The sequence below is a fragment of the Streptomyces cynarae genome (assembly GCF_025642135.1).
GTDB classification, from domain to species: domain Bacteria; phylum Actinomycetota; class Actinomycetes; order Streptomycetales; family Streptomycetaceae; genus Streptomyces; species Streptomyces cynarae.
This window is the reverse complement of record NZ_CP106793.1, coordinates 1190351-1305097: the sequence shown is the minus strand read 5'-3', so window position 1 is coordinate 1305097 and position 114747 is coordinate 1190351. Positions and strand designations below refer to the sequence as shown.

Here is a 114747-nt window from a genome sequence, read left to right as displayed (position 1 = left end):
CAGGTGCAGCTGGTAGAAGGTCGCGCCGCGCAGGAGCCAGTGGTGCTTCTTGTAGAGGCTGTAGAGGATCTGGGTGTCGGCCAGGGCCTTGTTCAGGCGCTGGCAGGAGTACATGCGCGCGTCGTAGGACAGCGCGACGGGGAACTGCTTGACGGTCCCGAACTCCTGGATGACCTCGCCCTTCTGATGCAGCCACGGCTGGCTGCTCGTGGGATGGGAACCGGTGGTCATGACGTGCCTCCTGCGATGCGGTGCCGTGAATACGTGGCCGACGTTAGGCGCGGGAACGGAGGACGGGTTGCCCGGGAGCGCACGATGAGGTGCCGCTGAGCGCACCGAGTCCCTGGTGGGGCCAGGGGCGCCGGGCTGGTGGGGTCAGGGGCGCCGGGGTGTCACTCGCTGCCGGCCGTGAGCCTGGCGACGACGCCGTCCAGGTCGATGTGACGGTGCTCGGTCCCTGGCGGCACCATCGTGTCGGCGCGTCGCAGAAAGGCCGTGACCGCCCGGATCCCGACCTCGAGGACCGCCGCCCCGGTCCGCGTCCTGAGCAGGATGCGGAGCGTGTCCGGGTGGCACCGGTGCGGCGGGATCACCACCACCTCCCCGATCCCCGCGGACCGGCGAACACCGTCCGCGAGGAGTGAGCGGGCGAACACCCAGTCGACGGAGTGGGCGTCGGGGGCGCCCAGGGACAGGCGCACGGCATACGGGTCGCTCATGTCATAGCGGAGCTCGGCAGGGAGCGGTATCGGCGGTTCGTCGGCCACGGAGACGATGATCTCGGTCCTGTGGGCGACCGACCTCTCGTCCGCGGTACCGGGGAGAGGGTGTCTCATGCCGCCCCCTGTCTGCGACTGTGCGTGCGGTTGAGTTCGTCAGCGCGGGATCTGACGGTGGATGGTGCCGATCACCGTAGGTCAGTCCCGGGAGAGCGACTTGCCGAGGAGCGCACGGGGTGTGGTCCGAAGGAGAACCCCGTGCGGCACTTCTGTTCGGGCCGTGCGGCGCCCGTCACTCGGCGCCGCGGTCGGGGGTCCGCCGGGCGCGGCGGTGTTCGGTGGTCCAGTAGAGGAGTGCCAGGACCGGCAGGGCCGCACCGAGGACGCTGACCGCGCCCCAGCCGCCGGCGCGGTAGGCGATCGAGCCGAGCTGGGAGCCGAGGGCGCCGCCGAGGAAGAAGGTGGCGATGAAGGCCGAGTTGAGGCGGGCCCGGGCGCCGGCGTCGAGTTGGTAGACCGTGTGCTGGCCGAGGATCAGGGTGGTCTGGACGGCCATGTCGATGAGGATCGCGGCCAGGGCGATCAGCACGACGCTGTGCCCGCCGAAGCCGGCGAGCGCGAAGGCCAGCGCGGCGGCGGCGAACGCGGCGCCGGTCATGCGCCGGGTCAGTCCGTGGTCGGCCCAGTGCCCGGCCAGCGGGGCGATGGCCGCACCGGCGGCTCCGACGAGGGCGAAGATGCCGACGCCGACGGGGGAGTAGTGGAAGCGGGGGCCGGTCAGGACGTAGGAGACGGTGGTCCAGAAGGCGCTGAAGGCGCCGAACATCGCCGCCTGGTACAGGCCGCGGCGCAGCAGCGCGGGATGCCTGCGCACCAGTGCGGCGGTGGAGCGCAGCACGTGGTGGTACGGGACGGTCGTGGTGGGGGCGTGCTTGGGCAGCGCGGCCCGCAGGGCGACGGCCAGGAGGGCCATCAGGACGGCGGACCCGAGGTAGACGACACGCCAGCCGGCGACGTCGGAGACCAGGCTGCTCAGGGTGCGGGAGAGCAGGATGCCGGTGAGCAGGCCGCTCATCACCCGGCCCACGATCCGGCCCCGGGCGTGGTCCGGGGCGAGGCTCGCCGCGAACGGGACCAGGATCTGTGCGACCACGGACGTGGCACCGCTGATCAGGGAGGCGGTCAGCAGCATCGGGAACCCGGTCGCGAGGCCGGCGGCCACCAGGGCGAGGGTCGTGACCGTCAGGAGGACGGTGATCAGGCCGCGCTTCTCCAGCCGGTCGCCGAGCGGCACCAGGAAGACCATGCCGATCACGTAGCCGACCTGGGTGAGCGTGATCAGCGTGCCCGCGGTGGCCGTGCTGATGTGGAAGACGTCCCGCAGGGACGACAGCAGCGGCTGCGCGTAGTAAAGGTTGGCGACCGTCATGCCGGAGGCGACGGCCAGCAAGGCGATCAGCCAGCCCGCCACACCGTGCGCGGGTGCGGCGCTGGTGATCTTGGACGGAGTCCGGACACCGGAGGACTGGGACACGGGGACCTTCTTCGGGACGGGGAGCCGGCAGGACCGGCTCGGAAGGACGCCTGGCGGTGATCGAGCAGCTTCCTCGGTGCTCTCACGGGGGCGTCAGCGCTCGGCCGCGTCGTTTGCTTCCCCATCCGTCGTGATGGTTCGGGATGGCGGTCATCTCCTCCGGAGATGACCGCACGCCAGGACCGTCGACCGGGCCTACCGGTTCCGTACCGGATGCCCGCTCATGACCGAGACCCGGTTGAAGGCGTTGATGGTGACCGCCACCCAGATCACGGCGGAGATCTGGTCGTCGGTGAGGACCTCCCGTGCGGTGCCGTACGCGGCCTCCTGCGCGGTCGTGTCGGCGGGGTTCGTGGTCGCCTCGGCGAGCGCGAGCGCCGCGCGTTCGTCCGGTGTGAACAGTTCGGTGTCCCGCCAGGCCGCCAGCACGCCGAGGCGTTGTGGGGTCTCACCCGCGCGCAGGGCGGCGTTCGTGTGTACGTTGAGGCAGTACGCGCAGCCGTTGATCTGCGACACGCGCAGATTGACCAGTTCCACGAGCGTCCGGTCGAGCCCCGCCTCGGCGGCGACCGCCCGTACGGCTTCGGAGGTCCGCACCAACGCCTGATGGGCGGCGGGGCTCTGCTTGTCGATGAAGATCCGCTGGATCGCGGACCCGGTCGTGTGGGTGCTCAACCTGGGACTCCTTCGGGGGCCGCCGTGGGCTCCCTCATCTGTTGGTGTGCGCGGTGCCGTCGCCTATGATCGGGCGTGGTAGTTGAATATAGAACAAATTGGCGGCTGAAAGGCGGTCCGCGGTGAGCAATGTCGAAACGAAACCGATGGAGCTGCGGTGCGGCGCATCGGTGGACGGCGAGCGTCCGGCCACGACGCCGCGGGTCGACGTACTGACCCCGCGGGACGTGCCCCTGGGCGGCCCGCGGGCGATGACCGTGCGGCGCACCCTGCCGCAGCGTGCCCGGACCCTGATCGGGGCCTGGTGCTTCGCGGACCACTACGGACCCGACGACGTCTCCGCAACGGGCGGCATGGACGTCGCCCCGCATCCCCACACCGGGCTGCAGACGGTGAGCTGGCTGTTCAGCGGCGAGATCGAGCACCGGGACAGCCTGGGCAGCCACGCGTTCGTACGGCCGGGCGAGCTGAACCTCATGACGGGCGGGTACGGCATCAGCCACTCCGAGGTCTCCACCCCTCGGACCACGATCCTGCACGGCGTCCAGCTCTGGGTGGCGCTGCCGGACGAACATCGCGACACCGCACGGGACTTCCAGCACCACGTCCCGGAGCCCGTACGGATCGACGGGGCCGAGATCAGGGTGTTCCTGGGCTCCCTCGCCGGGGAGACCTCGCCGGTGCGGACCTTCAGCCCCCTGCTCGGCGCCGAGATCGTCCTCGAGCCCCACGCGACCGTCACGCTCGCCGTGGACCCCGGCTTCGAGCACGGCCTCCTCGTCGACCAGGGTGACGTCCGCCTCGCCGACGTCCTGCTGCACCGCGCGGAGTTGGGCTATGCGCATCCGGGCATCGACACGCTGACGCTGACGAACGAGTCGGACGACATCGCACGGACGGTGCTGCTCGGCGGAACTCCCTTCGAGGAGGAGATCGTCATGTGGTGGAATTTCATCGGGCGGAGCCACGAGGACATTGCGAAGGCCCGGGAGGAATGGCAGAACTCCTCGGACCGATTCGGCGTCGTGGAAGGATATGCGGGAAACCGCCTTCCTGCCCCCGCCCTGCCGAACGCCGTCATCACGCCGCGCAGAAATCCGTCGCGTCACTGAACCCCACCCTGAAAGGCATCACATGAGCCAGTCTTCCGCCGCTCCCGTCGTCGAGCGGATAGACGCGAAGAACCGCTACGAGATCCTGGTCGACGGCACGCGCGCCGGGCTGACCGCCTACCGCGACCGCGGTGACCAGCGGGTCTTCTACCACACCGAGGTCGACGACGCCTTCGCCGGCCAGGGCCTGGCCTCGCAGCTGGTCCAGCAGGCGCTCACCGACGTGCGCGCCTCCGGGAAGCGGATCGTGCCCGTCTGCCCCTATGTGGCCAAATTCCTGAAGAAGCACGAGGAGTTCGCCGACATCACCGACACGGTGACCCCCGACGTCCTGCGCTGGCTGGACACGGAACTGGGCTGACGGCCCGCACACCCGGCCGCCGCTCACAGCGGCCGGGTGTGCCAGCAGCGCACCGACTCTGTTCCCACAGTGCACGGTGGCGGCCCTCGGTTCGCCTTTCCGTTTCCACCGCCGTCAGTCCCACAGCAGTTGCATTTCCCCGCGTGGCGTTCCCTGCGAACGGCACGCGTTCGTTTTCTGCGGGAATTGACCGGGCGGGTGGGCGGGACCCGTAATGCGGTCAGCGACATCAGCGGCCCTCCGTTCTCCCTGCCGGCGGCCCCTTCACCCGACGGCCGGCGAGGACCGGCACCGGCCCGTCACCCAAGGGTGCGCTGCCGGAACGGATGTCGTGCGCTGACGGTCAAGTGCCGCTCACCCGCGCTCACTAACGTCGTCCGGGCGCGACGCGGGCGCCGCCGTGCCCGCGTGCGGCCGCGCCCGACCCCGAGCAGGAATCCGAGGAGTGCCATGGCCAAGCAGACCATCGCCGAACAGTACGTCGACCTGATGGCCCGGGCCGGTGTACGCCGTATCTACGGCGTGGTCGGGGACAGCCTGAACCCCGTGGTCGACGCGGTCAGGCGGCACGACGCCGTCGACTGGGTCCAGGTCCGCCACGAGGAGGTCGCGGCGTTCGCGGCCGGGGCGGAGGCCCAGCTCACCGGTCGGCTGGCCGCTTGCGCGGGCTCCTGTGGACCGGGCAACCTCCATCTGATCAACGGCCTGTACGACGCCCACCGTTCGATGGCGCCGGTGCTCGCCCTGGCCGCACACATCCCCAGCGGCGAGATCGGCACGGGCTACTTCCAGGAGACGCACCCCGACCGGCTGTTCGCCGAGTGCAGCCACTACTCTGAGCTGATCTCCTCGCCCCGCCAGATGCCCCGCGTGGTGCAGACCGCCATCCAGCACGCCGTCGGCCGGCGCGGCGTCTCCGTCGTGGCCCTGTCCGGCGACACCGCCGCCGAGGACTCCCCGGACGCCGCTCCCGAACTCGCCATGCCCCTGGACCTGCCCGCCATCCGCCCCAGCGACCAGGAGATCGCCCGGCTCACCGAGCTGGTGGACGCCGCCGAACGCGTCATGGTGTTCTGCGGGCGGGGCGTCGCGGGCGCCCACGCCGAGGTGATGGCCCTCGCCGAGAAGGTCAAGGCACCGGTGGGTCATGCCCTGCGCGGCAAGGAGCACATCCAGTACGACAACCCGTACGACGTCGGCATGTCCGGGCTGCTCGGCTACGGAGCCGCGTACGAGGCGATGCACGAGTGCGACCTGCTGCTGCTCCTCGGCACCGACTTCCCGTACACCGACTTCCTGCCCCGCCATGTGCGCACCGTCCAGGTCGACGTGCAGCCCGAGCGGCTGGGGCGGCGCACCCAACTCGACTTCGCCGTCTGGGGAGACGTCCGCGAGACCCTGCGGTGCCTGATCCCGGCGGTGCGGGAGAAGCACTCGCGCCGGTTCCTCGACCGGATGCTGGAGCGGCACGCCCACGCGCTCGAGGGCGCAGTGAACGCCTACACCCGCAACGTCGACAGGCACACCCCGATCCACCCCGAGTACGTGGCCTCGGTGCTCGACGAAGAGGCCGCCGACGACGCGGTGTTCACCGTGGACACGGGGATGTGCTGTGTGTGGGCGGCGCGTTACCTCACACCGAACGGCCGCCGCCGCATCCTCGGCTCCTTCGTGCACGGCTCGATGGCCAACGCGCTGCCCCAGGCCATCGGCGCGCAGTTCCTCGACCGCGGCCGGCAGGTCGTCTCCCTCTCCGGCGACGGCGGGTTCTCCATGCTCATGGGCGACTTCCTCACACTCGTCCAGTACGGGCTGCCGGTGAAGGTGGTCGTCTTCAACAACTCCTCCCTGGGCATGGTCGACCTGGAGATGATGGTCGACGGACTGCCCCCGCACGCCACGACCTACCCGCACACCGACTACGCGGCGATCGCCACCGCGGCCGGGGCGCGCGGCATCCGGGTGCAGAAGCCCGCCGAGGTGCGCGACGCGCTGCGCGAGGCCTTCGCCCACGACGGACCGGCGCTGGTCGACGTCGTCACCGACCCGGCGGCGCTGGCCGTCCCGCCGAAGATCACAGCCGAGCAGATCAGCGGCTTCGCGCTGTCCGCGAGCCGCACGGTGCTGACCGGGGGCGTCGGACGCATGGTCCACCTGGCCCGGGCCAACCTGCGCAACGTCCCCCGCCCGTGACACCGAGCGCCCGATACTCCGGCCGCAGGTCGTGATCTTGTGGGTAGTGCAGCGCGGGAGGCCGGCGAGTCGATGCCTCGCGTCCAGGCGCGTGCTCATGGGCGACAGCCTGTCCCGGCCGGCCCAGCGTGGAGCTCGCTGTTTTCCCAAGCCCGCCACCGAGAGATGGTCCCCGGGCCCGCTCGGAGACCGTGGCCCGCTCAGAAGTCGTAGCAGACGTAGGCGCCCTCGGGCCCGCGGGCGATCCGGTCCGAGCCCCAGCAGTGGAGCATCGGCCCGACGCGGTACAGCGTGACGCCGCCGGCCGACAGGACAAGGACGGCGAGCACGGCGGTCACGATCCGCATGGCCGCCATCCGCCGTACGAGCCACCAAGCCCCGGCGACCGCAAGCGCACCCAGCCCCAGCATGACGGCCGACATCGGGGCGGTGTTGTTCCGGATCCCGGGAAAGCGGTCCGGGTGCGCGGCCTGTTGGACGGCGGCGAAGGCGAAGAAGAACAGCAGCAGCCCCAGCAGCAACAGTCCGACGGAGCCGACCCTGCGGCCGACGGCCCGGCGTCGGCTCCGCGGGCCTCCTGGCGCCCGGGCGGCGTCCGCGCGCACGAGCCGCCGGTCGAGGACCGCCCGGAGCCGGTCCACCTCCTCCGGGTCCGCCACGGCCCGCTTGGGCAGGACGGCGAAGCCGACGGCGGACTTGTCGGCGCTGAGAAGCACGAACAGCTCCGGAGTCTCTGCATAGCGCGAGTAGAGGTGCCAGTCGTGGCCGACCGAGCTGTGCGCGGTGGTGAGCCGGATCCCGGTGTCGTCGACCGTCCCGCGGATGTCCCCCTGCCGCTCGGCGAGCCGGTGGAGGCGGCGCGCCTGCAACCACGGCACCGCAGTCATGAAGGCGGCGAAGACCACGACCCCCGCATACAGGGGCCACGGTGTGTCCCGGTGGCCGGAGCCGGCCGACGACAGCAGGGCGCCGACGGTCGTGACCGCCACCGTCCAGACCAGCACCCGGCGCTGAAAGCGCCCCGCGCCGGTGCTCCTCGCGCGTGCCCGCAGCGCGGACGCCAACTCGCTGACGGTCGGCCGGTAGGCCAGCTCCACCGGTCTCTCGGCGACCGCGTCCGTCTCGCGGCCCTCTGTCATGTCCCCTCCCCGGTTCGGTGATCAACCGGATCGTAGAGGCTTTCTCAGCCGCTCCGGCAACCTGGCGGCGGTCGGCACCGCACGTCATCGACTGCGACTGGAGTACTGAGCCTGCTCCGTCCGATCCGGCACGACGGGGCCCGAACCGGCCGCGAAGGCGTGGGTGACCTCCGGCAGGGTGCCCGGGACGAGCAGCGCGCGGGCCCGCTCCTCGTGGCGGCGGTCGGTGACCGTGAGGCGGCTGTGGTGCTGGGCGAGGTGTTCCGCCCAGGAGGCCACCAGGTAGTTCTCGACGAACCGCTCCGGGTCGTGGCCGTCCTGGTAGAGACCCCACTCGAGGGCTCCCGTACGGCGCCTGGACCGGGCGACATGGCTCATCCGGTCCGTGAACTCGGCGCGGTGGTCCGGGGCGACCCGGTAGACGACCGATACCAGCACCGGGCCGTCGGCCTCTCCGGGTTCGAACACCAGCGGGGGAGCGGGCCAGTGGTCGGACAACGAGGGGTCGATGCCCTCGGCGTCGTGCAGCGGCCACCGCCGTACGCTGGCCGCGCTCAGCAGCATCACGGCGCCTGCGACCAGGAGGGCGGCCGTCAGCCCGAGCCAGTCGGCCACCACGCCCCACAGGGGTGCCGCCAGCGCCTGACCGCCCTGGAAGACCAGGAGGTAGACGGCGAGTCCGCGCGCCCTCACCCAGCCGGGAAGCCGCGTCTGCACCGCCGCGTTCAGGGTGGACAGCACGCCGATCCAGGCGAGGCCCGCGGGCAGGAGGGCGACGGTCACCAGCCAGGGCGCCCGAACCGTGGCCAGCACCGCGAGCACCGCGGCGAAGACCAGCGCACCGGCGGCGAGCGTGCCGTTCACGCCCAGCACCCGCTGGATGCGCGGCAGTGCGAAGGCCCCCGCCACGGCGCCCACGCCGACCGCCGTCAGCAACAGCCCGTATCCGCCCGAACCGAGGCCCAGGGAGCGACTGGCGCTCAGCGGCAGCAGCGACCACAGGGCGGCGCCGCCGGGGATGAACAGGGTCGTGCGCAGCAGCACCCGACGCACGCCGGGCGCGTTCCAGACGTAGCGGCGCCCCGCGTTCAGGGCGGCCGGAAGCCGCTCGTTCCCCCCGGTGGGCAGGGCGGTCCGCGGACGCTGCCACAGCACGAGGACGGCCGCGATGCCCAGGTAGGACACCGCGTTGAAGGCGAAGACCCACCCCGCGCCCGCCGCCGCGACCACCGCCCCGCCGAGCGCCGGTCCCACCGCGCGGGCCAGGTTCATGTTCACCGCGCCCAGCGCCGCCGCCTGACCGAGCCGCCGGCGTTCCACCAGTTCCGGCTGGATCGCCTGCCAGGCCGGGCCCATCAGCGCGGTGCCGCACCCCAGGACGAAGGTGAGAGCGAGCAGCGCCGTCGGTGTGAGCGCGTCCGTGAACGTCAGCACGGCCAGCGCGCCGGAGACCGCGAGCATGGCGAACTGCGCGACGAGCAGCACCGAGCGGCGGTCGAACCGGTCGGCGACCACCCCGGAGGGCAGGGCGAGCAGGACCACGGGCAGGCTGGACGCGGTCTGGACGAGAGTCACCAGAGCCGCGTTGTGCCCGAGGAGCAGCCACTGTGCGCCCACCGTCTGCATCCAGCTGCCGACGTTGGAGACCAACTGGGCGATCCACAGCGCCCGGAAGACGCGCGCCGCGAACGGCGCCCAGGGGGAGTCGGACATCGAGGGGCCGGGTGTCGACGGAGCGGCGCTCATGCTGGTCCTGACCGGTGCGGAGTGCGGGAGGAGTCGGGGAAGTGCGGGAGGAGTCGGGGAAGTGCGGACGGAGTGCGGAGGGCATGCCGCGCCAGGTGGGTGCTGCGGGACGGCCGCCCTCAGGACTCCGGCCGGGTCCAGGCGGCGTCGGCGGCCGAGAGGCGGTGAGTGACCACGGAGGTGAGCGCGAGGAGCAGCAGCGCCAGGCCCAGGGTGAGCACGAGGTGACCGTGCAGCAGCAGTCCGGTTCCGACGAGGGCGCCGAGGAACATCGCCAGCACGGACAGGATCCGGCGGCCGGGCCGTGGTGCCGAACCGCCGGCCGGGGTGGAGTCGGCGGCCAGCCCCGTCAGGGTCAGCGTCAGTACGGTCGTGGTGAGATCCGGGACGCCCAGGCGCCGGGCGACCGCGTTCTGCAGGCCCATGCCGAGCCCCAGGAACACGATCAGCGTGTACTGGACGGTGGTGGTGACACGGCCGTCGGTCACCGCGGCGACCGCCACCGTGACGGCGACCAGGACGGTCTGCACCGCTGTGGTCGTCTTCAACAGGTGGCCGCGGTGCGTCGCGAACCGCGTTCCGAGTCTGCCGCCCGCGAGCGCGCCCAGGAGGAAGGACGCGAGCGAGACCACCGAGGCGAGCGCGGAGAGGTTCGCTGCACCCGCGAGCGCGAAGCCCAGGAACACCACGTTGCCGGTCATGTTGGCGACGAAGACGTGGCCGAGCCCCAGATAGCTCACCGCGTCGACCAGGCCGGTGACCACCGTGAGGGTCAGCATCAGGGGAGGCAGCGGACCGTGACGTCGCTCTCCCCGCGGCGCCAGCGTGTCGAGCGCGTCATTCAGCAGTCTGCGCATACTGCTTCCTTTCCGAGACGGCCGGCGGGCGGTGCAACACCAGCCGGGTGAGCAGGCCGCTCGCCGGGCCGAGCACGATCGCCGGGAGGGCGACCCAGAGCGGCCAGGGCGTGACGCCCAGCGCGTGGTCGAGGGACCACCGGCCGGGCCCGGTGAGGGCCAGCGCGGCGGACACGACGACGAGGACCAGCGGGTACTCGTAGCCGTCGTTCTGGACCCACAGTCCCTTGCGCCACTTGACGGTGCCGGCGACTGTCATCACGCCCATCGCGGCCATCGCCGCCAGCGGGGTGAGCAGCCCGGCGGTCAGGAACAGGCCGGCCCCGATCTGACTGGCCCCCGCGACGACCGCGGTCAGCCGGCCGCCGCGGAATCCGTCGTGGCGGAACTCCTCGGTTCCGCCGGCCAAGCCGTTGCCTCCGAGGTGGAAGCTCACCTTCTGCACTCCGTGCCCGGCGATGAGGAGACCCACCACCAGCCGGAGGACCAGCAGTCCAGTATTCATCGTGTTCCTGCCTGTTCCCGACCTTCCCGTGTCTTACCCCGCGGACGGGTCAGCCGGCGGCGTGGGCGCCGATGATGGACTGCGCGTAGACCATCCCGAGACCGTAGGTGCCGCCGTGCTCCTTGACCACGTCGCCCACGGCGGCGTACGTCTCGGTGCGGGCCCAGTCGCGCTGCAGCTCCAGGAGCACCTGCACCCAGGTGACCGGGACCGCGCCGGCCTGGATCATGCGCTGCACGGCGTGTTCGTGGGCCTGCGGGGTGACGCCGCCGGAGGCATCGGTGACGACGTAGACCTCGTAGCCCTGGGCGAGCGCGGAGAGCGTCGGCAGGACGATGCAGACCTCGGTCCACAGACCGGCGATGACGAGCTTCTTGCGGCCCGTCGCCTTGACCGCCTCGACGAAGTTCAGGTCCTCCCAGGCGTTCATCGTGGTGCGGTCGATGATCTTCTGCTCGGGGAAGACCTCGGCCAGCTGCGGCATGATCGGGCCGGAGAAGGACTCGGCGGCCACGGTGCTCAGCACGACCGGGACGTCGAAGGCCTTGGCGGACTTGGCGAGGCCCACGGTGGAGTTGATGATGGCGGTGCGGTCCCCGCTGCCGGTGCCGAAGAACATCTGCGGCTGGTGGTCCACGAACAGCACCGCGCAGTTGTCCGGGGTGAGCAGGTCGGGGCTCGGGGCAGCGGTGACCTCGGCGATGTTGACCATGAGAGTGCCTTTCCATGAGTGGGACGCGGACGGGCGTCCGTGTCGGGCAGGCGCCGCCCTGGGGACGGGGCCTGTGGTGGGGGTGGTGTCCCGGGAGGGGCGGCTCCGGGGCCGGGCCCCTCCCGGGAGCTCTAGAGGACGAAGCAGGGGTCGAACGGGGTGTCGGCGCCGTCCGGGGTCAGACCACGTCCGACGCGCCACTCGCGGTGCCGCTCCGACTCGGCGACGGCCTCGCCGAGCGCCTGTGCCTGCCGGGCGCCCGCGAGGCCCGGCCCGGCCGCCTGGTAGCCGCCGAAGTGCGCCACCGGGCTCCAGGCGGGGCTGATGGGCGGCAGTTCCTCGTCGAGGCCCTCGTACTCGGCGGCGGCGTACACGATCCGGCCGCCGGTGACCGTGAGGAGCGACTCGATGTGGGGGATGACCGGCTCGGGCGCGGTGAAGTAGTCCTCGGACAGCACCGCGAGGTCGGCGTAGCAGCCGGGGCGCAGGACGCCCTTGACGTCGTCCTCGCCGGTCAGTTGGGCGCCGGCGCGGGTGAACATCTCCAGCGCGGTCTGCCGGTCGACCTGGTTCGTCCACGGGCGCAGCGCCAGGTCACCGACCGTGCGGCCGCTGATGAGCCAGTGCAGGGCGACCCAGGGGTTGTAGGTGGAGACGCGGGTGGCGTCCGTGCCGGCGGCGACGGTCAGCCCGCGGTCCAGCATGGCGCGGATCGGCGGGGCGTCCGCGGCGGCGCCGGGCCCGTAGCGGCGCAGGAACGCCTCGCCCTGGAACGACAGCCGGTTCTGCACGGACATGGCTCCGCCGAGGGCGGCGACCCGGTCGAGACTGTCCGGCGAGACGGTCTCCGCATGGTCGAACAGCCACCGGTTCCCGGCCGGGAAAAGCCCTTCCGCGGCCAGCTTTTCGAACACCTCGAGGTCCCGGCGGATGGTGTGGTCATACGTGGCGTGCAGCCTGAAGCCCCAGCCGTTCTCCATGAGGAGACGGACCGCCTTCTCGAAATCCGCCTCGTAATCGGGGCCGAGTTCGGGGCGCGGCTGGGCGAAGTTCTCGAAGTCTGCGGCCGCCCAGGTGAGATTCTCTCCCGCCCCGTTCAGCCGCAGCCATTCGTCTCCGTCCTCGGGACGGGCGATCTCGATCCAGCGGGTGAGGTCGGCTATCTCCTGCCCGGCCGTCTGCGGGAAGAGGTGATAGGCGATGCGCAGCGACAACTGACCGGCCTTCGCCAGTTCGATGACGGTGCTGTAGTTCTCGGGGAAGTTCTGGAATCCGCCGGCCGCGTCGATGGCCGAGGTCAGCCCGAACCTGTTCAGCTCGCGCAGGAAATGGCGGGTCGAGGTCTTCATGTCCTCGCCCTGGAGCACCGGCGCCTTGGCCAGCGTCGAGTACAGGATGAGGGCGCTGGGCGCGGCCAGCAGCATGCCCGTCGGTTCCCCGTCCCGGCCGCGGACGATCTGCCCGCCCTTGGGGTCGGGCGTGTCCTTGCCGTAGCCCGCGGCCTTGAGCGCAGCCCGGTTGAGCACGGCCGACTGGTACAGGTGCAGAACGAACACCGGGGTGTCCGGGGCGGCGGCGTTCAGTTCCGCCACGGTCGGCAGCCGCCGCTCGGCGAACTGCTCGGCCGACCAGCCGCCCACCACCCGCACCCACTGGCCCTTCGGGGTACGAGCGGCCTGCTCACGCAGCATCGCCAGGCCCTGACGCAGGCTGCGCACCCCGTCCCAGCGCAACTCCAGAACGTAGTTGAGCCCACCGCGGATCACATGCAGATGGGCGTCGTTGAGGCCCGGGATCACCCGTCGCCCGAGCGCGTCCACCACCTTGGTGGCCGCGCCGATGTGCGGAGCCACGTCCCTGTCGCCGCCCACGACCGTGATGACGCCGCCCCGGACGGCGATCGCGTCGGCCTGGGGGCGGTTCGGGTCTCCCGTATGGACCTTGGCGTTGCGGACGACGAGCTCGGCGGCATCGTCGGTGGCTCGGGGAACCAGTCCGCCGACCGGCATTGCTGACATGTGAGTACGACCCCCTCCGGGACTGAACGGATGCGATGTCCGCTGTGGTTGACGTCGGCGGACGAAGAAGAGCGGATATGTGCGCGTGGACGTCAGCCCGATTCCACGGGCGGACCGCGACCGCTCAGCAACCACGCTAGGCCCGGTGCAAGCCGTCGTGTGTCCTCTCAGCGCACGACGGTGTTCCTCACAGCGCACGGGGACTGCGCAGGTCACCGATCGGCGGCGAAGGCCGGGCGACGCCCGTGCGCTGTGGGCACAACAGTCGTGCGCTCAGGGGCAATCACCGCCACCGCGGTGGTCCTACGGTGACAGTCAGCGGCACCGGAGTGGTCAGCACGAACCGGGTCGTTCGCCGGCAGGGCCGGCGTCGCCAACGCAATCCGAGGAGTTCCCATGTCCGATGCTGTCGCGCCGGTCCAGCCGGTACTGGAACCGGCCGCAGCCGAGTTCGCCGAGGCCACCGCCAATCCGCCGTACCTGTTCGACCTGGCCCCGGCAGAAGGGCGCAAGGCCGTCGACGAGGTGCAGTCCGGGGACATCGACAAGCCGGCGGTCGACGAGGAGTGGATCACCGTCTCCGGCGGTCCGACGGGCAGTGTGCGGGCGCGCATCGTCAAGCCCGCCGGGGCGACCGGTACGCTCCCGGTGATCATCTACATCCACGGTGCGGGCTGGGTCTTCGGCAACGCCCACACCCACGACCGCCTGGTGCGCGAACTCGCCGTCGGCGCGAACGCCGCCGTCGTCTTCCCCGAGTACGACCTGTCGCCCGAGGCCCGCTACCCGGTCGCCATCGAGCAGAACTTCGCGGTCGCCCGCTGGGTCGTTGACCAGGGCGCGTCCAAGGGCCTCGACGGCTCCAGGCTGGCCGTCGCCGGCGACTCCGTGGGCGGCAACATGACCGCGGCCCTGACCCTGATGGCCAAGGAGCGCGGCGGCATCCCGCTGGTCCAGCAGGTGCTGTTCTACCCGGTCACGGACGCGAACTTCGACACCGGCTCCTACCACCAGTTCGCCACCGGCTACTTCCTTCGCCGGGACGGCATGCAGTGGTTCTGGGACCAGTACACGACCGACGAGAGCGAGCGCGCCCAGATCACCGCGTCCCCGCTGCGCGCCACCACCGAGCAGCTGGGGGGCCTGCCCCCGGCCCTGGTCATCACCGCCGAGGCCGACGTGCTGCGGGACGAGGGCGAGGCCTACGCCAACAAGTTGCGCCAGGCCGGGGTTCCGGTCACCGCCGTGCGCTTCCAGGGCATCATCCACGACTTCGTGATGCTCAACGCGCTGCGCGGCACCCACGCGGCCGAGGCCGCGATCACCCTGGCGGCGCGGACCCTGCACGCGGCCCTGCACACCGCCTGAGGTCGAGGAGACACGCCCGGAGGTGGAGCGCTTCGGCGCGAAGCGGGCCGGCGCGGCCATCGTCGAGCTGGAGGGTGCGTCGCGGAGCCGGATCATGGGCTCGCGGCCCGAGGAGGTCGCCGACCTGATCCGGGACGCGGTCCGCGCAACGAGCTGACCGCGACGGGGACGGCCGCGTGGACGGCCGCGCGGACGCACTCCCCGCACCGCGTCCGCGCGGCTCCACCGCGACCGAGTGGTGGGGCGGCCCCGGTCACCCGACACTGGAGAAGTGACCGGGCCCAGCGGCCCTGCACCGGCCGCAGACGGCAGTACGGACGGCACACGGGCGGCACCGGCCGCGTCGTCCGCATGGCGGGCATCGGCTGTACCGGCTCGGCCGGCATCGGCTCCACCGGCTCGGCCGGCATCGGCTGTACCGGCTCGGCCGGAATCGGCGGCATCGGCGGCATCGGCCGCATCGGCTCAGGAGACAACGCTGTGACTTCCTTCTCACCCGGCTTCCAGGGCCGCGGACGGCGCCTCACGGACCGGCTGCCGCCCGGTCAGTACCCGACCGAGTCCTTCCCCGTGCTGTCGGCGGGCCCCACACCGAGGGTCCCCACCGAGACGTGGTCCTTCACCGTGACCACGGAACTCGGCGCCACACACAGCTGGACCTGGGACGAGATGATGGCCCTGCCGCAGCAGGAGACGACCCACGACATCCACTGTGTGACGCGCTGGTCGAAGTTCGACACGCAGTGGCGGGGCGTCCCCCTCGACGCCTTCCTCGAAGACGTGGAGACGGCCGCTGACTACGCCGTCGTCAGCAGCTACGGCGGGTACACCACCAATCTGCCGCTGGAGGACCTCCTCGACGGCAAGGCGTGGATCGTCCACACCTACGACGGCTATCCGCTGTCCCCCGAGCACGGCGGCCCGGCGCGGCTGCTCGTACCGCACCTCTACTTCTGGAAGTCGGCCAAGTGGGTGCGCGGACTGACGCTCACGCACGAGGACGAGCCGGGCTTCTGGGAGAGCGCCGGGTACCACAACTACGGCGACCCGTGGCGCGAACAGCGCAACTGGGGAGACTGAGCATGGGCATCGCCTGGCGCCGCGCCCGGCTCCTCGAGCGCCGTTCCCAGACCGCCACCGCCCGGACTCTGGTCCTGACGGCGCCCGACTGGCCCGGCCATCTGCCCGGCCAGCACGTCGACGTACGGCTCACCGCCGACGACGGCTACCAGGCCGTCCGCAGCTACTCCCTGGCCGCGCCCGCCGACGGCGACCGCATCGAACTCGGCGTGCAGGCCGTGGACGGCGGGGAGGTCTCGCCCTACCTGACCGACGGCCTGCCGGTGGGCGCGGAGGTGGAGGTACGCGGCCCGCTCGGCAACTGGTTCGTCTGGCGGGCCGAGCAGACCGAGCCGGCGCTCCTGGTGGCGGGCGGCTCCGGTGTCGTCCCGCTGACGGCCATGGTCCGCGCCCACCGCGCCGCACGCTCGCGGGGCCCCCTGCACCTGCTGTACTCGGTGCGCAGCCCGGAGGACGTCTGGTACCGCGACCACCTGGCCGACGGCGACCCCCTCCTCGACGTCCGCATCATGTACACACGGCAGGCCCCGCCCGGCAGCGTGCGCCCGCCCGGGCGCATCACGACGGCCGACCTGGACGAGGCGACGGCCCGTCTGAAGCCGGCAAGTCCCGTGTACGTCTGCGGGCCCACCGGCTTCGTGGAGGCTGTCGACAACCTGCTGATCGACAGGGGGCGGGACCCCGTCACGATCCGCACCGAGCGCTTCGGATGACCCACCGACCCCGACCGCACGGGAGGTCCTCATGGCAGACGCCACCACTCAGCTCGACGGCAACTGCCTCGCCGGCCCGCTCTCGGAGATCCTCTCGGTGGAGCCCACCACGGCCTGGTGGCGGTGCCCGGAGTGCGCGCGGTCGGGTCCGCTCGCCGAACTCCACGTCTACGGCCCCGAACCGGGCCTGACCGCCCGCTGTCCCGGCTGCGCGCACATAGCCCTCCGCCTGGTCAGGGAGGGCGAACACATCTGGCTCACGATGGGCGGGGGCACCGGGGCGTTCCGCTTCGCCACGAGTCCGTAGCTGCCCCGCTCCTTCCCCGAACCGGTCCTGAGCGCCCGTCAAGGACCGCTCGCCGGGTGCGACCAGGCGCAGTACGTGGGGGCGAAGCGAGTGAACGGTGTCGCTTGTGAAGCCTGTTCGTGGAGATGCCGCAGAAACCGCGGATGAGGTACTCCTGGACACCTATTGTGTCCGTTATGCGTGCAATTACCGTCAACCGTTACGGTGGCCCGGAGTCCCTGGAACTGGCCGAGACCGACGACCCCAAGGTCGGACCCGACTCGGTGCTCGTACGAGTGAAGGCCGCCGGGGTCAACCCGGTGGACTGGAAGATCGTCGCCGGCTACCTCGACCCGCTCATGTACGTCCACTTTCCCCTCGTGCCCGGATGGGACGTCGCGGGCGTCGTCGAGGCGGTCGGCCTGGACGTCCCGGAATTCTCGGTCGGCGACGAGGTCTTCGGATACGTCCGCAAGGACGAAGTGCAGCACGGCACCTATGCCGAGTTCGTCGCCGCGCCCGTACGCACCCTCGCGCGCAAGCCCGCGTCGCTGAGCTGGCAGCAGGCGGCCGGTGTCCCGCTGGCCGGGCTCACCGCCTGGCAGTCACTGGCCAGGGTGGGGGTCGCCGAGGGCGACACGGTCCTGGTCCACGCGGCGGCCGGCGGCGTCGGCTCCTTCGCCGTGCAGATCGCGGTGGCCAAGGGGGCCCGGGTGATCGGCACCGCCGGCGAACACAACCACGACTTCCTGCGCTCCCTGGGCGCGGAACCCGTCACCTACGGCGACGGCCTGGCCGACCGGGTACGGCGGCTGGCGCCGGAGGGCATCGACGCGGCACTGGACTACGTCGGCGGTGACGCGGTCGCCGTCTCCGAGGAACTGCTGAAGGACCGCTCGCGCCTCGCATCGATCGTCGACCCGGCGGTGACCGAGCACGGCGGGCACCACGTCTGGGTCCGGCCCGACAGCGCGGACCTCGCGAAGCTCGCTCGACTCGCCGACGCCGGCAAGCTCGACGTCCATGTCGCGCATGCCCTGCCGCTGGCCGAGGCCGCCGAGGCGTTCCGTCTCAGCATGAGCGGCCGGACCCGCGGCAAGATCGTGCTCGAGGTCGGGTGACCACTCGATCGGCTCCCGCCCACCCACCACGGGGCCCACATCCCAGCCGGCCCCGACCGACCTGACCTGAGACCGTCCCGCCGCTACGGCTCCCGGCCCCGCGGCGGTGCCGGAACCGATCCCGGGGCGCCGTGGCGGGCGTCTCAGGCGGGCCGTGCGGCTCGTCGCTCGTTGCGCTGTGCGAGTTCCTCGTACGGTTGGGCGACTCGCTCGACACGCCTCGTCTCCTCTCGTCCGGGGAGGACCGGACAGCCCACCGATCTGTGAAACCTCGCAGGTGACCGAGTGGGCAGCATTTGGAAAAGGCCCTCTCAGCGCACCCGCAGAACGTCGAGCGCGGTGAGTGCCACGTGGAGTTCGGTGCGCTGTTCGCCGGACTCCAGGTCGCAGTCGAGTATCCGCTCGATGGTGCGCAGACGCTGGTAGACGGTCTCTCGGGACAGACCGCCCGAGCGGGCCGCCACCGTCTTGTTGCCTGCCGCGTCCAGGTAGTGCCGCAAGGTGGTCAACAAGTCCGTGCCGTGGCGGGCGTCGTGGTCGGCGAGTCGGCCGAGCCGGCGTTCGGCGTAGTCCTGGATCCGGGTGTCTTCGCGGAGTGCGAAGAGGAGGCGGCGCAGGCCGATGTCGGAGCGTTCGTGGTAGGAGCGTCCGGGCGGGAGCGGCTGGTCGGGCTCGGTGGCTTCGGCCACACGGGTCGCGTCGCGGAAGGAGTGGGCGACGCCGGTGAGGTCGGTCGCCTCGCTGCCCGTACTCACAGATGTCCCCGGCAACAGGTCGAGTGCGGTACGGCTCAGGTGTTCGACAACGGGTCGCCATGGCTGCTCCGGGCGCAGGGACAGGAGGATGCCGAGACGGGTCGGTCCGAGGAGGCCGACGAGGGCCTGTGATCCCCTCTTCCTCAGATCCTCGGAGAGGAGTTCCTCCGCCTTCGTCCTGTCGTCCTCGTGGGGGACGTCCACGAGCACGGCGAGGAAGCGGGAGCCCTTCGTCGGTACCCCCAGCGCGGTGACCCGGGCGTCGGCGTCCGCAGGCGAGCGGTGGCGCTGTTCGACGAGGTCGCGCAGGACGCTGCGATGTGCGGTGCGTTCCCAGGGGTCGGAGTGGGTGAGGCGGGCGATGGTGAGGGCCATCGCGGTCCTCTCCAGGACGGTGACGTCTTCGGGGCCGAACGGGCCGGAGGCCGAAGGAGCGGCCGGGCCGGGCGGTGTCGGGAGCATGGCCACCCTTCCCCAGCGTTCGCCCTGGTACTCCACGGGTGCCGCGAGCCAGCTCTCGGGGCCCAAGACGGTGGTGTGGTCGGCGGACGGTGTCGCTCGGGAGCGCTGTTCCCAGTCGGCGAGCGCCGCCTCGACCGTGTCGCCGGAGGGCTGGCAGATCAGTGCCTGGTGGACCAGGTTTTCCAGAACGACGGTGTGGCCGCTCATCTCGGCGGCGGCGCGTACGACGTCCTCGGGTCCGGCGCCGCGCAGGGTGAGGGCGGTGAACGCCTCGTGGACGCGCTGGGTCCGCCGCATCGCATCGGCCTGGCTGCCAAGGATGAGGGCGTGGACGACCTGGGTGACCTCCAGGAAGTTGACGTCTCTGGCCAGGGTGATGAGGGGTAGGCCGCGGGCCTGGCAGGCGTGGGCCAGGGCGTCGGGCGGACGGTGGTAGCGGCGGACCAGTTCGATGACCAGGGCCGCGGCGCCGATGTCGGCGAGTTCGTCGACATAGCGCCGTACGCCGGCCGGTTCGTCGGGGAGAGGCATGCCGGTGGTCAGTACGAGTTCGCCGCCCTTGAGGAAGGAGGCGGGGTCGGTCAACTCGGTGATGTGGACCCAGCGGACGGGCCGGTCGAGCCGCGCTGCGCCGGTGACGACCTGGGGTTGTCCGGCGGCAAGGACGGGGAGGGCCAGGACGTCCGCCACGGTGATCGGGCGGCCGACGGTGTCCAGGTCGCGGCCCGGCACGGAGGCGCCGGCGCTGCCGGCGCCGGGCCCTGGAGCCGTGTGGTGGTTCTCGCTCACGGTGCCTCCATGGGGGCCCACGCTCGAGCGGAGCCCGAGAGCTCGGGGAGTGCCCCGTCACTCTGACAAGCGTCGCTGACCTGCGCAAGGGCCCGGAGACGGCGGGCGCGTGGCGGACGGGCGGGACGTGGTGCCAGATGCGGTTGACACAACGTCCGGATACCGCGTCGCGGCCGGACACATCGCGGGTTGGTGCCGTCCTGGTCCACGGAGATGCTCAGGGAGACCGGAGCAGACCGACGAACACGCCGGGAGACGAACATGACCGCACTGTCGCCGCACCTTCGCCAGGCCACGCCCGTGGTGGCGGTCCGGGGCGAGGGCGTCCACCTCTACGGCGAGGACGGCCGCCGCTACCTGGACTTCACCGCCGGCATCGGCGTCACCAGCACCGGGCACTGCCACCCCAAGGTCGTGGCGGCGGCTCAGGAGCAGGTGGGCACACTCGTCCACGGCCAGTACACGACGGTCATGCACCAGCCCCTGCGGCGGCTCGTCGACAAGCTCGGCGAGGTGCTGCCGGCCGGCCTGGACAGCCTGTTCTTCACCAACTCCGGCAGCGAGGCGGTCGAGGCGGCGCTGCGGCTGGCCCGCCAGGCCACCGGCCGCCCCAACATCATCGTCTGCCACGGAGGCTTCCACGGCCGTACGGTGGCCGCCGCGTCCATGACCACCTCCGGCACCCGCTTCCGCTCCGGTTTCTCCCCGCTGATGAGCGGCGTCGTCGTCACCCCCTTCCCGTCGGCCTACCGCTACGGCTGGGACGAGGAGACCGCGACCCGCTTCGCCCTGAAGGAACTCGACTACACGCTCCAGACGATCTCCTCGCCCGCCGACACGGCCGCGATCATCGTCGAGCCGGTGCTCGGCGAAGGCGGATACGTGCCCGCGACCCAGGCCTTCCTCCAGGGCCTGCGCGAGCGCGCGGACCGGCACGGCTTCCTGCTGATCCTCGACGAGGTGCAGACGGGCGTCGGCCGCACCGGCCGCTTCTGGGGCCATGACCACTTCGGCGTCACCCCGGACATCCTGGTCACCGCGAAGGGCCTGGCCAGCGGGTTCCCGCTGTCCGGCATCGCGGCCTCCGAGGAGCTGATGACCAAGGCGTGGCCGGGCTCGCAGGGTGGTACGTACGGCGCCAACGCCGTCGCATGCGCGGCTGCCTGCGCCACCCTCGACGTCGTACGCGACGAGAAGCTCGTCGAGAACGCCGAGGCGATGGGCAAGCGGCTGCGCCAGGGGCTGGAGGCGGTGGCCGACCGGACACCGGGCATCGGCGACGTACGCGGCCTCGGGCTCATGCTCGCCGCCGAGTTCGTCACCGAGGACGGCAGCCCCGACCCGGAGACCGCCGCCCGCGTGCAGCGCGCCGCCGTGGACGCAGGCCTGCTCCTGCTGCTGTGCGGCGCCTGGAACCAGGTAGTACGCATGATCCCTGCGCTCGTCATCGACGAGGCTGCGGTGGACGAGGGTCTCCAGGCGTGGGCGACCGCGGTGGAGGTCGGCACATCGGGCGTGGCACGGCGATGACGGACACCACCACGGCCCTGGAGCCGCTGGTCGCGCGGCTCGCCGAGACCGCTCCCGGCCTGCGGGTGGAGACCGGCCCTGGCTCCACCGGCCTCTACGCCTACGACGCCTCCAACTACCGGGTCCCGCCGCGGGCCGTGGTCTTCCCCCGCAGTGACGACGACGTGGTCGCGGTGCTGCGGGCCTGCCGCGATGCGCGGATCCCGGTCACCGCGCGGGGCGGCGGCACCAGCATGGCGGGCAACGCGGTCGGACCGGGCGTCGTCCTGGACTTCTCCCGCTACATGAACCGGATCCTGGACATCGACCCGGTGGCGCGCACCGCGCGGGTCCAGTCCGGAGTGGTCCTGGACGCGCTGCGCAGCGCGACCGCCCTGCACGGGCTCACCTTCGGCCCCGACCCCTCCTCGCACAGCCGCTGCACCCTCGGCGGCATGATCGGCAACGACGCGTGCGGGAACCGGTCGGTGCGGCACGGACGTACCAGCTCCCACATCGAGGCGCTGGAGATCGTCACGGCCGACGGCGTGCGCGCCGTCGCGGACCGCACCGGCCTGCGCGCGGCCGACCCGAACGACACGGACGCGGTCCAGCGCGTCGCCCGCGTCGAAGCGGACGTACGCCGCCTGATCGACGCCGATTTGGCGCCGATCCGCACCGAGCTGGGCCGCATACCCCGCCAGGTCTCCGGCTACCAGCTGCACCACCTGCTGCCCGAGCACGGCTTCGACATGGCCCGCGCGCTGGTGGGCACCGAGGGCTCCTGTGCGGTCGTCACCGCCGCGACGGTCCGCCTGGTGGCGACCGCACAGGCTTCCACGCTGTTGACGCTCGGCTACGACGACGTGGTCGACGCCGCCGAGGACGTCCCGGAGATCCTGCGCTGGAATCCCACCGCAGTGGAGGGCATGGACGAGGCGATCGTCGCCACCATGCGCGCCCGACGCGGCCCGGACTCCGTCACCGGACTGCCCGAGGGACGGGCCTGGCTGTACGTCGAACTCGACGGTGACGACCAGGCGGCGGTCGACGGCCGCGCCGCCGAACTGCTGGACGTTCTCAAGGCGCAGGGCCGGATGACCGGTGGGCGGGTCGTTCAGAGCCCGGTCGAGCGGCGCTCGCTGTGGCGGGTCCGCGAGGACGGGGCCGGACTCGCCGCCCGGCTCGTCGACGGTGGGGAATCCTGGCCCGGCTGGGAGGACTCGGCGGTCGCGCCGGAGAACCTGGCCGCCTACCTGCGCGACTTCCGCAAGCTGCTCGCCGCCCATGGGTTGACCGGCGTGCTGTACGGCCACTTCGGCGCGGGCTGTGTGCATGTGCGCATCGACTTCGACCTGGCCACGGACACCGGCCGGGCGGCCGCGCGCCGCTTCCTCGGCGAAGCGGCCACGCTCGTGGTCTCGCACGGCGGCACGCTGTCGGGTGAACACGGTGACGGACGGGCCAGAGGCGAGCTGCTTCAGGTCATGTACAGCCACCGGCTGATCGGGGCGTTCGCCGCCTTCAAGGAGATCTTCGACCCCGAGGGACTGCTCAACCCCGGCGTCATCGTGGCTCCGGCGCGGCTGGACGCCGATCTCGCCCTGCACGCGCCCGAGGTGCTGCCCGCCGAGACCCTCTTTTCCTTCCCGCACGACGAGGACGGCTTCGCGGGAGCGGTACGCCGCTGTGTCGGAGTCGGTCGATGTCGCAGCGACGCGGGCGGCGTGATGTGTCCCAGCTACCGGGCCACGGGGGAGGAGAACGACTCCACACGGGGCCGGGCCCGCCTCCTCCAGGAGATGGTGCGCGGCGGGACCGTCCAGGACGGCTGGCGCTCTGCCGAGGTGCGCGACGCCCTCGACCTGTGCCTGTCCTGCAAGGCGTGCTCCAGCGACTGCCCAGTCGGCGTCGACATGGCCACGTACAAGGCGGAGTTCCTGCACCAGCACTACAAAGGCAGGGTCCGGCCCCGCTCCCACTACTCGCTGGGCTGGCTGCCCCTGACGTCAACCCTCGCCGGATACGCCGCTCGACCGGTCAACGCGCTGCTGCGCGGACCGGTCGGCAAGCTGCTCGCCCGCCTCGGAGGCGTGACCACGAAACGCCGCATCCCCGCCTTCGCCTCCCGGCGCGCGCTGCGCCGGGCCCTGCGCACGGCGAGGACGGGGGAACCGGCGAAGACCTTGCTCTTCGTCGACAGCTTCACCCGCGCCTTCCGCCCCGAGGTGGCCGGAGCGGCGAGCCGCGTACTCGCCGACGCCGGAATCCCCTGTACGGCGGAGGAAGACCTGTGCTGCGGTCTGACCTGGGTCAGCACCGGCCAGTTGTCCATCGCGCGCCGCATCATGGCCCGAACCGTCGCCCGCCTGGACAACGGCGACGACCGGCCCATCATCGTGGCCGAGCCCAGTTGCGCCGCGGCCCTCAAGCGTGACGTGCCCGAACTCCTCGGTACCTCCGCGGCCCGTCGCGTCGCCGCCCGCGTCCACACCTTCACCGGGGCCCTGACAGACCTCGCCGCGCCCGGCTGGACGCCGCCGGAGCTGCCGGACGACGTCGTCCTGCAGACGCACTGCCACGAATACGCCACCTTCAAGGGCCGCCACCCACGCGACCTGCTCAGCCGCCTCGGTGTGCGGAAGGTCGACGAGGCCGAGGGCTGCTGCGGACTCGCCGGCAACTTCGGCTTCGAGGCCCAGCACTACGACACCTCGATGGCCGTCGCCGACCTGGCCCTGAAACCCCGTCTGGACGGCATCGACCAGGGCAGGCGGGCCGTCGTCGTGGCCGACGGCTTCAGCTGTGCCACCCAGATCGACCACCTCGCCGGTGACCGGGGCATCCGCGCCCTGCACCTGGCGGAACTGCTCGACCCCGCCGATCAACCAGGAGAGACGTCATGACCGACACACCCACGCAGTTGTTCATCGGCGGTGCCTGGGTGGACGCCGCGGACGGCGCCACCATGCCCGTCGACGACCCCGCGACAGGCGAGATCCTCTGTCACGTCGCCGACGCCGGGCCCAAGGACGCGCGGCTCGCGGAGGACGCGGCCGTGCAGGCCCAGGAGGAATGGGCCCGTACGGCACCGCGGGTGCGCAGTGAGATCCTGCGCCGCGCGTACGAGATCATCCTCGAGCGCACCGACGAGCTCGCGCACCTGATGACGGCCGAGATGGGCAAGCCGCTGGCCGAGGCCAGGGGAGAGGTGGCGTACGCGGCGGAGTTCTTCCGCTGGTTCTCCGAGGAGGCCGTCCGCATCGACGGTGGCCTCGCCACCCTGCCCGACGGCCGCAACCGCATGCTGCTCTCCCGTCGCCCGGTCGGGCCCTGCCTGCTGATCACCCCGTGGAACTTCCCTCTGGCGATGGGCACCCGCAAGATCGGCCCGGCGGTCGCCGCGGGCTGCACGATGGTGCTCAAGCCGGCTCCGCAGACCCCTCTGTCCAGCCTGGCGCTCGCCGCGATCCTCAAGGAGGCCGGACTGCCGGACGGCGTGCTCAACGTCGTCACCACCTCCCGTGCGGCGGAGGTGTGCGAACCGCTCCTGCGCGGCGGGCAGATCCGCAAGCTCTCGTTCACCGGTTCCACGGCCGTCGGGCGGCTGCTGCTGGCGCAGTGCGCCGACACCGTCGTACGGACCTCGATGGAACTGGGCGGGAACGCGCCGTTCATCGTCTTCGAGGACGCCGACCTGGACAAGGCCGTGGACGGCGCGATGGTCGCCAAGATGCGCAACATGGGCGAGGCGTGCACGGCCGCGAACCGCTTCTTCGTGCACGCGTCGGTGGCGGAGGAGTTCGGGCGGCGGCTCGCCGAGCGCATGGGTGCGCTGGTCGTGGGCCCCGGCACCCGGGACGGTGTCGATGTCGGTCCGCTGATCGACAGGACCGGACGTGCCAAGGTCGAGGAGCTGGTCGCCGACGCGGTCGAGCGCGGCGCGCGGGTGCTCGTCGGCGGCCGCACTCCCGAGGGCCCCGGCTGCTACTACCCGCCGACCGTGCTCACCGATGTGGCCCCTGACAGCCGACTGATGGACACGGAGATCTTCGGCCCCGTGGCGGCGATCCTCACCTTCGACGACGAGGACGAGGTCGTCCGCCGCGCCAACGACACCCCCTGGGGACTGGTCGGTTACGTCTTCACCGAGGGCCTCGACCGCGCCCTGCGCGTCAGCGAGCGCCTCGAAGCGGGCATGGTCGGCCTCAACACCGGCCTCGTCTCCAACCCGGCCGCGCCGTTCGGCGGCGTCAAGCAGTCCGGGCTCGGCCGCGAGGGAGGCCGGGTGGGGATCGACGAGTACCTGGAGTACCAGTACCTGGCGGTGCCCGTGCGATGACGGCGGCGGTCCTGCCCTGACATTCGCCGCATCGCGCACCGCGCGGGCCCCCGTGCCCGGCCGAACAGTCCTTCAGGCCGGGCGCGGGGATCGGCCTGTCTGCTCCCAGCCGGACGGGGGCTCGCGCAGGCGAGGAAGGCGTGCGCGGACTGCGGGGTCGGGCCACTGCGGAAGCCATCGCCGCGGGTCTCCCGCAGCAGGGGACGCAGGTGTCGTGGAGCGCAAGGGAACGTGGTCGGCCCGCTGCCGCTCACCGGTGACACGGGACTGTCACACAACCGGGGGCCGGTGCGCTCAGCGCAGATGGCGGGCGGTGATTTCCGCCGCGGTGTCGGTCACCAGTTGCCCCAGCTCGGCGAGCCGGCCGGCTTCGAAGCGGGAGTCGGGCATCGAGACGGCCACGGCCGCCACAGGCAACCCGTCACCATCCAGGACGGGTGCCGCGATGGCACAGACACCCTGGAGGTACTGGTTGAGGTTGACGGAGTATCCACGGTCCTTGACGCGGCGGAGTTCGGAGCGCAGCTCCACAGGGTCGGTGATGGTCTCGTCGCCGTAACCCTCGAGCGTGCCCGCCGCGAACTCGTCGACCTCGGACTTCGGCAGATGGGCGAGGACCGCGTGTCCGGCGGCCGTGGCGTGCAGGGGTGAGGTGTCGCCGATGGCGTGGAAGGTTCGTACGGCGTGGTCGCAGTCGACGCGGTCGACGACGACCATGCCGTGCAGGGCGTCGGGCACCGACAGGTGGATGGTCTCGTTCACCGCGTCGCGGAGCCGGATCATGGGCTCGCGGGCGGCGGCGAACAGGCTGGAGCCCTGGAGGGCGGCGGGCCGTACGGCGAGGACGCGGGCGCCGATCTCCCAGCGGGTGGTGTCCTTGCGGCTCGCCCGCAGCCAGCCCGCCTCGTCGAGTGTGACCAGGGTCCGCTGCACGGTCGACTTGGGCAGGCCGAACAGCTTCGTCAACTCCCCGACCGTGACCGGCTGGTGCTGGGCGACCGCCTCCAGGATCCGCAGCGACCTGGTGACGCTCTTCATCTCCATCCAGTGCCCCCGTCAGCTGTGCGGATTTGTGTGACCACCTCTTGACTCCCTCCCTGGGCCGACCATGATCCGTGCCGGATTTTAGCATTGCGTTCCACAATCCGGCATACGGTCTGAGGTCTGCCGGTTGGACGCCCTACGCCTGGCTCTTCATTCGGCCGGGCGCAGGGGCGATGGCTGCCGCGACACGCACTGAGGGTCGGCTCCCACGCCGGTGCGTGGAGCCGACCCTCGCTGGTGCGGGGCTCTCGGCCACCGCCTTTCGTTCAGGCGCCCATGAGGCGCCCGGAGATCTCCGCGGCCGTGCCGGCGACGAGGCGGCCCCACTCGGGCACCCGGTCCGCGTCGTACCGGGAATCGGGCATTGACATGGCCACGGCAGCCAGCGGTGTTCCGTCCTCGTTGAGCACGGGCGCGGCGAGGGCGCAGACGCCCGGCCGGTACTGGTTGCGGTTGACCGCATAGCCGTCGCCGCGGACCCGGTCCAGTTCGGCGCGCAGCTCCTCGGGGTCGGCAGGGGTGGTGCCGCTGAAGCGTTCCAGTCCCCGCGTGACGAGTTCGTCGACGTCCTGCTTCGGAAGGTGGGCGAGGATGGCGCGCCCGACGGCCGTGGCGTGCAGGGGTGAGGTGTCGCCCACGTTGTGGAAGGTTCGTACGGCGTGGTCGCAGTCGACGCGGTCCACCACGACCATGCACTGCAGGGCGTCGGGCACCGACAGGTGGATGGTCTCGTTCACCGCGTCGCGGAGCCGGATCATGGGCTCGCGGGCGGCGGCGAACAGGCTGGAGCCCTGGAGGGCGGCGGGCCGTACGGCGAGGACCCGGGCGCCGATCTCCCAGCGGGTGGTGTCCTTGCGGTTCGCCCGCAGCCAGCCCGCCTCGTTGAGTGTGACCAGGGTCCGCTGCACGGTCGATTTGGGCAGGCCGAACAGCTTCGTCAGCTCTCCCACGGTGACGGGCTGGTGCTGGGCGACCGCCTCCAGGATCCGCAGCGACCTGGTGACGCTCTTCATCTCCATCCGGCTCCCCCCTGTCAATCCTCGGAATTTCTGCTGGACACCCTCTTGACTCCCCTCCGGACCACTGCCATCCTCTGTGCCGAAACATAGCACAGCATTCCACATTGTGGCACGGCTTCCGAGGGGTCCGAGCGAACTCCGAGACAAACGGGCGGTTGCGAGCCGCAGGCTCCTGACCGAACAGCCGTCCGGGCCACCAGCATGCGCCCCGGCGATACGAAAGGAAAGTCCTGTGTCAGCTGCCTGAAGGGCGTCGCCGTCGTGGGCGTCGGAACGATGGGCAGCCAGGCCGCCCGGCGGCCGGCAGCGTCCCGCGTTCATTGCACCTCGCACAGGGGTCACGGCGGGTGCCGCCGCGACCGCCTTCTGCGTCTGCGGCACACCCGCGATCCGCGTGCCGTGGGGTGTGTGAACCTCGACCGATTCGCGAAGGAGACGGTCCGCCGTGGACGCCATCGACGAGAAGATCATCGCCGAGCTGACCCGGAACGCCCGCATCCCGCACTCAGAACTGGCCGGCAAAGTACTGCTGTCCCGCAACGCGGTGCGTCAGCGCATCGAACGGCTGGAGCGCCGGGGCCACATCGCCGGCTACACCATCGTCCGCGCCGGCGAAGACACCGGCGACGCCGTCTCGGCGCTCGTACTCGTATACCGCCAGGACCGCATGCGCGGCGGCGACGTCCTGGCCGCGCTCAAGCGCATTCCGGAGGTCGTCATCTGCGAGATCCTCAGCGGCGACTTCGACATCATGGTGCGCCTTGAGGCGGCCTCGCTGGAACGCGTACGGGGCATCTGGGAGGACATCGCCCAGATGCCCGGCGTACGGGACACGGTCACGGCGCTCACCCTGTCAAGGGTGGTCGACCGCCCGCGAGGAGTCCGGCCTACGACGGCAGCGGGATGAGCAGCGAGGCCGCCTGTTCCCGCTCGAGCAGCCCGCCCTGGACCACGAGGTCCACCACGTCCGTCCCGGTCGCGGGGGCGATCGGCGGCTTGAAAGCGCTGAGCGGGAGTAGCCCGTTCTCCGCGGCCATCGTGGAGGCGCGCTCGGCGCGGAAGGCGATCATTGCACCACTTCACTGATGTGGTTGACGCAGACGACCTTGGGCTGGGTCATCTCCTCGAAGGCGAAGCGCACGCCCTCGCGGCCCATGCTGCCGTACTTGAAGCCGCCGAACGGCATGGCGTCGAAGCGGTAGTCGGACGAGTCGTTGATCATCACTCCGCCCGCTTCCAGCAGGCGGGCCGCGGACAGGGCGCGGTCCAGGCGCGAGGTGAAGATGCCCGCGTGGAGGCTGTAGTCGATGGCGTTGGCCTGTTCGATGGCGTCCTCGAAGGACGTGAACGGCTCCAGCACGACGACCGGGGCGAACACCTCCTCCTGCCGGATCGAGCAGGTCGCCGGGACGTCTTCCAGGACGGTCGGCGTGTAAAGGGAGCCGCTGACGTCGTTGCCGCACAGCAGCACCGCGCCCTCGGCCACCGCCGCGTCGACCTTGGCCCGGGTGGCGGCCGCGGCCTCCTGGGTGATCATGGGGCCGACGTCGGTGCGCTCGTCGAGCGGGTCGCCGACGCGCAGCAGCTTGGTGCGGGCGACGAAGGCGTCGCGGAAGCGCTCGTAGACCTCGTGGGCGATGAGGATCCGCTGGGTGCCGATGCAGTTCTGGCCCGCGGCCCAGAACGCGCCGGAGACACAGCAGGCCACGGCCTCCTCCAGGTCGGCGTCGTCCATGACGATGACCGGGGCGTTGCCTCCCAGGTCCATGGCGAGCTTCTTCAGGCCGGCTGTGCGGGAGATGGCCTCGCCGGTGGTGAACCCGCCGGTGAAGGACACCATGCGCACGTCGGGGGCGGACACGATCGCGGCGGCGATGTCGGCATCGCCGTTGACGACGGTGACGATCTCCTCGGGCAGGCCGGCCTCGATGAGCGTGTCCACCAGCCGCAGCGCGGACAGCGGCGTCAGGGCGGACGGTTTGAGGATGACCGCGTTGCCGCCCGCGATGGCCGGGCCGAGCTTGTGGGCGACCAGGTTCAGGGGGTCGTTGAAGGGGGTGATGGCGGCGATGATGCCCAGTGGTTCGCGGGTGAACCAGCCCTGCCGTTTCTCGGAGCCCTCATAGGAGTCGAAGGGGATGACCTCGCCGGCGTTGCGCCGTGCCTCGGCCGCGGACAGGGAGAGGGTGTTGACCGCGCGGGCGACTTCCTTGCGGGCCTGGGCGATGGTCTTGCCGGCCTCGCTGACGATCAGCTGGGCGAAGGACTCGGCGCGCCGCTCGACCAGACGGGAGGCGCGTTCCAGGACCGCGGCCCTGGAGGCGCGGGACAGTGCGGCCGCGGTGCGGCGCCCGCACCTGGCCTGCTGAAGGACGGTGCCGATGGCGCCTGCGTCGACGGTGGGGACCGAGGCGATGATCTCGCCGGTGTAGGGGTTGTGCACGGGCGCCGTGTCGGCGCCGAGTTCGATGCTGGGCGGCACGACGGTGTCAGACACGGTGCGTCTCCTGGAGAACGGGGCGCGTGGGCGTGGTGTCGTCGTCCGCGTGGCGCTGGTGGATGGCGATGAGGTCCGACAGCAGGGCGTAGGCGGTCTCGATGCGTCCGGCGCCCGGCCCGGAGACCGTGACGGTGCCGAGGAGGTCGGTGTGGAAGGCGACCGCGTTGACCGGGCCGGAGATCCCGGCCAGCGGGTGGTGTGCCGGCAGGGCGAGCGGGGCGACGCGGGCGTCGACGCTGCCGTCCTCGTGGCGGGTGGCGGAGCCGACCAGCTTCCAGCGCAGCCCCTTGGACGCGGCGTCCTGCACCTCTTGGGGGGTGATCGCGGAGATGCCCTCGCAGAAGACGTCCCCGCGGCGCAGGTCGGCGCCGAGGACCTCGTTGGCCAGGATCATGACCTTGAGCTGGACGTCGTGGCCCTCGATGTCGGCGGTGGGATCGGCTTCGGCGTACCCGAGGTCCTGGGCTTCTGCGATGGCCGCCGGCAGATCGAGGCCTTCTTCGAGTCGGCCGAGGACGTAGTTCGAGGTGCCGTTCAAGATGCCCTGGACACCGGTGATCTCCAGTCCGCCGAACAGGCGCTGGGCGGTGCGCAGGATGGGGGTGCCGCTGAGCACCGAGCCCTCGAACTCGAAGCTGACACCGTGTTCGGCGGCCAGCTGCTTCAGTGCCCGGCCGGCGAGCGCGACCGGCCCCTTGTTGGTGGTGCACACGTGCTTGCCCGATTCCAGGGCCCAGCGCACATGGGAGAGGGCGGGCTCGCCGTCGGCGGGGTTGGTGAACGTCGCCTCCACGACGATGTCGGCCGGCACCTCGCGGATCACCCACTCGTTGCGCGGATCAGCGCTGCCGCCGGCAAGGCCCGCGAAGTTCAGCTCCCCGGGCTCGGCCGCCAGCAGCGGCGCCAGATCGATGCCGTCGGTGTCCACCAGGGAACCGGCCCGCAGATCGGTGATCGCCACGACGCGCAGGGTGAAGCCCAGCTCCCTGGCCAGGCGGTCCCCGCGTCGGGATATGAGCTCGGCCAGCGCGCGGTTGACGCCGCCGAATCCGATGAGGGCGAGATCGTATCGACCCATGTGAAAGCTCCTTCGCAGTCCGCCGCACCCTCTTCGGCGCGGCTGCTCAGAGCCTCACGGTCCGGCCTGTCACCTGCTCCATGCCGCAACGACCACACGGCATGCCGATCTGCACCGTTGTGACGCCGCCTCGCTCACCCTGCGTCCGGCGACAGCGGCCCGCTCGGTGCTTCAGTTCCGTCCGGCTTCCCGCCGTTGGTCCTCGGCCCGGCAAGTCCAGCGGTCACCCCGGTTCGGAATCGTTTTCGAGCTGGCTCGTCCTGCCCGCAGCCATGCCGTCAGCCGGCGGATGCGTCCGTCTTGCTCGGGTGATTGACGGCTGAGGAGGTGGTAGCTGGTGCCGTCGGGCAAGAAACCGTATGGTGCGACGAGTTGCCCTCGCTCCAGGTCGTCGCGGGCGACGGCATTGTCCAGGGGCTGGGGTGCCTGTCCGGCCCGACCGCGGTGCTTGTCCGGCCTGACCGCCGTCACCTCGAGTGACGAGCGCTGATCTGCGACGCGGTGTCCATGACCAGGCGTCCCAGCTCGGCCATGCGGGCCGGATCGAAGCGGGAGTCGGGCATGGAGGCGGCGACTGCGGCCAGGGGTGAGCCGTCCCCGTCCAGGACGGGTGCCGCGACGGCGCACACGTCCGGCCGGTATTGGTTGTGGTTGACGGCGTAACCGCGGTCCTTGACGCGGAGTAGCTCGGCGCGCAGTTCCGCCGGGTCGGTGATGGTGGCCTCGACGTAGCCCTCCAGCACGCCCGTCGAGAACTCGGCGACCTCGTGCTCCGGCAGATGGGCGAGGACGGCGCGTCCCGCCGCGGTGGCGTGCAGGGGCGAGGTGTCGCCAATGGTGTGGAAGGTTCGCACAGGGTGGTCACAGTCGACGCGGTCCACCACGACCATGCACTGGAGGGCGTCAGGCACCGACAGGTGGATCGTCTCGTTCAGGGCGTCGCGCAGGCGGACCATCGGCTCGTGGGCGGCGGCGAGCAGGCTCGAGCCGTGCAGGGCGGCGGGTCGTACGGCGAGGACGCGGGCGCCGATCTCCCAGCGGGTGGTGTCCCTGCGGTTGGCCCGCAGCCAGCCGGCCTCGGACAGTGTGACCAGCGTTCGCTGCACCGTCGACTTCGGCAGACCGAAGAGCTTCGTCAGCTCCCCGACGGTCACCGGCTGATGCTGGGCGACCGCCTCCAGGATCCGCAGTGACCTGATGACACTCCTCATTTCCATCCGGTTTCCCCCTGTTAATCCTCAGAGATTCCGCTGGACACCCTCTTGACTCCCCTCCAAGCCGCTGTCATTCTCTGTGCCAGATCCTAGCACGCCATTCCACAATGTGGCACGCAGGCGGAATTCGAGGGCGAGGGGCTCCCCGGATCCGGGACGAATGCGAGCGGTGGGGCCAAAAGGGCCCGCCACCTAATAAGTCGCCACCAAACATCCTCACGCTCGGGGCCCCAGCATGCGGCCCGGCGATACGAAAGGAAAGTCCTGTGTCACCTGCGAGGAAGCGCGTCGCCGTCGTCGGCGTCGGGACCATGGGCAGCCAGGCCGCCTGGCGGCTGGCGGCCCGCGGCGCCGAGGTCGTCGGCTACGACCGTTACGCCCCCGGCCACGACCGCAGCGCCGCAGGCGGCGAGACCCGCATCTTCCGCAGCGCACACTTCGAGGACTCCCGTTACGTGCCGCTCCTCCAGCACGCCGACGCCCTCTATGAGCAGCTCCAGCAGGAGACCGGCCGCGAGCTGCGCCGCCTGACCGGGTGCCTGCTGATGGGGCCTACGGAGCAGCAGCAGATGGCCACCGTCCTGCAGTCCATCGCGGAGCACGACCTCGACCACGAGGTGCTCGACGCCGAGTCCCTCGCCAAGCGCTTTCCGCAGTACCGGATCGAGGACGGCGACGCCGCCGTTCTCGACCGCCGGGCGGGCTTCATCCGGCCGGAACTGACCGTCCAGACCGCCGCCCGCCGCGCGGAGGAGCTGGGTGCCGTCATCCACCGCTACACCACGGTCCGCGAGATCGTGCCCGTCGCGGGCGGCGTGGAGATCCGCACCGACGCCGGCAGCGAGCGCTTCGACACCGCTGTCGTCACCCCTGGGCCTTGGGTCAACGACCTGCTGCCCGATCTGCCGTGGGCGGTGCAAGTCCGCCGCCTGGTCAGCGCCTGGTACGTGCCCACCACCGACGCCTGGTTCGGCGAGGAGCGTCCCGCGTTCATCCGCACGTCACCCACCCACTGCTACGGCCTGCCCTCCCCGGACGGTGTCTCCGTCAAGCTCGGCCTCTCCCAGGCCCTGCACAAGCCCGCGGGCGACCCGAACCAGCTGGACCGGACGGTGCAGCCGGAGGAGCTGGAGATCTTCAGCGAGCTGATCGGCCGCTACATGCCGGACCTGCACCCGGACCCGACCCGGCTCTCCGTCTACATGGAGGGCTACACCGAGAGCAGCCGCCCTCTGGTCGGCCCGCTGCCCGGCGCCGACAACGTCGTACTCCTCGCGGGATTCTCCGGCCACGGCTTCAAGCTCTCGCCCGCCTTCGGAGACATCGCGGCCGACCTGGCGCTGGACGGCACTTCGCCCCAGCCCATCGACTTCATTTCCACCGTCGACCGCACCGCGGCCTGACCCCGCCCCGCCCACGATTCGGCACATCCGGCAAGGAGAACCACATGGCCGCGAGGAGACGTGTCGCCGTTGTCGGTACCGGCACGATGGGCAGCCAGGCAGCTTGGCGGCTGGCGGCGCGGGGCGCCGACGTCGTCGCCTACGACCGTTTCGCCCCCGGCCACGACCGCAGCGCCGCCGGCGGTGAGACCAGGGTCTTCCGCAGCGTTCAGACCCACGACGGCCGCTATGTGCCGCTCGTCCGGCACGCAGACGCCCTCTGGAAGCAGTTGCAGGCGGAGACCGGGCGGGAACTGCGCCGCCTGACCGGAGCCCTGGTCATGGGGCCGGCCGACGACCCCGAGATGCGTACCGTCATGGACGGCATCGCCGAGCACGGCCTCGAGCACGAGGTGATCGACACCGAGGCGATGGCCAAGCGTTTCCCGCAGTTCCGCGTCGACGACGGCGACCTGGTGGTCCTCGACTCCCACGCGGGTTTCGTCCGCCCCGAGCTGACGGTCCAGACCGCGGCCCGGCGCGCCGAGGAGCTCGGTGCCCGGATCCGCCGCTACACCCCGGTGCGGGAAGTCGCTCCCGTCGCCGGGGGAGGCGTGGAGATCCGCACCGACACCGACACGGAGCGCTTCGACGCCGCGGTCGTCACCCCCGGCCCGTGGGTGGGCGACCTGCTGCCCGACCTGCCGTGGGAGGTGAGCGTCCACCGCGCGATCAGCGCCTGGTTCCTGCCACACGAGGACCACCCGGCAGACGCCGAGCGTCCCGCCTTCATCCGCTGCGGCGAGACCCCCTTCTACGGCATTCCGTCCCCGGACGGCCTGACCGTCAAGCTCGGCCTGCCCCAGGCCCACCACAAGCCGGTGGACGACCCGAACCGGCTGAACCGGACCGTCGCACCGGAGGAACTGGATGCCTTCACCACGGCGGTGCGGCGCCACCTGCCCGGCCTGAACCCCGACCCGGTGCGCCTGTCCGTCTTCATGGAGGGCTACACCAGCAGCACCCGTCCGCTGGTCGGCCCCCTGCCTGGCTGCGACGACATCGTCCTGCTGGCCGGCTTCTCCGGCCAGGGCTTCAAGGTCTCGCCCGCCATGGGCGACATCGCCGCGGACCTCGCCCTTCAGGGCCGCACCTCCCAGCCGATCGACTTCATCACCACAAACGGCCGTACTGCGGCCTGAGCCCGAACGAGGAAAGCCATGACCCTGACCATCGGCCCGCTGCGTGCCGAGCCCGGCCAGAAGACCCGCGGGACCCTGCCCGCCGACCTGGGCATCACGACGGTGGACGTTCCCGTGATCCTCGTCAACGGTTCCCGTCCCGGCCCCAAGGTCGTCATCACCGGTGGTGTCCACGGCGGCGAGTTCATCCCCGTCGACGCGACCACCCGCCTGGCCGGGCTGCTGGAACCGGACGAGATCGCCGGCCGGCTGGTGATCTGCCCCGTGGCCAACCCCCCGGCCGTCTACGGCGGACGGCTCAACATCTCCCCGCTGGACGGCGTCAACATCAACCGCGTCTTCCCCGGCGACAAGGACGGCGGCCCCACCGACCGGATGGCGGCCTGGCTGTTCGAGAACCTGGTCGACGGCGCCGACGCCTACGTGGACCTGCACAGCGGCGGCATCGACCAGCACCTGCTCGACTTCGTCGGCTACCGCCTGACCGGCGACGACGAGCTCGACGCGAAGAACAGGGGAATGGCCCACGCGGTCGGATACGAGCGGGTCATCTTCGGCACCAGCCCGGACGGCGGCAACAGCCACGCCGCGGCGAACCGGCAGGGCATCCCCGCGATCCTCGTCGAGACCGGTCAGCTCGGCGACCGCGACCCCGCCACCGTGCGCAGGCTGCTCGACGCCCTGTACCGGCTCCTGCACCATCTCGGAGTCGTTGAGGCGCCGCAGCACCTCGCACCGGTGACCGTGCAGCCGCGCGACTGGATGTGGACGGGCGAGGTCGAGTCTCCGGTCGCAGGCCTCTGGTACCCGGACGCGGTCACCGGCGACGAGGTGACCGAGGGACAGACCATCGGCCGCATCATCGACCCGGTCGACGGCGCCGAGCACAAGGTCGCCGCCGTCTCCTCCGGAAAGATCATCTACAACATGAACGGGCTGTCCGTCCGCCCCGGCACGCACCTCGCCGCCATCGCCATCCCGCATCACTGACGGGCCTCAGGCCCGCCCACTGAACCGCCCCCCATACCACTGAGCTGGTCCCCGATCCGAGCGGCTTCCAGCGCGCTTTCCCCCTTGAGTAAGGAGCAACCCATGCGAGTCAGCAGAAACTTGAGCGTCACGATCGTCACGACGGCCCTGGCCCTCGCGCTCGCCGCGTGCGGGGCGAGCGGCACCGCGCAGAACGTGGGGTCGAAGAGCACGGCGCAGGGCGGGGGTTCTGGTTCGTCGGCCGAGCACACCGATGACATCTCGGTGGGTGTGAAGCCGGATGCGAAGGCGGTGAAGCTGCTGCCCGCGGCGGTGAAGGCCAGGGGCACGCTCTCGGTGCCCATGGACCTGACCAGTCCGCCCACCACATTTATGGCGTCGGACAACAAGACCCCGATCGGTTTCAACCCGGACATGGCCCGGCTGATCGCCGCCAAGCTCGGCCTGAAGCTGCAGATCAACAACGTCAAGTTCGACACCATCATCACCGGACTGCAGGCCGACCGGTACGACTTCACGGCGTCCACCATGGGTGCAACCAAGGACCGGCTGAAGGTGCTCGACATGGTCGACTACTTCAAGGCCGGGACCGGAGTGTCCGTCCCCTACGGGAATCCGCAGAAGCTGGGCACCCACACGCTGTGCGGGCACCGCGTCGGTGTCCAGTCCGGCAGCACCGCGGAGCTGCAGTGGCTGCCCCAGCTGTCCAAGCAGGACTGTACGAGCAAGGGCAAGCTGGCCATCCAGGCGGTGACCCTGCCCAGCCTGAACGACGCTCTCACCCAGCTGGTCTCCAAGCGGATCGACGCGGTGATGCACGACTTCACCGGGCTTCAGTGGGCGGCCACGCAGCAGCCCAAGACGTTCGACGTCCTGCAGCCCCTGGTGGCCACCAAGACCGTGACCGTCGCGCTGAAGAAGAACTCGCCGCTGACCCCCGCGGTGCAGGCCGCCATCCAGTCGATCATCGACAGTCCCAAGTACGCCGAGGCGCTGGGCCGCTGGGGTTTCAACACCCTGGGGATCAAGACCGCGGCCATGGCCGTCCCGCAGGACTGACATGAAGACGGATGTGATCGAGACGACGATCAGGAGCCGACCGGTGTCACAACTACTGGCCGAAGAAAAGAAGCGGATCACGCCGAAACGTCCGCGTGACTACGTCGCCTGGGTGGTCGCGATCGCGATCGTCGCCGGTCTGGTCTGGACCGCGGTGACGAACGAGAACTACCGCTGGCCGGTGGTGTTCAGCTACTTCACCACCCAAACGATCCTCAACGGCCTGTTGATCACCCTCGTTCTCACCGTGGTCAGCATGGCGCTGTCCACAGTGCTCGGGCTGGTGCTGGCCGTGATGCGCATGTCGCACCAGCGGCCCATCTCCGGGCTGGCCCAGCTCTACATCACGTTCTTCCGCGGTACCCCGGTGCTTGTGCAGTTGATCTTCTGGTTCAACATAGCGGCGTTGTACCCGCACCTGTCGATCGGCATCCCCTTCACCCATATCTCTGCGCCGGTGAACGTGAACGCGATCATGACGCCGATGACCGCGGCCGTCGTGGGGCTGACGCTGAACCAGGCCGCGTACATGTCCGAGATCATCCGCGGCGGGTTCGCAGCGGTTCCTCGCGGACAGCACGAGGCCGCGGAGTCCCTGGGTATGCGGGGGTTCACGAAGCTCCGCCGTGTGATCATCCCGCAGACGATGCCGACGATCGTTCCGGCCACCGGCAACCAGGTGATCGGGATGCTGAAGGAGACGTCGCTGGTGAGCGTGCTCGGCGTCGCCGACCTGCTGCAGAGCGCACAGGCGATCTACGCCCGCACCTACCAGACGATCCCGCTGCTGATCGTGGCCAGCCTCTGGTATCTGATCATGACGCTGGTGCTGAGCGTGCCGCAGTCCATGATCGAGCGTCGTTTCTCCCGCTCGACCAGGATGCGGCTGACCCCGGCGGCCACCTCGGCCGAGCCGGGGGCGGGCCAGCCCGTTCCCACCATGAGGGAGTCCCTGCTGTGAACCCGGACGGAACGATCGTCGCACGCAAGCTGTGCAAGAGCTACGGCCGTCACCAGGTCCTGCACGACATCGACCTGACCGTCAAGGCCGGGGAGATCTCCTGCATCATCGGGCCCAGCGGATCCGGCAAATCGACCCTGCTGCGGTGTATCAACGGGCTGGAGACCGTCGACCGCGGGGTGCTGAAGGTCAACGGTGAGGACTTCGGCTACGTCGAGAAGGACCACGCCTACCACGCCGTGCGCCCCAAGCGGCTGGCCGAGCAGCGCACCCGCATCGGCATGGTGTTCCAGCAGTTCAACCTGTTCCCCAACATGACCGCCGAAAGCAACGTCATGTCCGGACCGGTACTGGTGAAGAAGAAGAACCGCGCGGCCAGCCGGGAGCAGGCACGAGAACTGCTGGCCAGGGTGGGCCTTGAGGGCTGCGGCCACAAGTACCCCGCTCAGCTCTCCGGCGGCCAGCAGCAACGCGTGGCCATCGCCCGCGCACTCGCCATGGAACCCACCATCATGCTGTTCGACGAACCCACCAGCGCACTGGACCCCGAACGCGTGGGCGAAGTACTCGCCGTCATGCGCGACCTCGCCGGCAACGGCATGACCATGCTCGTCGTCACCCACGAGATGGGTTTCGCCCGCGAGGTCGCCGACGAAGTCCTGTTCATGGACGGCGGCATCGCCGTGGAACGCGGCGACGCGCGTGAGGTGCTGGGCAATCCACGTGAGAAGCGAACCCAGGCGTTCCTCGAAAGGGTGCTGTAGCAGCGGCACGGACACGCGGTAATCGCTGCCGACAACCCGAACTGGCCGACTGGCTGTAGAACTCCAAGCTCACCTCGCAGCGACTGGGCAGCCTCGAACCGAGTGGATCGGCGAGAACAAGACGCTGGTCAAGCTCGTGACCTCGCTGCTGGTCCAGATCGCGCCCCCGCTGATCAGCGACCGCGCCGTCCTCGACAGCGGGCATCCTCGCCGAGGCATCGGCCCGCATCTGATCCACATTTTGGGAAGGAACGACATGTACTCCATCGGTCCGCTGACCGTCGCCCCGGGCGAGCGAGCCCAGGGCCTGATCCCGGTCGGCACCAGCAGCTACGGCGTGGACCTCGGCATTCCGCTGATCGTCGTCAACGGCGCCCAGGACGGCCCGGTCCTGTGCGTGGACGCGGGCGTGCACGGCGACGAGTACGACGGCCAGGAGGCCATCCGGCGCGTCCTCGCCGAGATCGACCCGGACACCCTGCGGGGCACCGTCGTCGGCATCCCCTGCCTGAACACCCCGGCGTTCGAGGTGGCCGCCCGCGCGAGCGGCATCGACCACCTGAACCTCAACCGCATCTTCCCGGGCGACTCGGAGGGGTCGTACTCGCAGCGTCTGGCCGCCACCTTCGTCGAGCAGGTGGTCCCCGCCGTCGACGCAGTGGTCGACCTGCACACCGGCGGCGCCTACGGCGAGATCGCCCCGCTGGTCATCCTCCAGGGTGGCTACGAGGACCTGGCGACGGACCTGGCCCTGGCCGCCGGGCACGAGTTGGTCTGGAAGGGCGGCAAGTGGGGCGGCACGGTCCGCCACCCCGTTCTCGCGGCCGGCAAGCCCGCCATCACCATCGAGTGCGGTGGCGCCACGTACCGCGAGACCAACGTCGAGCACCACATGAACTCGATCCGCAACATCCTGCGCAGCCTCGGCATGATCGACGGCGAGGCCGAGCTGCGGGACACCTACACGACCGTCTCCGGCACCTTCGCCCGCTCCGCCGCCGGCGGCTTCTTCGTCGCCCGCGCCGAGCCGGGGGAGACCTGCAAGGAAGGCGATCTGATCGCGACCATCACCGACCACTACGGCAACACGCTGGAAGAGGTCAGCGCCCCGCAGGACGGCATCGTGCTCTGGGTGCGCCGGATCCGCACGGTCCGCCCCGGCGACGAGGTCGTCATCTTCGGCGAGGTGCTGGGGGAGATCCGGCCATGAGCGGCGAACTGCAGCTGACCGAACTGCTCATCGACGGCAAGCAGGTCCCCGCCGCCGACGACCGCTCCTTCACCGTCCTCGACCCGTCCGACGGGACGGCCATCGCCCAGGTGGCGCTGGCCGGTCCGGCCGACGTGGACCGGGCGGTGGCCGCCGCCCGCGCGGCGTTCACGGCACCTGAGTGGGCCCGGATGCGCGCCGCCGACCGGGGCCGGATCCTGTACCGGATCGCCGAGGCCATCCGCTACCAGGGCGAACGGCTGGCCCGCCTGGAGAGCCAGGACGTCGGCAAGCCGCTCGGCCAGGCGAAGGCCGATGTCGAGGCCGCCGCCCGCTACTTCGAGTTCTACGCGGGCGTCGCGGACAAGCTCGGCGGCACGACGATCCCACTCGGCCCCGGCCTGATCGACTACACCGTCCGCGAGCCGATCGGCGTCTCCGGCCAGATCATCCCCTTCAACTACCCGCTCCAGAACACCGCACGGGGCTCCGCTCCGGCACTGGCGGCGGGCTGCACGGTGGTGCTCAAGCCGTCGCCCGAGGCGCCGCTCACGCCGCTGGAGATCGGCAGGATCGCCCTGGAGTGCGGTCTCCCGCCGGGCGTGCTGAACGTCGTCCCCGGCGACGGCGAGACCGGCGCGGCCCTCGCCGGCCACCCGGACATCGACCAGGTCACCTTCACCGGCTCGGTGCCCACCGGCATCAAGGTCGCCCAGGCGGCCGCCGCCAACGTGGTTCCGTCCGTCACCGAGCTGGGCGGCAAGTCGCCGTTCATCGTCTTCGCCGACGCCGACTTCGACCTGGCACTGACGGCGATCATGGGCGCTTCGTTCAGCAACGCCGGACAGATGTGCTCGGCCGGTACCCGGCTGCTCCTGCAGCGCGGCGCCGAGGAGTTCCTGGACCGGCTCGTCGAGAAGGTCGCCGCCCTGCGCGTCGGCCCCGGCCTCACCGACCCGGACATCGGTCCGCTCGTCGCCGCCCGGCAGCGCGACCGGGTGCTCGGCTACGTGGACCTGGCACGGCAGGAGGGTGCGACGGTCCGCGTCGGCGGGGGCGCCCCGTCCGACCCCGAGCTGGCCGACGGCTACTTCGTCGAGCCGACGGTCCTCACCGGCCTCACCAACCAGGCCCGTTGCGCCCGGGAGGAGATCTTCGGCCCCGTCGTCACGGTCATCGAGTTCGCCGATGCCGAAGAGGCCCTCCAGATCGCCAACGACAGCCCCTACGGCCTGTCCTCCTACGTCTGGACCCGTGACATCGACAAGGCGATGCGCCTGGCCGAGGGCATCCGGGCAGGCCAGGTCTCCGTCAACGCCACCGGCGTCGGCACCGGGGTCGAGCTGCCCTTCGGCGGCTACAAGCACAGCGGCTGGGGCCGGGAGAAGGGCTTGGAGGCCCTGGCGAGCTACACACAGACCAAGAACGTCTGCATCGGGTTCGGGAGCCGGTCATGAGGTACCGCACCCTGGGCCAATGCGGACCGACCGTCTCCGTCGTCGGTGTCGGAGGCAACAACTTCGGCTCCCGCCTCGACGAGGAGGGCACGAAGGCGGTCGTCCACGCGGCCCTCGACGCCGGGATCACCCTGTTCGACACCGCCGACATGTACGGCGGGTCCGGCGAACGGGGGGGGCTCGCGCGGCGACGGCGAACGGCTCCTGGGTGCGGCCTTGAAGGGGCGCCGGGACGATGTCGTCCTGGCCACCAAGTTCGGTATGGAGATGGGGCGCGAGGCCGACCTGTACGGCCGGCGGGGCGCCCGCCCCTACATCCGGTACGCGGTCGAGGCGTCGCTGCGCCGGCTCGGCACCGACCGGATCGACCTGTACCAGTACCACGAGCCGGACGGCGTCACCCCGCTCGACGAGACGGTCGCCGCACTGCTGGAGCTGGTCGACGAGGGCAAGATCAGGTACATCGGCTGCTCCAACCTCCCGGCCGAGCACCTCACCGACGCCTTCGTGTCCGCCCAGGCCCGCTACCACCTGCTCGACCGCAGCGTGGAGTACGACCTGATCCCCGCCTGCCTGCGCCACGGCGTCGGTCTCCTCCCGTACTACCCGCTGGCCAACGGCCTGCTCAGCGGCAAGTACCGCCGCGGCGAGGCACCCCCGCCCGGCAGCCGCCTGTCCTGGCGGCAGGGCTGGCTCACCGACGAGGCCCTGGAGAAGGTCGAGGCCCTCACCGCGTACGGCACCGAACGCGGCCTGGCCCTCCTCCAGGTCGCGGTGGGCGGACTGGCCGCCCTGCCCGCCGTCGGCTCCGTCATCTGCGGCGCCATGACACCCGAACAGGTCACCGCCAACGCGGCGGCGGCCGACTGGATCCCCGACGCGGCCGACCTGGCCGCACTGGACGCGATCGTTGCCCCCGGCGAACGCGTCGTCTGAAGCCCCCCACTCACTCTGAAAACCCGCGAGACAGAGGCTGAACACCATGCGAGAGATCGTCACCTTCGACGCCTATGCAACCCTGATCAACTTCGAGCTCGGCCCCACGACCCTGAGGGTCCTCGAGGACCGGCTCGACCTGGACAACCTGGATGTCGACGAGTTCCTCGACGACTTCCGCGTCATGCGCTTCCAGGCCGTCCTGGAGGCCTACCGCCCCTACCACGAGGTCCTGCACTCCAGCCTGCGCAACGCCATGCGCCTGCACGGCCTGGAGTACCGCGAGACCGACGGCGAGGCCCTCGTGGACGCCGTCCCCACCTTCGGCCCCTGGCCGGAGGTCCCGGAGGCCCTGCGGAAGCTGAAGACCAAGTACGAGATCGCCATCATCTCCAACTCCGACGACAACCTGATCGCGCGGAACGTCGAGAACATCGGCGTCGAGTTCGACTACGTCATCACCGCCCAGCAGGCCGGTGCCTACAAGCCGGACCGCCAGACCTTCAAGCACGCCTTCCGGACCATGGGTGTCGAGTCGTCGCAGGTCATCCACGTCGCGCAGGGCTGGGAGTACGACCACATCCCGACCCGCGACCTGGGCCTGAAGCGCCGGGTGTGGATCAACCGCTACGGCCGCAAGGGCAGCGCCGACTACCAGCCGTACGACGAGCTGCCCGACCTGTCGGGCCTGCCGAAGCTGCTCGGCTGCTGACCAACGGCGCAACCGGCGAAACAGACCGAGAACACAGAGGACGCACGCCATGAAGCAGATCCCCTACTGGATGGACACAGCCCCCGCCCTGCCCGACCGTTCCGGGAAGGACCTGCCCGACGAGGCGGATGTGGTGGTGATCGGCGGCGGCCTCACCGGCCTGTCCACCGCTTACCACGCCGCCCGTAAGGGTGCCCGGGTCGTCCTGGTCGAGAAGGACCAGGTCGGTTCGGGCGCCTCCGGGCGCAACGGCAGCCACTGCAACCCCGGCATCACCATCAGCCCGGCCCAGGCCCGCCAGCGCTACGGGCAGGAACGTGCTCGCGAGCTCTACGACGCGTTCCGCGTCGCAGTGGACCTCGTCGAGGAGATTGCGGTCAGGGAGAAGATCGACTGCGACTTCCACCGTGCCGGGCGCCTCGGCTTGGTCTGCAAGCCCAAGCACCTCGAGGGCATGCACGCCAAGCAGCGCGACCTGGCGGAGAACTTCGGTCACGAGACGGTCGTCCTGAGCAAGAGCGAGCTGCGCGCCGAGCTGGGCTCGGACCACTACCACGGCGCCCTGCTCGACCCGCTCGGCGCGGCCCTGCACGTGGGCAAGTTCGTCGTCGGCCTGGCAGACGCCGCCGAGCGTGCCGGTGCCGAGATCCACGAGCGCAACGCCGCCACCGGCCTCACCCGCCTCCCTGGCGGCGGCTTCGTGGTGGAGACCATGCGCGGCACCATCCGTGCCAAGCAGGTCATGGCGGCGACGGATGCCTACACCGACAATTCGATGCCGTGGTTCCGCAAGCGGCTGATCAACGTCGGCAGCTTCATCATCGTGACCGAGCCGCTGGGGGAGGCGCGCGCCAAGGAGCTCATCCCCAACGGCCGCCTGCTGGTCGCCCACAAGAATGTCGGCAACTACATCCGTCTCACGCCGGACAACCGCCTCGCCTTCGGCGGCCGGGCCCGATTCGCCCCTTCCAATCCGGCGTCCGACGTCAAGAGCGGCGACATCCTCAAGCGGGAGATGACGGAGATCTTCCCGCAGCTGGCGGGGGTGCGGATCGACTACGTCTGGGGCGGCATGGTCGGCTTCTCCTGGGACCGCATCCCGCACGCGGGTGACGTCAACGGCCTGTACTACTCCATGGGTTACTGCGGTCACGGCGTGCAGATGGCCACGTACATGGGCCGCGCGGTCGCCGAGATGATGGACGGCAAGCCCGAGGCCAACCCGATGCGCGGCTTCGGCTTCCCGAAGGTGCCCGTCCCCTTCTACAACGGCACTCCCTGGTTCCTGCCGTTCGGCGGCGCGTACTACAAGGCGAAGGACAAGCTGCTCTGAGCCGACGCCGACGGCGGTGACACTGCGGGGACTTTCCGGGAAGCGGTCGTGGGAAGTCCCCGCGGTTCCTCACCGCCTCGCTCCTTGCCGCACTCCAAGTACCCCACGCCTGAACCTGCTCCGAGAGAAGGCCCGCACCGCCATGACCGCCAGAGCCACCCGCAGCGAGCACGACTTGATCGGCGACCGCGACGTACCCGCCGAGGCGTACTGGGGCATCCACACCCTGCGCGCCCGGGAGAACTTCCCCATCACAGGGACGCCGATCTCCGCCTACCCGCACCTGATCGACGCCCTCGCCGCCGTCAAGGAGGCCGCCGCCCTCGCCAACGAGGAACTCGGCCTGCTGGAGCCGAGGAAGGCGGCCGCCATCGTGGAGGCCTGCCGGGAGATCCGCGAAGGCAAGCTGCACGACCAGTTCGTGGTCGACGTCATCCAGGGCGGCGCGGGCACCTCGACCAACATGAACGCCAACGAGGTGATCGCGAACCGGGCGCTGGAACTGCTGGGGCACGCCAAGGGCGAGTACCGGCACCTGCACCCCAACGAGGACGTCAACCTCGGCCAGTCCACCAACGACGTCTACCCGACCGCCGTCAAGATCGCGACCGTGTGGGCGGTGCACGGTCTGCTCAGGGCCATGTCCGTGCTCCAGGACGCCTTCGCCGCCAAGGCGGTCGAGTTCCGCGACATCCTCAAAATGGGCCGCACCCAGCTGCAGGACGCGGTGCCGATGACGCTCGGGCAGGAGTTCTCCGCATACGCGGTCATGATCGAGGAGGATCGCGGCCGACTCGCCGAGGCGGTGGAGCTGATCCAGGAGATCAACCTCGGTGCCACGGCGATCGGCACCGGGCTCAACGCCCCCGTCGGGTACGCCGAATCGGCCCGCCGCCACCTCGCCGAGATCACCGGGCTGCCGCTGGTCACCGCCGCCAACCTGGTCGAGGCCACCCAGGACTGCGGCGCCTTCGTCCAGATGTCCGGCGTCCTCAAGCGGATCGCCGTCAAGCTCTCCAAGAGCTGCAACGACCTGCGCCTGCTGTCCTCCGGGCCGCGCGCGGGCCTGAACGAGATCAACCTGCCGCCGGTACAGGCCGGTTCGAGCATCATGCCGGGCAAGGTGAACCCGGTGATCCCGGAGGTGGTCAACCAGGTCGCCTTCGAGGTGATCGGCAACGACGTCACCATCACGATGGCCGCCGAGGCCGGTCAGCTCCAGCTCAACGCCTTCGAGCCGGTCATCCTGCACTCCCTCTCCGAGAGCATCACGCACCTGGAGCGCGCCTGCCTCACCCTCGCCGAGCGCTGCGTCTGCGGCATCACCGCCAACACCGAGGCTCTGCGCGCGAGCGTGGAGAACTCCATCGGCCTGATCACCGCCCTCAACCCGCACATCGGGTACGCGGCCGCCACCGAGATCGCCAAGGAGGCCCTCGCCACCGGCTGCGGAGTCGCGGAACTCGTCCTGGAACGAGGACTGTTGCCCGCCGAGACGCTCGCCGACCTGCTGCGGCCCGAGGTCGTGGCCGGAAGGAGCCAGGTACTGGCCCGACGGGCCTGCGACACCGGGGGCGGCCCGGAGCGTCGCGTCCCGTCCGTTGCCCGCGAGTGAGTCCGGGGGCTTGACGACGTACGGCTCCACGGCTCTGGCGTACGCGGCGGCGACCTGCAAGAAGACAGCTACGGCCTCAGGGCAGGTCTCCGCTGCCGGCACGGCGTTCGACGACAGCGTCACGTGTCTCGCCGGCCGGGGGGCGCCTCCCGCTTCAGCAGTCCGGTGCGCAACTCGAGCGGGGTCACTCCGTGCCACCGGCGCACCGCCCGCCGCAGTGCACTCACGTCGGCGAAACCCGCCTGGCGTGTGATGTCACGGAGCGTCAGTTCCGGTCGTCGCAACAGCTGTTCGACCTGCTCGCGGCGTACCCCGTCGACGATCGCCTCGTAGGTGGTGCCGCACTCGGCCAGGCGACGGCGCAGAGTGCGTTCGCTGGACGCGTGCCGGCGGGCCTGCTCGAGGAAGGAGGGGACGGCGGGAAGGCTCTGCGCGATGGAGATCTCCAGCACCTCGAGCAGGTCCTGCTGGTCGCGCCGTGACGCCATCTCCTTCTCCAGCACGTCGAGCACCGAATCGTAGGTGATGGGGTCCCGCCCCGGCATGGCCGCACGGGCCCACCGAGTGGGGATCACCATGCGGTTGCCGGCAGCGTCGAAGCGCAGCGGGCAGCGGAACAGTTCGTCGAACGGGCGCGTGTCGCGCGGGGCGGGGAAGGCGAACTCGACCGCCTGGGGAGCGAATGCGGAGCCGACGCTCAGGCGGGTGAGGGTGACGACGCTGGAGTACGCCTCCTCGATCAGGAAGACGGCGACGGTCGGATCCAGTGCGGGGTCCGGCAGATCGGCGCGCAACACGTAGCCGACGTCCTCCCAGCGGGCCGACCACACCGTCATCGCCCCGGAAAGGTTCTGATAGCGCACGCCGGCCTCGATGGCGTCCTGGAGAGTGTCGGCAGCCATCATGGCCAAGCCGATCAGCCCCCACGCGGTCAGGTGCTGCGCCGCGCCCACGCGCAGCCCCAGGTGCTCGTCCCCGGTCCGCTCCACCGCCTGGCGGATGACGTCGCTGCCCTGCCGGTAGGAGACCCGCAGGGCGGCGGAGCCCATCACGGTCGGGTCCAGCCCGACCCGGGTCAGCAGCGGCTGCAGGTCGACGCCGGACTCGCCGGCGACCCGGGTGAGGTAGCGGAGGATGTTCGGCGCGATGGTGGCCGAGGTGCTGCGGCTCGTTCCAGGAGAAGTGACCGGGGCGGGGGCATCGGGCATCGCGTTCCCTCTCACCAGGGCGTTTCTCGCTTCACTGTAAGCAGCCGGGCCTCGCCTGTCGCGGGCGTGGCCGCCGAAGCCCCTGCTTCGGCCTCTGGCGCGCTGCACCGGGCCTTTTCGCCTTCCCTACCTTGTGCGCAAACCCGCCCGCCCAGCCGTCCGTGGCGCATGGGACACCGGCGCGAGGGCCCAAGAAACGAAGGCTCACCATGACTGCACCTCTTCAGACGCCGGCTCGGCGACGATCTGTGCGCCGGAGCCCGCTTGCGACGGCCCGACGGGTCGTGGCGACGGTGTTCGCCGCCCAGGGAGCAGCGGTGGCCGCGGTGTCCACCACGGTGCCCGCGGTCAAGGAGCGTCTCGCGCTCTCTCCGCTGACGATGACCGTGCTCGTCGTGGCCGTCGCGCTGAGCGCGGGCGTCGGCAGCTTCGCCGGACTGGCCGTGATCCGACGTCTGGGGCTGGTCGCCGCCATGCGGGCCGCCGTCGTGGCGACCGCCGTGGCTCTGCTGCTGATCGGCTGGGCTCCCGACCGGGCCGCGGCCGCGGTGGCCTACGGGCTGTTCGGCATGGCGCTCGGGTGCATCGACGTGTCGGCGAACACCCGGGCCGCGGCTGTCGAACGCCACTACGGCCGGAGCATCTTCGCCTCCTTCTACGCCGCCTGGAGCGCAGCAGGCGTCGCGGCCGCTCTCCTCACGGCGGGCACGGCTCACCTCGGCTGGTCCGCCGAGTACACCCTGACTGCACAGGCCGGCCTCGTCCTGACCCTCGCCCTGACCGTCCGCTCCCACGCGCTTCCCACCGACTCGCCACTCGCCGTGTCCGACCATGAGGAGTCCGTCGTGCTCGGTCGCGGACTGTGGGTGAGACTCGCCCCGTTCGGCCTTGTCCTGCTGGTCGCTTATGTCATCGACTCCACAGTCTCTTCGTGGTCCACGCTCTATCTCCGCCAGACCCTGGACACCGCCTTGTCCGTCGCACCTCTGGCCTATGCGGCCTACCAGGTCGGCACCGTCACGGGGCGGGCCTGCGCCGACCACCTCGTACGCACGATCGGCCCCGTGGCCGTGGTCCGTGCCGCCACCCTGCTCACCGCCACGGCGCTGGCCGGATTGGCAGCCGCACCCGCCTGGCCGTACGCGGTCCTGGCCGCCGCGTGCACCGGGCTGGGGGTCTCCGCACTCGTCCCCCTGTGTCTCGCGTCCGCCGGACGTCTGCGACCGGGGGCGGCCGAAGCGGTCCTGGCCCGTATGAACGTCTTCAACTACACGGGTGTGCTCGTCGGTGGGGCAGCCAGCGGAGTCCTCGGGTCCACCGGCCACTTCCGACTCGCCTACGCGATCCCCGCCGCGCTGGCCCTCGCGATCCTGGCGACCGCACGATCCTTCGACCACCGGTTCACGTCGTAGGCCGCACGCAGCCGCTGCCGGGCTCTCCCGAGCACGCGACACCGCACCCGCGCGTCGCAGCCGGAGCCGGAGCGGCAGCCGGACGCCTCGGAGGCAGCGTGGTCGGTGCGTGGGCGGCGAGCATCTGGCCGCCCAAGCCCCCTCTCTGACCGCACGGACCGTTTTCCGTCGAACTGCAAATGAATAAGTTCCCTTCAGCCCTTCAGAAATGGGGCGGCGACCGGCTGGAAAGAAGGATCTGGTTCATGGGAAATGTTCAGTACGACACGTGCGTGATCGGAGCGGGTCCTGCCGGGCTGGCGGTCGCCAGAGCCCTGATGGAGCGGGATCTGCCGTACACGCATCTCGAGCGGCACACTGGGCCCGGCGGCATCTGGGACATCGACAACCCCGGCAGCCCGATGTACGAGTCGGCCCATTTCATTTCCAGCAGGACTCTCTCGGGCTTCGGAGGATTTCCCATGCCCGACGAATTCGCAGACTATCCCCCGCACTGGCAGATCCTCTCGTACCTGAAATCCTTCGCCGACGCCTACCGACTGACGGAGCGCATCCAGTTCGGCGTCGAGGTCGAAAGCGTCGAGAAGAACGCCGACGGCACCTGGGCGGTCACCCGGACCGACGGAGAGCGAACCGTGCACAGCCACGTCGTGGTGTGCACCGGTTCCCAGTGGCACCCCAACGTCCCGGAACTGCCCGGGAACTTCACCGGCGAGGTGCGCCACACGGTCGGCTACCGCAGCGCCGAGGCACTGCGCGGCAAGCGGGTGCTGGTCGTGGGAGCGGGGAACTCCGGCTGCGACATCGCGTGCGACGCGGCCCGCAGCGCCGACCACGCGGTGATCAGCATGCGCCGCGGCTACTGGTTCATCCCCAAGCACCTCTTCGGCCGGCCGGTGGACACCATCGCGAACGACGGGCCGCACCTGCCGATGTGGCTGGCGCAGCGGGTCTTCGGCACCCTCCTGCGGATCCTCAACGGCGACCCGACGCGCCTGGGCCTGCAGAAGCCGGACCACAAGCTGTTCGAGACCCACCCCACGATCAACTCGATGCTGATCCACCACCTCCAGCACGGGGACATCACCGCCAAGCCGGGCATCGCCCGCACCGAGGGCAGGACGGTCCACTTCACGGACGGCACCCGCGACGACTTCGACCTGATCCTGCTGGCCACCGGTTACGTCCACAAGGTGCCGGTCGCACAGAGGTACTTCGGCGACGAGCAGCACCCCGACCTGTACCTGTCGTCGTTCTCCCGCGAGCACCGGGGCCTGTTCGGAGTCGGCTTCGTCGAGACCAACTCCGGCGCGTACCGGCTCTTCGACACCCAGGCCCAGCTGATCGCCGGGCACATCCACGACGCACGTCACCGGCTGCCGAACGCGGAGCGCTTCGCCGCCATGATCCGTACCGACCGCCCGGACCTGTCCGGCGGCATCAAGTTCGTCGACTCCCCACGGCACACCGGCTACGTCGACAGCGGGGCCCTCGTGAAGCACCTCGCCAGGATCGCGGCCGAGATGGGCTGGCGCACCGAAGGCCGACCGCCGCGCGTGCGGCCCCTGCGGGACGTGGAGGCGGTGTCATGAGCGGCTTCGACTTCCATGACAAGGTCATGCTGGTGACCGGCGGCGCCGGTGGGATCGGCAGCGCGATGTGCCGTCGCTTCGCCGCCGGGGGCGCCCGCTGCGTGGTCGTCGACATCGACGGGGCCCGTGCCAAGCAGGTCGCCGCCGAGCTTCCCGGCGCCGGACACACCGCCATCGGCTGCGACCTGGTGGACCGGGCCCAGGTGGAGCACCTCTTCGATCAGGTCTCCCACGCGTACGGCCGCCTCGACGTGCTCGTCAACAACGTCGGAATGACCAGCGCCGAACGCTTCGACGTGCGCAGCGTCGAGAGCATCGAGCAGGAGATCACCCTCAACCTGACCTCGCCGCTGGTCGCCACCAGGATCGCGATCCCGCTGCTGCAGGCGTCCCTGGACGCCCGCGTGGTCACCACCGTCTCCCTCGGCGGGATCTTCCCCCTGGGCGAGACCCCGATCTACACGGCCTCGAAGTTCGGGCTGCGCGGGGCGATGCTCGCCATTGGGCTCGACCTGAGGACCAAGGGCATCCTGGCCGGTTCGGTGCTGCCGTCGGCGACCGACACCCGCATGCTGCGCCAGGAAGCCGTGGACGGCGGGAACTCCATGCAGTTCCAGGACCCACCCCAGCAGCCCGCCGACGTCGTGGCGGCCGTGGTGGCCCTGCTCGACAAGCCCCGCCTGGAGGCGTACCCCCGGACAGGTGAGTCCCGTCTGGTCCGGCTCGCGATGCTGGCGCCGAACCTGTTGCCGAAGGTGTTCCCGCTGTTCCGGCAGAGGGGTGAGCGCGGCATGGCCCGCTATCTCGAGGAGCTGCGCCGCCGGGGACTGGCCCGGCAGGTCGACGGGCGCTGGGAACTGGTGGAGGAGAAATGACCGCAGTCGAGAGCCCCGTCACGCTGAAGGTCGTCAACCCGGCCACCGGGGAGCTGATCACCACCGTGCCCGCCACGAGCGCGGAAGACGTCGCCAGGGCGGCTGAGCGGGCCGAGCAGGTCTTCGCATCCGGCGTGTGGTCGCAGCTGCCGGTCCGGGAACGCGCCGCGGTGCTGCTGCGGCTCGCCGACCTGATGGAACGCGACACCGGGATTCTGGCCCGGCTGGACAGCGAGGACGCGGGAAAGCCGATCGCGGAGTGCCTCACCGGCGATGTGCCCGGCGCCGTCGAGTCGATCCGCTGGTTCGCCGAAGCCGCTGACAAAGTGTTCGGCAGGATCGCACCCGGAACCGGACACGACAGCCTGGGCCTGATGACTCGGGAGCCGGTCGGCGTGGTGGCGGCGATCCTGCCCTGGAACTATCCGCTGGCGATGACCGCGTGGAAGGCCGGTCCCGCCCTCGCCGCGGGCAACTGCCTGCTGCTCAAGCCCGCCGAGGCGACCCCGCGTTCGGCCCTGCACCTGGCCGAACTCGCCTCGGAGGCCGGCCTCCCCGAGGGGGTCCTCACGGTCCTGACCGGCCACGGCTCCGTCACCGGCACAGCCCTGGCCCGCAGCCCCGTCGTGGGCGCCCTCTCGTTCACCGGCTCCACCGAAACCGGGCGCCGCATCCTCAAGGACGCGGCCGACAGCAACTTCAAACGCGTCTCGCTGGAGATGGGCGGCAAGAGCCCCCAGGTGCTGATGGCCGACGCGCTCGCCTACGGCGACGAGCTCATCGACCACATGATCGAGGCCGCGTTCCTGACGATGGGGCAGAACTGCACGGCCGGTTCCCGCGTCCTGGTCCACCGCAGCATCGCCCACGAGGTGCTGGAGCGGTTCACGATCGCCGCGAAGCGCCTGGTCATCGGCGATCCCGCGGACCCTCGCACTCAGGTGGGGCCACTGATCAACCGGGCGGCCTTCGACCGGGTGGCGGCGGCGGTGGAAGCCGCCCGGGCCGGTGGAGCCCGCATTCACACCGGAGGGCTGCCGCACGGCCTGCCGCAGCGTGGGGCCTACTACCCGCCCACCGTGGTCACCCACGCGCCCGAAGGCAGCGACGTGCTCACCAAGGAACTGTTCGGCCCCGTCGTCACCGTCCAGAGCTTCACCTCCGAAGACGAGGCGATGCACCTGGCGAACGCCACCGAATACGGGCTCGCCGCCTCGGTGTGGACCCGCGACCTCGACACCGCCCTCAGGTTGGCACGCGGCGTCCAAGCCGGCGTGGTCTCCGTCAACTCCTACAGCGAGGGCGACATCACCACACCCTTCGGCGGCTGGAAACAGTCAGGGTTCGGAGGCGTGGAGAAATCGACCAACGCCTTCGACCAGTGGACCCGGGAGAAGACCGTCTGGATCCGCACTCGGTGATGCGGCGCAAGCACGCAGCCCTTCAGGGCGTCTCGGAGGACGTGGGGGCACCGCGGTGTGAGGGAGGGGGAAGGTAAGTTCCCCCGGCATGCCCTGCTCCGGGTATGGGGAAAGGCCCCTTCATGCCGGTGGCAGAAGGGGCCTGATCCAGGAATCACCCGGACGCTGCACCCATGGGGAACTGGGTTCCGGATCAGCTTTCAGGCGCATTCCACAGCTCCCGGAGTTCCCCCATCGCGGTGCCGGGCCGCGCAGAGTCACGAGCTGGCCGGCGTCCGGGGTGCGCAGTCCGGAGAGGACCAGGTCGAGGTAGCGCAGGTGCAGCGCGGTGGCACGCTCGCCGGTCACGGGGATCTGCGGGGTGAGGTGTTCGAGCCGCAGGGGGAGGTCGGCGGAGGTTAGGTCGGCACGCAGCACGCCCGCCCGGTGGGCGCCGTCCACCAGGTCGTCCAGTGCGCAGCGCAACCGCTGTGCTGCGGTCAGCACCTCGTCCGTGGCCGGCAGCCGACCACCGACCACGGGGAGGAGCGGACCGCCCGTCCCCTGGTCGGACAACGCGTCGCGGAAGAAGCGAACGAGCGCGGCCCAGGGCTCGGGCTCTTCGGCGAGTGCGGTCCGCGCCTGCGTGACGAGTTGTTCCATCCCCGCGATCCGCATGCGCTACCCGGCAACTCCTTGCCGGGTAGCGGCGGTAGAGGCTGCCCATGCCGATGCCGGCGCGGCGGGCGATCTCGGAGACGGGAGCGTCCCAGCCGCGCTCGGCGAAGACCTCGCGCGTGGCCTGGAAGAGGCGGGCGTCGTTGCGGTCCGCCTCCCGCCTGCGAGTCACCTTCCGTCCGAGTTCGTCGTCCGCCGTGTGAAACGCCTGCCGGTCAGTCGAGGTCGGGGAGCGGGCGCCGGGCGACCTCATGGGCGTCGTCCGGCGGGACGCCCAGCATGCGCAGGACCATCTCGGCGAGGTCCACCGCCGCCTTGTCGCCGTCCAGGTCGGGGCGGGCGAACCGCAGCTCCACCAGGGACAGCAACGTTCCGCCCACTGCCGACAGGGCGACCGTCGGGTCGACGGCGGTGAAGCGGCCGGAGGCCATGCCGACCTGGAGGTCACGCAGTGCCCGGGCGGACAGGCCGTTGTCCGCGTGGACATGGCCGAGGCCGCGGCGGCGCAGGACCTGCATCAGCTCCGGGTGGGACTCGGTCAGTCGTGCGCTGAGCCGGAAGCCCGCCGCGAGCAGCTCGGCCGGGTCGTCGATCCCCGCCAGGCGCTCGTCTGGGCACCCATTGCCCACAACCCTGGGTGAACGCCGACGGACGACGCACCCGTCTCGACGAGGTGCTCGGCGACTCCTTCACCGTCCTGACCGCCACCGACCCCTGGCCGTCGCTGACCGCGCTCGCCCACGGGCTCGGCGTCAGAGCGATCCCCGTGGCCGACCTGGGTGACGACGGCACGCTCGCCGCCTGGCTGCACGCCGGGCGGGCGGACGCCGTGCTGCTGCGCCCCGACCGCGTCGTCATGGACGTCGTGCCCGTCGGCGGCCCCGACTTCACGGACACCGCCGCCTGGGCGTCCCTGCTGCACACCACGCGCAGCCCCCACTCTGCCCCACGGACCGTCGAGAAAAGCCTGCTGAGGAGCGCCACACGATGACCAGGCCGTGCCCGGACCCCTTCACGACGCCCGATCCTCAGGCGGTCGCCGGCAGCCGCATCGCGGACTTCGCCCGTCACGCAGGGCTGGACGGTTCCGACTACGCCGCCCTGCACCGCTGGTCGGTCACTGACCTGGAAGGCTTCTGGGGTGCGGTGTGGGAGTACTTCGACATCGACGCGAACACCCCGTATGAGCAGGTCCTGGCCGAGGAAACCATGCCGGGCGCCCGCTGGTTCCGGGGCGCCACTCTGAACTACGCCTGCCACGCCCTGCGCCATGTGACAGACGACGGCGTGGCGATCCTGGCCCTGGACGAGACCGGCGCCGGTTACGAGGTGACCGGGAAGCGGCTGCGCTCCCAGGTCGCCTCGGTGGCCGCGACCCTGCGCGACCTCGGGGTGGGACAGGGCGACCGGGTGGTCGGCTACCTGGGAGGCGTCGGGCTGCTACTCAGGCTGACCTCGGCCCCGGTCGGCTGCCGGGCTGGGACGGGACACGCGGGATGGGGACGTCAGGAGAGCCAGTCGGTGTAGCGGGTGGGGGCGAGGTGGGCGTCCCTGTCGGTGAGGACGTCGCCCTTGACGGCGGCGAACATGCCGGCCGTGGGGTCGGTGACGACGGTGCGGTTGTCGCCCTTGTGGGACAGGGTGATCCGGCCCAGTTCGTCCAGATTGAAGATCTCGGGGCCGGCGATGTTGCGGATGCCGTTCAGCGGGGCGCCGGCGGCCACCTCCGCCACCGCTGCGGCCACGTCCTTCGAGGCGATCGGCTGGATCGGTGTGGCGGGCAGCCGGACGGTGTCACCCTCCGCGGTCCAGGACATGGTCGCGTCCATGAACTCCATGAACTGCGTCGCCCGGACGATCGAGTAGGGGATCGGCCCGGCCGCGAGGATGTTCTCCTGGAGCACCTTGGCCCGGTAGTAGTCCAGCTCCGGCACCTGGTCCACGCCGACGATCGAGAGGATGACGAAGTGGCCGACGCCGCCCTTGCGGGCCGCGGCCAGGAGGTTGTCCATCGAGGTCTGGAAGAACGCCGGGGAGGCTTCGTCGAAGGTCGGGGAGTTCGTCAGGTTGACGACGACGTCGGCTCCCGCCACCGCCTGATCCAGTCCCTGGCCGCTGATGACATCGACTCCGGTGGACTGCGAGTGCGGTACCGCCTCGTGCCCGGCGGCGTTCAGGTCCTTGACGACCTGCGAACCGATCAGCCCGGTACCGCCGATGACTGCGATCTTCATGACATGCCTTTCGTCTGGATTATGTGCGCAATATGGCATATGAGCCGCTATGTGGATGCGGCATGAAACGGTTCGTTGACCGAACAAGGAGAGTGGCGTCAGAGACCGTCGACGAACGTGACCGTCTCGTCGAGCGGCGCCCGGCCTGTACGGGCGTCACCCGCTGCGACGTCTTCGTACCCGATCGACATGCCGCAGAAGAGGATGAGTCCGTCCGGGGGTGACAGGACTTCCGCGACGGTCTTGTGGTACTTCGCCCAGGCCATCTGTGTGCAGCTGTGCAGCCCTTCGGTGCGGAGCAGCAGCATGACGGTCTGCAGATGCATGCCGACGTCGGCCCATTGGGGCGAACCCATGTCCTTGTCGACGTAGCAGAACAGGGCGGCGGGTGCGCCGAAGCAGTCCCAGTTCGCGGCGGCCGCCCGCTGGCGCGCCTCCAGGTCCTCACGCGCGATGCCGAGTGCACCGTAGCGCTGCTCGCCGAAGGCGGATCGGCGCTCGCGGTACGGAGACTTCAGTTCGGGCGGATACATCTCGTACTCCGGCGTGTCCCAGGGGTCGCCCGAGGCCAGGCGCTCGCCGGCCCGTTTCTTGAGTTCGGCCAGCGGTGCGCCGGTCAGCACGTAGGTGTGCCACGGCTGGAGGTTCGATCCGGACGGCGCCCATGCCGCGGCGGACAGCACCCGCTCCAGCGTTCCCCTGGGCACGGGTCGGCCGGTGAACGCGCGCACCGCCCTTCGACTCGTCACCGCCTCATAGACGTCCATGACCGTCCGCCTCCATCTCCCCAACGGGTCTATCCTCGTTACACTCAAGATGGTATCACTCAATACCGTATCGAGTGAAACTATTACGATGCGCGAATCCCCAGCCCTTGGCCCTCGCCTCGGGCACTACGACCTTGGAGAAAGTCCATGAGCACGCTGTTGCACATCGACTCGTCCGTGTTTCACGGCGAGGCGTCCTCGTCCCGTTCGGTCACGGCCGCCTTCCGAAAGACCTGGGAGGAGCAGCACCCGGAGGGCACGGTGATCTACCGCGACCTCGCCGCCGACCCCGTCCCGCACATCACCGCCGACGCCTGGTCCGCCGCTTATGCCGCCCCGTCGAAGCGCACTCCGGAGCAGTCCGCCGCGTTCGCCGCGCGCGTGAAGCTCATCGAGGAGCTGGAGCAGGCGGACGCCGTCCTGATCGGCGCCCCCATGTACAACTTCTCGATTCCCTCGACCCTCAAGGCGTGGCTGGACAGCGTGCTTCTGCTCGGTCGCACCGCGGGCGAGGCCCCCTCCGCCCAGGGCACCCCGGTTGTCGTCGTCGCCAGCCGCGGCGGCTCCTACGCTCCGGGCACCCCGCGCGAGGGCTACGAGTTCGTACAGAACTACCTGGAGGCCGTCCTCCAGGGCACCCTCGGCCTGGACCTCGACTTCATCGTCCCGGAACTCACCATGGCCCCCCGCAACCCGGCCATGTCCGAACTGGTCCCCCTGTACGAGGCCTCCCGCAAGCGCGCCTTCGAGGACGCGACCACCAAGGCCAAGGAACTCGCGGGGCGTCTCGCCGCGTAACCCCAGACCGTGCACGCCGTGTGACACCCTGCCCAGGAGGTCACACGGCGTCCTCGGCGCCTGCGTCCTCTCCGGCACTGCCCGTGGCGCCCAGCATCTGAGGGAAGGCAACCCGGACGATTCGGCCCCGTCGGCGACGAAGCCCTGACCGGCCGCCCGTCGCCAGGCTGACGCGCAGCGACGACGACCACAGCCCCAGCCCTCAAGGCCGGGCTCGCGCGAGAAGCCGCATGAGACCAACCACGCCGACGCGGCCGACAGTCGGTGTGCCCGCGCGGCTACGCCTCGTCGTCCGCCGGATGGGCCAGCCGGGTCAGCAGATCCGTCAGCTTCTCGGGTTCGTCGGGCCCCAGTTCGGCAACCAGACGCTCAGCCAGCGGCTCCGCCGCCACATGGACCGCATCGAAGAGCTCCAGCCCCTGAGGGGTGATCTCCACTGCCCGCACCCGCCGGTCCCCCGGAACAGCCTTGCGTACGGCCAGACCCTTCCGCTCCAGGTCGTCCACGACCCGCATGATTCCCGCCTTGTCCGACCCCGTCGCCGCCGCCAGATCCCGCTGCACCGTGGGCCCGTGATTGACCAGCTCGATCAGCACCGCGAAATGCCGCAACTCGATGCCGAACGGCCGAAGCGCCTCCCCCATCACCGCGGCCGCGCGCCAGTGTGCCCGGCGCAACAGCAGGCCGAGAGCGAAAGGCGACGTATCCCCGGGGCGGTCGGTCGCATGCGAGGCGGTGGTTCGGTGAGAAACGTCAGCGGCCATGAAACCAGATTACTTCATTCGATACGGTATCGCCTGAAACCAAATGGCTACGTCCTGATCGCGGCCTCCAGGTCAGCAAAAGGTCAGCATTAGGCAGGACGGTGTCCGGCATGCCGACCTGCACCTGAGCGCTCCGGCTCCCTGTCCGAGCGCGCTGCCGGCGCTACCGGACAGGAGCAGGGCGGGGCCTGGAGGAGTGGTTCCCGGGAGCGGTGCAGGAACGCCTGCCCGAGCAGCCGACCCCTCCGCGCGAAGGCACCCCCCAGTGCGAAATACTCTCCCGATGAGTTCACGCACATCCGCGATCAGTCAGCCGATCACGATACGGAGGGCCGTCGCGCGGGATGCCAAACGGCTCACGCGGCTCGTGCGTGGCTCAGGCGCCTACGAGGGTAAGTACGCAGCCGCAGTCGCGGGCTACCGGGTCGGTCCTGATTACATCGAGGCCCACCGTGCCTACGTAGCCGTCGGCTCCGACGAGGATGGAGGCCGGGTCCTCGGGTTCTACTCGCTCGTCCTCGCTCCACCGGAGCTCGACCTGCTGTTCGTCGCCGACGAAGCGCAAGGACGGGGTATTGGGCGACTGCTCGTCGCGCACATGCAATCCGAGGCCCGGGCCGCCGGGCTCGACCGTGTCAAGGTCGTGTCGCACCTTCCCGCCGAGAACTTCTACCACCGCGTCGGTGCAGTACGGATCGGGACCGCCCTCGCGAACCCGCCCGCCGTCCTGTGGGACCGTCCCGAATTCGAGTTTCGCATTCCCTCGGAATGACGCGGTGTGCCGGTTCGCAGGACGCCGGCTTCGCCTGCATGGCGCGCTCCGTGTGTGCCGTCGTCTCTGCCCTGGCGAGGGGATCGCCTGCGCCGGCGGCCTCTCCCTCACCCGAGGCCGACGATCTGGAAGAGGCGTGCGACGGAGGTACTGGGTGCTGCCAGTCGTAGCCGGCCCCCGGCGCTTCGCGCGGTTCGGTGGGTGGTGAGGAGAGTGTTGACGCCGCTGGAGTCCATGATCGTGACGCCGTCGAGGTCCAGCACCGTCCGGTACGAGGCGGCGCCGTGAGCAGCTGCGGCATCGAGAAGCTGAGGGGCACTGCCCCGGTCGATTTCGCCGCAGACCTGGGGCCCTCGAAGCCTGCTTCGCCGAAGCCCGTCACCGAGCCGCCGCTTTCCTCACCCGCGGCCACCCGGCTGGGGCCTCTGAGCGGATCGTGGGTCTGACCCAGCTGGTGATCAGCGAGCTGGTCACCAATCAGGTACGTGCCCGCCCCGTCCTTGTGCAACTGTGCTTGGTCGGCGGGGAGGTAAGGGGGCATGGCCCGGGACACTGATCCCCTGCTGCCGGCAGCCTGGCGAGCAGACCCGCAACGGGTGGGTCGGCAGGGTCTGGAGAGTGAGGCCATCGCACAGGGACTCACCGTCGATCGGGAAGCGGTCGGCAAACGCAGCACGGTCCGATCCTTCTCGATGTCTCAAGCCTGTCCCCGGCGCCAGCCGAAGGGCACTCTGAACATGGCTCGTGCACGGCGAGTTCTCGCAGGAGTTCCAGCCGGAGAGCGGTCCTGATCTGGGCCTCGGCGCGAGGTGGTGGCGGTGGGCGTACGCGGCTTGGGACGCCGTTCAGCGTGGGCGAGCACCGGGGGCCGGTCTCATCGAGGACTGCTGCACGGGAAGCGGGGCGCCATTCGAGTGAGCACTGTTCCTGGTGTACCTGCGATAGAAGCATACGCACACTCCGTGGAGAAAAATTGTGGTGGCTGCAGTAGATATTCCGCCGTGATAGGGCTAACGTCGTCTTCGTACCCAGAAGTCGAAGTGGGCACAGCAGGCACGAACTGCTGTGCAGGTAGACAAGGAGCAGAACGCCATCAGGATCGCCCGGGCGAGGAAGCAGCCCGCCCGGGTACCGCAAGGCCCCGGATTGGAAGGTGGTCCCCGGTCACGCATTCGCGATCCCCGCAACCCCGCCCTCCCAGGCGGCTGCGGAAAAAGGAGGCCGGCGCAGTGCGCCGGTAGATGGTGTTGAAAGCTCGGGGCCCGGGTGCCGTACTGGCACCCGGGCCCCCCGACGCGTCCCCGAAAGAAGAGGTCTATGCCGCCTGCCGGTTCCCGTCCCGTCGACCCTCTCGACGATGACGACTACCCCGCCTACACCATGGGCCGGGCCGCCGAGATGCTCGGCACCACCCCCGCCTTCCTACGTGCCCTCGGTGAACACCGCCTGATCACCCCGCTGCGCTCCGACGGCGGCCATCGCCGCTACTCCCGGTACCAGCTGCGCATCGCCGCCCGCGCCCGCGAACTCGTCGACCAGGGCACCGCCATAGAGGCCGCCTGCCGCATCGTCATCCTCGAAGACCAGCTCGAAGAGGCGCAGCGCATCAACGAGCAACTGCGCGCCGAGGGCGGCAAGCCTCAGCCGAAGACATCAGCCTGATCAGAACGCCCGAACCCGAGGCGACCGATGCACTGCCGGCAGATGAGCCCGCTGAGGGACCGCACCGTCGTTCCGCAGCTCAGGCGGGCTGAACGCGTCAACTGGACTCCACGGAAGAGAGAACTGCGAGCGGGCGTGATGCATTAGTGGGTGACGAGGGGCGAACCCGCGGAAGAAGGAGCGGCAACCGATAGGAGGTTGCCTGGGTGGCGGGGATCTGGAACTGGGGCAGCTTCTGGCCGCCGCTGAGGCGGCACCGCCCGGGGAGTCCGTCGCGGGCGGGGCCGCGGCCGGAACGGGGACGGTGCTGCCGGCCTGTGGCTCAGGCGTCGATGATGACGGGGATGATGAGGGGCTTGCGGCGGTGGGTGCGGAACGCCCAGTTCGCCACGGCGCGGGCGAGGAGTTGTTCGAGTTGGCGCGCGTCCCCGACGCCTTCCTCGGCTGCGGTGGCCAGGGTCTTCTCGATGACGGGGATGACCGGCTCGAAGGTGGCGTCGTCGTGGACGAAGCCCCGGGCCAGGAAGTCGGGGGCCTCGGCGAGGGCGCCGGTGTCCGCCTCGACGATCGCCACCACCGTGACCACGCCTTCGGCGGCGAGGGTGAGGCGGTCCTTGAGGGACGCTTCGGTGGCGCCGCCGACTTCCATGCCGTCCACGTAGACGTTGCCGGCGGCGACCTTGCCGGTGATGGATGCGCGTCCGTCGATCAGGTCGACGACGACGCCGTCTTCGGCGATGACGACCCGTTCGGGATCGACACCGGTACGGATGGCGAGGTCGGCATTGGCCCGCAGGTGGCGCCACTCGCCGTGCACGGGCATGACGTTGCGGGGCTTGACGATGTTGTAGCAGTAGACGAGTTCGCCGGCGCTGGCATGCCCGGAGACGTGCACCTTGGCGTTGCCCTTGTGGACGACGTGGGCGCCCCACCGGGTGAGTCCGTTGATCACCCGGTAGATGGCGTTCTCGTTGCCGGGGATGAGGGAGCTGGCGAGCAGGACGGTGTCGCCCTTGCCGATGCGGATCATGTGGTCGCGGTTGGCCATCCGTGACAGCGCGGCCATCGGTTCGCCCTGGGAGCCGGTGCACACCAGCGTGATCTTGTGATCCGGGAGCTTCTCCAGCTCCTTCGTGCTCACGACCAGACCGGAGGGGACCTTCAAATAGCCCAGGTCACGGGCGATGCCCATGTTGCGGACCATCGACCGGCCGACGAAGGCGACCTTGCGGCCGTGCTGGTGGGCGGCGTCCAGGACCTGCTGGATGCGGTGCACGTGGCTGGCGAAGCTGGAGACGATGACCCGGCGCGGCGCGGTGCGCATCACCTGCTCGATCGCCGGGTTCAGCTCTCGCTCGGAGGTGGTGAAGCCGGGTACTTCGGCGTTGGTGGAGTCGGTGAGGAACAGGTCCACGCCCTCCTCGCCGAGGCGGGCGAAGGCGCGCAGATCGGTGATGCGGTCGTCGAGAGGGAACTGGTCCATCTTGAAGTCGCCGGTGTGCAGCACCATCCCGGCCCGGGTGCGGATCGCGACCGCGAGGCTGTCGGGGATGGAGTGGTTGACCGCCACGAACTCGCAGTCGAAGGGCCCGAAACCACGCCGGTCGCCCTCCCGCACCCGCACCGTGCGCGGCCGGATGCCGTGTTCCTTGAGCTTGGCCTCCAGGAACGCCAGCGTCAGCTTGGAGCCGACGACCGGAATGTCGGACCGCTCGCGCAGCAGGTAAGGCACGCCGCCGATGTGGTCCTCGTGGCCGTGGGTGAGTACCACGGCCACGATGTCGTCCAGCCGGTCCCGGATCGAGGTGAAGTCCGGCAGGATCACGTCCACGCCGGGCTGGGTCTCCTCGGGGAACAGCACGCCGCAGTCGACGATGAGCAGCTTGCCCCCGTGCTCGAAGACGGTCATGTTGCGGCCGATCTCGCCCAGGCCGCCCAGGGCGATGACCCGCAGCCCTCCTTCAGGCAGGGGAGGGGCGGCTTTCAGCTCGGGGTGCGGATGACTCATACCCTGACGTTACCCGGAGAGGGGGACGGGGTGATCCAATGCCTGTGTGATCTCTCCTTCCCGACGGAGCGGGGCACCCGCAGCGGCTGCCGCGGGACGATCGGATTACGTCGACGGCCGGTGCAGGAAGTGGTGAAGGCGGCATCACCTGTGCGTGGGTAAACCGTTCGCCCGGTGTGCTGGAGAAAAATGGCGACCCCGGAGTGAGCGGGGGAGTGGCGTATCAGTCTGCCCGGTGCGACGGCCTGCCGTTCTCAGGCTCTCGTGTACATGCCGCCAACTGAGGCCGTCCCGTCTGTCGGGCTGCGTCGGGTCATCGACGCGGGAGGGGCGATCGGTATCACGGGCGCGATGTTGTGCCTTGTGTTACTGTCATGCGTTTGCGTGGTCGTCGCGGTGGGCGATTCTTCCTGTTCGGTTCCGCTTGTGCGTGGGCTGTTCGACCCTGCCGGGCCTTCCTCGGTACGTTCCCCTTCGGAAGGCTGTTCATGAAACGTCCGGATGACTTCGGCATCGCTCACGGCGGTCCCGCCCAGCCCGAAACCACGACCCCGGCCGTCTCTTTTGCCGCTCTGGAACTGCCGGCGGAGGTGCTGCGGACACTGAGCGGACTGGGGGTGAGCCAACCCTTTCCGATCCAGGCCGCCACATTGCCCGATGCCCTGGTGGGGCGCGACGTCCTGGGGCGAGGGCGCACCGGATCGGGCAAGACGCTCGCCTTCGGCCTGCCGCTGCTGACACGTACGGCAGGGCGGCGCGCCGAACCGAAACAGCCCCTCGCTCTGATCCTTGTGCCCACCCGGGAGCTGGCCCAACAGGTCACCCAGGCGCTGGCGCCGTACGCCGAGGCACTGCGGCTGCGGATGGCCACGGTCGTCGGCGGCGTGTCGATCGGCCGACAGGTCGCCGAGCTGCGCCAGGGAGCCGAGGTGGTCGTCGCGACCCCCGGACGCCTGCACGACCTGATCGAGCGCAACGCCTGCCGCCTGGGACGGGTAAGGATCACCGTGCTGGACGAGGCCGACCAGATGTGCGACTTGGGATTCCTGCCGCAGATTGTCGACGTGCTCGACCAGGTGCACCCCGACGGTCAGCGGATGCTGTTCTCGGCCACTCTGGATCGCGACGTCGATCAGCTGGTCCGCCGCTACCTCCACGACCCCGTCGTCCACTCGGTCGACCCGTCCGCGGGCACGATCACGACGATGGAGCACCACGTTCTGGTCGTCCACGGCCCTGACCGCTACGCCGTCACCACGGAGATCGCCGCCCGTGACGGCCGCGTACTGCTGTTCCTGGACACCAAGCACGCCGTCGACCAGCTCACCCGGCATCTGCGGGCCAGCGGGGTGCACGCCGGGGCCCTGCACAGCGGCAAGTCCCAGCCACAGCGCACACGGACCCTGGCGCAGTTCAAGAACGGCCAGATCACCGTTCTGGTGGCGACCAATGTCGCGGCCCGTGGCCTGCACGTCGACGACCTCGACCTCGTGGTCAACGTCGAGCCGCCCACCGACCCCAAGGATTATGTGCACCGGGCGGGGCGCACCGCCCGGGCCGGTGAGTCCGGCAGCGTGGTCACGCTCGTGCTGGCGGGCCAGCGCCGCGAGACGAGCCGCATGATGGCCGGGGTTGGCATCGAGGCAACCGTCACCAAGGTGCGCTCGGGCGAGGCGGAGCTGAGCCGGATCACCGGCGCCAAGACTCCCTCCGGCACCCCGCTCGACGGCGGGCCCGCCATCCCCCGACCCAAGAACAGCAACGCTCCCTTCCGCGGCCTCGGCACCAGCAAGGACACCTCCCGCGGCGCCGGTGGCAAGTCCCGAAAGGCCGGCGAGGCCCGCAAGCTCGCCGAGGCCCGCAAGGCCGCCCTCGTGCGTCGCAACGGCTGAGAGTCGTTGCCATGGCAGTGAACGTGCCGGCCACGGGATCGACAACCCTCGGCCCGGACCAAAGCCGTCCTGTGCGCGTCACCTACGAAGCGAACGCCCTTGGTCACGAGAGGGATACCGGCCGAAGCGGAGCAGGATGACGTTGCCGGCGCCCCGCACTGCGCCCGGCATGACAAGCTGTGCTTGCCCACCCCCGAACCCAGGAGGTCACCATGACCGCAGAGCCCGTATCTACGGAAGGTTCGGAGCCGGCTGCCTCCGAGACGTCCCCTGTGGCGCCGGACAGCGACGGCAACCACGACCTCAAGCGCAAGTTCCGCGAAGCCTTGGCGCGTAAGCGCGGTGCGCAGGCGGACGCCGCCGATGTTGCCGCAAACCCCGATGCGTCGAAGGTGCGTGCGGCGCACGGCCCGGCTGCGAGCCAGCGGTCGTTCAGGCGTAAGAGCGGCGGCTGAGTCGACAAGTCCCGCGATCTGGCCGCTCAACCAGCACTCCGAGCGCCACTCACTCACGCGCCCCGTGCAGTGGCCCGCAACGCGCGCGTACCCCTGCGCGCGTTGCGGGTGAGGCGTAGCCGGCGGTCTCGCCTGGGGGGAACGGCCCAGCTGCGGTCGGCTCGGGGCGGTGGTGCCGCCGCACTCGGATTCCGGTCGGTGCCCGGTGCGACGCCGGCGTGTCCGGCCGTCCAGCCGGCGTCACCACCGGAGCCGTCCTCGCGCGTGGCGTGCCGGCGGCGCCGCCGGTCCGCGACACCGAGGAGCTCGCAGTAGGCTGCCGCACGGATCGTGGACACCGCGCCCGGCGGCGGACCTCACCTCGGGCTCACCACCGCGATACGCCGGTTCGTGGCGGTGCATGGTCTCAGGGGGGTGAGGCTCGCAACCTCGCGGTGTGGCCGGTTGGTTGCCACCCGTTGACCGTTTCGGCCATCGCGCCACCTGATGTCTCATCAGGCAAGTCAGCATCTGGGCAGCGTCGATCCCCACACATTCCGAGACGGCTGTCCGAGCAGACGCCTGGTGGGCGGCCTCGCAACAGCCTGGTCCGCGCGAAAGCGCAGGCAGGGAGCCTTCTTCCCAGAGTGAACCGATGTTCCTGACAATCTTCGGGTCCGACACGTGCCGGTGTACAGTGAAGGCGCCCTTGACCTGCAGAAAGCTGGCAGGGAGCAGACAAATCGGGAGTACTCCGTGTTTCGTACGATGTTCAAGTCGAAGATCCACCGTGCCACCGTCACTCAGGCCGACCTGCACTACGTGGGATCGGTGACCATCGACGCCGACCTCCTCGACGCCGCCGACCTGCTTCCCGGGGAGCTGGTCCACATCGTCGACATCACCAACGGCGCCCGCCTGGAGACGTACGTCATCGAGGGCGAGCGCGGATCCGGTGTCATCGGCATCAACGGAGCCGCGGCCCATCTGGTCCACCCCGGCGACCTTGTGATCATCATCAGCTACGCCCAGGTCTCCGACGCCGAGGCACGGAGCCTGCGGCCTCGGGTGGTGCACGTGGACGGGGAGAACCGGATCGTGGCCCTGGGCGCCGATCCGTCCGCCCCGGTACCGGGCTCGGACCAGGAGCGCAGCCCGCAGGCCATGGCCGCCGGGTGACCCCGCACACCGGCCCGCTCGCCCTGCTGCACACCTCGCCGGTCCACGTCCCCGTCTTCGAGGCCCTGCGCGACGCGGCCCATCCGGAGCTCGGCCTGACGCACCACGTGGCGACGGAGCTGCTGGACCGCGCCCGCGCGTACGGCGCCGTGGCCGACGACGTCCGGGACGTCCTGCGAGGGGTCGTCGCGGCGGGCGCCCGCGCCGTGCTGTGCACCTGCTCGACCATCGGCGCGGTCGCCGAGCGCGCGGACGTCGGTGTGCCGGTGCTGCGCGTGGACCGGCCGATGGCCGCGGCCGCGGTGGCCAAAGGGTCCCGGATCGTCGTCGTCGCCGCGCTGGAGAGCACCCTGGAGCCGACCGTCGCCCTGGTGCGCGAGGAGGCGGTGGGTCGAGGTCCCGTCGAACCGCGCAGCCTGCTCGTCGACGACGCGTGGGCGCGTTTCGAGGCCGGGGACACCGACGGCTACCTCAGGGTGATCGCCGACGCCGCAGACGCGGTCACCGACGCCGACGCGATCGTCCTCGCCCAGGCGTCCATGGCCCCGGCCCGGCACCTGACCGCGACCACCGTCCCCGTCCTGTCCAGCCCGGAGCTCGGACTCGCCGCTGCGGCCACCGCGGCGGCACATGGTCCTCGGGCCGGTTCACACGGCCCTCGGAACGGTTCGCACGGCTGACCGGTGGCCGGCGCCGCCGTGCGGTGTGCCCGGACCGGCCGCGGGGGTCCGAGGTGGTCCGGTCGGGCCCCGGCCCGTCCCGCGACGGGGGGAGTGCCCGTACGGCGGCCGGGTACCCGGGGGACAAGTCCAGGCCGACGTACGACTGGCTGGAGGGCACGATGACGCATCCGTTCCCCGATCCCGCACAGCCGGGACCACCACCCGGACCGGGACCGACCCCGGGACCGGAGCCGACCCCCGAACCGGGCCCCGCGCCGGGGCCTGAGCCCGCGCCCCCTGAACCGGGGCCCGCGCCACCGGAACCCGAGCCGACACCTCCGGCACCCGGCCCCACGCCCCCGGGACCCGAGCCGGTGCCGCCGGGACCGGGTCCCGACCGCCCCCACCCCGAACCGGGCCCCGACCGTCCGCACCCCGGCCCGGGGCCGGTACCCACTCCGGAGCCGCCCCCGTCGCCGATCCCGAAACCGCCGGGCCCGGACCCCGTCCCCGAACCCGGAGAACCGGGGCCACCCCTTTCGTAGGGCGCCCCGACACGCAAAGCACATCGGCCCGGTGCACTGGCGGAAACACCGTGCACCGGGCCAATGCCGTCTCGGCCACTGCCGTCCTCGGCCACTGCCGTACCCGGACGCCGACGGACCGGCACGCCGCGTCCGGTGACCCAAGAGCCGCCCACCCCCGAAGCCCCCGAGGCGCCCACCCACGAAGCCCCCGAAGCCCCCGAGCCGCCACCCCAGAAGTCCCGAGCTGCCGGCCTCTGCGCCGCCCCGCGCCCTACGCCTCGACCTCGGACCGGTCCCCGCCCCACAGCGTGTGGAACGACCCCGCACGGTCCGTCCGCCGGTACGTGTGCGCTCCGAAGAAGTCACGCTGCCCCTGGGTCAGCGCGGCCGGCAGCCGCTCCGCGCGCAGGGCGTCGTAGTAGGCGAGGGCCGCGGAGAAGCCCGGCGTCGGCACGCCCTGGCGGGTCGCGGCCACCAGGACCTCGCGCCAGTCGTCCTGCGCCGCGGCGATCTCCTGTGCGAACGTCTCGTCCGACAGCAGGCTCGGCAGGTCCGCCCGGGCGTCGTACGCCGAGCGGATGCGGTCCAGGAACGCCGCGCGGATGATGCAGCCGCCGCGCCAGATGGACGCCACCTCGCCGAGGTCGATGTTCCAGTCGTACTCGGCGCTGCCCGACGCGATCTCGTGGAAGCCCTGGGTGTACGACACGATCTTCGACGCGTACAGCGCCTGCTCCACCCGGTCCGCGAAGGCCGCCGCCTCGGACATGCCGAGCGGTGACGCCTTGGGCCCGGCCAGACCCCGCGACGCCTCGCGCAGCGCCGTGTGCCCGGACAGCGAGCGGGCGAAGACCGCCTCCGCGATGCCGGACACCGGAACGCCGAGGTCCAGCGCGATCTGCACCGTCCAGCGGCCGGTGCCCTTCTGCTCCGCCTGGTCCTGGACCACGTCCACGAACGGCTTGCCCGTCGCCGCGTCCACGTGGGAGAGCACCTCCGCCGTGATCTCGATCAGGTACGAGTCCAGGCGGCCGGTGTTCCAGGTGCGGAAGATCTCCGCGATCTCGGCGGGGGAGTAGCCGGCGACGTCGCGCAGCAACTGGTACGCCTCGCCGATCAGCTGCATGTCGGCGTACTCGATGCCGTTGTGCACCATCTTCACGAAGTGCCCGGCGCCGTCCGGGCCGACGTGGGTCACACACGGCGCGCCGTCCTTCGCCTTCGCGGAGATCTTCTCCAGCATCGGACCCAGCGACTCGTACGACTCGGCCGAGCCGCCCGGCATGATGCTCGGCCCGTGCAGCGCGCCCTCCTCGCCTCCGGAGATGCCGGTGCCGACGAAGTGGATGCCCTGCTCCCGCAGTTCCTTCTCGCGGCGGCGGGTGTCCGCGAAGTGCGCGTTGCCGCCGTCGATGATCATGTCACCGGGCTCGAGCAGCGGCGCGAACTCCTGGATCACTGCGTCCGTAGGCCCGCCCGCCTTCACCATGATCATCAGGCGCCGTGGCCGCTCCAGCGCCGCCACGAAGTCCTCGGCGGACTCGGTCGGCACGAAGTCGCCCTCGTGTCCGAACTCCTTCACCAGTTCATGGGTCCGTGACACGGTCCGGTTGTGCAGGGCGACCGCGTAGCCGTTGCGCGCGAAGTTACGGGCGAGGTTGCGGCCCATGACCGCGAGACCCGTGACGCCGATCTGGGCTGAAGTGCTCATAACGGTTGGCTCCTAGAGGTCCTGGAATCGGCGGTGCCGGTTCGGTCCGGACGACATCATCGAAGGGTGGTGCCGCTCGTGCTGGTCAGTATTGCCCGGTGACCATCGTGACGCGCCGGTACACCCGCCGCACATCCGGAATCTCCCGATGCCGTCCGTGGTCTGCCACCGCCGTCCGGGGTCTCCCGCCGGGGAGCAGGCGCCACGCGCGCACCCCGGCAGTTCCCTCCGCCGGCCGCAACCACAACCAGGCGCGATTCCCGGCCAGTTCACGAGACGGAGCGACCGATTCCCCGTCTTGTCATGGCCTGTTCGCGGCATTTACTTTTGCCCCTCCTGACGCATGTCGAGGGGGCTTTCCATGGCCGTACGCGGCCGGCACCGCCGGTATCAGCCGACAAGGATCAACCGCGCCTCGCTCACCGTCACGGCGGGCGGCGCCGGCATGGCACTCCCGCTCATCGGCACCGGCGTCGCGCAGGCGGCCGACGTGGACACCTGGAGCAAGGTCGCCGCCTGCGAGTCCAGCGGCGACTGGGGCATCAACACCGGCAACGGCTATTACGGGGGACTGCAGTTCACGCAGTCGACCTGGGAGGCCTACGGGGGGACGGCGTACGCGCGGCGCGCGGACATCGCCACCAGGGACCAGCAGATCGCCGTGGCCGAGAAGGTCCTCAAGGGACAGGGGCCCGGCGCCTGGCCGATGTGCTCCGTACGCGCCGGTCTGACCCGGGGCGGATCCGGCCCCGACGCATCACAGGCCGCGCCGGCGACCGTCAAACGTTCAGTTCGCGACGTGAAACCGCAGACCACGCCCCAGTCGCAGGCGGGCACCACCGAGATGTACACCGTGGTGCACGGCGACACACTCTCCGGCATCGCCGACTCCCACCACGTCCAGGGCGGCTGGCAGGGGCTGTACGCGGCCAACCGGACGACGGTCGGCGCGGACCCGGACCTCATCCTGCCGGGCCAGCGGCTGAACCTGCGGGCCAAGGGCGGCAAGGCGGCCAAGGCCCCGGCGCACCCGGAGGCGACGCCGCAGCGGACCCGCAAGACGTCCGAGGCGACGACTCACAAGACGTCCGAGCGGACCCACAAGACGTCCGAGGGAACCCACAAGTCGACCCCGCGGAAGACGCCTTCACACCACAGCGCCCCCACCCACTCCATGGTCGCCCCGGTGAACGCCGCTACGGGCACCCGCTACCACGCCGCGGGGTCGGCGTGGTCGAAGGGCTACCACACCGGCGTCGACTTCCCCGTGCCGACCGGCACCTCCGTGCGGGCGGTCGCGGCCGGGCAGGTGGTCGGTGCCGGCTGGGGCGGCTCCTTCGGCTACCAGGTGGTCATCCGGCACGCCGACGGCCGCTACACGCAGTACGCCCATCTGTCGGCGATCTCCGTCAAGGACGGGCAGAGCGTGGTGGCCGGCCAGCGCATCGGCCGTTCCGGCTCCACGGGCAACAGCACGGGCCCGCATCTGCACTTCGAGGTGCGGACGGGGCCCGGGTTCGGCAGCGACATCGATCCGGTCGCCTATCTCCGCGCGGGTGGCGTCACCGTCTGACACCGGTCGGGCCGATACCGACGGGACCGGACCGGTCAGGACCCCGCCCGAGCGCGATGCCGGTCCGGGACGGGCGCCGGAATGAACACCCCGGTGTGCAGGGGGTCGTACGGGCGCGACGGCTCGCCGTACGCGGCGGGATCCCAGTCCTCGTACGCCTTCTCGACCATGCCCCGCTCGCCCGGGACCGTCTTCCGCACGGGCGTCGCAGGCTCCGGGACCGACCGCGCCTTCGGCCACGGCTCGCCCACGGCCTCCCTGACGGCCTCGCCGACCGCCGTCGGGCGCCGCTCGCCGTCGATCCGCTCCGTGGTCAGCAGGATCAGTCCGCCGGCGGCGAGAACACCGCAGACCAGGGCGAGTACGGTGCCCGTGGTGCCGTAGCGGAAGGTCTCGCCGAACAGGGTGATGCCCACCGCGGCCGCCGCCACCGGATTGACGACGGTCAGCGTGGCGAGCGGTGCCGCGAGGCCCGCGCCCCGGTAGGAGGCCTGCGACAGCAGCAGACCGGCCGTCGCGAAGACGCCTATCGCCGCCAGGCTCGGCAGGTCCGCGAGGGAGACCCCGCCGGTCCAGTCCACCGCGACCGTCTTGGTGAACACCGACGACATGCCGAACGCGACACCGGACGCCACCGCCAACAGCACGCTGCGCACCGCCGGATGCCGGTGCGTCGCCCGTCCCGCGACCATCAGCGTCATCACGCCACCGGCGGTGACCAGGGCCAGCGTCATCCGCTGGGCGCCGCCGAGGGAGTGCGTGTCGGAGACGCCGACCAGGGACAGCAGGACCGCGAGACCCACGGCCGCCATGACGGCACCGCGCCAGGCGGTCGTCCCCGCCCGGCGACCCACGCACAGGGCCGCCATCGGCAGCGCGAACACGATGGTCAGCGCGCCCAGCGGCTGGACCAGGCTCAAGGGGCCGTAGGCGAGCGCCGCCACGTGCAGCAGCCCGCCGAGACCGTTCAGCACGACCGCCGCCCACCAGACCGGCCTGCGCAGCGGCGCGTAGGACCGGCCGGGCGCGGACACGGCGACCTGCTCCTGCACGATCGCCCCGCCCGCGTACGCGACGGCGGAGACGAGCGACAGGAGCACGGACAACGCGAGGGCGCTCATCAGCGACTCCTTCGCGTGGGGCCGGAGCGGGCGGCCCGGCGCGACGAACGGTCTTCTTCCATGGTCAACACGATGCCGCCCGAGGCTGTTCCCCGTCGTCGTCCCTGAGCACCCATTGGGTCATACTGCCGATGGAGTACGAGAGCGTTTCTCTCATCCCCGAGAGGGGCGCCGACGGGCCGGTCCCGGAGCCCGGAGCCGTAGCCCGAAGCCCGGAGCCCGCAGCGCGCTTGGTAGTACTGACCTCGTGGACCTCCTGGACCTCGACCCCGACCTCTCGGCGCTGGGCGCGCTCGGCGGCTTCTTCGTCCTGCGCACCGGAGCACCGCCGCGTGGGGCGTTGCCCACGCTGGCGCAGGCGTACGCGTCCGAGCCGCCGGAGGGCGGCGCGGATCCACTGGCCGAGCGCATCCGCAAGGTCGCGCACAGTCTCCGGGCACCGGAGCTCCGGGTCGCCGCCTCCCTCGCCCACCAGGGCCTGGCGGCCCGGATCTGGTCCGTCGCGCTGGGCAGCGCAGCGCTGTACGGGCGGGTGCCCGACCTCGATCCCCGGCTGCTGCGCTGGGACCCGGAGGGCGGTGTGCCCGACGACCTCTGGCTGAGCGAGGTGCGCCCGCTGCCCGTCGCCTCGCTCGACAAGGTCGTACGTGAGGGACACCTCGCGCCCCTTGCGGCCGTCCTCAGAGCGCGCCACAGCGTCTCCGCACGGCTGTTGTGGGGCAACGCGGGCTCCGCGCTCGCCGGCACGGTCCGCATGGTCGACCGCTGGGCGCGGGAGACCGGCCGTACGGACGTGCGGGAGCGGGCCCGCTCCCTCGCCGCTGGACTGTTCGCGCACCCCGAGCTGTCCGGCACCCTGGACCCCGCCACCGGCCGCCGCCGCAGCTGCTGCCTCTACTACAGGCTGCCCGCGGGCGGACTGTGCGGCGACTGCTGCTTCGACCGCCCGCCGGGGCGCGAGTGAACACAGGTGGTCTTCCGCAACGGCCGCATCTGGGTGACCATGTGGGAACCAGCCGCTGAGACAGGGGGTACCGGGTGCGTGTGGGACTGCTGACCCGGGAGTACCCGCCGGACGTGTACGGCGGTGCGGGCGTCCATGTCGAGTTCCTCGCGCGGGAGTTGCGCTCCCTCGTCGACCTCGACGTGCACTGCTGGGGTGAGGGCGGCGCGGGCGGCGTCATACGCCACCGGCCGTGGAGCGGCCTCGACTCCGCCAACGAGGCGCTGCGCACCTTCTCCGTGGACCTGGCCATGACCGCCGCCCTCCAGGGCCGCGACCTGGTCCACTCCCACACCTGGTACGCCAACCTCGCCGGCCACCTCGCCAAGCTGCTGTACGGCATCCCGCACGTGATGACCGCGCACTCGCTGGAGCCGCTGCGCCCCTGGAAGGCCGAACAGCTCGGCGGCGGGTACGCGCTCTCCAGCTGGGCGGAGCGCACCGCGATCGAGGCCGCGGACGCGGTGATCGCCGTCTCCGGCGCCATGCGCGACGACATCCTCGCCTGCTACCCGGCCCTCGATCCGGCACGGGTCCACGTCGTGCACAACGGCATCGACACCACCCTGTACCGGCCGGACCCCGGCACGGACGTCCTCGCCCGCATCGGCGTCGACCCGGACCGCCCCTACGTCCTGTTCGTCGGGCGGATCACCCGCCAGAAGGGCGTGCCCCATCTGCTGCGCGCGGTGCGGCACATCGACCCGGCGGCCCAGGTCGTCCTGTGCGCGGGCGCGCCGGACACCCCCGAGATCGACCGCGAGTTCCGTGACCTGTTCGAGGAGCTGAGCAGGGGCCGTGAGGGCGTGCACTGGATCCCCAAGATGCTGCCGCGCCCCGAGGTGATCCAGCTCCTCACCCATGCCACGGTGTTCGTCTGTCCGTCGGTGTACGAGCCGCTCGGCATCGTCAACCTGGAGGCCATGGCGTGCGGCACCGCCGTGGTGGCCTCGCGCACCGGCGGCATTCCGGAGGTCGTGGACGACGGCCGTACCGGCCTGCTGGTCGATGTGGACGACGGCTTCGAGGAGCACCTCGCACGTGCTCTCGACGCCGTCCTCGCCGATCCGGTGGCCGCGCGGCGGATGGGCGAGGCCGGACGGGAGCGCGCGGCGGGGGAGTTCGGCTGGGACGCGGTGGCCCGGCGCACGGTCCGCCTGTACGAGGGTGTCCTCAAACAGGGGTAGTAATCAGCAAAGTGCAGCACAACCGGGCGTAGAGGGGCGGCGGCATGCGGCGCGGTGGACCTTCGGTGCTGGGAATCGTACTGGCCGGCGGGGAGGGCAAGCGGCTGATGCCGCTCACCGCCGACCGTGCGAAACCAGCCGTGACCTTCGGCGGGACCTACCGCCTCGTGGACTTCGTCCTGTCGAACCTCGTCAACGGCGACATCCTGCGCATCTGCGTGCTCACGCAGTACAAGTCGCACTCGCTGGACCGGCACATCACCACCACCTGGCGGATGTCCAGCCTGCTCGGCAACTACGTCACCCCGGTACCGGCCCAGCAGCGGCTCGGCCCGCGCTGGTACCTGGGCAGCGCGGACGCGATCCTGCAGTCGCTGAACCTGATCCACGACGAACAGCCGGAGTACGTGGCGGTGTTCGGCGCCGACCACGTCTACCGCATGGACCCGCGGCAGATGCTCGCACAGCACATCGAGGGCGGGGCGGGCGTGACCGTCGCGGGCATACGGGTGCCGCGCGCGGAATCCTCCTCCTTCGGCGTGATCACGCCCGGCTCGGACGGCCAGACGGTCGAACGCTTCCTGGAGAAGCCCGCCGACCCGCCCGGACTGCCGGGCGACCCCGACACCGTCTTCGCCTCCATGGGCAACTACATCTTCACCACCAAGGCGCTGATCGAGGCGTTGCAGCGGGACGCCGAGGACGAGAACTCGGTGCACGACATGGGCGGTTCGATCCTGCCCCAGCTCACCGAGCGCGGCGAGGCCCAGCTGTACGACTTCAGCGCCAACCACGTGCCCGGCGAGACCAATCGCGACCGGGGCTACTGGCGGGACGTGGGCACCCTGGACGCGTACTACGAGGCGCACATGGACCTGATCGCGGAGCGCCCGGCCTTCAACCTCTACAACCGCAACTGGCCCATCTACACGCACTCCAACCAGCTGTCGCCGGCCCGCTTCAGCTCGGGCGGCATCGCCAGCGAGTCGATCATCAGCGCCGGGTGCCTGATCCGGGGCCAGGTGACGCGGTCGGTCCTGTCCCCGGGCGTCCTGGTGGACCCGGGCGCCGTCGTCCAGGGCTCGGTCCTGCACGACAACGTCCACGTCGGCCGCGGCGCGATCGTCCGCGGAGCGGTCCTCGACAAGAACGTGGAGGTACCCCCGGGCGCGACGATCGGCGTCAACCCGGAGCGGGACGCCGAGCTCTACACGGTGTCGAAGGGCGGAGTGATCGCGCTGGGGAAGGGGCAGCGGGTGTCGTAGCCCCTGTGGGTCCGGGCCGACACCGGCTCGTACGTCAGCGGAAGGCGGCGACATTCTCCCGGGCCCAGTCGGCGAAGGCGCGGGGCGGGCGGCCGAGGACGTGTTCGACGTCGGGGCTGACGCGTTGTTCGGCGGGGGTCGGCTCGCCCAGGATGGTCAGCGTGGTCTCGACCACCGGCTCGGGCATGAACCGCACCATCTCCGCGCGGGCCTCGTCGCGGGTCTGCTCGATGAACCGTACGGGTTCGCCGAGCGCATGGCCGATCGCCTCCGCCCGTTGCCGGGGCGTGGTGAGCGACGGCCCGGTCAATTCGTGGACGCGGCCGTGATGCCCGTCCTCGCGCAGCGCCGCCGCGGCGACCTCGGCGATGTCCCAAGGGTCGACGGTGGGCAGTGGGACGTCTGCGAACGGTGCCGCGACGGCCCGCCGGGTACGGACCGGCTCGGCCCAGGCGTACGCGTTGGAGTGGAAGCCGCCGGGTCGCAGGATCGTCCACTCCAGGCCCGACTCCCGTACGGCGTCCTCGATGGCGCGCGCGACGCCCCCGTGCGAGCCCGACTCCGGCCGGGTCGCGACCCCCTGCGACGAGAGCAGCACCACCCGTTCGACACCGCCGGCCTTGGCGACGTCCAGGATGTCCCGCGGGCTCAGCAGGTGCGCACTGGGGCCGCCGTTCTGCAGGAAGAGCGCATCGGCGCCGTCGAACACGGGCCGGAGGCTCTCGGGGTCGGTCAGGTCCGCCGTCCGCCGCCGCACACCCTCCGGCATGTCGGCCTCCGAGATCCCACGCGACGTCGCGGTCACCTGCTCGCCGTCGGCCATCAGGATCTGTACGAGCGCCCGGCCGACGTTGCCGGTCGCCCCCGTCACTACGAACATGGTCAACTCCCTGTTTTTTCACGGTGGTTGCCGAGACACAGGGACGCTAACACCGTCGGTATAGTAGGTACCTACAGGAAAGTGGCTATCCCGAAGGGGTGCGCATGGCCGGTGAAGCGACCTGGGCGGCGTCGGCCGCGACCGACCCCGAACTCGCCTGTCCCGTCGCCCCGGTCGTCGACATCGTGTTCAGCCGCTGGACGACCCCCATCCTGTGGACCCTCCACACCCACGGCCGTCAGCGTTTCGTCGAACTCCAGCGGCGCATCGACAGGATCACGCCCAAGGTGCTGACCCAGCGGCTGAGGCAACTGGAGCGCGACGGGCTGATCGTGCGCACGTACCACCCGGAGGTCCCCCCACGGGTCGAGTACGAGATCAGCGAACTCGGTCGCAGTCTCGCGCCGCTCTTCGCGCACCTCGCGGAATGGTCCGCCGAGCACCTGGACGAGGTCGAACGGGCCCGGAACGACTACGACACCGACCCGGCCCGGTAGCACCGCCGGGCGGCACGGGCGGGTGAACGGCCGCCGTTCGGGAAGAACCTCGGCGCGCACATCCTCGTTCCCCATCCCGTGAAGTCGCAGCTCTCCGGCATCGAGCGGCACGAGGACCGTATGGGGTACCGCCGCACCTTCAGCGTGCCCGCCGGCCGGCCGATCGGCCCGGGCGGACGGCTCAGGCTCATCCACGACTCGTGGATGTCGTCCGCGGTCCGCTCACCCACTCCCGCCGGGTCCTCGAGCCGGACCGCGCGCGTCTGCGGGTCGCGCACCAGGCGCTGATCCGCGACGCGTCACGGAACAACCCCGCTGGTTCCCCGGGAAACTGACGCCCCGCCACCACCATGTGCCCGACGACATCGATCCTCCGGAGGTCTTCCGAGATGAGACGCACCCGGCGCCTGCGCCTCGCCGCCGCGAGCACGGTGGTGGCCGCGACGCTGTGCCTCCCACCGGCCGTGCATGCCGCCGAGCCGCGCGACGGCGGGCTCACCGGTCTGGTCAACCCGTTCATCGGCACGCAGGACGAGGGCAACACCTTCCCCGGCGCCGCCGTGCCCTTCGGCATGGTGCAGTTCTCCCCGGACACCGGGCACAACACCGGCTACGACCACACCCAGAACCGGATCCGCGGCTTCTCCCTCGTGCATCTCTCCGGCGTCGGCTGCGCCATCGGAGGAGACCTGCCGGTGCTGCCGACGACGGGTGACGTGACCGAGACGGACTACGCCAAGTACGCGGCCACGTTCAGCCACGCGAACGAGCAGGCGAGCCCCGGCTACTACCGGGTCGGTCTCGACAGCGGCATCGACGCCGAACTGACGGCGTCCCGGCGCACCGCCGTGCAGCGCTACGCCTTCCCGGCCACCGACAAGGCGAACGTGCTGCTCAACGCGGGCCAGGCGCTGCACAAGAACGTGTCCTCCAAGGTGGAGATCCTCGACGACCGCACCGTGCGCACCGAGATCACGGGCAGTGGCTTCTGCCGCTCCACCCGGCCGTACACGGTCTACACGGTCACCCGCTTCAACCGGCCGTTCACCGCGCACGGGACCTGGTACCAGGACTCGATCACCCCGGGGGCGACGAAGTCGGCGGGGCCCGGGCGCAACGGCGCGTACGTCACGTTCGACACCACCAAGGACCGCACCGTCGAGGCGACCACCGCGCTGTCGTACGTCGACGCACACGGCGCCGACGTCAACCTCGCTACCACGTACGGCCGTTCGTTCAACACCGTGCGGGAGGCCGCCCGCCGTGCCTGGGAGGACCGTCTCGACGACGTCCGGGTCCAGGGCGGTGACGCCACCCTGCGCACCACCTTCTACTCCTCGCTGTACCGGTCGTTCCTCGCGCCGAACATCGGCAGCGACGCCGACGGCCGTTACACCGGCTGGGACCAGAAGGTCCACCGCGCGCAGGGCTTCACGTACTTCCAGAACTGGTCGCTGTGGGACACCTACCGCACCCAGTCCCAGCTGCTGTCCCTGCTCGCGCCGCGCGAGGCGCGCGACATGGCGATCTCCCTGCTGAAGGTCGACGAGCAGGGCGGCTGGCTGCCCAAGTGGGGCTACGGCCCGGTGGAGACGAACATCATGAGCGGCGACCCCGTCACCCCGTACCTGACCCACGCCTATCATCAGGGGCTGCTCAAGGGGTACGAGGAGCGGGCGTACCGGGCGCTGAAGAAGAACGCCGACGGCCTGCCGCCCGCGGACACCATGTACACGGGCCGTGAGGCGAACCGCGAGTACATCGCACACGGCTTCGCGCCCTACATCAAGGGCCGCCCCTACACCAAGCCCGGCGACTCCGACTACCACCACGGCGGGTCGGCGACGCTGGAGTACGCGCTCGCCGACGCCATGCTCGCCCAGATGGCACGCGACCTCGGACACCCCTCGGACGCCACCCGGTACGCCGCCCGGTCGCGGAACTACCGCACCCTCTTCGACCCCTCGACCGGCTTCTTCCGCGCCCGCGACGCGTCCGGCGCCTTCGCAGGACCGGCCGATCCGGCCAGGAGCAAGGGCTTCCACGAGGGCACCGCCTGGCAGTACCAGTGGCTCGTGCCGCAGGACCTGCCCGGCATGGTCGGCCTCATCGGCGGCCGGCAGGCGGCCAATGACCGGCTCGACGCCTTCTTCGCCTACGACGAGCTGCTCAAGAACCCGGAGAAGACCGCACGTGAGGTGTGGGTGCACGGGGCGTACGCCTACTACGACGCGGCCACGTACAACCCGCAGAACGAGCCGGACCTGATCGCCCCCTACACGTATCTGTCGACCGGTGAGCCGTGGAAGACCACGGACGTGGTGCACGCGGCGCTGACCCTCTTCACCAACGGCCCGACCGGGATGACCGGCAACGACGACCTCGGCACCATGTCCGCCTGGAACGTGCTGTCGTCCATCGGCCTCTTCCCCGTGCAGCCCGGCTATCCCACCTGGGGTCTTACCACCCCGGTCTTCGACCGCGTCGACCTGGTGCTCGACCGGGCGTACTACCCGCGCGGCAAGCTGACCATCACCGCCCCCGGCACGTCACAGAGCGACCGGTACGTCCAGAAGGTGCACATCGACGGAACGGCGTACGAACGCACGTACGTCACGACGGACGCTTTGCGCCGACTGGGCACGCTGGAGTTCACGGTCGGCGCGCGGCCGTCCGGGTGGGGTACGGCACCGCAGGCCGCGCCGCCCCCGCTGAAATGACCTCGTCCGTCACATGAGTCCCGCCTCTCTCGGCGAGGCGGGACTTAATCCGCTGTTAACTGTACGTAGCCTGATCGTACTTGACCGTAATCGTCTGTCGGAGGTTGACTCGTGCTTCCCTCATCGTCGACGCGAGGCAAGCCATTGACTTCTGACCTGCTCGCACCACTCGACCTGGCGTTCTGGAACATCGAGTCCGCCCGGCACCCCATGCACCTCGGTGCCCTCGGCGTGTTCTCCTGCCACTCGCCGACCGCGGGCGCCCATGCCGCGGATCTGCTGGCGGCCCGCGCCGCCGCGGTCCCGGGACTGCGCATGCGGATCCGCGACGTCTGGCTGCCGGACGTCCGCCTTCCGCGCGACCTCGCCGCCGCGCGCCTTCCGCTCGCCCTGGGCGGCGCGACCCGGGAACCCGACCCCGACTTCGACCCCCTGCGCCATGTGCGGCTGCACGCGCCGACCGCCGACTTCCACGCCGAGGCCGGGCGGCTCATGGAGCGCGCGCTGGTGCGCGGCCGTCCGCCGTGGGAGGCGCATGTGCTGCCGGGGGAGGACGGCACCTCCTTCGCCGTGCTGTTCAAGTTCCACCACGCGCTCGCCGACGGGCTGCGCGCGCTGACCCTCGCGGCCGCCGTCATGGACCCGATGGACATGCCCGAGCCCCGGCCGCGCCGGCCGGAGCCCGCCCGGGGCCTCCTGCCGGACGTGCGCAGGCTCCCGGGACTGCTGCGCGGCACGCTCACCGACGTGGGGCGTGCCCTCGACATCGGCGCCTCCGTCGCCCTGTCCACCCTCGGCATGCGCTCCTCCTCCGCGCTCACCTCCGAGCCCAGCGGCACCCGCCGTACGGCCGGTGTCGCCATCGACCTCGACGATGTGCACCGGGTGCGCAAGTCGGCGGGCGGCACCGTGAACGACGTGCTGATCGCGGTCGTCGCAGGCGCCCTGCGGCGCTGGCTGGACGAGCGCGGCGACGGCAGCGCGGGTGTCGAGCCGCGGGCGCTCATCCCGGTGTCCAAGCGCCGGCCGCGCACCGCGCACCCACAGGGCAACCGGCTCTCCGGCTACCTGATACGGCTTCCGGTCGGTGATCCGGACCCGCTGGAGCGGCTGCGGACGGTCCGTACGGCCATGGATCGCAACAAGGACGCCGGGCCCAACCGGGGTGCGGGCGCCGTCGCGCTGCTCGCCGACCATGTGCCGGCGCTGGGGCACCGGCTGGGCGGACCGCTGGTCAGCCAGGCCGCGCGGCTCTGGTTCGACATCCTGGTCACCAGCGTGCCGCTGCCGAGCCTCGGCCTGAGGCTCGGCGGCAACCCGCTCGCCGAGGTCTACCCGCTCGCCCCCCTGGCCCGCGGCCAGTCCCTTGCGGTGGCGATCTCCACGTACCGCGGCCGCGTCCACTACGGGCTCGTCGCGGACGGCCGGGCGGTACCGGACCTGGAGCGTCTGGCCCGGGCGGTCCCGGACGAGGTCGAGACACTGCTGGCGGCCTGCCGCATCTGAACGGGGACGGACGCGTCGGTCCCGGCATCCGAAGTGGTGCCGGGGCACGCGTCCGCGGTGGTGGGCGGGCCGCTCGTCGGCGGGGTTCTCCCTGCCTCCGCCGCCCCCGCCACCGGTCCCGTCCCCGGGGGCTGCGCCCCCGGCCCCCGCGGTCGGCCCACGGCCTCGTCCTCGAAATTCCCCGAGCTCTTCGGGCAGGGGCACTCCCGGAAGTGCTGAAGGGATCATCGCGAGTTTGGTGACCCGCCCCGCCGCTCCGTAAAATTCCCCCTTTGAAAGCGAGCGCGGTCGGAGCGCTGCGCGGGAGAGCGAGGAACGGCAGCGCGATGACGGTGACACAGGACGGCCCGGCGGCCATGGACGAGGTGGCGTACGGGCCCGGCATCGACCCGGAGCGGCTCGCCGTCTGCCTCAGCGTGCTCGAGGAGTTGGACAAGCTCGACGTCGACCACCCCGACGCGATCAAGGTGCGCCGCGCCACCTCGCACATCTACCGCACGGTCAAGCAGCGCCGCCGCCAGGAGCGCCGTGCCGCCAAGACCGCCCACGACAAGGCGGTCACCGAGGCCACCGCCACAGGCTCCGCGCAGCGCATCGACGACGAGACCGAGGGCATCCTGCCGTCCTCGGCCACCGAGGCCGGCCGGATCGCGGGGATACTCCAGCGCCCCCGTTCCTGCTACGTCTGCAAGACCCGCTACGTCGAGGTCGACTACTTCTACCACCAGCTCTGCCAGGAGTGCGCCGCCGAGAACCGGACCCGCCGCGACGCCCGGGCCGACCTCACCGGCAAGCGCGCCCTGCTCACCGGTGGCCGCGCCAAGATCGGCATGTACATCGCGCTGCGCCTGCTGCGCGACGGCGCCCACACCACGATCACCACGCGCTTCCCGAACGACGCGATCCGCCGCTTCAAGGCCCAGCCCGACAGCGACGAGTGGATCCACCGGCTGAAGATCGTCGGCATCGACCTGCGCGACCCGGCCCAGGTGGTGGCGCTCGCCGACTCGGTCGCCGCCGAGGGGCCGCTGGACATCCTGATCAACAACGCGGCGCAGACCGTGCGCCGCTCCCCGCAGGCCTACAGCGAACTGGTGGCAGCCGAGTCCGCCCCGCTCCCGGCGGGCGAGCTGCCGGCCGCCGAGGTCATCGGCACGTTCGGCTCCGGGGCCGTGGCCGCGCTGCCCGTGGTCGGCGGCGGCGCGCTGACCGCGCAGGACGTCACCGACCTCGCGCTGGTCTCCGGCTCCGCGTCCCTGGAGCGCATCGCCGCCGGTACGGCCATCGACGCGGGCGGCCTCGTCCCCGACCTGCACGACACCAACAGCTGGGTGCAGACGGTCGAGGAGGTCACGCCCATCGAGCTGCTCGAGGTCCAGCTGTGCAACTCGACGGCGCCCTTCATCCTGATCAGCCGCCTGCGCCCGGCGATGGCGGCGTCGCAGGCCCGCCGGACCTACATCGTGAACGTCTCCGCCATGGAGGGCGTCTTCAGCCGCGGCTACAAGGGCGCCGGCCACCCGCACACCAACATGGCCAAGGCCGCCCTGAACATGCTCACCCGCACCAGCGCCCAGGAGATGTTCGAGAAGGACCGCATCCTGATGACCGCCGTCGACACCGGGTGGATCACCGACGAGCGCCCGCACCCGGACAAGGTGCGCCTGGCGGACGAGGGCTTCCACGCGCCGCTCGACCTCGTCGACGGCGCGGCGCGGGTATACGATCCGATTGTGCGCGGCGAACAGGGCGAGGACCTGTACGGCGTCTTCCTGAAGGACTACGCGCCGGGCAAGTGGTGAGCCCGGAAGCGGCCCGAAGGCGGTGAGGCGGCGCCCTTGACGCGTCATCCGGCGCAGGCCGGGAACTCGTCCTCGACGAGCACCGCGCAAGGAGGTCCCATGTCCACTCCACATGAGATCGATCCCCGCGCCGCCGGTGATCCCCGCAACGTCTACCCGAGCGACGAACAGTTCTACATGTCCGATCGTCCGGCGGACTGCATCCTGCCGGAGGACCGGCCGCGCGGCGGCGGCCCCACCGAGCCGGTGAAGCACCGCAGCTCCTGGGCCACCGCCATGATGATCGTCGGCATCATCCTGCTGATCCTGTTCGGGATCGCGCTGTTTCCCTGAGCGACTGCCGGTCCCATACGGCGTACGCCCCGGAGGCTGAGGCCCCGGGGCGTACGTGCGAAAACCCTTCGCCGTGGTGCCGCCCCGGCGGTTAACGTCCCGCCATGACCTCAAGTCCCCACTGACCGCGGCCGTCCCGGCGCAGCGTGAGAACCGAGGAAGGCGGCGACCATGACCGTTCCGAACGTCCTGCTGTCCGGCATCGTCGGCTCGACGGCGTACGGGCTCGCCCACGAGGGATCCGACGTGGACCGGCTCGGCCTGTTCGCGGCGGCCACGGAGCGGCTGCACGGACTGCACCCGCCCAAGGAGTCCCACGTCTCCACCGCTCCGGACCGCACCCTGCACGAGGCCGCGAAGTGGTGCCGGCTCGCGCTCGGCGGCAACCCGACCGCGACGGAACTGGTCTGGCTCCCGGACGAGTTGTACGAGGTGCGCACCGCGCTCGGCGACGAGCTGATCGGCATCCGGACCTCCTTCTTGTGCGCCAAGCGTGTCCGTGACGCCTATCTCGGCTACGCCACCCAGCAGTTCCGCCGCCTGGAGTCCCGAGGGGACGGCTCCTTCTCCGCCGACACGCGCAGACGCACCGCCAAACACGCCCGCCACCTCAAGCGGCTCTGCCACCAGGGCCTGGAGCTGTACACCACCGGGCGCCTGACCCTCCGCGTGGAGAACCCGCAGGAGTACCACGAGTTCGGCGAGCGCGTCGCCACCGACCCGACGGCCGCGCTGCCCCTGCTCCGGTTCTACGAGAACGCCTTCGGCGAGGCACGCGCCGCGCTGCCGGAACGGCCCGACGAGACGGCCGTCGAGGCGTGGCTGCGCCGTGTCCGCGCCCACTTCTACGCGCCCGGTGCGCAGGCCGCCTGACGGCCCCGCGCCCGGTCGGCCGTGATCGCCCGAGCGCAGGGCGTGGTGCCCGTAGCAGGTCAGGCTGAGCTTGTGTATCGGCCAACGGGACCTGAATCGAGCACCGTGCGCGCCGGTCCGTACACCTGCCGTACCGGTGAGCAGTTCGAGGAGGGGACCGAACGGGTGGCCGCGAACCATGTCGAACGCCGCCAAAACGGCGGAAAGCGCGACCGTTGGATGCCGTACGACTCAAGACAGTTACACGCTTGTTTCAGCCCCATCGAGCGGGAGCCCGCTCATTTGGTTAACCTGAGGTGTACGGACAGCCATTGGGGTCCTACCCACACCCACGGTCCGTCCCGGAACAGGCCGGTCACCACGGCCTGCTCTCGCACGAGTTGCCGGCGCCACCGCGTCCGACCTTTCTACCCATACCCGACCGGACGTCGAGGGCACAGCGGCGCACTGGACCGGAACGTCCTGAGGGTTACCCGACACATAAGGAGTGCGCGGTGACACCGGAGAAGACGACGCATCACGAACAGCGCCCCAAGGAACGCATGGAGCGCGGGGGCCGTCGTACCGAGAAGAAGCTCGGCAGCCTGGACGTGTGGGCCCGTTCCGCCCCCATCCGGCTGGCCGGCTACGAGGACGACCTCGCCGAGCCGCACATCCTGCCGAGTGTGGACTGACTGTCGGCCCCGTCGTGATCGCTGACGGCATGGGCGTGCCAGACTCACGCCCATGCTGATCAGAGCAGCCGCGGCCGGCGACTGGCCGCGCATCTGGCCGTTCTGGCACCGGATCGTCGCCGCCGGGGAGACCTACACCTGGGACCCGGACACCTCTGAGGATGCGGCCCGCGCCCTGTGGATGGCGCCGGCCAAACGCGTGTACGTCGCCGAGGACGACACCGGAGCGGTCGTCGGCTCGGCCTACGTGACGCCCAACTACGGTGGCCCCGCGGCCGGTATCGCCAACGCCGGTTTCATGGTGGACCCCGACCACGCGGGACAGGGCATCGGCCGCGCTCTCGCCGAGTACATTCTGGCCGCGGCCAAGGCCCAGGGCTACCGGGGCATGGTCTTCAACGCGGTCGTCGAGACCAACCCCGCGGTGGCGCTGTGGACGTCACTCGGTTTCGCGATCGTGGGCACCGTTCCGGACGCGTACGACCATCCCCGGTTCGGGAGGGTGGGCCTGCACGTCATGTACCGGGCGCTGTAGGGGACCTCCCAATCGAACGTACGTGCGTGAATGATGTGTTCGATGTGTCTGTTTCGACGCGTCCGTGCATGTGTCGATCCCGTCCGGCGGGGGGACTCGGCGCACCGTGAACGAGAACGCACCTCAGCACCCCGGACAGCAGCATCCCCAGCCGGAGTTCCCGCAGCAGGACCAGCCGCACCCGGGCTGGACCGGCCCCATGGACCCGCCGCCGGACCACGGGGAGGAGTCGTACCGCGGCAGCGGCCTCCTCACGGACCGGAAGGCCGTCATCACCGGCGGCGACTCCGGGATCGGACGCGCCGTCGCACTCGCCTACGCGCGGGAGGGCGCGGACGTCCTGTTCACCCATCTGGAGCAGGAGAGCGGCGAGGCCCGTGAGACGGCGCGTCTGGTCGAGGACGCGGGCCGCAAGGCGGTCCCGGTGTCCTGCGACATCCGTGACGAGGAGCAGTGCGACCGGCTGATCGAACGGGCGCTCTCCGAGTTCGGGCGCATCGATGTCCTGGTCAACAACGCGGCGTACCAGATGGCCCAGTCCGACGGCATCCAGGCCATCACCACGGAGCAGTTCGACCGGGTGATGCGGACGAACCTGTACGGGATGTTCTGGCTCTGCAAGAAGGCTCTGCCGCACATCCCGCCCGGCGGATCGATCATCAACACGACGTCCGTCCAGGCGTACAAGCCCAGTCCGCACCTGCTCGACTACGCCACGACCAAGGGCGCCATCGTCACCTTCACGCAGGGTCTGGCGCAGATGGTCGCCTCCGACGGCATCCGGGTGAACGCGGTGGCCCCGGGGCCCGTGTGGACCCCGCTGATCCCGGCCACGCTCCCGGACACCACCGACTTCGGCAAGCAGGCACCCCTGGGCAGGCCCGCCCAACCCGCCGAGATCGCTCCCGCGTACGTCTTCCTCGCCTCGCAGTACGCGAGCTACATCACCGCCGAGATCGTCAACGCCACCGGCGGCACGCCACTGCCCTGACCGGCGGCTTCGACGGCCCGCCCCGGGGAACTCGGTGCGCCATGAGTGACCACACCGGCACGCAGACGTCGTACTGGATCGAAACGGCACCCGGAGTTCCCCGGCCGGCCCTCACCGAGGACATCACCGTGGACGTGGCCGTCGTCGGGGGAGGGGTCGCGGGCCTGAGCACCGCCTGGGAGGTGGCGCGCGACGGCCGCAGCGTCGCCGTGCTGGAGGCCGGACGCCTCGCCGAGGGCGTCACCGGGTACACGACCGCCAAGCTCTCCGCGCTGCACTCCCTCGTCTACCAGCGACTGCGCCGCACCCGGGGCGCGGACGGCGCGCGGCTGTACGGCCGTTCCCAGCTGGAGGCGATCGGCCGCGCCGCCGAGCTGGTGGACGAACTCGGCATCGACTGCGACTGGGAGACCGCACCGGCGTTCACCTACGCGACGGACCACGACCGTGTGTCCGAGGTGCGCGCCGAGGCGGAGGCCGCGCGGGAGGCGGGGCTGCCCGCCGAGTTCGTCACCGACACGGATCTGCCCTTTCCCGTGGCGGGCGCGGTCAGGGTGGCCGACCAGGTGCAGTTTCACCCGCGCAAGTACCTCCTCGCGCTCGCCGAGGCGCTGGCGCGCGGTGGCGGGCAGCTGTACGAGCACACCCGCGTGGTCGGACTCCACGAGGGCGAGCCCTGCCGTCTGACCACCGAGGCCGGGCACACGGTCACCGCACGGCACGTCGTGGTGGCCACCCATTACCCGATCTTCGACCGCGCGATGCTCTTCGCCCGGCTCTCGCCGCGCCGCGAGGTCGTACTGACAGCGCCGATCGACGCCGGACGCGCGCCGCAGGGCATGTACATCACCCCCGAGGAGAACACGCGGTCGATCCGCACCACCCCGTACCAGGACGGTACACGTCTGCTGATCGTCACCGGCGAGCACTTCACTCCGGGCACCTCCGACACGGGGGAACACCTCGCCCGACTGGCCGACTGGGCCACCGAGCACTTCGGGCCCCTTGAGTTCAGGCACCGCTGGGCCACTCAGGACAACGACTCCTCGGACACGGTGCCGCTCGTCGGGCTCCTGCACCCGGCGAGCCGTCACACCTACGTCGCCACGGGCTTCGGCGGCTGGGGGCTCAGCAGCGGTGTCATGGCGGGGCTCCTGCTGTCCGCGCTGATCGACGGGCGCGAGCCGCCGTGGGCACAGTTGTACGACCCGCGCAGGGTCGGCACGGTCCTGAGGGAGGCGCCCGCCTTCCTCAAGTACCAGGCGAAGGTCGCCCAGCACTTCGTGGGTGACCGTGTGGCGCCGTTCATCGGCGGCGGCTCGCTCGACGACGTCGCCCCGGGAGACGGCGCGGTGCTGCGCGTCGGCGGCCATGTGTGCGCCGTGTCCCGGGACGACTCGGGGCAGCTGCACGCCGTGTCGGCGCGCTGCACCCACCTGGGCTGCCTCGTCGCCTTCAACCGCGCCGAGCAGGCGTGGGAGTGCCCCTGCCACGGTTCCCGCTTCGACATCGACGGACGTGTGATGCAGGGCCCGGCCGTACGGCCGCTGGAGCAGCGGGACGTCTGACGACGCCCACGGGTATCGGGCGGACGCCGGCTTCGGTTCGGGCGCCGGACGGGGACGGACGTGGACGGACGGGACGGGGACGGACGCCGGCTTCACATGCCGGCGTCCGTCCCCGTCCGTGCGCAGTCGATGCAGAGGTCCGTGTGCGGCACCGCCAGCAGTCGGTCGCGGCCGATCTCGCCGCCGCAGACCGTGCACCGGCCGAAGCCGGGCGCCCCCACCCGGGACAGGGTGGTGAGGATCCGGTCCAGCAGCGTCCGGGCCCGCTCGGTGTCCGTGCGCAGGCTTTCGAGGGCGGCCGTCTTCGCGCTCGCGTCGCCCGCGTCCAGATCGCAGTCCGCGGACAGGGCGGACATCTGGGCCTCGGCCGCCGCGAGTTCCACGCGCAGCGCGTCCGCCTCGGCGGTCAGCCGCTCGGCGATGTCACGCAGGTCGTCGGTCGACAGTTCCGTCGTCGGCATGGGTACGTCACCTCGGGTTCGGTCCTCGGGGCGGTCACGGCTTGAGCAGGGTCTTGATCATGCCGTCTTCCTTGGCCTGGAACATCGCGTACGCCTTGGGGGCGTCCTCGAGCGGCATGGCGTGCGTCTTGAAGCCGTCCACGCCGAGGGGGTCCTCGTCCGTGAGCAGGGGCAGGATGTCCTCCACCCACTTCCAGACGTTCGCCTGGCCCATGCGCACCTGGACCTGCTTGTCGAACATGGTCAGCAGGGGCATGGGGCTCGTGGCCCCGCCGTACACCCCTGAGATCGACAGGGTGCCGCCGCGGCGTACCAGGTCGATGGCCGTGTGCAGGGCCCCCAGCCGGTCCACTCCGGCGTGCTCCATCAGTGGTTGCGCCACCGCGTCGGGCAGATGACCGGTCAGCCACTGCGCGGCCTTGGCGAACGGCGCGCCGTGCGCCTCCATGCCGACGGCGTCGATCACGGAGTCCGGCCCCCGCCCGTCGGTCAGCTCCCGCACGGCCTCGGTCAGGTCCTTTCCGCTGTGCCGGCGGAGGTCGAAGCAGGTGACTCCGTGCGCCGCGGCGCGCTCCAGCCGCTCGTCCACCAGATCCACGCCGATGACCAGGCCGGCGCCTCGGTGCCGGGCGATCCTGGTGCACATGTCGCCGATGGGCCCGAGGCCGAGGACGGCCACGCTGCCGCCCTCCGGCACCGCCGCGTACTCCACCGCCTGCCAGGCGGTCGGCAGCACGTCGGAAAGGTACACATAGCGGTCGTCCGGCGGCCCCTCGGGCACCTTGATGGGCAGCCTGTCGCCGAACGGCACCCGCATCAGCTCCGCCTGCCCACCCGGCACCTGTCCGTACAGCTTGGTGTACCCGAACAGGGCGGCGCCGGTGCCGCGCTCGCGGACCTGGGTCGTCTCGCATTGCGAGTGCAGGCCCTGGTTGCACATGAAACAGTCACGGCATGAGACGTTGAACGGGATGACCACCCGGTCGCCGGGCTTGAGCGTGCGAACCTGCGGCCCGACCTCCTCGACGATGCCCATGGGCTCGTGGCCCAGGACGTCGCCCTGGTCGATGTAGGGACCGAACAGCTCGTACAGGTGGAGGTCGGAACCGCAGATTCCGCTGGACGTGACCCTGACGATGATGTCGTCGGGCTTCTCGATCCGGGGGTCCGGGACGGTCTCCACGCGGACGTCGCGTCGGCCCTGCCAGGTCAGTGCTCGCATGTTCTGCTCCTCCGGTCCTACCGCATGGCGGGATCGCACCGGTCTTCCGAGTACCGGGCTCCCGGTCCGAGTCCCCGGGGCACCCGGTTCGACACACCGACCTGGGGGCCCGCGGCGGTCACACGCGGGAGGCGAACCGCTCCCATACGCGGTGCTTCGTCAGCCGCCCGGTGATCTGCTGGAGCGCGTCGGAACCGGTCTGGGCGGTCACCACTCCGGGAGCGTTCGTGGGCACACCGGCCGCCTGGAGCGCGGCTTCGGCGCCGGCCCAGCCACCGATCGCCTTGCCGTGCCGGAAGGCCTCCGCCAGCATCAGCAGCACCCGGGGATCGACGCTGCCGTCGGCTCCGGGCTCCCCTGCCTTCGCGTCGCGTGCGCCGTACGCGTCCGGGGCGGGCGCCGGAGCGCCGGCCACCAGCACTGCGTCGTACTCGACGGACCGGGCGGTGGCGAAGCTGCGCTGGACTGTGACGGGCTCGCCGTCCGGGTCGAGCTTCCCGCCGGTGGGAGCGATGACCAGCGGCACCATGCCCGCGGAGAACACGGCGTCCCGCACCGTGCGCAGACCGTCCAGGTCGGTGCTGCCGTCGGTGACGACACCGATGACGCGCCCGTCCAGCGGCCACGTCTCGCCCACCTGCGACAGGGCGGGGCTGGGGTCGACCGCGACGATCGGCACGGTGGCCTCGGGCGCGGGCAGGCCGAGGCCGGCGGCGACCTGTGCGCACAGCTCGGGGTCGATGTTGGCGAGCACCCGCAGCCCTCGTTCCTTGACGGCCTGTTCGTAGCATTTGCCGAGTTCGAAGGTGTAGGCGGCGACCAGGTGCTCCCGTTCCACCGGGCTCAGGCTCAGCCAGAACATCCTCGGCTGGGTGAAGTGGTCCGCGAAGGACGTCGGCGCCGTGCGGGACTTCGTCGCCTCGGGGATCCGCACCGGAGCCTCGACGTACGCGTGGTCGCCCGTGCCCGCCGAGCCGCCCGTGCCGGCAACGAACGGGCAGCCGCCGTCGAGGGAGTTGGGCCGATAGGGGGCCACCCCGGTGTGCACGGCGGTCTGGTGCATGCCGTCGCGCAGCATGTCGTTCACCGGGGCGTGCGGGCGGTTCACCGGGATCTGCGCGAAGTTGGGTCCGCCCAGGCGGGTGATCTGGGTGTCCAGGTAGGAGAAGAGGCGGCCGGCCAGCAGCGGGTCGTCGGTGATGTCGATGCCGGGCACGAGATGGCCGGGGTGGAAGGCGACCTGCTCCGTCTCGGCGAAGAAGTTCGACGGGTTGGCGTTCAGTGTGAGCTGACCGACCGGCTGCACCGGTGCCAGTTCCTCGGGGACGATGTTCGTCGGGTCCAGCAGATCGATGCCCTGGAAGGTCTGTTCGGGAGTGTCCGGGAAGGTCTGAATGCCCAGCTCCCACTGCGGATACGCGCCCGCCTCGATCGCGTCGGCCAGGTCGCGCCGGTGGAAGTCAGGGTCCGTGCCGCCGATGAGCTGGGCCTCCTCCCACACCAGGGAGTGCACGCCGAGCTTCGGCTTCCAGTGGAACTTCGCCAGTGTGGTGGCGCCCTCGGCGTCGACCAGCCGGAAGGTGTGGACGCCGAAGCCCTCCATCATGCGGAACGAGCGCGGAATGCCCCGGTCGGACATGTTCCACATCGTGTGGAACGTGGCCTCGGTGTGCAGGGTGACGAAGTCCCAGAACGTGTCGTGCGCACTCTGTGCCTGCGGGATCTCCCGGTCGGGGTGCGGCTTCGCGGCGTGGACGACGTCCGGGAACTTGATCGCGTCCTGGATGAAGAACACCGGAATGTTGTTGCCGACCAGGTCGAAGACACCTTCGCCGGTGTAGAACTTGGTCGCGAAGCCCCGGGTGTCGCGCACCGTGTCGGCCGACCCCCGTGAGCCGAGCACCGTGGAGAACCGTACGAACACCGGTGTCTCGGCGTCCCGCTGGAGGAAGGCCGCCTTGGTGACGTTCGCGGCGGTGCCGTAGCTCTGGAACACGCCGTGGGCCGCGGCGCCGCGGGCGTGGACGACCCGCTCGGGGATGCGCTCGTGGTCGAAGTGCGTGATCTTCTCGCGCAGATGGTGATCCTGGAGCAGGACGGGCCCGCGCTCACCGGCCTTCAGGGAGTGGTCCGTGTCGTACAGACGGTTGCCCTGCGCAGTGGTGAGGTAGGGGCCGCCCTGGGCCCGCGCCGTCGGGTCCGCCTCCGTGGGGCGGCCGGTCGGGCTGACCGCGGCCGGGGCCTCCTGGTCGGGCTTGGGCGGCAGCGGCGGCCTGGGCTCGGTGGGCTCCGCCACCTCGGGCGACTCGGCACCGGGCCTACCGGGGATACCGCCGTCCGCCTGCCCGTCGCCCCGCAGCGTGTCGACCACCTTGTCCTTGATGCCTTTGACCGGGTTCTCGCTCATGTGGTTGCCGCCTTCCGGGCGTGTCGTCCACGCGGCGAAACGGGCCGCGGAGGGGGACGCCCTCCCGTGCCCATGGAGGAAGCGCCGCGCGCTCGCGTTCGCTTGCCCCGCCTGGGTACCCACGCCCTCGTCGGTGAAGCGTGTACGCGGCAGCCGAATGCCCCGGTTGTGCTTCGGCCCTCAGTCCTCGCCCCGGACGATGTTTCCCTCGGGGTCGCGGCGCGGCCAGGGCCTCTTCCCGTCGTCGACAGCCGGCACACAGGTGCGCAGGCGGTTGTCGCGCAGGCGGCGTGCCTGCGCCCAACCGGTCTCGGGCGGGCGGACGACGGGCTTCTCACTCGGCTGTGCGGTCACGACAGTTCATCTTCCTTCTGCATCCTCGAGCGCCGGGCCTCATCTCACCTGGGCCTCACGGCGCTTGCTGACCGAGTCCCCAGGTACGGCGGGCGGAAACGGGCCGCGGTGACGGGTGCCGCCTCTCTGCGGAACGCCTCGTGCGCCGCAGCGCCCGAAACGACCGGGTGAGGCGTCGGGTTCGCCGGGTACCCGGCGGCCGAGCGCGGTGACCGGCACCGTAGCAATGCGCGAAGGGAGACATGATGCCCCAGCACGTACGCGACATCATGACCGCCGCACCCGTGACGGTAGGACCGCAGACCCCGGTGGCGACCGTGGCCCAGGTGATGCGCGACCAGAACATCGGCGCGGTCCTCGTGACGGAGGGTGACCGGCTGCGTGGGCTGGTCAGCGACCGCGACCTGGTGGTGCGCACGGTCGCGGAGGGGGCGGACCCGCGGGAGACCACGGTCGATCGCGCGTGCAGCGGCGACCTGGTCACCGTGAGCCCCGAGGACGAACTGGACCGCGCGGTACGGCTGATGCGCGAGCACTCAGTGCGCCGTGTCCCGGTCGTCGAGAACGGGGAGCCCGTGGGCATCGTGTCCCTCGGCGACCTGGCCATCGAGCGGGACCCGGAATCGGCGCTCGGTGACATCAGCGTCGCGAAGTCCAACCAGTAGAACGGGTGTCAACCGGCCGGTTCGGAGCGTGTGGCACCGTCCCGGCCCAGCGGGGCGGTGCGCCGCCAGGGCCGCAGGGATTCCAACTGGCCAGCCACCGCCAGCAGTTCCCGCTCCGAGCCCGGCCGTCCCACCAGCTGCACCGCGCAGGGCGCGCCGTTCGGGAGGGTGTCGAACGGGACGGACATCGCCGGCCAGCCCGTGAGGTTCCAGGGCGGGGTCATGGGGGAGTAGGCGGTGTTCGTCAGCACGTTGCGCAGCCAGCCGCGCTCGTGCCAGGCATCGGCGACCGGGCCGCGACGGGCGAGCGCCGGGGTGAGCAGCACGTCGTGCGCGGCGAAGAACGGTTCGAGGAGCCGACGCAGTTGCTCGCGCCGGTCACCGGACCGCACGCTTGCGACGAAACGCCGCCCCACCGCCGCGTGCACCCGGGTGCGCCGGGCCGCCGCCGCGGATCGAGGTCCTCCGCGTCCACCGCCGTACCCGCCGTCCAGTGCGCCAGCGACGTCGTGCCCAGCCACCAGGGGTACGGCGGCTCGTCCGGCCGCACGTCGTGACCGGCCCTCGACAGCAGTGCGCCCGCCGCCCGGGCCGCGTCCGCGTACGGGCGGCTCACCGTGACGCCGAGCAGGGGGCTGCGCAGGGAGAGCGCGACCCTGCGCGGCGCGGTCCTGGGCGCGTGGTCCTTCCCTGTCCCCGCCAGGACGTCGAACATCAGCCATGCGTCCTCGACCGTCGTCGCCAGCGGCCCGTTCTCGGACATGCCGAACCAGTCGCCGTTGCCGATGCCCGCGGGGATCACGCCGTGGCCGGGCTTGATGGTGACGAGACCGCAGTTCGCGGCCGGGATGCGCAGCGACCCCATCCCGTCGTTGCCGAGCGCGACCGGCACCATCCCGGCGGCCACCGCCGCCGCGCTGCCGCCGGAGGAGCCGCCCGCCGTGCGCGTCGGGTCCCACGGGTTCCGTGCGGTCCCGTGCACCCCTTCCGTGGTGCCGAAGACGCACAGCTCCGGCACGTTGGTCAGACCGACCACCACCGCGCCCGCCGCGCGCAGCCGGGCCACCGTGACATGGTCCCGCTCGGCGGGCGTGTCGGGGGTCGCGGCCGATCCGTTGCGCGCCGACTCGCCGCGCACCGCCAGATTGTCCTTGACCGCCACGGGAACGCCGCCAGCGGCAGATCGGCCAGATCCGCGCGCGCCGCGACCTCGTCGGCCTCGGCCAGCGCCGCCTCCGTGCGGACCCGGCGGAAGGCGCCGACGCGGCCGTCCAGCTCCTCGATCCGCGCGAGGTGCTCCGCCGCCACCTCCCGCGGGGTGACCCGCTTCTCCCGTACGGCGGCGGCGATTTCGGCGGCGGTCCGGCCGACCCAGCTGGTCACGGGCGCTCCCTGTCGGTGCTCGGCGTGGTTGGCGCATGAGCGTACTGGCGAGTACGAGCAGCACTGTGCCGTGCGGGCGGCGCCACGTCGAGAGCCCGAGGGAGACCTGTCACCAGGGTCACCCTCCAACGACCCGCCCTTCCCCTAGTCGTTCCGCCGCACCTCCAGCAGCAGTGCCTGGTCCGGGTTGAGGTTGGGCATGGGCAGTCCGGCCACCGTGAGCACCGCACCGGGCAGCGTGAGCCAGTCGTCGAGTGCGGTGGTCAGCCACGCCGGCCCCGAGGTCTGGTGGAAGGACGGCAGCCCCAGTTCGGTACGGACACGTACCCGGTAGGTGGCCTCGGGGGCGAGGCCGGGCAGTTGCACCCGCCCGGACTGCCCCTCGGGCGAGGTGGCCACCCGGGCCCAGCAGTACAGCGCGGCAGCACCGTCGTGCGCCACGACCCCGTGCAGCAGGGTCGCGTCGCCGGCGAGGTCGGCGCGGACCGTGCGGCCGCCGTGCAGCAGGGGGCGCAGTTCGCGGTAGAGCGCGGCCCAGGCGGTGAGCCGCGCGAGTTCCTCGGGGGCGCACCGGGTGATGTCCTGCTCGATGCCGGCATGCCCGAACAGTGCCGTGGTCAGCCGGAAGGCATCCGAGCTGACCCGGGCCGTGGTGTGACTGGTGCCGGAGCCGACGTGGGCGCCGATCAGCTCGGGCGGCAGCAGTTGGGCCGTCCACCGCTGGATCATCTGACGCTCCACCGGATCGTTGCAGTCCGAGGCCCAGACCCGGTCGGTGCGGGCCAGGATGCCGAGGTCGATCCGGCCGCCTCCGCTGGCGCAGCTCTCGATCTCCAGCCCGGGGTGGCGCTCCTTGAGGGCGTCGATCAGCCGGTACAGCGCGAGGACCTGGGCGTGCGCGACCGGGCGGTCGGCGCCGCCGTGCACGGCCTCGTGGAGCTCCCGGTTGTGGTCCCACTTCAGATAGGCGATGCCGTATTTGTCGACCAGGGCGTCCAGCGCGCCCAGCAGGTAGTCCCACACCTGCGGGTTGGCCAGGTCCAGGACGTGCTGGTGCCGGGAGGACGGTCCGACGCCGCGCGCCGGGCCGAGGACCCAGTCGGGGTGTTCCCTGGCAAGGTCGGAATCCAGGTTGACCATCTCCGGCTCGACCCACAGCCCGAACTCCATGCCGAGCGAGCGCACATGGTCCACCAGCGGGGTCAGCCCCTCGGGCCACACCACCGGGTCCACCGTCCAGTCCCCCAGCCCGGCGTGGTCCGAGCGGCGCCCGCGGAACCAGCCGTCGTCGAGCACGAAACGCTCGACACCGACCTCGGCGGCCTTGTCGGCGAGCCGCAGCAGCCGGTCCAGATCGTGGTCGAAGTACACCGCCTCCCAGCTGTTGAGGATCAGCGGGCGGGGGGTGCGCGGGTGGGCGGGACGGGCCCGCACCAGGGTGTGGAAACGGTCCGCGAGCCCGTCGAGGCCCTGGTCGGACCAGGTGAAGTGACACACCGGCGTGGTGTACGACTCACCGGGGGCGAGCCGGATCTCCCCGGGCCGCAGCAGCTCTCCGCCGCCGAGCACCGCGGCATGGGTGCCCGCGCCCTCCGGCAGCTGCTCGACGAGATACCGCTGGTCGCCGCTCCAGGCGAGGTGCACGCCCCACACCTCGCCGTGGCCGAAACCGAACCCCGGCACGCCGACCGTCACCAGGTAGGGCGAGTCCAGGCCGGGTTTGCCGCGCCGCACCTCGCGGGCGTACGTGCCGAAGCCCAGCGGGCGGCGCTGCGGGGAGCGCTCCCGGCTCCACTTGCCGGTGAAGTCCAGGATCTCCGCGGCCCGGCGGGGCAGCGGCAGCATCGTGGTGACCTGCGCGAGGTCGTACGGCTCCGGGGCGGCGTCCGGTCGGCGGCCGATCCGCGTCTGCACGCCCAGGACGCCGGAGGGCTCCAGGCGGTAGGTGACGGTGACGTCGAGTGCGGCTCCGGGGTCGGTGAGGTCCAGGGAAAGCTCCCCGCCCTCGGCCTGCGGGCGGTACGACGTCCCGGTCAGACTGAGCCGCGGTGCGGCGGCGGTGCCGGCCAGGTGGCCCTGGTGGGCCGGGGTGCCGGACCAGCCGTCCGCCTCGGTGGGCCAGACGGTGAACCGGCGCGGGATGTCGATGGAGTTGTTCAGCACGGCGGGCTCACCGGTCAGGGCGAGCGCCGCCAGGCCGTCCTCCGTCAGCTCGCCCAGGTCGGCTCCCCAGTGCAGGACTCTGGGCACCGGCTCGGCGAGCTCGACGACGAGTGAGGTGCCGGCCGCGCGCAGGGTCAGAATCCGCGCGGTGGTGTCAGGCATGCAGAGTCCTTTCATGGATCCGGTCCGCCGGACGGACCCTCGTCGTGGGCCGCGTCCGGCGCCCGGACAACCGGTTGCCTTCGGTGGTTCAGCTCTTCGCGAGCAGCGTCCTGCTCTTGTCCCGCATGTCCGTGAACACGGAGTCGTCCTTCTGACCGGCGAAGTACGCCTCGAACAACGGCTCCAGCGCGTCCTGCAGGGCGGCGCCGTTGCCGTAGACCGGGGAGGGGTAGAGGACCTTGCTCTTCAGCATGTCGGTGAAGACGGACAGGTCCACACCCTTGGCGGCCAGCGCCTTGGCCGAGGAGTCCATGGCGGCCGGGATCGACGGGAAGAATGTACCCGTCTGCGAAGCCTTGGACTGGCACGACTCGGAGCCCATGTAGGAAACCCACTGCCAGGCCAGGTCCGGGTTCTTGGTGCCGGCCCAGATGTTGTTGCCGTTGGAGTTGCTGAGCACGGCCCTGGTCCGGCCGTCGGGGCCGTAGGGAGTGGGGGCGATGCCGACCTTCAGGTTCGGGATCTTCACGAAGGTCGCGGCCTCCCACGAGCCGGCGCTCTCCATGGCGACCTTGCCGGACGCCAGCAGGTCCACGTCGCTGACACTGTTGGCGAAGTCACCGATCTTCGGTGCGTAGCCCTTGTCGGTCAGCGAGCGGATCCAGTCCATGGTCTTCACGAACCGCGGGTCGGTGTAGTTGAACACCGTCGGCCAGGTGGCCTTGTCGCCCAGGCGCCATCCCGTGGTGTCCACCAGCGGGCTCCAGGTGGTCTGGCCGATGAAGTCCTTGGCTGCGACCTGTCCGTAGCCGTAGGTCTTGACGTGCGCCTTGTCGAAGCCCGGCTGGTCGCCGCGGCGTCCCTTGGTGTCGATCGTCATGTGGGCGATCATCTTGCCCAGCGTGCCGCCGTCGTCGGGGTTCCAGGTCAGCGAGTCGACGTCCTTCTTGCTGTACCCGGCCTTGGCCAGCGCGTCCGCGCTGTAGTAGATGCCGGTCGCCGCCCAGTCCAGCGGCAACGCGTACTGCTTGCCGTCGGTGAACTTCCAGGCCTCCACGCCGACCGAGAAGCGGGACAGGTCGAACTTGTCCTTGGCGATGAAGTCGTCCAACGGCATCAGCTGGTGCTGGGACGCGTACGCCTGGAAGAACTGGACGCTGTTCTGGAAGGCGTCGGGTGCGCTGCCGGCCACGAACCCGGCGGTCAGCTTGGTGAAGTAGTCCGCCACGTTGTACTGGCTGATCTTCACCGTGACACCGCGATGGGCCTTCTCGAAGTCCGCGGCGCACACCTGGTACGCGGCGGCCTGCTTGTCGTCCCAGGTCCACCAGTTGACGGTCCGGGAACCGCCGCCGGCGGAGGAGCCGGAGGAGCAGGCGGAGACCACTGCGGCGAGGGTGACCGTGGCGCCGAGCGCGACGGCCTTGCGCAGTCGCAGCACTTTTCTCATCGTTCCTTCTTTCCTTCAGGACGCAGGGGCGGGGGACGGCACCCCTGGCGGACGGGACGACGTCTTCAGGAGCGCGCCGAACGCGCTCAGTGCGGTGGCCAGGTCCTCGGGACCGCCGGCGTCATGGCCGTTGAACTCCCACAGCCGTAGCTGCTTGGGCCCGGCGTAGGCGTGGTACGCGGCGATCGCCGTGACCGGCGGGCACACCTCGTCGCGCAGCCCGGCGGAGAACCAGGCGGGGGCGGTGGCCCGGCGGGCGAAGGCGAGCCCGTCGAAGTAGGCGAGCGTCTCGAAGGTCTGCTCCACCAGGTTCCGGCGGGCGGCCAGATAGCCGACGATCTCGGCGTAGGGCTCCGCGTCGGTGAGCCGGGTGGCCTGCCGGATGTCGCACAGGAACGGCGCCTGGAAGTGCGCGGCCGCGAGGCCGGGTACGAGTCCGGCGACCGCGAGTGCGATTCCGCCGCCCTGGCTGGGTCCGACGACGGCGACCTTGACCGGGTCCACCAGATCGGCGCGGCCGCGCAGCGCCTCCACGGCGCGGACGGCATCGGTGAAGATGCGCCGGTAGACGTAGGTGGTCCGGTCCTCGATGCCGCGGGTGAGGAAACCCGGATGCGCCGGGCCGCTGCCGACCGGGTCGGGCGTGCCGCCGCCGCCCGCCCAGGCGCCGCCCTGACCGCGCGCGTCCACCAGCAGATGGGCGTATCCGGCCGACGCCCACAACAGGTCGTCGATGGGCGCGCCGCGCCCGCTGCCGTAGCCGTGGAACTGCACCACGGCGGGCAGCGGACCGGACCGCCGCCGGGGCATGCGCAGCCAGCCGCGGACCGGATGCCCGTCGAAGCCCGGGAAGACGGCGTCGAAGACGTCCACGGTCTCCAGACCGGTCGCCACCGGGGTCAGGTCCAGCGTCGCCTCCTGCCGGGCACGTGCCTCGGCGAGGGTGTCCTTCCAGAAGACGTCGAAGTCGGCGGGCTCCCGGTACGCGCTGCGGTAGGAGAACAGCTCGGGCAGATCCTGCTCGGTCAGCACGGCACCGGCTCCCCTCGCGGGCGCAGGTCCGCGTCGAAGGTGACCTGTGTCCTGGCCGGGACGCGCACGACGACGCCACGGTCCCGGTGGCGGACCCGGACCGGCTCGGCGTCGTCGCCGGCGAGTCGACGCACCGTGACCGAGGTGAGCGCGCCGCCGCGCCAGGCGAAGTCGACGGCGAGGCCGCCGCGGCAGCGCAGGTCCCTCGCCTCGCCGTCCGGCCACTCGGCGGGCAGGGCGGGCAGCAGGTGGAGGGTGCCGGTGTGGCTCTGCAGCACCATCTCCGTGAGGGCGGCCATGAAGCCGTGGTTGCCGTCGATCTGGAAGGGCGGATGGGTGGAGAAGAGGTTGGGCAACAGTCCACCCCAACGGGATCCGTCGACCGGGGCGTCGGCGCCGGGGTCGCCGTCGAGCGGGCGGCTCGCCTGAAGCAGAAGGCCGCGTGCGGTGGCGGCGTCGCGCAGCCGGGCCCGCAGGGCGATCTTCCACGCCCAGGACCAGCCCATGGCGCCCGGACCACGGCGGTCCAGGGACCGCAGCGCGGCCTCGGCCGGTCCGGGGGTGGTGTCGGGATCGATGAGGCCGAGCGGGTACACGGCGGACAGATGGGACAGGTGACGGTGGTGCGGATCGGCCTCGGGCAGGTCCTCGGCCCACTCCTGGAGCCGGCCGTCGGCGGAGATCCGCGGCGGGCGCAGCCTGGGCAGCGCGGCGCGGATCTCGTCGGCCGACGGGGTGTCCAGGTCGAGGATGTCGGCCGCTTGCAGGACGCGTTCGAAGGTGGCCCGGGTCAGCGCCATGTCCATCGCCGAGGAGCGGGTCAGTGACCGGGGGGTGCCGTCGGCATCCAGGAAGAGGTTCTCGGGAGAGGTCGAGGGGAGGGTGTCGAGGTGCCCGGTGCCGTCGTCGACCAGCCAGTCGAGCAGGAACTCGGCGCAGCCGCTGAGCAGCGGCCAGGCCCGATCCCGCAGGAAGTCCAGGTCGCGGGTGAACTCGTAGTGGTCCCACAGGTGCTGGGACAGCCAGGCGCCGCCCATCATCCAGATCGCCCACGAGGGGTTGCCGTGACCCATGCCGACCGGCAGCGCCCAGCCCCAGGGGTCGCTGTTGTGGTGCGCCACCCAGCCTCGGGCGCCGTACAGCTGCCGCGCCACCTCGCTGCCCTGAGTGGCCATCCGGTCGAGCAGGTCGAACAGCGGCTCGTGGCAGTCGGCGAGGCCGGCGGCTTCCGCGCCCCAGTAGTTCATCTGGGCGTTGATGTTGAGGGTGTAGTTGGACGACCAGGCGGGGCGCAGGTCGGCGTTCCAGATGCCCTGGAGGTTGGCCGGGGGACCGGCGTGCGGGCGGGAGGCGGTGGCCAGCAGGTACCGGCCGAACTGGAACAGCACGGTGGCGGTGAGGCGTTCGTCGTTCCCGCTGAGGATGTCGCGCGCCACGTCGTGGGTGCCGCCGCGCCGGCCGCCGATGCGCAGGGCGGTGCCGCCGAGGAGGCCGCGCAGATCGGCTTCGTGGGCCTTGAGCAGGTCCTCGGCGCCCTGGAAGGCGGCGTGCGCGGCCGTACGGGGCGCGGCCTCGAGGTGGGTGGCGCGGTCCGCCAAGGGCTGTCCGCGCCAGTGGCGGGCGGCGTTGGTGGAACTGGCGAGGGTGACCAGGACGTGCGAGGCGCCCGCGACGAGCAGGCTGCCGTCCGCGACGGTCACCTGGCCGTCGGTGCTCAGGGCGAGGGCGAGCGCGCCGAAGGGGTCGTAGCCGTCGACGGGTCCGTCGGCATAGCGCAGGGGCTCGGCGACATCCGGTTCGTGGGCGGGCGCGCCGTCCACCGGTATCTCCACGCCCAGGGTGAGCCCGCGGACGGTGGCCGACCGGTGCACCTCCCGCAGCGGGGTGGACAGTTCGACGCGCAGGTCCACGGTGCCGCCCGCTGCGTCCATCGTCGCGCACAGGGTGCGCGCCACGGCGTCGGCCCAGACCCGGCGGTGCACCGCCGTGCCGTCGAGGTCGAAGCGTTCCTCGGCCACCGCGGTGTCGAGGTTGAGGGTCCGGCCGCCGTAGGCGGCCCGCTCGCCGCCGGAAACGGTCAGCCACAGGTCGGCGTAGGGCAGGTACTCCTGGCTGTACGGCCCCTCGAAGGCCATCAGCAGCGCCTCGGCCCGGTCCTGGTCGCCGGAGCGGAGCGCGGCGCGGACCTCCTCGAGCCGCCGTGGTCCGGCGCCGGCCGCTCGGACCGCGGCGAGGGCGGTGGCCGGTCCGCCGGGCGTTCCGGACCACACGGTGGAGTCGTTGAGCTGGATCCGGGCCCGGTGGCCGCCGCCGAAGACCATCGCGCCGAGCCGGCCGTTGCCGACGGGCGCGGCCTCGGTCCACTCGGCCGCGGGCGCGGGCCATCGCAGCACCAGGTCGGTGGAGTGCATGGCTGTGCCGTCCAATCGAGGTGGGGAGCCGGTCATTTCAGGCCGGAGAAGCCGATGGAGTTGACGACGCGCTTGCCGAAGGCGATGAAGAGCAGCAGCATCGGCAGCGCCGCGATGAGCGCGGCGGCCATCAGACCCGCCCAGTCCGGTGCGGCCTGCGGCGAGGACTGCTTGAAGACCCCCAGGGCGAGGGTCAGCGGCTGCACGTTCTGCCCGTTGGTGATCAGCAGCGGCCAGAAGTAGTCGTTCCAGGCGTTGACGAACATCAGCAGCGACACGGTGGCGAGCGGTGCGGACGACATCGGAAGGATGATCCGCAGGAAGATCCGCAGCGGTCCGGCGCCGTCGATGATGGCGGCCTCCTCGACCTCGCTGCTCAGTCCCAGCATGAACTGCCGCAGGAAGAACAGCGTGAACGCCTGGAAGAGGCCGCCGGGCAGGATCAGCCCGGCGAAGGTGTTGGTGAGGCCGAGGTCCTTCACGAGGACGAAGTTGGGCAGCAGCGTGAACACCCCGGGGACCATCAGGGCGCTGATCAGGACGTTGAACACCAGGTCGCGGCCACGCCAGTGCAGCCGGGAGAAGGCGTAGGCGGCGCACGCGGAGAACAGCACGATCAGCGCCGTCTGCACGGACGCGTAGATCAGCGAGTTGCGCAGGTACAGCGCGATGTCGAGGGAGGCCCCGGAGCCGCCCTGGGCCTGCGCCTCGGCGGTGGAGGCGATGCCGAGGGCCCGCTCGAACGCGCCCCAGGTGAAGCCGACCGGCAACGGCGAGGAGGGGTCGGTGGCCAGCTTGTAGTTGTTCGACAGGGCGGTGCGCAGGATCCAGTAGAACGGGAAGAGGGTGGCCAGGACGATGACGCCGAGGTAGATCCAGGCCGCGATCCTGCCGGGTGAGAACCTGCGGGTGTCCTGGCGGGGCCGGCGCGGGAGGGCCGTCCGGCCGGGTGCGAGGGTGACAGCCACGTCGGCCTCCTTCAGTTCAGGTCGGACTCGCCCGCGCGGGCGAGCCGCAGCTGGGTGAAGGTGACCGTGATGAGCAAGGCGAACAGGGCCAGTGACAGCGTGGCGGCGTAGCCGAAGTCGAACTGCCGGAAGGCCTTGTCGAAGATGTACATCTGAAGCACGTTCGAGGCGTTCGCCGGGCCGCCCCTGGTGGTGACCTGGACGATGTCGAACACCTGGAAGGAGTTGATCACGGTCAGGACGACCACCATGACGAGGATCGGTCGCAGCAGGGGCACCGTCAGCCGGCGGAACATCTGCACCTCGCTCGCGCCGTCGACCCGGCCCGCCTCGTAGATGGTCGGCGGGATGGTCTGCAGACCGGCGAAGATGAGCAGGGCGTAGTAGCCCATCCACTTCCAGACGCTGATCGCGGCGAGTGAGGGGATCGCCCATCCTCCGCTGCCGAAGAAGAGGATCGAGTGGCCGGTCAGGTGCCTGAGCACGATGTTGACGACGCCGAGTTGCGGGTCGAGCATCCACTGCCAGACCAGGGCGGCGATGACGTTGGAGATCAGGAACGGCAGCAGGATCACGCCGCGCAGGACGGACGACCGGGCCACCCGGTGCAGCACCACCGCCGTCACCAGGGAGATCAGGGTGCCGAAGCACACGGACAGGACGACGAAGTAGACGGTGACGAGCAGGGAGTGCCAGAAGACGTCGTCACCGGACATCTCCCTGAAGTTGGCCAGTCCCACCCAGTGCGGCGGGGTGAGGACGTGGAAGTCGGTGAAGCTGAGGTAGATGCCGCGCAGGGTCGGATAGGCGAAGAAGACCGCGAAGCCGGCCACGGCGGGAAAAATCAGCAGCAGGGCGGCCGGCAGGTCCCGGCGGCGGGCCGCCGCCGACCTGGTCGGGGTGTGGCGGCCCGGCTTGCGGACCGTGCGGGGCCTGCCCGGTCGGGTGGCCGTGGTGGCCACCGCGGCGGACGGCGGTGGGACCGGCGTCGTGGGGTTGCCCTGTGATGTGACCACCACGGCACTCTCCTTACGTGTTCGGGCGGCTGGATCGCCGACGGACGGCGGACGGGGATCGGACTGTGATCTGAAGGGCGATCAGAGGACGATCAGAGGGTGATCCGGTCCACGTCGGACACGTAGTCCGAGGGGTTGCCGAAGCTGATCGTGTTCGCGCCCGCCTTGAGCTGAACCGGCACGGTGATCGACTGCGGGTGGCCCCAGTTGTTGTCGTTGGTGCCGGGCAGCGGCAGTTGGAAGGACGTCCCGCCGGCGGTGACGACGACCGTGCGGCCGGAGGAGCCGTCGGTGTAGTCGAGCTTCATCAGGTACGTGCCGTCCTTGGGAGCGGTCACGTCGGTGATGGAGACCGACCCGTTGTAGCCGAGGTTGCCGACCTTCTTGCCGCCGGAGCACGCGGAACAGTCCGCGATGCTCGCGTTGCCGCTGAGGGTGTTGCCCGGTGCCTCCGCCTCGTAGGAGACCGGTCCGCCGGCCGCCGGCGTGGTGACGGCCACTGCCTTGCTCGGCGCGGAGACGCGGCCCCTGGCGTCGTGGGCGACCACGGTGAAGGAGTATCCGGTGGCCGCGCTCAGACCGCTCACGGTGGCGGCGGTGCCGGTGACGGTGGCGGCCTTCGTCCCGTTCGCGTAGACGTCGTAACCCGTCGTGGCGGTACCGGAGTTCACCGCGTCCCAGGCGAGCGAGACGCTGGTGGCGGTGGAGGCGGTGCCGTGCACGGCGAGCGGGACGCCGGGGTGGGTGCCGGTGCTGCTCGGGGTCAGGCGCAGCAGGCGTGAGCCGTGCGGCGGCAGGTCGGCGGTGAAGGAACCGCCGACCGAGCCCAGGTCCTTGTGGCTCCACAGGTCACGGACCGCCGCCTTGCCGCTGATGCCCAGGTCGCTCCAGTTCGCGGTCACGTCCGCATAGCCGCTGCCGAGGTTGAACAGCGCCACGGTGTAACTGCCGTCCGGGTTGCGGGCGTACCAGACCTGCTGGGGCGTGTCCTGGCTGACCGGCCTGGCCGGGTGGCCCGCCTGGTCGACCGCGATGACCTCGTCGTTGGTGAGCAGCTTCAGACCGTAGGAGTCGAGCTTGGTGAGGTCGTCGCCGATGTACAGCGGCGCGGACTCGATGGCCCACAGCGTCATGTAGCTCTGCCGCTCGACGTCGTTGATGCCGTCCATGGCGCCGACGCCCACGTCGAGGGAGTCGAGGTTGTTCCAGTGGCCCGGACCGGCGTCGGGTATCCACTGGACGACGTCGTTCCACCGCTGCTTGACCGAGTTGTTCCAGGTCACCAGCGTGTCGCAGTAGCACTCCACGTCCGTGTCGACCCGCCACCCGTTGGAGTTGGCCTTCCACACGTCGGCCTGGTTGTGGCTGAGCGACCAGGACAGGATGAACTGGATGGGGCGGCCGGTGTTCTGCAGCGCGGTGTGCCACGCCTGGATGTCGGGGACGTTGTTGTGCGCGTCGTCGCCCTGGAAGGAACCGGGGCCGACTCCGTCGATCTTGAGGAAGTCCACGCCCCAGCCGGCCAGTTCGTCGGCGACGGACTGGATGTACTTGGTGGTGCAGGGGCTGGCGAAGTTCAGCTGGTAGGAGACGTTGTCCCAGCCGCTGGTCTTCCGCAGGTCCGGGTAGACGATGTCCTTGGTCGTGCACCCCGGCGCGTTGTAGATCGGCGTCCTGCCGTCGTTGTAGTAGTCCATGTAGAGGCCGACCGCCAGGTAGAGACCGAACTTCAGCCCCTTCCGGTGCAGGTAGTCCCCGACGTACTTCATGCCGTGCGGGAACTTCTTCAGGTCGGCGGTGGGGCGGGCGTAGTCGTCCGCGACGTTCTTGCCGTTGTCGACGTTCCAGCCGGCGTCCACGTTGACGTACTCGTAGCCGTGGGACTTCAGCTTCGAGGCCAGGACGTCGGCCTGCTGCAGCACATGGGACTCGGTGAGCCACTTCTCCCCGCCGTAGCCGGGGAAGTTGGTGGATTCGAGGCTCCAAGTGCTGTAGCCCATGTACGGCTTGGCGGCCACGGCCGAGGCGGCCGTCGCTTCGGAGGCCTGGGTGCCGGAAGCAGCCGGCGGGGTGGTGGCCCACGCGGTGGGCGCGGCGAGGGCCACCGCCAGCGCGGTGGCACAGGTGAGTGTTCTGAGGCGTACGGGTCGAGCTGGACGAGCCATGGATGTACTCCATCTCGGCGCGAGCGCAAGCGGTCTTCCGCCTGAGGATCGAGGGTGGTGGGAACTCCCTCGGTGGTGGTCGTCCCGGAGCGCCACCGAGGGGAGAACAACTGAGGACCACCGGGGAATGTGTGGCCACCCCTCTACGGCGCGGATCCGTCCCGTCCGCTCCGACGAGGAGTGCGGCGAATGTAGCCACGGTTTCCTTCCAGCGTCAACATAGTCGGCTCGTAGAAATCCGATGTCTCCGGACGGAAGTCCAAGGCCGCTGCGCCCTGTTGCTCTTCAGGTCGGCGCAGGCTGTGGCCGGGCGGGATGGGTAGCCCGTTGATTTAGTTTCCTTGGGAAATGTATCGTCGCTCCATGAGCCTCGCCGACCAGCCCCCCGCTGCCGCCCTGGTCTTCCAGACCCTGCTCCAGCACGGCCCACTGAGTCGTGCCGAGGTCGGGCGGCGGACCGGGCTGTCACCGGGAGCCGTCACCAAAGTGGCCACCCCGCTGATCGACGACGGGTGGATCGCCGAGGTGGGCCGGCCCACGGTGGAGCGGGCCAACGGCCGTCCGGCGACGTTGATCGCGGTGCGGGCCGAACGCGCCCGGTTCATCGGAGTGAAGGTCACCGGGGACGAACTCATCGGCGTGCTGGCCGACCTTACCGCTCAGCCGCTGGCGTCCCGGCGGGCCGCTCTCGGCTCGCGGGATGTGGGCACCGTGGTGGCGGCGATCGCCCGCCTGGTGGATCAGCTGCGGGCGGCGGCAGGCGCAGCGGGGCCCGACGGGATCCACAGCATCGGGGTCGCCATTTCCGGCGACGTGGACGGCCAGACCGGCACCGTGCAGTACTCACCCTTCCTGGACTGGCGCCGGGTACCGCTGGCTCAGCTGGTCGAGTCGGCCACCGGCACTCCGACGGTCATCGAGAACGACGTCCGTGCCCTGACCGTGGCCGAGCAGTGGTTCGGCGCCGGTGCCGGCCTGTCGTCGTTCGCCGTGGTCACCGTCGGTGCCGGCATCGGCGCCGGTCTCTCCATCGGCGGCCGCGTGGTCTCGGGGGCGCACGGCGTGGCGGGCGAGATCGGCCACCTCCCGGTGGGCGGCACCGACCGCACCTGCACCTGCGGCAACACCGGCTGCGTCGAAGCGGTCGCGTCCACCCACGCGATCACCGAGCAGGCCCGCCAGGCCACCGGCGACCCGGAGTTGACCATGGAGAAGGCGGTCCGGCTCGCCCATGCCGGCGACCCCGCCGTCCGGGCCGTCTTCGCCCGCGCCGGACATGCCATGGGCCTGGCGCTGGCCTCGGTCGCCAACCTCATCGGCCCGGAACGGATCATCATCTCCGGTGAGGGCGTGGCGTCCTACGACCTGTTCGCCGACCAGATCCGCCAGACCTTCGCCGATCACGCCTTCGGCGCCGCCGCGGACTGCGATCTCGTGGTCAGGCCGCTGCCCTTCGAGGAGTGGGCCCGGGGCGGTGCCGCGGTCGCGGCCCAGCGCGTCTTCGCTCCGCTCAAGTAGGCGACCAGGCGCCCGTCGTGCGTCAGTAGGTGTCGGAGTCGGGGACCACATGCATCGCGGCCTCCTCGGCCGACGCGCCGGCGCCGTCCAGCCCGACGTCGGAAGCGACCAGGTCGGACTCGGTGTTCTCGTGGCTTCCCTCGTCGGGCGCGAGCAGCCGTCCGGCACGCACATGGCCGACCTCGTCGTCGATGAGCTCGCCGTCCGTGTCCCAGGCGTCCCCGATACCGTCGCCGTCCAGGACACCGATGTCCGGTACCTCCTCGGCGAGGCGCTCGTCCAGGCTCTCCCCTCGCTGCCGCTCCGCCGCCGTGACGCCGGTGTGCCGCACGCCCCAGGGCCGCTCCGGGGGAGAGTACCCCTCGTCCAGCGCCTGGTCACCGGCCCGGTAGTCCAGGGTGTCGGACGCGTCCAGCAGTCCGGCGTCGTCCTGCACCTCCGAACCGTCCGGCTGGTAGACCTCGTCACCCATCGCTGCGTCGGCCACGTGCGCTCCTTCCATGTGCGTGTTGTCTTTCTCGCACACTTCGGGCAGGGGCACTGGCCCAGGACTGCACAATCCTGTCTCGAGCGTGCAGAGTTCGCCGCTCGCCGCTCGCCGCTCGCCGCTCGCCGTCCGCAGGCCGTCGCCGGGACGCCGTGCGCCCGCCGAGCATGTGGGCCATGAGCGAAGCCGATGCCCCGGGGACCACCACCACGGCGTCCGGCCCCGGCTTCGACCTGGGCACCGGCATGGCGACCCCGCGGTGGGTCATGGCGCGGTCGGCCACGACGTCGAGACCGATGTGGGACTGCACAACGAGCCGCCGGAGCCGCGCCGGTGGACAGCGTCGCCGGACAGGCGCCGTTCAGGAGGGCAACTGGCTCCGCAGCCACTCCTCCACCTCGCCGACGTGCGCGGCGGCCGCCGCCCTGGCCGCCTCCGGGTCGTGCGCGGCCAGGGCGCGGTGGATCGCCGCGTGCTCGCGGCGGGTGCGTGCGAAGGCGCCCTCTTCCTCATAGCCGCGCCACACACGGGCGCGGAACGTCCGCGAGGACAGGCCCTCCAGGATCGCCGCCATCGTCTCGTTGCCCGCCGCGACAGCGATCTCCCGGTGGAAGGCGAGGTCGTGCGCGAGGATCTCCTCCGGATCGTCCGTCGCGTTCATCGCCGCCAAGTGCTTCTCCACCTCGGCGAGTTGGTCGGCCGTGATACGGGCGGCCGCCAGCGCCGTCGCCGTCGACTCCAGGACCCGGCGCACCTCCAGCAGTTCCACCAGGCGCTGCCCGCGCGAGAGATCGGCCACCACGCCGAAGGTCTCCAGCAGGTCCCCGGCCTCCAGTCGGGTGACGTAGATGCCCGAGCCGTGCCGGGCCTCCAGCACGCCGAGGACCGTGAGCGCGCGGATCGCCTCCCGCATCGAACTGCGCGAGATGCCGAGCTGTGCCGCGAGGTCGCGTTCCGTCGGCAGGCGCTGGCCCGGCTCGAGCCGGCCTTCGGCGATCATCGCCTTGATCCACTCGATGGCGCGCTGGGTCACCGTGCCCTTCTGCGTGCCGGTCCCGGCCGTCGGCTCCCCGTCGGCGGTCTCGTCCACGCCACTCCTCCTGTCGCCGGTGCGCCGCAGTCTAGCCCGAGGAGTGGTCGGACCACTACACCTGTAAATCGCAAAAAACTGACCCGGAAGGGCGCTGTCGGCTACGAGTGGTCTAATAAGTGTGCGGGGGGACCGGTGGATCTCGCTTGAGGAGAGGAGGAGCCGACGGGTGGCCGGCAGTGCAGCGCGGGACAGACGGCGAAGCAGGCGAACCTCCGCGTGGGCGGTGCGTGCGACGGCTGCGGCCGCCTGCGGCGCGCTGGCGCTCACGGCATGCGCCGGTACCAAGAGTGAGGGCAGCTCGAGCGCCCCGGGCCGCAGCGGTACGGTCGCTGTGATCCTGCCCCAGCTCATCTCGCCGTTCTGGCAGTCGTACAACGACTACGTGCCCAAGATGGCGAAGGCCGAGCACGTCGACGCCCTCCCGACCGTCAACTCCAACAGCGACTCCCTGCAGCAGTACACCGACATCCTCAACGAGCTCAACCGGGGCGCGAAGGGCCTGGTCATCGCCCCGGTGGACAGCTCGGCCATCGAGGCCGGGCTCGACCAGGCCCGACGCAAGGGCGTACCGGTGGTCGCCGTCGACGTCGCGCCCGACAAGGGCAGGGTCGCGATGACCGTACGCGCCGACAACGTGGCGTACGGGGAGAAGGCCTGCGACTACCTCGGGCAGCACGTGCCCAGCGGCAAGATCGTGCAGATCGAGGGTGACCTCAACTCGGTCAACGGACGTGACCGGTCGGAGGGCTTCCGCTCCTGTGTCGAGAAGAAGTACCCGAAGCTGGAGGTGCTGGACGTCCCCGCCAAGTGGGAGTCCGACACCGCAGCCGCCAAGCTCGGCACGCTCCTCGGCGCCAACCCCGACATCAAGGGCATCTACCTCCAGGCCGGAGGCGTCTACCTGCTGCCCACGCTACAGACCCTCAAGTCCCAGAACATGCTCAAGCCGGCCGGTCGGCCGGGCCACATCGTCATCGTCTCCAACGACGGCATCCCGCTGGAGTTGGGCGCGATCCGCAAGGGCGAGATCGACGCCACCGTCTCGCAGCCCACGGACGCGTACGCCAAGTACGGCCTGTGCTACATCAAGGCCGCGATGGAGGGGAAGACGTTCAGGCCCGGCCGCACCGACCACGGCTCCACCATCGTCAGGCTGCCGAGCGGCATCCTGGAGGACCAGCTGCCCGCCCCGCTGGTCACCAGGCGCAACGTCGACGACCCTCACCTCTGGGGCAACGCGTTCCCATGAGCACGCCACCGGTTGAGGCGCGAGGCGTCATCGGCCCCGAGGGCCCACCTTCCGTTCTCGAACAGCACCCCGCGCTGTTCGACTTCGGCGCCTTGTCGGACACGACCCACGACCGGGTGATCGAATACGTGGACCATCTGCACGAACACTTCCTCAACCCCAAGAAGGGGCACGCTGCATGAGCGACTTCGAGGGCCTCAGGGCCCTGGTGACCGGCGGGGCCTCCGGCATCGGTCGGGCCACCGCGGAGCTGCTGCTGGAGCGCGGGGCACAGGTGGCCGTCCTGGACCTCGACCCCTCGCAGGTCGAGAAGCCGTTGCTCGCCCACCGGGCGGACGTCGGCGACGACGCGTCCGTACGGGCCGCCGTCGCCGCCGCCGTCGCGGGCCTCGGCGGTCTGGACGTGCTGGTCAACAACGCGGGCATCGGCGCCCAGGGCACGGTGGAGGACAACGACGACGAGCAGTGGCGGCGGGTGTTCGACGTCAATGTGCTCGGCGTCGTCCGGACGACCCGAGCGGCGCTGCCGCACCTGAGGAAGTCCGCCCACGCGGCGATCGTCAACACCTGCTCCATCGCCGCCACGGCGGGCCTGCCGCAGCGGGCCCTGTACAGCGCCAGCAAGGGTGCCGTTTACTCGCTGACCCTCGCCATGGCCGCCGACCACGTCCGCGAGGGCATCCGCGTCAACTGCGTCAACCCCGGCACGGTCGACACGCCGTGGGTCGGCCGCCTCCTCGACGCCGCCCCGGACCCGGCCGCCGAACGGGCGGCGCTCGAGGCCCGCCAGCCCACCGGCCGACTGGTCGAGGCCATCGAAGTGGCGGGCGCCATCGCCTACTTGGCGAGCCCCTGTCCGGCGCGACCACGGGCACGGCGCTCGCTGTGGACGGCGGCATGCAGGGCCTCAGGCTGCGGCCGGTGGGCCGGTGAGCGCGCTCGGCGGGCGCGGGGTCGAGGTCAGCCCGCTGGCCTTCGGCGCCGCGGGCATCGGCAACCTCTACAGCGAGATGAGCGAGGAGCAGGCGTACGACGCGGTCCAAGCCGCCTGGCAGAGCGGGATCCGCTACTTCGACACCGCCCCGCACTACGGCCTCGGCCTGTCCGAACGCCGCCTCGGCGCTGCCCTGCGCGAGCACCCCCGCACCGCGTACACCGTCTCCACCAAGGTGGGCCGCCTGCTTGAGCCCACGGACGAGGGCGGCGACGACCTCGCGAACGGCTTCGCGGTCCCCGCCACCCATCGCCGCGTCTGGGACTTCAGCGCGGACGGCGTACGACGCGGTCTCGAAGCAAGCCTCGCACGGCTCGGCGTGGACCGGGTCGACGTGGTCTACCTGCACGACCCGGACGACCACGCCGAGCAGGCGTTCCGCGAGGGCTACCCGGCGCTGGAGAGGCTGCGTTCCGAGGGCCTGGTGGGGGCGATCGGCGCGGGCATGAACCAGGCCGAGATGCTGACCCGGTTCGTGCGCGAGACGGACGTGGACGTGGTGCTGTGCGCGGGCCGGTACACCCTGCTCGACCAGCGCGCCCTGACCGAGCTGCTGCCCGCGGCGGCCGAACGCGGGGTGTCGGTCGTCGTCGGCGGCGCCTTCAACTCCGGCCTGCTGGCCGACCCGCGGCCGGGCGCCACGTTCAACTACGCCACGGCCCCCGAGGAACTGCTCGACCGCGCCCTGCGCCTGAAGACGCTGGCGGAACGCCACGGCACCACGCTGCGGGCCGCGGCCCTGGCGTTCTGCTCCGCGCACCCGGCCGTGGCGAGCGTACTGGTGGGCGCCCGTTCGGCGGCCGAGGTGCGCGACTGCGCCGAGCAGTTCGCGGCGACCGTACCGGCCGGATTCTGGCAGGAGCTGAGAGAAGCCGGCCTCCTGCCCCCGCACGCCCCCGTGCCCACTGAGGAGCCGTGATGAGAGTAGCCCTGCACACCAAGGTCCGTGCCGACCGCGTCGAGGAGTACGAGGCCGCCCACCGGGAGGTGCCGAAGGAGCTCACGGACGCGATCCGTGCCGCCGGAACGACCTCCTGGACCATCTGGCGGTGGGGGTACCCCCTGCTCGAGCGAAGCCGAGAGCTCGGGGGAGGGACCGACCTCTTCCACGTACTGGAGTGCGAGGACTACACGCGGCTGCTGGCCGAGCCGGAGAAGCTGCCCGTCAACGTCGCCTGGCAGGCACGGATGGCGGATCTGCTCGACGTGGTGCACGACTACTCGGCCGAAGGCTCGGACGCGGGCCTGCCGGTGGTCTGGGAGCTGCCGTGACCGTGGACGCGCACCACCACGTGTGGGACCTCTCCGTCCGCGACCAGGACTGGATCAGGGGCCCGGAACTGGAGCCGATCCGCCGCAGCTTCACGATCGCGGACCTGGAACGTCTGGCCCGCCCCGTCGGCGTGGACCGCACCGTACTGGTGCAGACGGTCACCGTGGCCGAGGAGACGCCGGAGTTCCTGGACCTGGCGGAGCGGAACGAGATCGTCGCGGGAGTCGTCGGCTGGACGGACCTGACGAGCCCCGACGTGGCGGACACGCTGGCCCGCCTGCGGGAGCTGCCCGGGGGCTCGTATCTGCGCGGCATCCGTCACCAGGTCCAGGGTGAGGCGGACCCCGAGTGGCTGCTGCGCCCCGACGTACGCCGGGGCCTCGCCGCCGTCGCGGACGCGGGCTTGGTCTACGACCTGCTGGTGCTGCCCCACCAGCTCCCGGCGTGCGTCAAGGCGGCGGAGTCGCTTCCCGAACTCACCTTCGTCCTGGACCACTTGGGCAAACCCCCGATCGCCTCCGGAACCATGGAGCCGTGGGCGTCCCGCATCCGTGCCCTCGCCGCCCTGCCGAACACGGTCTGCAAGCTGTCGGGCATGGTGACGGAGGCGGACTGGAAGACCTGGCGGGTGGAGGACCTGCGCCCCTGCACCGACACGGTCCTGGAGGCCTTCGGCCCGTCCCGGCTGATGTTCGGATCGGACTGGCCGGTGTGCACGCTGGCGGCGACGTACGCGGACGTTTCGGACGCGGCGGTGGCGCTGACGGAAGGCCTCCGTGACGACGAGCGCCGCCAGATCTTCGAGGGCACCGCCACCCGCGTCTACCGCCTTTGAGTCACCGGCGCGGCCAGCCGGGTCGGTGGCATGAACTCGCGGACGTAGGTGCGGTGCCAGCAGGCCCCCGTCTCCCGCAGTTCACGCCACGTCGTGTACCGGTAGCGGAAGAGGCGCGCCCGGATGTAGCGCGGCGGCTCGTCCGGGGGGAAGGGGGAGCGGCGCAGCAGCTTCAGGGTGTCGCGGTCGTTCTCCAGGAGACGTTCCACCAGGCCGCCGAACCAGGACCCCGCGTACGCGGGGGACAGCGCCGCGAACCACATCAGCCAGTCGAGCCGCAGGTGGTATGGGGCGAACTGGCGCGGCCAGTGCCGTGGATCGCCCGGTTTGCCCTTGAACTCGTACTCCCGCCACTCGGAGTCCTCCCGCGGCACGTCGTCCGCTGTGCCCTCCACCACCACCTCGTACCGGATCCGGCTGACGCTGCCGAACGCGCCGTAGGTGTTGACCAGGTGCAGCGGGTCGAAGGAGCGGTTCATGATCTGGCCGCGGGAGATCATGTTGCGTACCGGGTGGTAGCCGAGGGCGAGCAGGCCCGCGCCGACCGCCAGGACCAGGACCTCGTACCACAGGGGAGCAGCGGAGACCTTCGGGGCAGTGGTGGGGAACAGGACCGCCGACAGGCCCAGCACGATCGTGATCCAGTTAAGCCAGGAGAAGTTGCCCGAGAGGACCAGCCACAGCTGCGTCACGATCATCAGGGACGCGGCGGCCGTCGCGACCGGCTGCGGGGTGAACAGCAGGACCGGGACGACCAGTTGGGTGACGTGGTTGGCCGCCACCTCCACCCGGTGCAGCGGCTTGGGCAGATGGTGGAAGAACCAGCTCAGCGGGCCCGGCATCGGCTGCGTCTCGTGGTGGTAGTCCAGGCAGGTCAGCTGCCGCCAGCAGGCGTCCCCGCGCATCTTGATCAGCCCTGCGCCGAACTCCAGGCGGAACAGGATCCAGCGCAACAGGAACAGCACCACGATCGGCGGCGCCACCTCGTCGTTGCCCAGGAACACCGCAAGGAAGCCGACCTCCAGCAGCAGCGACTCCCAGCCGAAGGAGTACCAGGTCTGGCCGACGTTGACGATCGACAGGTACAGCAGCCACGGGATCAGCCACAGCACCATCCCCGCCCACAACGGCACCAGCGAGTCGGCCCCCGCGACCAGCGCCGCCGACACCGCGCACCCCGCCCACGACCAGGCGGCGAAGAAGCGGTCCGAGTAGTGGAAGTGGAAGACGCTGGGCGCCAGTTTGAACGGCACCCGGGCGACGTAGCGCGGCACCGGCAGCATGCCGCGCTCCCCGATCAGCGCCCGGAACTGCAGCGCGGCGGTCAGGAAGGCGACGAGGTACACCACCGCCAGGGCCCGCTGGAAGACCAGTCGGCTCAGCCAGTACTCCGGTGCGACGAACCAGTCCACGGCAACCGCTCCTCTCCCTCCAGTGTGACCCGGTACCCCCGGCCGAACCGGTCAGCCCGTCACTCCGTGTACACCTCGGCTCGGCCTGCGTGACCCGACGACGGCGGCCCGGCCCACACGGCCGTACCGGACCGCGGGGCCGGGCACCGCCGGGCCGGGGCCCTGGTCGACCGAGTCGGCAGAAGTCGAAGAATCCGGCAATCCCTGGCATGGTGGCCCCATGGTTGATCGGGGAGGGAGCACCCTGTCACTCCCGGAGGACTGGCCCGCCCACCCGGATCCGATCCTGGCGCTCAACCGCATGGGCAGCTTCGACTGGGACCTGGACACCGGGCTGTTCCACATGGACGCCCGGGCCCACGAGATCTTCGACATACGCCCCGAGGACTACGACGGCCGCCCCGATAGCCTGCGGTCGCGCGTTCCACCGTCCGAGGGCCGCCGCGTCGACG

Annotated in this window: 99 protein-coding genes and 8 pseudogenes (2 of these 107 only partly in view); 63 read left to right on the top strand and 44 right to left on the bottom strand. The window is 70.9% G+C overall.

Annotated features, from left to right (window positions below):
* The 4 genes from N8I84_RS06205 to N8I84_RS06190 all read right to left on the bottom strand — a co-directional run.
* Positions 1 to 231: the 5' end (the start) of a Dps family protein gene (locus N8I84_RS06205; protein ID WP_263228608.1), read on the bottom strand. 345 nt of this gene lie to the left of the window's left edge; 231 of the gene's 576 nt are visible here — the first part of the coding sequence; the start codon lies at positions 229 to 231; its stop codon lies off the left edge, out of view.
* A 161-nt stretch (positions 232 to 392) separates the two neighbouring features.
* Positions 393 to 836, bottom strand: coding sequence for an SsgA family sporulation/cell division regulator (locus tag N8I84_RS06200; RefSeq protein WP_263228607.1), 444 nt, complete (start codon positions 834 to 836; stop codon positions 393 to 395).
* Between the two features lie 175 nt (positions 837 to 1011).
* Positions 1012 to 2190, bottom strand: coding sequence for an MFS transporter (locus N8I84_RS06195; protein ID WP_390899022.1), 1179 nt, complete (start codon positions 2188 to 2190; stop codon positions 1012 to 1014).
* Positions 2191 to 2448: 258 nt separating this feature from the next.
* Positions 2449 to 2928: a carboxymuconolactone decarboxylase family protein gene (locus N8I84_RS06190; protein WP_263228605.1), complete on the bottom strand. Its 480-nt coding sequence runs from the start codon at positions 2926 to 2928 to the stop codon at positions 2449 to 2451.
* A 122-nt stretch (positions 2929 to 3050) separates the two neighbouring features.
* Between N8I84_RS06190 and N8I84_RS06185 the strand changes: the two genes are divergently transcribed.
* The 3 genes from N8I84_RS06185 (at position 3051) to N8I84_RS06175 (ending at position 6594) form a co-directional block, all read left to right on the top strand.
* Positions 3051 to 4040, top strand: a complete 990-nt coding sequence (locus tag N8I84_RS06185; protein ID WP_263228604.1) for a pirin family protein — start codon at positions 3051 to 3053, stop codon at positions 4038 to 4040.
* Between the two features lie 22 nt (positions 4041 to 4062).
* Positions 4063 to 4401 (top strand): GNAT family N-acetyltransferase, encoded by a 339-nt coding sequence (locus tag N8I84_RS06180; protein ID WP_263228603.1) that lies wholly within the window; start codon positions 4063 to 4065, stop codon positions 4399 to 4401.
* 450 nt (positions 4402 to 4851) lie between these two features.
* Entirely contained in the window at positions 4852 to 6594 is a 1743-nt protein-coding gene (locus N8I84_RS06175; RefSeq protein WP_263228602.1) for a pyruvate dehydrogenase, read from the top strand.
* Positions 6595 to 6794: 200 nt separating this feature from the next.
* On the opposite strand, the gene N8I84_RS06170 is transcribed toward N8I84_RS06175, so the two are convergent.
* The 6 genes from N8I84_RS06170 to N8I84_RS06145 all read right to left on the bottom strand — a co-directional run bounded on the left by N8I84_RS06170 (position 6795) and on the right by N8I84_RS06145 (position 13571).
* Positions 6795 to 7733, bottom strand: a complete 939-nt coding sequence (locus tag N8I84_RS06170) for a YcxB family protein (protein ID WP_263228601.1) — start codon at positions 7731 to 7733, stop codon at positions 6795 to 6797.
* Between the two features lie 84 nt (positions 7734 to 7817).
* Complete coding sequence (locus N8I84_RS06165) at positions 7818 to 9479, bottom strand: MFS transporter (protein ID WP_263228600.1); 1662 nt, start codon at positions 9477 to 9479, stop codon at positions 7818 to 7820.
* 119 nt (positions 9480 to 9598) lie between these two features.
* Positions 9599 to 10336 (bottom strand): YoaK family protein, encoded by a 738-nt coding sequence (locus tag N8I84_RS06160; RefSeq protein WP_263228599.1) that lies wholly within the window; start codon positions 10334 to 10336, stop codon positions 9599 to 9601.
* Positions 10317 to 10841, bottom strand: coding sequence for a DoxX family protein (locus tag N8I84_RS06155; RefSeq protein WP_263228598.1), 525 nt, complete (start codon positions 10839 to 10841; stop codon positions 10317 to 10319). Before N8I84_RS06155 ends, N8I84_RS06160 begins: the two co-directional genes overlap by 20 nt.
* A gap of 49 nt (positions 10842 to 10890) precedes the next feature.
* Complete coding sequence (locus tag N8I84_RS06150) at positions 10891 to 11553, bottom strand: hydrolase (RefSeq protein WP_263228597.1); 663 nt, start codon at positions 11551 to 11553, stop codon at positions 10891 to 10893.
* A gap of 131 nt (positions 11554 to 11684) precedes the next feature.
* Complete coding sequence (locus N8I84_RS06145; RefSeq protein WP_263228596.1) at positions 11685 to 13571, bottom strand: amidohydrolase; 1887 nt, start codon at positions 13569 to 13571, stop codon at positions 11685 to 11687.
* A 396-nt stretch (positions 13572 to 13967) separates the two neighbouring features.
* Between N8I84_RS06145 and N8I84_RS06140 the strand changes: the two genes are divergently transcribed.
* The 6 genes from N8I84_RS06140 to N8I84_RS06115 all read left to right on the top strand — a co-directional run bounded on the left by N8I84_RS06140 (position 13968) and on the right by N8I84_RS06115 (position 18139).
* On the top strand, positions 13968 to 14939 hold the full coding sequence (locus N8I84_RS06140; RefSeq protein WP_263228595.1) for an alpha/beta hydrolase: 972 nt from the start codon (positions 13968 to 13970) through the stop codon (positions 14937 to 14939).
* Between the two features lie 22 nt (positions 14940 to 14961).
* A complete protein-coding gene (locus N8I84_RS06135) occupies positions 14962 to 15096 on the top strand; it encodes a hypothetical protein (RefSeq protein WP_390898860.1) in 135 nt (44 codons plus the stop codon).
* Between the two features lie 323 nt (positions 15097 to 15419).
* Positions 15420 to 16019: a sulfite oxidase-like oxidoreductase gene (locus tag N8I84_RS06130; RefSeq protein ID WP_263234678.1), complete on the top strand. Its 600-nt coding sequence runs from the start codon at positions 15420 to 15422 to the stop codon at positions 16017 to 16019.
* A gap of 2 nt (positions 16020 to 16021) precedes the next feature.
* Positions 16022 to 16732 carry a ferredoxin reductase gene (locus tag N8I84_RS06125; RefSeq protein WP_263228594.1) on the top strand — a complete coding sequence of 237 codons (711 nt, stop codon included), beginning with the start codon at positions 16022 to 16024 and terminating at the stop codon, positions 16730 to 16732.
* A 31-nt stretch (positions 16733 to 16763) separates the two neighbouring features.
* A complete protein-coding gene (locus N8I84_RS06120; protein WP_263228593.1) occupies positions 16764 to 17039 on the top strand; it encodes a DUF6510 family protein in 276 nt (91 codons plus the stop codon).
* 176 nt (positions 17040 to 17215) lie between these two features.
* On the top strand, positions 17216 to 18139 hold the full coding sequence (locus N8I84_RS06115; protein ID WP_263228592.1) for an NADP-dependent oxidoreductase: 924 nt from the start codon (positions 17216 to 17218) through the stop codon (positions 18137 to 18139).
* A 311-nt stretch (positions 18140 to 18450) separates the two neighbouring features.
* On the opposite strand, the gene N8I84_RS06110 is transcribed toward N8I84_RS06115, so the two are convergent.
* A complete protein-coding gene (locus tag N8I84_RS06110; RefSeq protein ID WP_390898859.1) occupies positions 18451 to 20145 on the bottom strand; it encodes a PucR family transcriptional regulator in 1695 nt (564 codons plus the stop codon).
* Between the two features lie 261 nt (positions 20146 to 20406).
* Here N8I84_RS06110 and N8I84_RS06105 point away from each other — a divergent pair, with 261 nt between their 5' ends.
* The 3 genes from N8I84_RS06105 to N8I84_RS06095 are packed head-to-tail and all read left to right on the top strand — an operon-like array spanning position 20407 to position 25996.
* The gene (locus N8I84_RS06105; RefSeq protein WP_263228591.1) at positions 20407 to 21675 is read left to right on the top strand and encodes an aspartate aminotransferase family protein; all 1269 of its coding nucleotides are present in this window, start codon (positions 20407 to 20409) and stop codon (positions 21673 to 21675) included.
* Entirely contained in the window at positions 21672 to 24560 is a 2889-nt protein-coding gene (locus N8I84_RS06100) for an FAD-binding and (Fe-S)-binding domain-containing protein (RefSeq protein ID WP_263228590.1), read from the top strand. The genes N8I84_RS06105 and N8I84_RS06100 overlap by 4 nt, the downstream gene beginning before the upstream one ends.
* Positions 24557 to 25996 carry an NAD-dependent succinate-semialdehyde dehydrogenase gene (locus N8I84_RS06095; RefSeq protein WP_263228589.1) on the top strand — a complete coding sequence of 480 codons (1440 nt, stop codon included), beginning with the start codon at positions 24557 to 24559 and terminating at the stop codon, positions 25994 to 25996. Before N8I84_RS06100 ends, N8I84_RS06095 begins: the two co-directional genes overlap by 4 nt.
* A 294-nt stretch (positions 25997 to 26290) precedes the next feature.
* On the opposite strand, the gene N8I84_RS06090 is transcribed toward N8I84_RS06095, so the two are convergent.
* Together N8I84_RS06090 and N8I84_RS06085 are read right to left on the bottom strand one after the other, a co-directional pair.
* The gene (locus tag N8I84_RS06090; protein ID WP_263234676.1) at positions 26291 to 27034 is read right to left on the bottom strand and encodes an IclR family transcriptional regulator; all 744 of its coding nucleotides are present in this window, start codon (positions 27032 to 27034) and stop codon (positions 26291 to 26293) included.
* A gap of 272 nt (positions 27035 to 27306) precedes the next feature.
* Positions 27307 to 28053, bottom strand: coding sequence for an IclR family transcriptional regulator (locus N8I84_RS06085; protein ID WP_263234675.1), 747 nt, complete (start codon positions 28051 to 28053; stop codon positions 27307 to 27309).
* A 451-nt stretch (positions 28054 to 28504) separates the two neighbouring features.
* Between N8I84_RS06085 and N8I84_RS06080 the strand changes: the two genes are divergently transcribed.
* Positions 28505 to 28966 carry an Lrp/AsnC family transcriptional regulator gene (locus N8I84_RS06080; RefSeq protein WP_263228588.1) on the top strand — a complete coding sequence of 154 codons (462 nt, stop codon included), beginning with the start codon at positions 28505 to 28507 and terminating at the stop codon, positions 28964 to 28966.
* On the opposite strand, the gene N8I84_RS06075 is transcribed toward N8I84_RS06080, so the two are convergent.
* The 4 genes from N8I84_RS06075 to N8I84_RS06060 form a co-directional block, all read right to left on the bottom strand.
* Positions 28947 to 29129: a hypothetical protein gene (locus N8I84_RS06075; protein ID WP_263228587.1), complete on the bottom strand. Its 183-nt coding sequence runs from the start codon at positions 29127 to 29129 to the stop codon at positions 28947 to 28949. The two genes, N8I84_RS06080 and N8I84_RS06075, sit on opposite strands and share 20 nt — an antisense overlap.
* Positions 29126 to 30556 carry an aldehyde dehydrogenase family protein gene (locus tag N8I84_RS06070; RefSeq protein WP_263228586.1) on the bottom strand — a complete coding sequence of 477 codons (1431 nt, stop codon included), beginning with the start codon at positions 30554 to 30556 and terminating at the stop codon, positions 29126 to 29128. Before N8I84_RS06070 ends, N8I84_RS06075 begins: the two co-directional genes overlap by 4 nt.
* A complete protein-coding gene (locus N8I84_RS06065; protein ID WP_263228585.1) occupies positions 30549 to 31637 on the bottom strand; it encodes a homoserine dehydrogenase in 1089 nt (362 codons plus the stop codon). The genes N8I84_RS06070 and N8I84_RS06065 overlap by 8 nt, the downstream gene beginning before the upstream one ends.
* Before the next feature lie 467 nt (positions 31638 to 32104).
* A complete protein-coding gene (locus N8I84_RS06060) occupies positions 32105 to 32848 on the bottom strand; it encodes an IclR family transcriptional regulator (RefSeq protein WP_263228584.1) in 744 nt (247 codons plus the stop codon).
* A gap of 269 nt (positions 32849 to 33117) precedes the next feature.
* Here N8I84_RS06060 and solA (N8I84_RS06055) point away from each other — a divergent pair, with 269 nt between their 5' ends.
* The 13 genes and pseudogenes from solA (N8I84_RS06055) (at position 33118) to aspA (ending at position 46472) form a co-directional block, all read left to right on the top strand.
* Entirely contained in the window at positions 33118 to 34254 is a 1137-nt protein-coding gene (gene solA, locus N8I84_RS06055; RefSeq protein WP_263228583.1) for an N-methyl-L-tryptophan oxidase, read from the top strand.
* A 44-nt stretch (positions 34255 to 34298) separates the two neighbouring features.
* Complete coding sequence (solA, locus tag N8I84_RS06050) at positions 34299 to 35435, top strand: N-methyl-L-tryptophan oxidase (protein WP_263228582.1); 1137 nt, start codon at positions 34299 to 34301, stop codon at positions 35433 to 35435.
* An 18-nt stretch (positions 35436 to 35453) separates the two neighbouring features.
* Positions 35454 to 36425: a succinylglutamate desuccinylase/aspartoacylase family protein gene (locus tag N8I84_RS06045; RefSeq protein WP_263228581.1), complete on the top strand. Its 972-nt coding sequence runs from the start codon at positions 35454 to 35456 to the stop codon at positions 36423 to 36425.
* 102 nt (positions 36426 to 36527) lie between these two features.
* Positions 36528 to 37484, top strand: a complete 957-nt coding sequence (locus N8I84_RS06040) for an ABC transporter substrate-binding protein (protein ID WP_263228580.1) — start codon at positions 36528 to 36530, stop codon at positions 37482 to 37484.
* Position 37485: 1 nt separating this feature from the next.
* Entirely contained in the window at positions 37486 to 38445 is a 960-nt protein-coding gene (locus N8I84_RS06035) for an amino acid ABC transporter permease (protein ID WP_263228579.1), read from the top strand.
* On the top strand, positions 38442 to 39209 hold the full coding sequence (locus N8I84_RS06030) for an amino acid ABC transporter ATP-binding protein (RefSeq protein WP_313884241.1): 768 nt from the start codon (positions 38442 to 38444) through the stop codon (positions 39207 to 39209). The genes N8I84_RS06035 and N8I84_RS06030 overlap by 4 nt, the downstream gene beginning before the upstream one ends.
* Positions 39210 to 39345: 136 nt before the next feature.
* Positions 39346 to 40419 (top strand): succinylglutamate desuccinylase/aspartoacylase family protein, encoded by a 1074-nt coding sequence (locus tag N8I84_RS06025; RefSeq protein ID WP_263228578.1) that lies wholly within the window; start codon positions 39346 to 39348, stop codon positions 40417 to 40419.
* Positions 40416 to 41876, top strand: a complete 1461-nt coding sequence (locus tag N8I84_RS06020) for an aldehyde dehydrogenase family protein (RefSeq protein WP_263228577.1) — start codon at positions 40416 to 40418, stop codon at positions 41874 to 41876. Before N8I84_RS06025 ends, N8I84_RS06020 begins: the two co-directional genes overlap by 4 nt.
* A pseudogene (locus N8I84_RS43075) lies at positions 41873 to 41983 on the top strand (aldo/keto reductase); the annotation flags it as partial. The gene N8I84_RS06020 and the pseudogene N8I84_RS43075, both read left to right, overlap by 4 nt.
* Positions 41984 to 42092: 109 nt before the next feature.
* Positions 42093 to 42812, top strand: a complete 720-nt coding sequence (locus N8I84_RS06015) for an aldo/keto reductase (protein ID WP_390898858.1) — start codon at positions 42093 to 42095, stop codon at positions 42810 to 42812.
* A 46-nt stretch (positions 42813 to 42858) separates the two neighbouring features.
* Positions 42859 to 43524, top strand: a complete 666-nt coding sequence (locus tag N8I84_RS06010; protein ID WP_263228576.1) for a haloacid dehalogenase type II — start codon at positions 42859 to 42861, stop codon at positions 43522 to 43524.
* A gap of 49 nt (positions 43525 to 43573) precedes the next feature.
* A complete protein-coding gene (locus N8I84_RS06005; RefSeq protein WP_263228575.1) occupies positions 43574 to 44857 on the top strand; it encodes an NAD(P)/FAD-dependent oxidoreductase in 1284 nt (427 codons plus the stop codon).
* A 142-nt stretch (positions 44858 to 44999) separates the two neighbouring features.
* The gene (gene aspA, locus N8I84_RS06000; RefSeq protein WP_263228574.1) at positions 45000 to 46472 is read left to right on the top strand and encodes an aspartate ammonia-lyase; all 1473 of its coding nucleotides are present in this window, start codon (positions 45000 to 45002) and stop codon (positions 46470 to 46472) included.
* 119 nt (positions 46473 to 46591) lie between these two features.
* Here the strand turns inward: aspA and N8I84_RS05995 are convergent, their stop codons facing one another.
* Positions 46592 to 47680, bottom strand: a complete 1089-nt coding sequence (locus tag N8I84_RS05995) for an AraC family transcriptional regulator (RefSeq protein WP_263228573.1) — start codon at positions 47678 to 47680, stop codon at positions 46592 to 46594.
* A 284-nt stretch (positions 47681 to 47964) separates the two neighbouring features.
* Between N8I84_RS05995 and N8I84_RS05990 the strand changes: the two genes are divergently transcribed.
* The 4 genes from N8I84_RS05990 to N8I84_RS05975 all read left to right on the top strand — a co-directional run bounded on the left by N8I84_RS05990 (position 47965) and on the right by N8I84_RS05975 (position 52980).
* Positions 47965 to 49092 (top strand): MFS transporter, encoded by a 1128-nt coding sequence (locus tag N8I84_RS05990; RefSeq protein WP_263228572.1) that lies wholly within the window; start codon positions 47965 to 47967, stop codon positions 49090 to 49092.
* 245 nt (positions 49093 to 49337) lie between these two features.
* Complete coding sequence (locus N8I84_RS05985; protein ID WP_263228571.1) at positions 49338 to 50684, top strand: flavin-containing monooxygenase; 1347 nt, start codon at positions 49338 to 49340, stop codon at positions 50682 to 50684.
* Positions 50681 to 51559 (top strand): SDR family NAD(P)-dependent oxidoreductase, encoded by an 879-nt coding sequence (locus N8I84_RS05980; protein WP_263228570.1) that lies wholly within the window; start codon positions 50681 to 50683, stop codon positions 51557 to 51559. The genes N8I84_RS05985 and N8I84_RS05980 overlap by 4 nt, the downstream gene beginning before the upstream one ends.
* Positions 51556 to 52980: an aldehyde dehydrogenase family protein gene (locus N8I84_RS05975; RefSeq protein ID WP_263228569.1), complete on the top strand. Its 1425-nt coding sequence runs from the start codon at positions 51556 to 51558 to the stop codon at positions 52978 to 52980. Before N8I84_RS05980 ends, N8I84_RS05975 begins: the two co-directional genes overlap by 4 nt.
* A gap of 120 nt (positions 52981 to 53100) precedes the next feature.
* Here N8I84_RS05975 and N8I84_RS05970 read toward each other — a convergent pair whose 3' ends face one another.
* From N8I84_RS05970 to N8I84_RS05960, 3 genes and pseudogenes are all read right to left on the bottom strand, one after another.
* Positions 53101 to 53637 carry an SbtR family transcriptional regulator gene (locus N8I84_RS05970; protein ID WP_263235056.1) on the bottom strand — a complete coding sequence of 179 codons (537 nt, stop codon included), beginning with the start codon at positions 53635 to 53637 and terminating at the stop codon, positions 53101 to 53103.
* A gap of 34 nt (positions 53638 to 53671) precedes the next feature.
* A pseudogene (locus tag N8I84_RS05965) lies at positions 53672 to 53890 on the bottom strand (helix-turn-helix domain-containing protein); the annotation flags it as partial.
* Positions 53853 to 54248, bottom strand: a pseudogene (locus N8I84_RS05960) (TetR/AcrR family transcriptional regulator); the annotation flags it as partial. The pseudogenes N8I84_RS05965 and N8I84_RS05960, both read right to left, overlap by 38 nt.
* On the opposite strand from N8I84_RS05960, the pseudogene N8I84_RS05955 reads away from it, so the two are divergent.
* Together N8I84_RS05955 and N8I84_RS05950 are read left to right on the top strand one after the other, a co-directional pair.
* Positions 54248 to 54628: pseudogene (locus N8I84_RS05955) on the top strand (bifunctional 3-(3-hydroxy-phenyl)propionate/3-hydroxycinnamic acid hydroxylase); the annotation flags it as partial. The pseudogenes N8I84_RS05960 and N8I84_RS05955 overlap by 1 nt on opposite strands.
* Positions 54625 to 55062, top strand: a pseudogene (locus N8I84_RS05950) (acetyl-coenzyme A synthetase N-terminal domain-containing protein); the annotation flags it as partial. The pseudogenes N8I84_RS05955 and N8I84_RS05950, both read left to right, overlap by 4 nt.
* 80 nt (positions 55063 to 55142) lie before the next feature.
* Here the strand turns inward: N8I84_RS05950 and N8I84_RS05945 are convergent.
* Both N8I84_RS05945 and N8I84_RS05940 read right to left on the bottom strand, forming a co-directional pair.
* On the bottom strand, positions 55143 to 55871 hold the full coding sequence (locus N8I84_RS05945; RefSeq protein ID WP_263228568.1) for an SDR family oxidoreductase: 729 nt from the start codon (positions 55869 to 55871) through the stop codon (positions 55143 to 55145).
* A 98-nt stretch (positions 55872 to 55969) separates the two neighbouring features.
* Complete coding sequence (locus N8I84_RS05940; RefSeq protein WP_263228567.1) at positions 55970 to 56638, bottom strand: nitroreductase; 669 nt, start codon at positions 56636 to 56638, stop codon at positions 55970 to 55972.
* A 147-nt stretch (positions 56639 to 56785) separates the two neighbouring features.
* Between N8I84_RS05940 and N8I84_RS05935 the strand changes: the two genes are divergently transcribed.
* Positions 56786 to 57436 (top strand): FMN-dependent NADH-azoreductase, encoded by a 651-nt coding sequence (locus N8I84_RS05935; protein ID WP_263228566.1) that lies wholly within the window; start codon positions 56786 to 56788, stop codon positions 57434 to 57436.
* Positions 57437 to 57714: 278 nt separating this feature from the next.
* Here N8I84_RS05935 and N8I84_RS05930 read toward each other — a convergent pair whose 3' ends face one another.
* Entirely contained in the window at positions 57715 to 58200 is a 486-nt protein-coding gene (locus N8I84_RS05930; protein ID WP_263228565.1) for a MarR family winged helix-turn-helix transcriptional regulator, read from the bottom strand.
* A gap of 283 nt (positions 58201 to 58483) precedes the next feature.
* On the opposite strand from N8I84_RS05930, the gene N8I84_RS05925 reads away from it, so the two are divergent.
* Positions 58484 to 58972, top strand: coding sequence for a GNAT family N-acetyltransferase (locus N8I84_RS05925; protein WP_263228564.1), 489 nt, complete (start codon positions 58484 to 58486; stop codon positions 58970 to 58972).
* A gap of 107 nt (positions 58973 to 59079) precedes the next feature.
* On the opposite strand, the gene N8I84_RS43070 is transcribed toward N8I84_RS05925, so the two are convergent.
* On the bottom strand, positions 59080 to 59304 hold the full coding sequence (locus N8I84_RS43070) for an STAS domain-containing protein (protein WP_390899021.1): 225 nt from the start codon (positions 59302 to 59304) through the stop codon (positions 59080 to 59082).
* 985 nt (positions 59305 to 60289) lie between these two features.
* Here N8I84_RS43070 and N8I84_RS05920 point away from each other — a divergent pair.
* Positions 60290 to 60634 (top strand): MerR family transcriptional regulator, encoded by a 345-nt coding sequence (locus tag N8I84_RS05920; RefSeq protein WP_263228563.1) that lies wholly within the window; start codon positions 60290 to 60292, stop codon positions 60632 to 60634.
* Between the two features lie 322 nt (positions 60635 to 60956).
* Here N8I84_RS05920 and N8I84_RS05915 read toward each other — a convergent pair whose 3' ends face one another.
* Positions 60957 to 62642 (bottom strand): ribonuclease J, encoded by a 1686-nt coding sequence (locus N8I84_RS05915; protein WP_263228562.1) that lies wholly within the window; start codon positions 62640 to 62642, stop codon positions 60957 to 60959.
* A 488-nt stretch (positions 62643 to 63130) separates the two neighbouring features.
* On the opposite strand from N8I84_RS05915, the gene N8I84_RS05910 reads away from it, so the two are divergent.
* The 4 genes from N8I84_RS05910 to N8I84_RS05895 all read left to right on the top strand — a co-directional run bounded on the left by N8I84_RS05910 (position 63131) and on the right by N8I84_RS05895 (position 66827).
* Entirely contained in the window at positions 63131 to 64534 is a 1404-nt protein-coding gene (locus tag N8I84_RS05910; protein ID WP_263228561.1) for a DEAD/DEAH box helicase, read from the top strand.
* Between the two features lie 212 nt (positions 64535 to 64746).
* Positions 64747 to 64989, top strand: a complete 243-nt coding sequence (locus tag N8I84_RS05905) for a DUF5302 domain-containing protein (protein ID WP_263228560.1) — start codon at positions 64747 to 64749, stop codon at positions 64987 to 64989.
* Positions 64990 to 65724: 735 nt separating this feature from the next.
* Positions 65725 to 66147, top strand: coding sequence for an aspartate 1-decarboxylase (gene panD, locus N8I84_RS05900; RefSeq protein ID WP_263228559.1), 423 nt, complete (start codon positions 65725 to 65727; stop codon positions 66145 to 66147).
* Positions 66144 to 66827, top strand: coding sequence for an aspartate/glutamate racemase family protein (locus N8I84_RS05895; RefSeq protein WP_263228558.1), 684 nt, complete (start codon positions 66144 to 66146; stop codon positions 66825 to 66827). The genes panD and N8I84_RS05895 overlap by 4 nt, the downstream gene beginning before the upstream one ends.
* A 780-nt stretch (positions 66828 to 67607) precedes the next feature.
* Here N8I84_RS05895 and gndA read toward each other — a convergent pair.
* Positions 67608 to 69047 (bottom strand): NADP-dependent phosphogluconate dehydrogenase, encoded by a 1440-nt coding sequence (gene gndA, locus N8I84_RS05890; RefSeq protein WP_263228557.1) that lies wholly within the window; start codon positions 69045 to 69047, stop codon positions 67608 to 67610.
* A gap of 361 nt (positions 69048 to 69408) precedes the next feature.
* On the opposite strand from gndA, the gene N8I84_RS05885 reads away from it, so the two are divergent.
* Positions 69409 to 70620 carry a transglycosylase family protein gene (locus tag N8I84_RS05885; protein ID WP_263228556.1) on the top strand — a complete coding sequence of 404 codons (1212 nt, stop codon included), beginning with the start codon at positions 69409 to 69411 and terminating at the stop codon, positions 70618 to 70620.
* A 35-nt stretch (positions 70621 to 70655) separates the two neighbouring features.
* Here N8I84_RS05885 and N8I84_RS05880 read toward each other — a convergent pair whose 3' ends face one another.
* Entirely contained in the window at positions 70656 to 71741 is a 1086-nt protein-coding gene (locus N8I84_RS05880; RefSeq protein ID WP_263228555.1) for a DMT family transporter, read from the bottom strand.
* 256 nt (positions 71742 to 71997) lie between these two features.
* Here N8I84_RS05880 and N8I84_RS05875 point away from each other — a divergent pair, with 256 nt between their 5' ends.
* The 3 genes from N8I84_RS05875 (at position 71998) to glgC (ending at position 75196) form a co-directional block, all read left to right on the top strand.
* Entirely contained in the window at positions 71998 to 72705 is a 708-nt protein-coding gene (locus N8I84_RS05875; protein WP_263234673.1) for a (2Fe-2S)-binding protein, read from the top strand.
* 74 nt (positions 72706 to 72779) lie between these two features.
* A complete protein-coding gene (gene glgA / locus N8I84_RS05870; protein ID WP_263228554.1) occupies positions 72780 to 73931 on the top strand; it encodes a glycogen synthase in 1152 nt (383 codons plus the stop codon).
* A 44-nt stretch (positions 73932 to 73975) separates the two neighbouring features.
* Positions 73976 to 75196 (top strand): glucose-1-phosphate adenylyltransferase, encoded by a 1221-nt coding sequence (gene glgC, locus N8I84_RS05865; protein ID WP_263228553.1) that lies wholly within the window; start codon positions 73976 to 73978, stop codon positions 75194 to 75196.
* Positions 75197 to 75230: 34 nt separating this feature from the next.
* On the opposite strand, the gene N8I84_RS05860 is transcribed toward glgC, so the two are convergent.
* Complete coding sequence (locus N8I84_RS05860) at positions 75231 to 76076, bottom strand: SDR family oxidoreductase (RefSeq protein WP_263228552.1); 846 nt, start codon at positions 76074 to 76076, stop codon at positions 75231 to 75233.
* Between the two features lie 104 nt (positions 76077 to 76180).
* Between N8I84_RS05860 and N8I84_RS05855 the strand changes: the two genes are divergently transcribed.
* From N8I84_RS05855 to N8I84_RS05805, 11 genes and pseudogenes are all read left to right on the top strand, one after another.
* Entirely contained in the window at positions 76181 to 76573 is a 393-nt protein-coding gene (locus tag N8I84_RS05855) for a winged helix-turn-helix transcriptional regulator (RefSeq protein ID WP_263228551.1), read from the top strand.
* A 9-nt stretch (positions 76574 to 76582) separates the two neighbouring features.
* A pseudogene (locus N8I84_RS05850) lies at positions 76583 to 76762 on the top strand (hypothetical protein); the annotation flags it as partial.
* 200 nt (positions 76763 to 76962) lie between these two features.
* Positions 76963 to 79293 carry a GH92 family glycosyl hydrolase gene (locus N8I84_RS05845; RefSeq protein WP_263228550.1) on the top strand — a complete coding sequence of 777 codons (2331 nt, stop codon included), beginning with the start codon at positions 76963 to 76965 and terminating at the stop codon, positions 79291 to 79293.
* 144 nt (positions 79294 to 79437) lie between these two features.
* On the top strand, positions 79438 to 80799 hold the full coding sequence (locus tag N8I84_RS05840) for a wax ester/triacylglycerol synthase family O-acyltransferase (protein ID WP_263228549.1): 1362 nt from the start codon (positions 79438 to 79440) through the stop codon (positions 80797 to 80799).
* A gap of 326 nt (positions 80800 to 81125) precedes the next feature.
* Positions 81126 to 82601 (top strand): SDR family oxidoreductase, encoded by a 1476-nt coding sequence (locus N8I84_RS05835; RefSeq protein WP_263228548.1) that lies wholly within the window; start codon positions 81126 to 81128, stop codon positions 82599 to 82601.
* Between the two features lie 99 nt (positions 82602 to 82700).
* The gene (locus tag N8I84_RS05830; RefSeq protein WP_263228547.1) at positions 82701 to 82934 is read left to right on the top strand and encodes a hypothetical protein; all 234 of its coding nucleotides are present in this window, start codon (positions 82701 to 82703) and stop codon (positions 82932 to 82934) included.
* A gap of 171 nt (positions 82935 to 83105) precedes the next feature.
* Positions 83106 to 83807 carry a nucleotidyltransferase domain-containing protein gene (locus N8I84_RS05825; RefSeq protein WP_263228546.1) on the top strand — a complete coding sequence of 234 codons (702 nt, stop codon included), beginning with the start codon at positions 83106 to 83108 and terminating at the stop codon, positions 83805 to 83807.
* A gap of 494 nt (positions 83808 to 84301) precedes the next feature.
* On the top strand, positions 84302 to 84481 hold the full coding sequence (locus N8I84_RS05820) for a hypothetical protein (protein ID WP_263228545.1): 180 nt from the start codon (positions 84302 to 84304) through the stop codon (positions 84479 to 84481).
* Positions 84482 to 84533: 52 nt separating this feature from the next.
* Positions 84534 to 85016: a GNAT family N-acetyltransferase gene (locus N8I84_RS05815; protein WP_263228544.1), complete on the top strand. Its 483-nt coding sequence runs from the start codon at positions 84534 to 84536 to the stop codon at positions 85014 to 85016.
* A gap of 106 nt (positions 85017 to 85122) precedes the next feature.
* On the top strand, positions 85123 to 86007 hold the full coding sequence (locus tag N8I84_RS05810) for an SDR family oxidoreductase (RefSeq protein ID WP_263228543.1): 885 nt from the start codon (positions 85123 to 85125) through the stop codon (positions 86005 to 86007).
* Between the two features lie 41 nt (positions 86008 to 86048).
* Entirely contained in the window at positions 86049 to 87575 is a 1527-nt protein-coding gene (locus N8I84_RS05805; protein WP_263228542.1) for an FAD-dependent oxidoreductase, read from the top strand.
* A 92-nt stretch (positions 87576 to 87667) separates the two neighbouring features.
* On the opposite strand, the gene N8I84_RS05800 is transcribed toward N8I84_RS05805, so the two are convergent.
* The 4 genes from N8I84_RS05800 to N8I84_RS05785 all read right to left on the bottom strand — a co-directional run bounded on the left by N8I84_RS05800 (position 87668) and on the right by N8I84_RS05785 (position 92019).
* Complete coding sequence (locus N8I84_RS05800; protein ID WP_263228541.1) at positions 87668 to 88036, bottom strand: TraR/DksA family transcriptional regulator; 369 nt, start codon at positions 88034 to 88036, stop codon at positions 87668 to 87670.
* A 34-nt stretch (positions 88037 to 88070) separates the two neighbouring features.
* Entirely contained in the window at positions 88071 to 89258 is a 1188-nt protein-coding gene (locus N8I84_RS05795) for an alcohol dehydrogenase catalytic domain-containing protein (protein WP_263228540.1), read from the bottom strand.
* 118 nt (positions 89259 to 89376) lie between these two features.
* Positions 89377 to 91665 carry a catalase gene (locus tag N8I84_RS05790; protein WP_263228539.1) on the bottom strand — a complete coding sequence of 763 codons (2289 nt, stop codon included), beginning with the start codon at positions 91663 to 91665 and terminating at the stop codon, positions 89377 to 89379.
* 180 nt (positions 91666 to 91845) lie between these two features.
* Positions 91846 to 92019 (bottom strand): hypothetical protein, encoded by a 174-nt coding sequence (locus tag N8I84_RS05785; RefSeq protein ID WP_181139301.1) that lies wholly within the window; start codon positions 92017 to 92019, stop codon positions 91846 to 91848.
* Positions 92020 to 92264: 245 nt separating this feature from the next.
* Between N8I84_RS05785 and N8I84_RS05780 the strand changes: the two genes are divergently transcribed.
* Positions 92265 to 92684 (top strand): CBS domain-containing protein, encoded by a 420-nt coding sequence (locus N8I84_RS05780; protein WP_263234672.1) that lies wholly within the window; start codon positions 92265 to 92267, stop codon positions 92682 to 92684.
* Positions 92685 to 92692: 8 nt separating this feature from the next.
* Here the strand turns inward: N8I84_RS05780 and N8I84_RS05775 are convergent.
* The 8 genes and pseudogenes from N8I84_RS05775 to N8I84_RS05740 form a co-directional block, all read right to left on the bottom strand.
* Positions 92693 to 94067 (bottom strand): annotated as a pseudogene (locus tag N8I84_RS05775) (amidase).
* A 144-nt stretch (positions 94068 to 94211) separates the two neighbouring features.
* Positions 94212 to 96392 (bottom strand): alpha-galactosidase, encoded by a 2181-nt coding sequence (locus tag N8I84_RS05770; protein WP_263228538.1) that lies wholly within the window; start codon positions 96390 to 96392, stop codon positions 94212 to 94214.
* A gap of 88 nt (positions 96393 to 96480) precedes the next feature.
* Entirely contained in the window at positions 96481 to 97842 is a 1362-nt protein-coding gene (locus N8I84_RS05765; RefSeq protein WP_263228537.1) for an ABC transporter substrate-binding protein, read from the bottom strand.
* Between the two features lie 15 nt (positions 97843 to 97857).
* Complete coding sequence (locus N8I84_RS05760) at positions 97858 to 98874, bottom strand: acetylxylan esterase (protein ID WP_263228536.1); 1017 nt, start codon at positions 98872 to 98874, stop codon at positions 97858 to 97860.
* On the bottom strand, positions 98868 to 101285 hold the full coding sequence (locus N8I84_RS05755; protein WP_263228535.1) for a glycoside hydrolase family 95 protein: 2418 nt from the start codon (positions 101283 to 101285) through the stop codon (positions 98868 to 98870). Before N8I84_RS05755 ends, N8I84_RS05760 begins: the two co-directional genes overlap by 7 nt.
* A gap of 32 nt (positions 101286 to 101317) precedes the next feature.
* The gene (locus N8I84_RS05750) at positions 101318 to 102253 is read right to left on the bottom strand and encodes a carbohydrate ABC transporter permease (RefSeq protein WP_263228534.1); all 936 of its coding nucleotides are present in this window, start codon (positions 102251 to 102253) and stop codon (positions 101318 to 101320) included.
* Positions 102254 to 102264: 11 nt separating this feature from the next.
* Positions 102265 to 103272 (bottom strand): carbohydrate ABC transporter permease, encoded by a 1008-nt coding sequence (locus N8I84_RS05745; protein ID WP_263228533.1) that lies wholly within the window; start codon positions 103270 to 103272, stop codon positions 102265 to 102267.
* Between the two features lie 89 nt (positions 103273 to 103361).
* Positions 103362 to 105434, bottom strand: coding sequence for a fibronectin type III domain-containing protein (locus N8I84_RS05740; protein WP_263228532.1), 2073 nt, complete (start codon positions 105432 to 105434; stop codon positions 103362 to 103364).
* 363 nt (positions 105435 to 105797) lie between these two features.
* Between N8I84_RS05740 and N8I84_RS05735 the strand changes: the two genes are divergently transcribed.
* On the top strand, positions 105798 to 106952 hold the full coding sequence (locus N8I84_RS05735) for an ROK family transcriptional regulator (protein WP_263228531.1): 1155 nt from the start codon (positions 105798 to 105800) through the stop codon (positions 106950 to 106952).
* A 22-nt stretch (positions 106953 to 106974) separates the two neighbouring features.
* Here the strand turns inward: N8I84_RS05735 and N8I84_RS05730 are convergent, their stop codons facing one another.
* Together N8I84_RS05730 and N8I84_RS05725 are read right to left on the bottom strand one after the other, a co-directional pair.
* A complete protein-coding gene (locus N8I84_RS05730; protein ID WP_263228530.1) occupies positions 106975 to 107454 on the bottom strand; it encodes a DUF5709 domain-containing protein in 480 nt (159 codons plus the stop codon).
* 346 nt (positions 107455 to 107800) lie between these two features.
* Positions 107801 to 108529 (bottom strand): FadR/GntR family transcriptional regulator, encoded by a 729-nt coding sequence (locus N8I84_RS05725; protein WP_263228529.1) that lies wholly within the window; start codon positions 108527 to 108529, stop codon positions 107801 to 107803.
* 169 nt (positions 108530 to 108698) lie between these two features.
* Here N8I84_RS05725 and N8I84_RS05720 point away from each other — a divergent pair, with 169 nt between their 5' ends.
* From N8I84_RS05720 to N8I84_RS05695, 6 genes and pseudogenes are all read left to right on the top strand, one after another.
* Positions 108699 to 109781, top strand: coding sequence for a sugar ABC transporter substrate-binding protein (locus N8I84_RS05720; protein WP_390898856.1), 1083 nt, complete (start codon positions 108699 to 108701; stop codon positions 109779 to 109781).
* The gene (locus N8I84_RS05715; protein ID WP_263235055.1) at positions 109778 to 109963 is read left to right on the top strand and encodes a hypothetical protein; all 186 of its coding nucleotides are present in this window, start codon (positions 109778 to 109780) and stop codon (positions 109961 to 109963) included. The genes N8I84_RS05720 and N8I84_RS05715 overlap by 4 nt, the downstream gene beginning before the upstream one ends.
* Positions 109960 to 110714: pseudogene (locus N8I84_RS05710) on the top strand (SDR family NAD(P)-dependent oxidoreductase). The gene N8I84_RS05715 and the pseudogene N8I84_RS05710 overlap by 4 nt, the downstream one beginning before the upstream one ends.
* Positions 110711 to 111694, top strand: coding sequence for an aldo/keto reductase (locus N8I84_RS05705; protein WP_263228527.1), 984 nt, complete (start codon positions 110711 to 110713; stop codon positions 111692 to 111694). Before N8I84_RS05710 ends, N8I84_RS05705 begins: the two are co-directional and overlap by 4 nt.
* Positions 111694 to 112047 (top strand): L-rhamnose mutarotase, encoded by a 354-nt coding sequence (locus tag N8I84_RS05700; protein WP_263228526.1) that lies wholly within the window; start codon positions 111694 to 111696, stop codon positions 112045 to 112047. The genes N8I84_RS05705 and N8I84_RS05700 overlap by 1 nt, the downstream gene beginning before the upstream one ends.
* Complete coding sequence (locus N8I84_RS05695; protein ID WP_263228525.1) at positions 112044 to 112883, top strand: amidohydrolase family protein; 840 nt, start codon at positions 112044 to 112046, stop codon at positions 112881 to 112883. The genes N8I84_RS05700 and N8I84_RS05695 overlap by 4 nt, the downstream gene beginning before the upstream one ends.
* Here the strand turns inward: N8I84_RS05695 and N8I84_RS05690 are convergent.
* Positions 112871 to 114295: a lipase maturation factor family protein gene (locus N8I84_RS05690; RefSeq protein WP_263228524.1), complete on the bottom strand. Its 1425-nt coding sequence runs from the start codon at positions 114293 to 114295 to the stop codon at positions 112871 to 112873. The two genes, N8I84_RS05695 and N8I84_RS05690, sit on opposite strands and share 13 nt — an antisense overlap.
* 220 nt (positions 114296 to 114515) lie before the next feature.
* Here N8I84_RS05690 and N8I84_RS05685 point away from each other — a divergent pair, with 220 nt between their 5' ends.
* Positions 114516 to 114747, top strand: the 5' portion of a protein-coding gene (locus N8I84_RS05685; RefSeq protein WP_263228523.1) for a SpoIIE family protein phosphatase. It continues 1841 nt past the right edge of the window; the window shows 232 of its 2073 coding nt (coding positions 1–232); its start codon is at positions 114516 to 114518; the stop codon falls past the right edge of the window.

Bases quoted from the DNA above. Each gene is read 5' to 3' on its own strand.
- N8I84_RS06200 (WP_263228607.1), bottom strand. From the start codon at position 836: ATGAGACACCCTCTCCCCGGTACCGCGGACGAGAGGTCGGTCGCCCAC.
- N8I84_RS06180 (WP_263228603.1), top strand. From the start codon at position 4,063: ATGAGCCAGTCTTCCGCCGCTCCCGTCGTCGAGCGGATAGACGCGAAG.
- N8I84_RS06175 (WP_263228602.1), top strand. From the start codon at position 4,852: ATGGCCAAGCAGACCATCGCCGAACAGTACGTCGACCTGATGGCCCGG.
- N8I84_RS06170 (WP_263228601.1), bottom strand. From the start codon at position 7,733: ATGACAGAGGGCCGCGAGACGGACGCGGTCGCCGAGAGACCGGTGGAG.
- N8I84_RS06165 (WP_263228600.1), bottom strand. From the start codon at position 9,479: ATGAGCGCCGCTCCGTCGACACCCGGCCCCTCGATGTCCGACTCCCCC.
- N8I84_RS06160 (WP_263228599.1), bottom strand. From the start codon at position 10,336: ATGCGCAGACTGCTGAATGACGCGCTCGACACGCTGGCGCCGCGGGGA.
- N8I84_RS06155 (WP_263228598.1), bottom strand. From the start codon at position 10,841: ATGAATACTGGACTGCTGGTCCTCCGGCTGGTGGTGGGTCTCCTCATC.
- N8I84_RS06150 (WP_263228597.1), bottom strand. From the start codon at position 11,553: ATGGTCAACATCGCCGAGGTCACCGCTGCCCCGAGCCCCGACCTGCTC.
- N8I84_RS06145 (WP_263228596.1), bottom strand. From the start codon at position 13,571: ATGTCAGCAATGCCGGTCGGCGGACTGGTTCCCCGAGCCACCGACGAT.
- N8I84_RS06140 (WP_263228595.1), top strand. From the start codon at position 13,968: ATGTCCGATGCTGTCGCGCCGGTCCAGCCGGTACTGGAACCGGCCGCA.
- N8I84_RS06125 (WP_263228594.1), top strand. From the start codon at position 16,022: ATGGGCATCGCCTGGCGCCGCGCCCGGCTCCTCGAGCGCCGTTCCCAG.
- N8I84_RS06120 (WP_263228593.1), top strand. From the start codon at position 16,764: ATGGCAGACGCCACCACTCAGCTCGACGGCAACTGCCTCGCCGGCCCG.
- N8I84_RS06115 (WP_263228592.1), top strand. From the start codon at position 17,216: ATGCGTGCAATTACCGTCAACCGTTACGGTGGCCCGGAGTCCCTGGAA.
- N8I84_RS06105 (WP_263228591.1), top strand. From the start codon at position 20,407: ATGACCGCACTGTCGCCGCACCTTCGCCAGGCCACGCCCGTGGTGGCG.
- N8I84_RS06100 (WP_263228590.1), top strand. From the start codon at position 21,672: ATGACGGACACCACCACGGCCCTGGAGCCGCTGGTCGCGCGGCTCGCC.
- N8I84_RS06095 (WP_263228589.1), top strand. From the start codon at position 24,557: ATGACCGACACACCCACGCAGTTGTTCATCGGCGGTGCCTGGGTGGAC.
- N8I84_RS06090 (WP_263234676.1), bottom strand. From the start codon at position 27,034: ATGAAGAGCGTCACCAGGTCGCTGCGGATCCTGGAGGCGGTCGCCCAG.
- N8I84_RS06085 (WP_263234675.1), bottom strand. From the start codon at position 28,053: ATGAAGAGCGTCACCAGGTCGCTGCGGATCCTGGAGGCGGTCGCCCAG.
- N8I84_RS06075 (WP_263228587.1), bottom strand. From the start codon at position 29,129: ATGATCGCCTTCCGCGCCGAGCGCGCCTCCACGATGGCCGCGGAGAAC.
- N8I84_RS06065 (WP_263228585.1), bottom strand. From the start codon at position 31,637: ATGGGTCGATACGATCTCGCCCTCATCGGATTCGGCGGCGTCAACCGC.
- N8I84_RS06060 (WP_263228584.1), bottom strand. From the start codon at position 32,848: ATGAGGAGTGTCATCAGGTCACTGCGGATCCTGGAGGCGGTCGCCCAG.
- solA (WP_263228582.1), top strand. From the start codon at position 34,299: ATGGCCGCGAGGAGACGTGTCGCCGTTGTCGGTACCGGCACGATGGGC.
- N8I84_RS06045 (WP_263228581.1), top strand. From the start codon at position 35,454: ATGACCCTGACCATCGGCCCGCTGCGTGCCGAGCCCGGCCAGAAGACC.
- N8I84_RS06040 (WP_263228580.1), top strand. From the start codon at position 36,528: ATGCGAGTCAGCAGAAACTTGAGCGTCACGATCGTCACGACGGCCCTG.
- N8I84_RS06035 (WP_263228579.1), top strand. From the start codon at position 37,486: ATGAAGACGGATGTGATCGAGACGACGATCAGGAGCCGACCGGTGTCA.
- N8I84_RS06020 (WP_263228577.1), top strand. From the start codon at position 40,416: ATGAGCGGCGAACTGCAGCTGACCGAACTGCTCATCGACGGCAAGCAG.
- N8I84_RS06010 (WP_263228576.1), top strand. From the start codon at position 42,859: ATGCGAGAGATCGTCACCTTCGACGCCTATGCAACCCTGATCAACTTC.
- N8I84_RS06005 (WP_263228575.1), top strand. From the start codon at position 43,574: ATGAAGCAGATCCCCTACTGGATGGACACAGCCCCCGCCCTGCCCGAC.
- aspA (WP_263228574.1), top strand. From the start codon at position 45,000: ATGACCGCCAGAGCCACCCGCAGCGAGCACGACTTGATCGGCGACCGC.
- N8I84_RS05995 (WP_263228573.1), bottom strand. From the start codon at position 47,680: ATGCCCGATGCCCCCGCCCCGGTCACTTCTCCTGGAACGAGCCGCAGC.
- N8I84_RS05985 (WP_263228571.1), top strand. From the start codon at position 49,338: ATGGGAAATGTTCAGTACGACACGTGCGTGATCGGAGCGGGTCCTGCC.
- N8I84_RS05980 (WP_263228570.1), top strand. From the start codon at position 50,681: ATGAGCGGCTTCGACTTCCATGACAAGGTCATGCTGGTGACCGGCGGC.
- N8I84_RS05975 (WP_263228569.1), top strand. From the start codon at position 51,556: ATGACCGCAGTCGAGAGCCCCGTCACGCTGAAGGTCGTCAACCCGGCC.
- N8I84_RS05970 (WP_263235056.1), bottom strand. From the start codon at position 53,637: ATGCGGATCGCGGGGATGGAACAACTCGTCACGCAGGCGCGGACCGCA.
- N8I84_RS05945 (WP_263228568.1), bottom strand. From the start codon at position 55,871: ATGAAGATCGCAGTCATCGGCGGTACCGGGCTGATCGGTTCGCAGGTC.
- N8I84_RS05940 (WP_263228567.1), bottom strand. From the start codon at position 56,638: ATGGACGTCTATGAGGCGGTGACGAGTCGAAGGGCGGTGCGCGCGTTC.
- N8I84_RS05935 (WP_263228566.1), top strand. From the start codon at position 56,786: ATGAGCACGCTGTTGCACATCGACTCGTCCGTGTTTCACGGCGAGGCG.
- N8I84_RS05930 (WP_263228565.1), bottom strand. From the start codon at position 58,200: ATGGCCGCTGACGTTTCTCACCGAACCACCGCCTCGCATGCGACCGAC.
- N8I84_RS05925 (WP_263228564.1), top strand. From the start codon at position 58,484: ATGAGTTCACGCACATCCGCGATCAGTCAGCCGATCACGATACGGAGG.
- N8I84_RS05920 (WP_263228563.1), top strand. From the start codon at position 60,290: ATGCCGCCTGCCGGTTCCCGTCCCGTCGACCCTCTCGACGATGACGAC.
- N8I84_RS05915 (WP_263228562.1), bottom strand. From the start codon at position 62,642: ATGAGTCATCCGCACCCCGAGCTGAAAGCCGCCCCTCCCCTGCCTGAA.
- N8I84_RS05910 (WP_263228561.1), top strand. From the start codon at position 63,131: ATGAAACGTCCGGATGACTTCGGCATCGCTCACGGCGGTCCCGCCCAG.
- N8I84_RS05905 (WP_263228560.1), top strand. From the start codon at position 64,747: ATGACCGCAGAGCCCGTATCTACGGAAGGTTCGGAGCCGGCTGCCTCC.
- gndA (WP_263228557.1), bottom strand. From the start codon at position 69,047: ATGAGCACTTCAGCCCAGATCGGCGTCACGGGTCTCGCGGTCATGGGC.
- N8I84_RS05885 (WP_263228556.1), top strand. From the start codon at position 69,409: ATGGCCGTACGCGGCCGGCACCGCCGGTATCAGCCGACAAGGATCAAC.
- N8I84_RS05880 (WP_263228555.1), bottom strand. From the start codon at position 71,741: ATGAGCGCCCTCGCGTTGTCCGTGCTCCTGTCGCTCGTCTCCGCCGTC.
- glgC (WP_263228553.1), top strand. From the start codon at position 73,976: ATGCGGCGCGGTGGACCTTCGGTGCTGGGAATCGTACTGGCCGGCGGG.
- N8I84_RS05860 (WP_263228552.1), bottom strand. From the start codon at position 76,076: ATGTTCGTAGTGACGGGGGCGACCGGCAACGTCGGCCGGGCGCTCGTA.
- N8I84_RS05855 (WP_263228551.1), top strand. From the start codon at position 76,181: ATGGCCGGTGAAGCGACCTGGGCGGCGTCGGCCGCGACCGACCCCGAA.
- N8I84_RS05845 (WP_263228550.1), top strand. From the start codon at position 76,963: ATGAGACGCACCCGGCGCCTGCGCCTCGCCGCCGCGAGCACGGTGGTG.
- N8I84_RS05835 (WP_263228548.1), top strand. From the start codon at position 81,126: ATGACGGTGACACAGGACGGCCCGGCGGCCATGGACGAGGTGGCGTAC.
- N8I84_RS05830 (WP_263228547.1), top strand. From the start codon at position 82,701: ATGTCCACTCCACATGAGATCGATCCCCGCGCCGCCGGTGATCCCCGC.
- N8I84_RS05825 (WP_263228546.1), top strand. From the start codon at position 83,106: ATGACCGTTCCGAACGTCCTGCTGTCCGGCATCGTCGGCTCGACGGCG.
- N8I84_RS05815 (WP_263228544.1), top strand. From the start codon at position 84,534: ATGCTGATCAGAGCAGCCGCGGCCGGCGACTGGCCGCGCATCTGGCCG.
- N8I84_RS05805 (WP_263228542.1), top strand. From the start codon at position 86,049: ATGAGTGACCACACCGGCACGCAGACGTCGTACTGGATCGAAACGGCA.
- N8I84_RS05800 (WP_263228541.1), bottom strand. From the start codon at position 88,036: ATGCCGACGACGGAACTGTCGACCGACGACCTGCGTGACATCGCCGAG.
- N8I84_RS05795 (WP_263228540.1), bottom strand. From the start codon at position 89,258: ATGCGAGCACTGACCTGGCAGGGCCGACGCGACGTCCGCGTGGAGACC.
- N8I84_RS05790 (WP_263228539.1), bottom strand. From the start codon at position 91,665: ATGAGCGAGAACCCGGTCAAAGGCATCAAGGACAAGGTGGTCGACACG.
- N8I84_RS05780 (WP_263234672.1), top strand. From the start codon at position 92,265: ATGCCCCAGCACGTACGCGACATCATGACCGCCGCACCCGTGACGGTA.
- N8I84_RS05770 (WP_263228538.1), bottom strand. From the start codon at position 96,392: ATGCCTGACACCACCGCGCGGATTCTGACCCTGCGCGCGGCCGGCACC.
- N8I84_RS05765 (WP_263228537.1), bottom strand. From the start codon at position 97,842: ATGAGAAAAGTGCTGCGACTGCGCAAGGCCGTCGCGCTCGGCGCCACG.
- N8I84_RS05755 (WP_263228535.1), bottom strand. From the start codon at position 101,285: ATGCACTCCACCGACCTGGTGCTGCGATGGCCCGCGCCCGCGGCCGAG.
- N8I84_RS05740 (WP_263228532.1), bottom strand. From the start codon at position 105,434: ATGGCTCGTCCAGCTCGACCCGTACGCCTCAGAACACTCACCTGTGCC.
- N8I84_RS05735 (WP_263228531.1), top strand. From the start codon at position 105,798: ATGAGCCTCGCCGACCAGCCCCCCGCTGCCGCCCTGGTCTTCCAGACC.
- N8I84_RS05730 (WP_263228530.1), bottom strand. From the start codon at position 107,454: ATGGAAGGAGCGCACGTGGCCGACGCAGCGATGGGTGACGAGGTCTAC.
- N8I84_RS05715 (WP_263235055.1), top strand. From the start codon at position 109,778: ATGAGCACGCCACCGGTTGAGGCGCGAGGCGTCATCGGCCCCGAGGGC.
- N8I84_RS05700 (WP_263228526.1), top strand. From the start codon at position 111,694: ATGAGAGTAGCCCTGCACACCAAGGTCCGTGCCGACCGCGTCGAGGAG.